The organism is Actinotignum timonense (assembly GCF_030216305.1).
In the GTDB taxonomy this organism is placed as follows: domain Bacteria; phylum Actinomycetota; class Actinomycetes; order Actinomycetales; family Actinomycetaceae; genus Actinotignum; species Actinotignum timonense_A.
This window is the reverse complement of record NZ_JASOKT010000006.1, coordinates 1-95,737: the sequence shown is the minus strand read 5'-3', so window position 1 is coordinate 95,737 and position 95,737 is coordinate 1. Positions and strand designations below refer to the sequence as shown.

Genomic DNA, 95,737 nt, shown 5'->3' with positions numbered 1-95,737 from the left:
GATGGTGTTGATACGTTTGCGGTGCGGCGTGGGAATGTCTTCTACGTGAAGAATTCCCCGGCCAGTGGCGTGGCGGACAGTGTGTTTTCCTATGGTCGGGTTGGTGATGAGGTCCTGGTCGGTGATTGGGATGGTGATGGTGTTAATACGTTTGCGGTGCGGCGTGGGAATGTCTTCTACGTGAAGAACTCGCTGGCCAGCGGCGCGGCAGATACCTCCTTCTCCTACGGCCGAGCCGGCGATGCCACCCTCGCGGGAGATTTCGACGGCGATGGCCGGGACACCCTCTCGATTCGCCGCGGCAATACCATCCACGTCAATAACTCCCTGGTGAGCGGAAACGCTGATCACACCCTCCCGTACGGGCGGGTAAGCGATGAGCTCTTCATCGGAGACTGGGACGGTAACGGTACCGACACCCCAACGGTGCGCCGCTAACCTCCATATTTCTACCAACACGGGTGGGTGCCGGGACCGTGAGTTCCAGCACCCACCCGTCTCTCATCGGGCCGGATCGCAAAGTGGTACTGGAGCTACAACCAACCCCCGATTTTCTGTCGTGTAGTACCACTCTGTCAGGCCCGATGTTCTCCAGTACCACTTTGTCGACACCGTCGCAGGACGGGATTCGTGTCAGCTCCTCCCCAATCAGGCGCCGATACTACCCGGCCCGGCTCTAGACAGGATCCAAGCCAGCCCCGGAAAACAAAGTGTGCGGGAGAGCACCGTTTTCACCCGGTTTCGTGTTCCTTACGCACATCCTGTGGGAGGCAGTGTCCAGAACTCACATCCTGTGGGCCCCGATGTCCTCAGGTTGCACTTTGCGTACTCCAAGCGTCGCGGAGGCGCATTTTAAGCTCGTGACGCCAAGCGAATAACCGGATAGGCTTGCGGTAGCTGTTGCGTGATCGTGCTGCGCCCGTGACCCGCAGCTGCTCCGCCGCATCGCCGTGCGAAGGTACCGTATCCACCCAGCCCAGGGAGGCATCATGACCGGCACAATTGCCTTGATTCATCCGGGAGAAATCCTCAACGAAGAGTTCCTGGTACCGATGGGTATCGCCCCTGAAGCACTCGCGAAATCCGCGAAAATTCCCGCATCCCGCATCCACGAGATTATTCGGGGCCAAGGCCGGATCACCGCAGATATTGCGCGGCAGCTCAGCGAATTCTTCGGCACCACCGAGCAATTCTGGCTCAATCTCCAAAGCCACTACGAGCAGGCGCTGCCCGAGTAAGCCAGAGCTAGCCCCACCCGCAACCTCGGCTTACCGGACGCAATCGGATAGCACCTCGTGCAGGGCGTGACGTTCGTCGTCGTCGACCCGAAGCCCGTACGCACGCTTGACCGCCACCTGCCGCGCGGCGTATTCGCACACAAAAGCCGGGTTATCCGGCAACCACTGCGCGGCGGTGGCGTGACCCTTCTCCTTATTCGCCGCCCCGGAGACCGCCAGCAAATTGAGCGGGTCGGTGGCGAATTGCGCGCGCGTATCCGCGTCCCAGTCCTGCGCCCCGGCCCGCCACGCATCGTAAAGCGCAACAACGTGATCAATCGTCACCGCCTCGGGGGCGCGGGCGCGGTCAAAAGAAATCACCGTTCCGCTATACGGGTCGCGGAGGGTTCCAGTGGCGACGACGCAGCCGGGCGGCGTGGACTTCCCCGACCAAAAGGTGACTCCCGCGAGATCGCGGCGCAGCACTTCATTACGCACCGTGCAGCCGTCTCCGTCGGTATCGGGCCAGCCATCTCCCAGGCCGAACTCGGCGCGCGAATAACCACGCCCGGAATCGGGGCGACCCCCGGGGAGCTCGCTCAGGGCGGAAAGTGCCTCGGACGCGGTGAGTTCGCCGCTGCTCGCGCTGCCCGCCGCGCCACTCGCGCGGCCAGCACCACCAGGCTCCGGCGCCGAATCCGAATCAGCGCGCCACAACTGGATCAGCGCCACCGCGAGGACCACCAGCAGCGCGGCGATCACGTTCCACATGCGCCGGTGCGGCGAAGGGGAAGCGGCACCGGATGCGCGCTCGGAGGCATCGGAAGCACCGGGAGCACCGGATGCGCGGACGCGGTTCCCAGATGCACCGGAACGATGAGGCGCACCGAAACGACCAATCGAAAAACGCATACATAACCTTTCGGGACACATGCCCGTGGCGGGCCTGCGCCTGCAAGGTAGCATAGTGAGGGACCTTGGCACAGTTACGACAATGAAGGAGTTATGAATGGCCCAGGCACTTGAGACCGATATGGTGAAGAAGTTTGCGGCGGATTTCGCGGCGGATCGCACCGCTCGCATCGTCCAGAACGCCGTCACCCAGACCTCGATCACGAAGGTCGCGCAGGATCGCGATGTTATTAACGCGATTGATCCGTCCATGTCGGTGAAGGTGGACACCTGGAAGGTGAATAACCAGAAGAAGTCCGGGCGCTGCTGGCTTTTCTCCGGGCTCAGCTCGCTGAAGATGCTCGTCAATCGCGCCACCGGCCTGAAGAACTTCGAGTTCTCCCAGTCTTTCCAGCATTTCTACGACAAGCTGGAGAAGGCCAATTATTTCCTCACCTCCATGATTGAGCTGGCGGACCGCCCGGTTGATGACCGCACCGTGCACTACCTGCTGTCCGATCCCATTGGGGACGGCGGGCAGTGGAATATGTTCGTGGCCCTGGTGGACAAGTACGGGGCCTGCCCGAAGTTCGCGATGCCGGAAACGGAATCCTCTTCCAATACCCAGCTCATGAACCGCACCCTGGAAATGCTGCTGCGCCGCGCCGCCCATGATATTCGCGAAGCCGAAGCCGGCCAGCGCGAAGCCGTGCGCGAAAAGTTCATGGGGCAGGTCTACCGGGTGCTGGCGATTCACCTGGGCACCCCGCCGGAAAGCTTTGTATGGCAGTACGAAGATGAGGAGGGGAACTTCCATCGCGAAGGGAAGATGACCCCGGTGGAATTCGCGCAGAAGTACCTGCCGGATCTGGACCAGTACGTGTGCATCGTCAACGATCCGCGTAATGAGTACGGCAAGCTCTACACCGTGGATCGCCTCGGCAATGTGGTGGGCGCCAAGCCGGTCACCTACCTCAATGTGCCTATCGAGGTCATCCGCGAAGCCACCATCGCCACCCTCAAGGACGGCCAGCCCGTGTGGATGGGTTGCGATACCGGCAAGCAGTCGGATCGCGAACGCGGTATTTGGGACGGCCAGCTCTACGATTACGAAGGCACCTACGGGATTGACCTGGCGCTTTCCAAGGCCGATGAGCTCTACTACGGCGAAGCGATGATGACGCACGCCATGGTGTTCACCGGCGTTGATCTGCGTGAAGATGGCAGCCCGCGCCGCTGGCGCATCGAAAACTCCTGGGGCGATGAGCACGCCGATAAGGGCTTCTGGACCATGAACGATTCCTGGTTCGACCAGCACGTTTTCGAAGTTGCGGTCACCAAGGATCGCCTTTCCGCCGAGCTGCTGGCCGCGCTGGAAACCGAACCGGAAGTGCTGCCCGCCTGGGATCCGATGGGTTCGCTGGCCTAAACCGTGGAGTACGGCCGATACGCACCCTCGCCGAGCGGAGACCTGCACCTCGGGAATCTCCGCACCGCGCTCCTCGCCTGGGCTCTGGCCCGGCGCAGCGGGCGCGGCTTCCTCATGCGCGTGGAGGATATGGACGAACGGTCTCGCCCGCAGTTCCAGGAGCGCCAGCTCGCGGACCTGCGCGCCCTTGGCATCACCTGGGACGGCCCGGTCCAGATCCAATCCCAACGCACCGCGGGGTACGACGCCGCCTTCGCGTCCCTGTGGGAACGTGGACTGCTCTACGAGTGCTATTGCACCCGGCGTGATTTAGCCGACGCCGCCCGGGCGCCCCACGGGGCGCCCGGGGTATACCCGGGCACCTGCCGGGACCTGAGCGCGGCCGGCCGTCGGGCCGGGCGCGCCAAGCTCGCGGCGGTGGGCCGCCAGCCGGCCCTGCGGCTGCGCACCGAGGTGAAAGAACTGAGCATTCACGATGAGGTGTGCGGGGAGGTAAGCGGCGTCGTCGACGATTTTGTGATTCGGCGTGGCGATGGTCGTTACGCCTACAATTTTGCCTCCGTGGTGGATGATGCGCTTGAGCATATTACCCAGGTCACGCGCGGGGCAGATTTGGCGCCGTCCACGCCCCGGCAGGTGTATTTGCAGCGTCTGCTCGGGGCGCCCACCCCGGAATATTGGCATGTGCCCATGGTTCTCAACCAGGCCGGCGCGCGCCTGGCCAAACGCGACGGGGCCGTGACCATGCGGGCGCTCGCCGAATACGGCTGGAGCGCAGCCGATGTGCTGGCGCTCATTGGGCGTTCGCTGGGGCTGGAGGTGCGCACGGCCGCGGACTTCGCCGAGCAGCTGGATATTCAGGCGCTGCGCCGCGGGCCCTGGTACGTGGACGTGGCGGCGCTCGAAGCCGGGCCGGCTGAGTAAGCGGGAGGTATGAGCGGGCGGGCGGTGCTGAGCCGCCACGCCGCTGAGCCGCCGCGCCCCGGCCCGCCGGGCCGGCTTAAGTGTGCCGGCTAAAATCAGCGACCGGCGCGAACGTCGCGCGCGCCGCGGCCGCTAAATCAGCCGGAGCCAGCCGCACCGAGAGTCCGCGTTTTCCACCCGACACCACCATCGCCTCCAGCTCGCGCGCCGAGGCGTCAATAAAAATCGGGCTGCGGTGTTTTTGACCCAGCGGCGAAATACCCCCGGTCACGTAGCCGGTGAGTTTCTCGGCATCATGCGGATCCATCATCGCGGCCTTTTTGCCGCCCGCCGCCTTCGCCAGGGACTTGAGATTGAGCATGGCGGCAGCCGGCACCACCGCGCACACCGCCTTCCCATCCACCCGCGCCAGCAGGGTTTTGAAAATAACACGGGGATCCATCCCCAGCTCAGCGGCGGAATCGAGGGCGAATCCGTGCTCGTGATGCAAACTTTGTTCGTACTCAAGAATCGTGAACTCTACGCCGGCTTTCTCCAGGGCGAGGAGGGCCGGAGTCCCGGCCGGCTTATTTTTCTTCGACGACATACGTCCAGGATAGTAGCCCTCATGTTCATATGGATGCACTACCATATTCCTACCGGGAGCCAGCCACCCGGAGACGGAGGAAACCGTGAGGAAACGCCAATTCGGCCGCCGGCATGATGACCAGCAGCGCGGCAGTGCCACCGGGGAAGATCCCGCTATCGAATCCGAAGAAGAACTGAGCGGCGGCTATGATTTCGGCGGCTACCAGCCCGGGCAGAGCTACTACCCGCGCCGCCGCCTCTTCTGGCAACGTGCCACCATTATCGGCATCGCTTTCGTTATTTCGATGGTCGCTTTGGTGGCTTATTTCCTGTAGCGCCGGATAGGGCGCCGCGGAAGCGGCGCGGCGTCGTCGCCCTAAAACAGGGTAATGAGGTACGACGGCGCCGCCGGGCACGGGTACGCTAGGCCGGTCAAAGCCGGTCTGCCTGTGGGTGACACGCCCGCGGGGCTCGTGCCTGTGGATAACATTTTCTCCCTCTCGACAAGCACCACTTTTATCAGCCACCATTGGAACACCGGTCCTCACCGGCCGGCGTCCGAAGCGCGGAACTCTCACCACCCGCGCGCCACCACCTACGTACCTCAGGGGGATGTATGGCTGTATCCACCGCACAATTGCGGGTCGCTAATGATTCGATTCTCACCGTTCGCGCGCTCGTTACCCAGGCTCAGGAGGAGTTGCGCGCCCACCTGCACTCAACTATGGACCGCATTGCCGCCTGGCATGCCGGCTGGCGGGGTACCGCTCCGGTAACTTTCGCCGCTGCGCTGGAGGAATACCGCGCGGCCAGCGAAAAACTGCTTGCTCTGCTGGCTGATTACGGGGCGCGCCTGGGCCGCGCTGATGCCACCGTCGCTGAAACAGACGCGGCCACCCGCGCGGATTTTTCCCGCATGGCCGCGCTAGTCGGGGATCTGCCGGCGGCGTAATAGCGCTGCGTCATAGCTCCGGCCGCCCGTGCTTCAACGGCGTGGTAGTGCCCGTTTCAGCGTGATCGCGTCGGTGCGTCTGTGTCAGCGTGCTCGCCGGGGTATCCGCACACTTAAAGAAAGGATTGTTATGACCGAGCTTCGTGCTCATTTTGGGGAACTCTCCGCGGGGGCGGCTGATATGGCTGCCCACGCTTCCCGCATCGAGGGGGTGCTCGCGCAGCTCGATGCGCGAATACGCACCGCGATGGCGGATTGGGACGGGCAGTCTCAGGCAGCCTACGAAGCCGCGCAAACGCGATGGCATGCCGCGGCCCGTTCCCTGAATGATATATACGCGCGCATTGGCCAGCAGGTGGAATGCGCTTCGCAGAACTATCGCGCGGCTGACCGGGCGGTGGCTCGCCTCTTCGGGTAGAGCAGCTTCATCATGGCTCTATTTCGTCATGCAAAAAATAATATTGTGAAAGGACTCGTATCCACCATGGCAATAACCACGGGCCCGAAACCCACCCCACATGTGATTCGGGTATTTCTTGCTTTTCTCATGGTGTTCGCTCTGGCGGGCGCCGGTCTGTTCGGCGGTGCCGGAGCGCGCGCCGATTGGGATCATTCTGTTGGCCGCGGCATCGAAATTAAAGGTGTGAATATTGTTGGCCACCTCCGCCTCGGCCCCCATTACGCGGAAACGCAATCAATTAACGGGGTGGCGGTGGAAGGCTATCCCATCTGGTGTATCCAGGCGAAATATGCCGATCCTGGCCCCGGGGAAATGGTCGATATTACGACCCTTACCGAATCCCGGGCGCTCGGGCCGGGGGAATTGCAGCTGAGCACCCCGCAAATGGCCTGGCTGCTCAACCGCTATGAAGGAAATACCGCTGATGATCTCAACCTGGCTGCGTTGAGCTACCTCATCCACGTTAATTTCGAAAAGGAATATCCGGGGCGTCCGGGGCGGGCCCAAGAGACCGTGAACGAACTGGTGCAGGCGGTGCGCACCCAGCGTCCTGATATTGAGGAGCGGGCCCAGAGCTACGTGCGGGAAGCGCGCGCCAGCGCCGCCGTCGGCTACGTGAGTGGAATCGTGGAAGGCGAAGGGGACCGCAGCGGTGTCATCCGCGGTATCGGTGTGCACCCGGATGATTCCGAGGCGTGGCTGCCCGGAATTCCCGTGGTTATTACCCTCAGCGGCCCGGCGGTTTTTGACGCGAGCGGAAGCGCAACCTGGAGCGGGGTGACCGATAGCAAGCCGCTGGAGCTGGCGTGGTCGGCCACCGGGAATGGCCAGGTGAGCTATACAGCCGTTTTCGATACCCCGGTTCGCACCACCCTGACTATTTTCGGGGCTGATGGCACTGTTCAAGACACCATCACCTACGGCCACCGCCCGGTCAGCGATCCCCTCACTCGCAATGTTCCGGGCCGCACCTGGGAAGTTATTTATGATTTCCAGCCGCTTGGCACCTCGAAGGTGAGTACCCGTCCTATTAATACCGACGGCGTTATTCGCGATACCCTCACCACCGCCGTCAAGGAGGATTACGGGGACGGAAAATGGACCCAGGTGAGGGGGAAAAATGTGCCCGTCACCTACCGGGCTACCGCCTATTGGGCGGGTCGCACCACCCCGCAGCGCAGCGATACCGTTCCTGAAGGAGCCGAGGTGCTGGGCTCGGTCACGGTCCAAGCGAACGGCCCGGGGCAGACTCTCACCGCGGAACTTTCCACTCCCAAACGCGGTTTCGTCACCTGGGTATGGGAGGTCCGCAAAAACGAGCAGGGGGAGAACTCCCGCTATATTCACGCCGATTGGGCTGATCATTACGGGCTTCCGGAGGAAACCTCCCGGGAAGAATTCCCCTTCCGGCCTCTCGGGGTATCCCACGTGGCTGATGCGAAAGTGGTAGATACCGGCACGGTCCTCAGCGATACTTTCGTGGCCCGCGCCGATGAGAATTTCCGGGATGGGGAATGGAGCCGCCGCCCGGGAACGAACGGTTCTTTTGAGGATGGCCCCTTTATTCCGGTTACGTACCGGGCCACCGCCTGGTATGTCTCACCCACGGCCGTTCCCGAGCCGGGCGTGGTCCCGGCCAGCTCGGAAAAAATCGGGTCGGTAACGGTGGTTGCCGAAGGTCCGGGCCCGATTCGGGCAGAATTGAGCGAGCCGGTGAGCAAACCCGGAATGTACACCTGGGTGTGGGAAGTCCTCGCGGAGGACCAACCGGCCGAGTTCACGCCGTGGATTGAGGCCGGCTGGTCGGATACGTTCGGGCTGGCCGATGAAACAACGTCGGTGCGCTACCCCGGGAAGATCGATTCGGCTCTCTCGATTCGCCAAACGAAGTCCGGCACCTACCTGGTCGATGATGTGTGGGTGAGCGGCCTACCCGCGAACCACCCCGATTTCACCGGCGGGGCTGGATTTGGGGCGGATACTCAGACGCTAACCCACACCCTGCTGTTCTTCCCGGAAGGCCAGGCGGTCACCGATGAGAACCGCGCGGCCGCCCGCCAAATCGGGCAGCCGGTGGTACTTCCCGCCCGTAACGGTTTCTATCCCAGTGTGGGCGACCCGTCCTGGATTATGGAGCAGGATGAGGCCGGGGAGAACCTGCCGGGCACCTACGTAGTGGTCTCCGATTTCGCGGGCGATGATCGGGCGGCGCCACTGGCCACCAGCGTGACCGATGTGACCGAGCAGTTCACGGTGACCCGCGAACCGTCCCTCCACACCACCATGCACCACGAGGACACCCATATCGCGCCCAATACCGGCACCGTCACCCTGGTGGATACTGTTTCTTATCAGCACCTGCTTCCCGGTAAAGAATACGAGGTCCACGGGGCGCTCCTGGATCCGGCTAGCGGCCAGCCGCTGCGCGATACCAGTGGCAGCGAGCTCACCAGCACCAGCCGCTTCGTGCCCGAGCACCCCAACGGTAGCGTCGAGGTGGTTTTTGAGGTCGACGCCGCAACTCTGGCCGGCACCAAGGTGGTAGCCACGGAAACTCTGCGTCAGGACGGGCGGGATATTGCCGTGCATGCTGACCTGAAGGATACCAACCAGACGGTGACGTTCACGCGCCTGGCCACCCGCGCCCGGGATGGCGCTCCGAGTGCTGCTGATCATGCCAGCGGCAAAGATGGTTCGGCGGGCACCGATGGTACCGAGGGAACAAATGGTGCCGGCGGCGATCAGATTCTGAGCGCCACCGCGGACGCGGTGATCACCGATGAGGTATGCGAACTCAGCGGAGCGCTTATTCCCGGGGAAACCTACCGGATCGAAACGGCCGCCATGTTCCCCGATGGGACGCCGGTGCTCGGGAAGGATGGCACCCCGGTACGCAAAGTCAGCGACTTCGTTCCCGGTTCGCCCAGCGAATGCGCCCGCATCAAGCTGGACTTTGATGCGAGTGCTTTAGCCGGCCGCGAGGTGGTTCTTTTCGAATGGGTGTACCTGGGCGACCGGCTCATTTCCGAGCACACCGATCCTCTCGATAGCGAACAGACCGTTCGCTTCGAAGAACCACCGGTACCTCCGACGACGCCGCCCGCTACGCCGCCGGCCACCCCGCCCACCACTCCGCCGGCTACGCCACCCGCTACTCCTCCGGAGCTGCAACGCACCGGTGTGGCACTCGCGGGCTGGCTCCTGGCCGGGCTCACCGCGCTTGCCGGTGGCTTGACCCTGCGCTACCGGGCCAATTCTCGCTCCAGCGCCACCCGCTAAATCCGGGATAACCAACCACTAACTATCTCCAACGTGTGTCACTCACAGCCCGGGCCGGGGAGGAAAAATCCTCTCCCCGGCCTGGGCTTGTGGGTCTGGTCATTCACGGCCGGTGCCGGGTGCAGGCAGCAATATCGGTCCGGGCGGTACCGCCAGGATCGGTGCAGAGCTCATCGACGGAAAGATGCACGGCCGGCTCGGGAAGGAGTGCGCGCCAGGCGGGCGGAATCTCAAGCGGAGTGATGTTTTCCCAATTCGCGGCCCGGCGCAGCTGGTCAAGATCGGCGATATCTACGAGGGTGCTTCCCTGCAAGAGGGTGGCACTTCCCGCATCCGTGCCGGCCACGAGCGCAGCTCCGCTGGGTAGCAGCGGGGAATCAGGTGCGTGCACCAGGAACGAGCTTCCCGCGTGGAAAGCCGTGCATACCCGCGCGGGGCCGGGCTGCGCGGCATCGGAAGTTGGGCTTGAAGCGGTAGCGGAACCACGCTCGGAATCCATACCGGCAGTCGCACCAGCAGTCGGGGCGGAAGCCGAGGCGGTGAGCGCGCCGAGATCAGCGGGCCAGCCGTCTCCGGGGCCGGTTTCGCGAAAACTAAGATGGGCGCGAGCTGCCGGATCAAGGGCGTATACCCGCGCCCGAGCGCTGTGCTCGGAGAGCCGGTACAGGTGGAACGCGGTGGGGGAGAGCGGTTCGAGCACCCCGCCCGAACTGATGTGGAACCAGGTGCGGGTGCCATCACTTCCAGCAAAAACAACCAGGTCACCAACCCGGGCCTCCCCGATGCCAGGAAGATACCCGGCCGACTCGCCAGCAGCGGGAACGCTGAGCGGGGTGAGGGCCCGGCCTTCTGACCAGAGTTCCACCCACGCCGGTGGCGCCTCAAGCACCGGTAAGCCCGGAAACTCACTACGGAAAGCGGCTTCCGGTATATCCACCCGGTAGCGTTGCTCAGCAGCAACCAGCCACAAACCACTTGTTGTTCGCACCAGCACCGCCCCACCGAATTCAGGGAGTGGGGCTGAGGCCGCCAGGGATAACGGCGCGGCCGTGCCCTGCATATTTTCTTTGTTGCCCTCCCGTGAATCTGTAACAGTCACGGGGCAGGCCACCAGCCACGGGTCACGCAGCTCGGCTGCGCTTGGTAGAGAATCGGGAGCACCCGGAATTCCCACGGGCGCCCCGCGCGGTACATCTGCGAGCCGGGCAGCCGGGAGCACATGGGTCGCCACGCCTTCCGGATACAAAAGATAAGCGCCAGCCAGGGTGGTGAGGGGATGGAGAATTCCACCGGAACTGAGATAGCGCGCCCCGCTCTCCGCAGCGATGAGAACAGCGCCATCTTCCCAGCCGTCGGGAAGTTGCGGTGAGAGCGCTCGCGCTGCCCCGGTACCGGCCGCAGTCACCAGGGCAAGCCCAAGGGCTCCGGCCAGCCCTGCTAATCCCGGGCGGGGAGCTTCCTCATGAGCCGGCAGCCCCCACCACAACGCGCCCGCAATACTGCGGCGCCGAAAACGGCGGGAGCTCATAATCGTGCGCGCGTTTACCATGGGCTGATCGCAATAACTATCCCGGCGCCAAGCAGCGCGGTAAGAATCTGCTCGGCGATCTCCATCCGCCGGATGAGAAGAAGCTGGGCCTCAGAGTGCTCGCCGCGGCCCCGATGCTCGGTAGCCCCCAGGCTCTCCAGTGTCTCCAATGTTTCCCGAGGGCTCCGATATCCGAGGAACAGAGCGGGAATACTCACCAGCGCCGGAGCGGCCAGGCAAGCAAGAAGGCCCGGTGCTGCGTGCGCTGCCGGATTCCGCATGGCCAGCACGCAGAGCTCCACATCAAGAAGAAGGAAGAAGACAAGCCGAAGTACAAACGCGGCGTCGGCGCGCATACTTATGGCACGCAGCCCGAGCACAGTTACTGCCGTGCCGCATATGGCCGCGCTGAGGATATCCGGGCGGTAGGCCAGCGGTAGCAGCGCGGCGATCACGAAGACCGTGCCGGCTTCGCCGCCCAGGGCGCGGAGGATGAGAATGCGGGCCCAGTTTTCCGGGCTGTGCTCCGCCGGTAAATCCGCTATTTCGGCGGCGGACACCTCCGGCGGGGGCGCGCTCAACCGCAAGATAATCGGCGCAATCAGGCGGGCCGTGCACACCAGGGCCACCACGATCACGAGGGCAGCCGGCTCGGCAAGTCGGGCGTGAAGCAAGGCGCTGCCGCCCCAGCCCGCCAAACAAAGTGCCCAGCTCAGCAGCATACTGCGGCCGCCCGGCACGGGAACTATCGCCCGGGCTAGCAGCGCGATGATAAGGAGAAGGCTCCCGGCTGCAATCCCACGCGGTCCCGCACCTGGTAAAACCAGCGGGGCCGCGCGCCATCCGCAGGCTGCCCCCGTCCAGCCACTGGCCGCGAGTAGAGCTAACACCACCAGCTGCGCCCGCGTGCTCCCACCTGGGCCTTCCCACCGGCGAGCATGCGCCCAATTCACGCGGGCAAGACCGAGGAAAACAAGCGCGAGCCCGGCCAGTACGGGAAGGGCGAGCATGTGGGGGAGCGCGGCCCGCGCGGTATATCCGGCCAGGCCCAGCCCGCATACCACCACCAGCACCGTGGCACAGTTGCGGAGTGTGGCTGAGGAAAGTTCGCCGCGCTCCTTCAGAGTGGAATGGCGGATGCGGCTGAGAACCGGGTCGCTGCGCGGGGGCGTGGGCGGTGCAGGTCTGTCAATAAAAAGGCAGATTCCGGGGGAGAGCTGGCCGCCTGCCGGCAAGCTTGGATCTAGCCGTTGCCCGGTGGCGGTACGAACCGTCCAGGTGGGAGCCGCAAAATCCGGGGCGAGGAGGCGCAGCACCTCGGGAATAAGCGCCGTTAGTGAGAGCGAACTGGCCAGCTCGAATTCGCCGCGCTGCCCCGCGCAATGCACGCAGACGGGAATCGCAATATCCGCCGGCTGCGCGCCGCGCGATTCTGCTAGTTCTTCGGCCATATGCCCTCCTTTCTGCGTTCTTAGGTGACCGCGCCCGCCTACCCGAGCACTCGCTTACCCGAGCACTCGTCCGCCCGGCGCGCGGCATACCGCTCGGCATACCCGCCCGCTCATGTCGCCGCAGCCGCGGGGTGAGGGCACGGTATCAAGAAGGCCGCAACCTGACCAGGGCTCATCCACAGGCCAGAGAGTTATCCACAAGCCCAGCTGGCTCTTTGCGAGAGAAATGCGTCGTCGTACCGAAGCTGTGGATAACGGTTCGCCAAGAAACCGGACCCCCGCTAGGGTGTGCCGCAAGGAGAGCGCGCTCGCGAAAGGAGGAAGCCATGGAGGCCCTGTGCATTCCCGCGCCGCCCGCGTGTTATCGCGGCAGTGGGCAGAAAATGAGCGCCGTCATGTTCCTTCCCGCGCTGCTATCCGTGGTGATGCTCGTGATTCTCACGTCCACCACCCGGCGCTCTCCCCATCTGCTTCTCCTCATGGGAACGCTCGGGGTTCTCATGCTCGCGCTCGCGCTCCTCAACGTGGGCGTGGGGCTGCGGCGTAACGCCGGGGAACGCGACGGCGCGCGGCGCGACTACCTCGCCGCCCTGACCAGGTGCGAAGCCGAAGCTGCCCGCATACTGGAGGCCTGTGCTCGCGAGGAAGCGCAACGTTATCCGGCCCCGCTCGTGCTCCCGCTGCGCCTGGGCCGCGGCACGCCACCGCCACCGGGCCCGATCCGGGTGGGGCAGGCGCTGCTCGCGCCGCCGTATACTGTCACGCTCGCGGAGGATCCTCCGGGGGAGCGCGACGACGCCGCCCGCCGGGCGCGGGACCGCTGTGCCACGGAGGTGCAGTGCCCGATCCCCGGACCTGCACTCCTCGACCTGCCTTCGTATTCCACTGTGACGGTGAGTGGGGAGGCGGCCTGGGCCTGGGTGCGGGCCCTCCTCTGCCAGCTCGCGGCGAGTTTTTCGCCTGGTGATCTCGCTATTATCCCGGGCGATCATGTGCCTGAGGCCGAGGCGGGCTGGCTCAGTTGGCTGCCCCCGTACGCCGTCTCGGAACCGGGGCTCGGAAAGGCCATACACCTTATTATTAAGGGGCCTTCCGGGGAGCCTGATTGCCCAGGCTCCTCTTCCCACCTCGCTTTGCATGTCCGGGAAAAATCAGAGCGCGAAAATCGGCCCTCGGAAGAAGCTGGCCCGGCTGATCAACCCCGCGCGCTCGCACGCGACTGGCCTGCCCAGCATGAAGCGGGCCCGCTTCCCGAACCCGGCAGTCTCGTCGCGCTTGTGGATTATTCGGATGGTGCCGAGCCCGCGCATCTCAGCCTCGCCGATAGTACCGGGGTACGCTCGGGGATTCCCGATTTGCTTGACCTGGACGGGGCGGCTTATTGTGCCCGGGCGCTCTACCGGGCTCACGGTTCGGCTTCGCAGGATTCCACCGGCGTGCAGGGTTTTGCGAAGTTGCTCGGATTGCCATCCCTCACGCCGTCGCCCGTTTCGTCACCCGTTCTACAGTCCTCCGCTCCGCAGCTCCCCGGCTCGCTTTCTCCAACTCACCGCCCGGCCGCCACCTTGCGCGTGCCGCTCGGGCTCGATCCGCAAGGCACCCTGGTGTGGCTCGATCTCAACGAGGCCGCGGCCGGTGGGATGGGCCCGCACGGGCTGCTCGTGGGCGCCACCGGCTCCGGGAAATCGGAGCTGCTGCGCACGCTCCTCCTCGGGCTCTGCCTCACCCATTCACCCGAACAGCTCAACCTGGTCCTGATCGATTACAAGGGCGGGGCGAGTTTCCATCCTTTCGCCGAGCTGCCCCACACCGCGGCCCTGGTCACCAACCTGGAACGCGATAGCTCCCTGAGCGAGCGCATGGAGGAAACCCTGCGCGGGGAAATGAACCGCCGCCAACACCTGCTCGCCGAGCACGGCCAGCACTCTCACCTGGGAGAATACGAGGCAGCGCGCGCTCGCGGCGCCCATGACGGCCCGCTTCTCGCGCCACTCCTTATTATTATTGACGAATTCGCCGAGCTCCTGACCGACCACCCCGATCTCATCGACACCATCGTCGCCATCGGCCGCCTGGGCCGCTCGCTCGGCATCCACCTGCTGCTCGCCACCCAGCGCCTGGACGAAGGCCGGTTGCGCGGCCTGGATTCCCACCTGTCCTACCGCATCGCGCTGCGCACTTTTTCCGAGCACGAATCTCGCGCGGTCATCGGCACCCCGCAGGCCGCCCACCTCCCACCCCAGCCCGGTTGCGGTTTCCTTGCCTGCGGCGGTGCGCCGCATCGCTTCACCGGGTTTTATGTTTCTGCGCCGCTCGCGGCCCGCCCGGCTCAGGTTCCCGCGGTACGACGACGCAGCTCCGGGCCACCAGCCACCCCGCTCACTCATGCAGCTTCCGGGGCGGGCACGGTTCAGACCGGGCCATCCACACTCACTGCGGCACTCGCACCGCTGCGGGGGACCGGGCCGCGGGCCCACCCGATCTGGTTGGAGCCGCTCACCCGCCCGCGCCACCTCACCGAGCTCATCGCGGTGCGTACTTCAGCCCGGTTTGGGATATATGCGCCGAGCCAGCGCGCCGCCCCGCTCCGGCTCACGCTCGGCGAGCGCGATCTTCCCCTGCTCCAACGCCGCGAAGCGCTCCATATTGATCTCGCGGATTCTCACCTCCTGGTGCTCGGTGCTCCGGGAGCCGGATGCGATGAAGCCCTGCGGACTATTGCCGGGGCGTTGGCGCTGGGATATACCCCGGCCGAAGCGCAGTACGCGCTGTGCGATGCTTCAGGGGCCGAGCTCGCAGCCCTTATTAATGTGCCGCATATTTGTTTCCGGGTCGATTATTCCGAGCCGGAGCGGATGCGCGCCGGATTGGTTGAGCTGAGGAATATGCTTCGCGCTCGCGAAGCCGCACGCAGCGGGGAATCGCCCAGCCCCGATCCTTTCGGAGAAATATTTATTTTCCTGCGCGGTTGGTCGGTGCTGCGGGCACGCCCCGAACTGGACGAGCCACTCACGGAACTTATTGAGCGTGGCCCTGCTAGCCGCATCCACATTATTACCACGGCCGGGCGCCCCACCGATATTCCCGCGCACCTGCGCGATTTTTTCACCACCCGACTGGAGCTGCGCCTGGCTGATCCCTATGATTCCCATGCCCCGCACCGGCGCGCGGCCACCGTGCCGGTGGACTGCCCGGGCCGGGGGATAACTCCGGCCGGGGAACATTTTTTACTCGCCACCACCGAGCCGTACTCCGCTCACTCAGAGGCAGCGAGCCTGCCCGCATATTCAACCGCGCCGCCCGTATATTCAACCGCGCCGCCCGCGCATCCACCCGGCTCGGGCCCGGACTCACCCGGTCTCGACCGGGGTGATCTCCTCGCCAATATCCGCGTGGCCTGGTCCGGGCCACCCGCACCCCAGCTGTGGGAACTTCCCACCCACCTCACCTACCAGGACCTACTCACGGGAGGCGGCCTCCACAAGCCCGCGCTACATTCGTTGCACCTGGGAATGAGCGCTCGCCATCGCGGGCCAGCCACTCTTGATCTTGCCGCTACCGGGCATGCTCTTGTTATTGGGGAAGCAGGTTCGGGGAAAACCGCGGCGCTGCGCCTCCTCGCCCGGCAATTAACGCATATATCCCCGCTCCCGCGGCTCTTCCTTATTGACCCGCATGGCCATCTGCGCACGTACCTCCCGCCGGAACTCATCGCGGGAAGTTACCGAAGCACCACGCAGGCCCGGGCGGATATGGAAGCCCTCGCCCAGGTACTCGCCGCCCGCCGCACCCAAACGCACAGCACGGCGGACCGTGCCCATACTCCAGATACAACCCGCCGCACCGAGCCCGCCCCGCCACAATCCCCGTCACCCGCACCGATTATTGTCATGGTGGATGATGCCGAACTTCTTGATCCGCAAAGTTCTCCGCTCGCACCCCTCGCCGAGGTACTCGTCGATGCCGCAGAACTCGGGTGGCACCTGATCCTCGCCACCGCAGAGCCCTCGCACCTCAGCCACCTCCCGCTGTGGCGGCGGCTCCTGGCTACCTCCCCGGCGGTCGTCCTGTTCTCCGGAGATTTTCGCTATCGCGGCGTGAGTGCCCGCCGTGATATTCCGGGCCGAGCCCAGCTTATTATCGGCCCGGTAGCAGATACCGTGCAGGTCGCATGGTCCCCGCCCGCCGCGGCGAACCTCGAAGAAAGCAATCGGGTGAACCCCGCCCGCCGCGGTACGGCCCCAGAAAACCCGCGGGTTAACGCTGGCAGCCCGGGCACCAGAAGAGGCGCCGCCCCGCCATGAGTTCCTCCCGGATAATTGCGCCGCAGCGCACGCACGGGCGGCCGGTGCGGTGATACACCGCGAAGCGTGAGAGCTCCGGATCCCCCTCGGGAATCGGATCGGGCTGGAATTCGGGCGGGATCGTCACAATAATCCCGGAATCCACATCGCGGCCCATGCACAGCACCAGATCATCCCACAGCTCGCGATACCGGGATTCGGAAACTTTATTAGCCGGCCGCAGCGGGGAAATCCCGGTGCGCCACAAACAATCAGCCCGATAAATATTGCCCGGGCCCGCCACAACAGCCTGATCCATCACCACCTGGCCGGCCGGGATCTTCCGGCGGCGCGCCCCGGCCACGAATCGCTGCCGGTCACCCTCCTCATTACGAATAGGATCGGGGCCGAGCCGCGCAATCACCCCCAGGACTTCCTCCCCGCTGAGAATCTCGCAGCGGGCAGGGCCGGTGAGCTGGGCAACCGCCTCCGGCCCGGCGAGGCGCAAGCGAGTTGTCGGCGTCGTCGCCAATTCTCCCAGGACTTGAATATTGTCTTCCGGTAGACCATCGCGACCACCCGTCGGCGCCTCGACCAGGCGCGTTGTGCCATCTTGCCCGCCGTCGATGGTTTTGCGCATCCCCGAATCTTCGGTGGGGCTCACCCGAATCCCGGCGCCGTGCAAACCGGCTACTCCCGGCCCCGCAAAAGCCCATTTTCCGTAAAGGCCTAGATGAATATGGAGCCAGGTGGCCTGCGGGTCGCCAAGCTCAACGGTAGGAATACCACCCGCCGCGGCTTGTTCGGAAGTGGAAAGGAAAGGCCAGAAAAGATGCTTGCCCCAGGCGTGGGCCCGCCCGGCGCGCAATCCGTCCAGCAGGGCCGCACCTTCAGCGAAACGCCCCTGCGGGGAACTGGCCGCCACGGCGTCCCCACCGAAAAGCGCCGTGAGAATACGTCCGTGACGATGAATAGCGTGACCTTCCGGCACCGCTCCTCCTCCATTCGGTATGCAATTCATCCAGTATAGGCGGGCGGGTTCGGGTGCGCCCCGCGGGGCGGCTCCGCGCGGCCCCGCAATATGCGACGCGGCACGCGGCCGCTAGGATAGCGGGTATGGAGCCGAACGCAGCAGTACGTCTTTTCTCTCGCGCAATCGAGGGGCGCCTGACCGCCACCGATGAGGGCGAGCTGGCTCGGCTGGAGGAAACCGGGCGCGTCCATGATCGCGCGTCGTTGCTGGCCGCGTGTGGGCCGGCCGCGCCGCTGCGGGAACGGGGCGGGCAACTGCTCTACAGCGATAAAACCGGCAAAGATTTATTGCGCAACCTCGCGCTCATCACAAAAACTTATTGGATTTCTGGGGCTCTTGCGCTGTCGGCGAGCCTGGATCACGCGGTGAGCGGCACACCTATTTTTTATATTCCGCAAGCCGATATTGATCGTCTGGATAAAACGGCTGCCACCTGGGGCGGCATGCAGCCCCTGTGGGTGCTCCCGATTGACGAGGATGTGAGCGCGGGAGCGCAGTGGATCGATTTCTTCAAACATTACGTGGGGGTCGGGCGCGCGGTTGTAGATACGTACGCGGTTGGTGACGTTCCTGCGGCGCTCACCTGGATTAAGGAAAAAGAAGATGATGTCGCGGTATAGCCTCGGGTCGCGGCAGTATCACGGGTACGACGACGCAGCTACCGGGCGGCCGGCCTCTGTAGGCGATGGCATTGGCGCTTTTCTGTTGCCCGCTCCTGCCGCACCCGCGATTGCACCCCGCACGCCAGAAAAAGCGGTTGAGCGCTTCGCCTTTCTTACCTCGGGGCACGTGTGGTCCATGGCCACGCTGGAAGGTAAAACTATGACCCTCCCTGAGGTTGTGACCCTGATCGAAGAACGCCCGCTACCCGGCCACAAGCGCAGCGATGAGGATGTGGCGGCGATGGTTTCCGCCCATGAGTTGGTCGCAAATCTAGTGCGGGCAGGTTTGTTCCGGATGGATGAGGACACCCAGAACCGCATCCATCGCACCCTCACCTACCACTCTCTCATTGATTCCGGCGTATTTCGGGGAGAAGGTGCGGTCCGCGGGCAGCACGGGAATGTGGACGTGGCGGGTACGCACTACCAAGCACCCCAGGATCCGGCTGCGCTGCACGCGATTTTCACGGCTTCGCTGGCGCGCCTGGATGAGAGCGATCCGCTGCGGAGCGCGGTGCAATTTTTCGCTACCTCCACGCTGGCACAGTATTACTTTGATGGTAATAAGCGCACCGCGCGGCTCATGGCTTCCGGGTATCTCATGACCCACGGATACGATGCCATAGCTATTCCGGCAGCGTATTTCGAGGAATTCCAGGATGCGCTGCGCGAGCTTTTCTTGAATCGGGATATTGCTCCGATTGCGGAGTTGATCTATCGCGGCGCCCAAGAATTAGGGTAGCGCGCGTTTCAGTGGCTTGGTACCCGCAACTGCTACATCTTCTAACTTGAGTGGAATAGACTCAAGAAAGCTTGCGTTGCTATGAGTGGATCGGCGAAGTGGTGAACAGGTAGCCGCCGCCGATGTAAGGAGTTGTCATGGATAAACTAACAACGAAGTCGCAGGAAGCTTTGGCGCAGGCCATTCGCACGGCGACGGATGCGGGCAATCCCCAGGTGGAGCCGGTGCATCTTCTCAGCGCGCTGCTCGCCCAGGAAGGCGGAATTGCTCTTGCCCTGCTCGAAGCGGTGGGGGCTAATCGGGTGGAGATCGCGGAGCGAGTATCCGGGGCGCTGGCTTCGTTGCCGCGTTCGGCGGGGGATTCGGTGCAAAATCCCGGGGCGTCGCGCCCGCTCTCGCGGGTGATTTCGGAGGCCGGCAAGGAAGCAACCAGTTTGGGTGATGCCTATATTTCTACCGAGCATCTCCTCATGGCGATTGCGGCTTCGCAGTCCCAGGCGGGGGAGATCCTCCGGAACGCCGGTGCCTCGCATGAGGCGCTGCGTGCTACCCTGCCGCGCGTGCGCACCTCGAAGGTGGATAGCGCGGATCCGGAAGGCACATTCCAGGCACTGGAGAAATACGGTCAGGATCTCACCGCGATGGCTCGGGAAGGGAAAATGGATCCGGTGATCGGCCGCGATAGCGAAATCCGCCGCGTGGTCCAGGTCCTTTCCCGGCGTACCAAGAATAATCCGGTGCTCATCGGGGAACCGGGTGTTGGGAAAACCGCCGTTGTGGAGGGGCTGGCGCAGCGCATGGTCAATGGCGATGTGCCGGAATCTTTGCGCGGTAAGCGGCTCATCCAATTGGATGTGGCTGCAATGGTGGCCGGTGCAAAATACCGCGGTGAATTCGAGGAACGCTTCAAGGCTGTCCTGAATGAAATCAGAGAGGCAGCGGGTGAAATCGTTACCTTTATTGATGAGATCCATACCATCGTGGGGGCCGGTGGCGGTTCCGAAGGCGCCATGGATGCCGGAAATATGCTCAAGCCGATGCTCGCGCGCGGGGAATTGCGGTTGATCGGTGCTACCACCTTGGATGAGTACCGCGAAAATATTGAGAAGGACCCGGCTTTGGAGCGCCGTTTCCAGCAGATTTTCGTGGGTGAACCCTCGGTGGAAGATACCATCACAATTTTGCGTGGCATCGCCCCGAAATACGAAGCGCACCATAAAGTAACAATTACGGACGGTGCTCTTGTTGCCGCGGCGCAGCTCTCGAATCGGTATATTACCGGCCGTCAGCTTCCCGATAAGGCCATTGATCTTATTGACGAAGCGGCCTCCCGCCTGCGCATGGAATTGGATTCTTCCCCGGAGGAAATCGATGTTTTGCAGCGCCAGGTGGATCGCCTCACCATGGAGGAGTCCTATCTTTCTGAAACTCAGGACGACGACGCAGCTACCGCCGACCGCCTAGAAACCATCCGTGCGGAATTGGCGGATCGCAAAGAAGAATTAGCTGCCCTGACCGCTCGGTGGGAAAATGAGAAGGCCGGGCGTAACCGGGTGGGTGATTTGCGGGTCAAGCTTGATGAGTTGCGCACCGAGTTTGAGTTAGCGGTTCGCGAGGGCCGGTATGAGGATGCCGGGCGGCTCCAAAACGGTGATATTCCTGATGTAGAACGCCAGATTGCCGCGGCGGAAGCGGCCGAAGCGGATGGCCAGGCTCGCGATCATGAACCGATGATTGCTGAGCGGGTGGATTCTGAGGAAGTTGCCGAAGTGGTGGCGGCCTGGACGGGCGTGCCGGTGGGTAAACTCATGCAGGGCGAAACGGAGAAACTCCTCCATATGGAGGAGGAAATCGGGCATCGCCTTATTGGCCAGCAGGATGCGGTGCGGGCGGTTTCTGATGCGGTGCGCCGTTCGCGCGCCGGCGTGCAGGATCCGAACCGGCCCGATGGTTCCTTCCTCTTCCTCGGGCCTACGGGTGTGGGGAAAACGGAGTTGGCGAAGTCGCTGGCGGACTTTATGTTCGACGACGAGCGCGCCATGGTGCGTATCGATATGTCGGAGTACGCCGAAAAGCACTCGGTTTCGCGGCTGGTCGGGGCACCTCCGGGATACGTGGGCTATGAGGAAGGCGGCCAGCTCACCGAAGCGGTGCGGCGGCGGCCTTACTCGGTGATTCTGCTTGACGAAGTGGAAAAGGCCCACCCGGATGTGTTCGATATTCTGCTCCAGGTTTTGGACGACGGGCGCCTCACGGACGGCCAGGGCCGCACCGTGGACTTCCGCAATACCCTCCTTATTCTGACCTCGAATTTGGGTTCTCAGGCTTTGGCTGATCCCACGATGGATGCGGCGGCCCAATATGACACGGTCATGGCGGCGGTGCGTGCGCACTTCAAGCCGGAGTTCCTCAACCGCTTGGATGACGTGATTGTTTTCCATCCGCTGAGCATGGAGGAAATCGGCAAGATTGTGGATCTGCAAATCACGCAGTTGGAGCAACGGCTGGGTGAGCGGCGGATGCATCTGGATGTGAGTCCGGCGGCGCGCGATTACCTGACGATGGATGGATACGATCCGGCTTACGGGGCTCGCCCGCTACGTCGGCTTATCCAGCGGGAGATCGGTGACCAGCTGGCCCGCATGATCCTCGCAGGTGACGCTCATGACGGGGATACCATCCGGGTGGATACCCGGGAAAATGCCACGGCCAGTGGTGGGACTTCGGGCCGTAGCTATGCCCTGCGGCTCAGCACTGAATCCTAATAACTAAATTGCCCTATCTACGTCCGGGGTGTGCCGACGCGGCACACCCCGGACGTTCGTTTCCGTGAAGCGTGTTAGTCGCAACGCTATTGAGCGCGATATTGCGACAGGTGTGCCGTTAAATGCGATGCCGGTGCACGCGATGTGGTTGCCGAAATTAAGTGGCACCAAGGTATTGACAGATGGTTAAGACGTCCTTTAGCGTAGCGTTAACGGCGCTTATCCGAGCGTCGTTAAGGGTCACAAGTCCCAACCGTTCAACGATGAACAGGAGGCAGATCATGAAGACTATCCGAAAAGTAGGTGCTGCATTCGCAGCAACACTGCTATCAATCGTGGCGTTTATGCCATCAGCCAGTGCTATCCAGGTGGGTGGCTACAAGAAATGTAACTTCAACCAGGCTCATGTTGGCGTATATGCGCAACAGCAGACGTATGAATTGATGACGATTGCGGTGCGTGGGGAGACGCTTTATTCTCGGAGCGATAGATTGAGGGCCAGCGTCGTTTCGCGTTATTTCGATGGGAACTGGAGGGCCTCGGCGGAAGAACTACTTCGTGCGCCTACCCATGCTACCTGTACCCCGATTGACTGGTAGATGGTTCTGAATCCTGTAGTGGGTGGCGGGGGAGGTCCCCTCGCCACCCACTCGATTTAGCGGGGGAGGGAAGCTCAATGAAGAGATTTTTTCTTTGTTTAGTGGTTGCTGTGGTGATCCCGATTAGCGGCTGCACAGGTGAAGGCTCCGGAGGAGCCGAAAATGCTCAAACATCGGCTTCCTCCGAATGGGATCCGAAGTCTTGGAAGTCTGATATAGAGATTTCTCCTAAGTTTACAAGTGAGGAAGATAAGCTAGCTTTCCGGAAACGCTGGCTGGAGCGTAATACTCGGACGATGGGTGTGGTGGATCCACCTGATATTGCTTTAGTTGAGTGGATGGATTCTCCGCATGCGGCCGATGAAAAGCAGGCGGAATGTTTGCGGAGTAAAGGGTTTTCCGCTGAGGTTGCTCCGCAAGGGGGAATCATGTATGACCCTCCGATCCCTGAATCGCAGCAGGAGGCTTTCGGTATGGCTCTCTATGAGTGCCATTCGATGTACTTCCTTAACCCAGAGTTTCTTGCGAATTTGACAGAGGATCAGTTGCGGATGCAGTGGGATTACTGGGATGAATACTATATCCCCTGCCTTGCGGCACATGGCTTCACAGTTGATACTTCCGAGCGTCCGGGGCGGGAAGCTTACGCGACGACGTTTTACTCTGATGCTGAGCATCGGTGGTGGCCGGATAATAAGGGTGAGCTTTCTTTCCGAATCACGCCGGAAGTTATGAAGGTGTGCCCGGAAACGCCGCCAATTACAGAGTTTTATGGGATTGACTGATCTGCTGGCGATAGGGGTGTTGCATGAAGCATAGAGTTCTACCGGTTTTTAGTTCGTTACTCATAGTGGTGGGCGGTTGCGCCGCGGGTGGTTCCGATCCTGGAAGTGCCGGTGCAACCAGTCACGGCACCGCTGCGGCTTCAGCATCCGAATGGGATCCGAATACCTGGAAAGCGAAGATTAAAATCTCGCCGCGCTATCACACGGAGGAAGAGAAACTCGCATTCCGCGCGCAGTGGCTGAAACGTGATGCGGAGTTTTTGGAAATTGAGGATCCGCCGGATGTTCCGCTCGTGGAGTGGCAAGAATCATTGGAACAGTCGAATATCAAAATGGCTGAGTGTTTGACCGGCAAGGGTTTTGGATCCCATGTCAATCCCAAAGGTGGGGTCGCTTCCAATGGGAGTATTCCAGAATCGCAAGAGGCGGCATATAACTTGGCTAGTTACGAATGCTATGCGATGTATTTCCTCAATCCAGAATTTCTTACCGACTGGTCGGAGGATCAATTGCGGGTGGTCTGGGACTACTGGGATGAATACTATATTCCATGCCTCGCCGCGCATGGTTATAAGGTTGATACCTCCAAACGTCCCGCTCGGGAAACTTATGTTGCTAAGTTCCATACCGATCCGGAGCACCGCTGGTGGCCTAATAATGGGGGATCTCTTGAATTCCAGATCCCCGTGGAAGTGTGGAAAGTTTGCCCCAGTGACCCTCCTGCCACAGAGCTCTATGGCATAAAATAACCCCATGATGTTTACCATTCACGTGTGATCGCGTGGCTACCACGAAAGGCGTGCTGCCATGAACAAGAAAATAATTCAGATCCTCGCAGGTGTGATAACACTCCTCCTCGTGGCGGCACTGGCATTCTGGGCGGGCCGCACCACCCTGAAACCCCCGGAGCGGATCACCCAAACGGGAGCGGAGACAATGACCGTCACCGTAACCGAGCAAAATATTGGCCGCACCCTCACACTCTCCACTACGGTAGAACGCGCGGCACAACCAGTTGCCGTGAACCAGCTCAACGGCACCATCACCTCCGTTGCCGCGGACGGAGAATTCCACGCTGGCGACACCCTCTACACCGTCGGAAATACCGAGGTAATCGCGGCAGAAGGTTCCACCCCCTTCTGGCGGCCCCTCGCCGAAGGAACCGAAGGTGAGGATGTCTCCCAATACCAGCGGCTCCTCGCCACCCTCGGTTATTCACAAACCGTGGCAGATGGGAAATTTGGCCCCGCCACCACCGCGGCAACGAAAGCGTGGCAAAAAGCGCGCGGGCAGGAACAGAGCGGCGTCGTCGGCCTGGGAGAACTTGTGGCAGTGCCGCAACTACCAGCTGCGCTCACCCTGGACCGCAGTATTGCATGGCCCGGTGCGGCCCTGAACGGAAGTGAAAATATTATTAACTCGGTGTCAGGAACGCCCAGTTTTTATATGGAAATCACGCGCGAACAGCAAGCCATGATTCAGCCGGGAATGGGTATTCGCGTCAAGCTGGGTGAACAGCCCCTCATCGGTATTACCGGTGAGCCGGAGGAAACAGAAGGGGGCCAGGTCAAGGTCCCTGTTACCGCGGAAGATGGCGGGCTGCTGTGCGGCACTCGGTGCGGGGAATTGCCGGCCAGCCAAAAAGCCTATCTACTTACCGATATTGAGATTGTGCCCGCGGTGACCGGGCCTACCGTGCCGGTCTCCGCGCTTTCTACGATGCCGGATGGGACCGTGAGCGTGAGGGTCGTGGGGGAGGCCGCGCCCCGCACCGTCACGGTTCAGACTGTGGCCGGCGGCCTGGCGGTAGTTGAGGGAGTGCGGGCTGGGGAAAGCGTGTATGCGTTGGCCGACGCGAAGAAGGCCGGCGCGCCCGGTGGGTCCGGCGCGCCTAGCGGCTCCGGAGCGCCCGGCGGTTCCGGCGCGGATACAGGTTCCCGCGAAGGCTCAGGAACCGGCCCCGGTGCAGATTCAGGCACGGGCACTAGCGAAGGCTCAGAAACCGGCCCCGGCGCAGATGCAGAAACCGAAGCCACCCCGAGTCCGGAAAGCACGAAGTAATGGACGCGCCCGGCATCGCCACCCGTGAGCTGCGCTTCCGCTACCGGAAAGGCGCCGAAGAACTCTTCGACGGCCTCACCCACGTTTTCGCCCCCGCCGCCATTACCGCGGTGACCGGGGCCTCGGGGCGCGGCAAATCCACCCTGCTCTACCTCCTCGGGCTCACCCTCACGCCCAGCTCCGGGCAGGTCCTTATCGACGGCGCCGCAGCCAGCGAGCTCACCGACCGGGAACGCTCGCGCCTGCGCGCCCGCCGCATCGGCTTCGTTTTTCAAGATTCCGAACTTGACCCCACCCGCCCCGTTCTCGATTCCGTGATGGAACCCGGGCTTTACGCGGGACATTCGCTGGCAGCCACCCGCACCCGCGCCCGCGAACTCCTGGCCGGCCTGGGCCTGGAACACCGCGCCGACCACCGGCCCGGGCAAATCTCCGGCGGGCAGGCCCAGCGGGTGGCGGTCTGCCGCGCCCTCGTCAATTCCCCCACCTTTATCCTGGCCGACGAACCAACCGGAAACCTCGACCCGGATAATGCCAACCTCGTGCTCGGCGCCCTGCGCGAAGCCGCGGAATCCGGATGCAGTGTCATTATTGCCACCCACGATCCCACGGTGGTCAATGCGGCAGATGAGGTGGTGCGGCTATGAAATTCGCTGTTCTGCTACGCGAAGGCGCGAAAAATGCGCGCGGGGCCCTGGTCACCACCATCCTGGTGGCCCTGGTGCTCGGAGTGATGTGCGCGGCGTCGCTCGTGACGGTGGGCCGCCAGGCCGCCACCGAAGCCGAGCTGCACCGCCAGCTCACCGGCCCGCAAGCCCGCCAGCTCACCCTCATCGATCAACAAAACGCTGGGCTGCTCCCCGAAGCATTCCTGGAAACCCTGCACGGCACCTCCGGGGTGGCCGGGGTAGTGGGATACCGGAGCACGGTGGACGTGGTCAATGGGCCGCTCGGCCCGGCCTCCCAGCTGTTCGCCCTGGTGGAAACCGGTGGCGACATCTCCAAAATAATTACATTAACAGCCGGGCGTTATCCCGGTCCGGGAGAAGCCATCGTGCCCGAAGCCATGCTGCCGCAGCTGCGCCTGGCCTTCCCCAGCGGGTACGTGGAATCGCGCGGCGGGCGGCAGTGGGCCGTGGTCGGCTCCTTCACCCCCAGCGGCGGATTCGAGGACCTCGATAATTACCTCCTGGCCGGGGGCGGCTCGGGCGCCTACGTGCGGGTGACCGCACTGGCCAACGACGCCGAAAATATTGCCGCGGTCACCGATGTTGCCCTCGCGGCCCTCGGGGATTTCGACCCCGCCAAACTCATTATCCGCAGCTCCGTCAGCCAGGCGAAACAGGGCGTGGCCGTGACCGGGCAGGTCGCGGGCATGGGCCGCGCGCTCCTCATCCTCATTCTCGGGGTGGGGGCGCTCTTTATCGCCGCGGTGGTGCTGGCCGACGTGCTTATCCGCCGCCGCGACCTGGGCCGGCGCCGCACCCTCGGTATCACCCGCGGCGGGCTGGTGGCCTTGGTAATCGCGCGCATTGCCTACCCGGCCGTGGGCGGCACCGCGCTGGGCATCGCCGCGGCCTGGGGTTATTGCCGGCTGAGCGGCAATCCGGTTGCCCTCGATTTCTCGGTGGCGGTGGGGGTGCTCGCGGTGCTCGTGGCGCTGCTCGCCTGCATTCCCCCGGCGATTTTCGCGGCCTACCGTGACCCGGTGGAGGTCATGCGCACGCCGTAGCCGCGCGCATTACACTGGCTGTCATGTACGTGGCGAGTCGTTTTGCGTTGGAACCGGAACGCGCGGTGGAACTAGCTGCCCAAATCGGGGTGGGAGAATTAATAACGGCCGGCCCGCGCGGCCTGGACGCCACCCTCCTTCCTTTTAATATTAAGTACGACGACGCCGGCACTCTCCACCTCCACAGCCATATGGCACGTATTAATCCCCAGGCGGGTGATAGCGGACCCTGCCTCATGGTGGTCACCGGCCCGAATACCTATATATCACCCTCCGATATGCCACCCGGCCCGGCAGATGCGCCGTTGGCCCGGGTTCCCACCTGGAATTACCTCACCGTGCACCTGCGCGGCGAGCTCACTATCCACGAGGACCCCGCCTGGCTCATCCCCACCCTGCGGGAATTAGTAGACGCCCACGAAATTGCCCACCACGGAGGTACCTGGCGCCCCGATACCCACGCGCGGCCTGACCAGCTGCGCCGCATGCTGCGCGCCATCGTGGGCGTGGATATTAAAGTCACGGAGATTATTGGCAAGGCCAAGCTATCCCAGAACTTATCCACGGAAGAGATTGCCGCCACCGCCGCCAGCTTGCGGCGTCGTCGTGAAAATAATGCCGCCACACAGATAGCCGAGCTGATGGAAAACCTGGCCATCCCCACCGCCGCGGCGCGCGAAGAAGCCGTGGAACGGGCGAAACACGGCCCCTGGGCCGCCCGCGCCGGCACGGAAACCGCAGAGAAGCGCACCGAAACCGAATAGCGGCGCGCGGAACGCGAAGAGAATTGCACCGAAACTTAATATGCCACCGGCGGCAAACGTGCCCTATCTCACGTACACTGTGAACATGGAATTTCTTGAGGAGAACGTCGACCCCCTGGATCTTTCTGCCATGCAGCTGGCGCGGCGCATGCGCACCGGCCGTGTGGACCCCGTCGTGCATACCGAGCGGGTGCTGGAACGGGCCCGCAGCCGCGGCGCCGCGGTGGGCGCATTCACGCATATCGCAGAAGAATTCTCGCTGCGGCAGGCCCACGCCGCCGCCGCGCAACTGAAAGAGGGCAGGGGAGGGCCGCTCACCGGGGTGCCTTTCCCCATCAAAGACCTCGACGACGTGGCCGGCCTGCCCACCGAATACGGCTCGCGGGCCATGCGCGGAAATGTCGCCACCACCACCGGCGGGGTCGCCCAGTCCATCCTGGACGCCGGCACCGTGACCATCGGAAAAACCACCACCCCGGAATTCGGTTTCGTCGGCTACACCGAACCGGCCGGCCTTACCCCGGCGCGCACCCCCTGGGACCTGGCCCGCAGCGCCGGCGGATCCTCCGGGGGAGCGGCCGCGGCGGTTGCGGCCGGCGTAGTCCCCATCGCGCACGGGAACGACGGCGGCGGCTCGGTCCGCATTCCCGCCGCGCACTGCGGGGTACTCGGCATCAAACCCAGCCGCGGGCTGGTCTCACCCGGACCCGGATCCTCCTTCTTCTCCGATAGCGGGCTGGCCACCGCCGGGGTGCTGGCTCGTACCGCCCGCGATTTGGCGGCCGGGCTCGATATTATTGCGCGGCGCCGGCCCGGGGATTGGAGCCCCTACCCGGGAGCGGGGGACTACCTGGCCACCCTGGATGCGGAATTCGGGTGCGGGCCGCAATCGCGCAGCCGGGCGCTGGCCTTGGCTGACCTGCGGGTGGGGGTGCTCACCGAACCGCTCAATGTTGATACCGAGATCCACCCCGCCTGCCTGGACGCGGTGGCGCGGGCCGCGGAAGATTTCCGTGCTATGGGTGCGCGGGTGGAGCAGATTGCGCGGCCCTTCGGGCCGGAAGCCTGGCAATCCTTTATGCCGATCTGGCAGGCGGGCGCGGCTGCCATTCCGCTCCCGCCCGAACGCGAGGAGCTCCTCACCCCGATGAGTCGGTGGCTGCGCGCTCGCGGGCGGGAGGCATCCGCGCCGCAGCTTATGGCCGGCTTGCAGGGAATGTACGCCATTGCCCGGCGCATGGGGGAGGCTTTCGCGGATTATGACGTGATTGTGAGTCCGGCGCTCGGTACTCCGCCGGCCGACCCGGCCTGGGTGTGCTGCCCGGATGATCCGGCTGAAGATTTCCGGCGCCAGTGCATTGTGAGCCCGTGGACCAGCTCCTGGAATATGTTTGGACCGGCCGCGGTCGCCATCCCGATCCACCGCGCGGAAGTCGATGGCACGGAGTTGCCCTTCGGGGTGCACGTGGGCGCCACCCGCTTCGGGGAAGAACAGCTGCTGCTTTCTATTGTTGCGGCCTTGGAAACTCTGGATCCCTGGCCGCTGATCCGGCAGCCGCGCCAGTAACGGGCGCGCCGAATTTTAAGCGCATAAATATCAATGGCCTAACGGAAGTGTTCACGTTGTGGACGCTCTGGACGGATGCGCACCATTCTTTGCGATGATAGCCCGCATCCGGTATTCCCACGCGTCACGCACTGCCGGTCTATCGCTCAAGGGTGAGAGGCTGAGCGGGAGGGGTGCATAACTTCTCCACTGGTTGGTAGATATGCGCGGCGGGGTGGGGAGGCTGCGCCGCGTGCGCCGTCGCCCTACCTCTCCCGATCCCTGGCCTCCGTGCAGGAATGACAACACCGGATTCCCCGACGGGATCCCTCCCGTCACGAAGTTAGGAGAAGGTGTGACAGGTTTTAACTGGCGCCGCCTGGGCGGATTATCCGTCACGGCTGCGCTCGCCTTAAGCGTACTCACTACTCCGGCGCTCGCTGCGGATCAGCCAGCGCCGTCGAATCCCGCCGGCGCTTTTGCCGGTCTCTTCTCTCCCGATAACCCCGAGCTGGCTGCCTTCCAGGATCTGCAGGGCTCCAATGAGCGGGTGCGGGTTATTGTGCTCCTCAAGGACCAGTCTCGCCTAGGCAGCGATACCGGTGAGGCGCAGAGCCTGGCCACGCAGGAAGACCTGGTGGCACAGTGGTCGGAGAAGTACGGTCTGCAGCTTGAGCGCCAGTTCGGCTACCTCGTCAATGGTTTCGCCGCGACGATGCCGGCGGATAAGATGGCGGCTCTGGAAGCGGAAGCTGCGGTGGCCTCGGTCAAGCGTGAGCGCGTCTACCAGACAACAGACGTGGCCGCGACCGAGCGCGCTGCGGATATTTCCCGCGCCGTCGCCCAAAGCGCGCTCGCCCAGAACGCGGGTGCCACGCAGGCGCTCGCCCAGGGCGCCCTCGCAACGCAGCCGCAGGAAAATGTGCCCCTCGAAGATGCCTCGCGCGATATGCAGGGCGCGCCCGCGGCCCTGGCTGATGCCGGCGCGGATGGCACCGGCATGGTTATTGCGATTGTGGACACGGGTATCGACCCGACTCACCGTGATATGCGCATCGATAATTGCGATACCGCGAAGATTAAGAATATTAATACCGCTGCGAATCCCGCTTTCACGTGCAAGGTTCCCAACGGCTACAACTACGCCGATGATAATTTCGAGATCGTCGATACCACCTCGTCCATGCACGGCATGCACGTGGCGGGTATTGCCGCGGCAAACGGCCTGGATGAAGGCCAAACCTTCGCGACCACCGGCCGGGTGGAAGGCATGGCCCCCAATGCCCAGCTGCTGGCAATGAAGGTCTTCTCCAATGACCCGGCACGTGCCGGCGGCGCGGCTGACGGCGATATTATTGCCGCCATTGAAGATTCCGTGAAGCTGGGCGCCGACGTTATTAACCTCTCGCTGGGCTCCGATAACGGCTTCGGATACTCCAACGGCGCGGGCCTGGCCATTGAAGAAGCGCGCGCTAAGGGCGTGCTCCCGGTGATTTCCGCCGGTAACTCCGGGCTCAATTTCTCGCCGAGCGGCGGGGAAGACGATATGTTCGGTAAATGGGACGACGGCGTTATTGGCTCGCCCTCGGCTCACGATGCCACGCTTTCGGTTGCCTCGATTGATAATAATTTCGAAACCCGCTCGGTCGCCCGCGTGACCGTGGGGGACAAGTCTGAAGATATTTTCTACGAACTTGCCACCGGTAAGCCGGATAATGTGGCCCGCGAAGCGGTAGCCGCCGGCACCGGTAAGCCGGAAGAATTCCCGGAAAACACCGCCGGTAAATATGCTCTTATTGAGCGTGGCGGCATCACCTTCGGGGAAAAGTTCGGTAATGCGCAAAAAGCCGGTGCGGCCGGTGTGATTATTTACAACCACGAAGCCGGCGGGGATTCCATGATCTCCATGGGCGGTATTGACGAATACACCTTCCCCGGTGGCGTGATGTTCCGCTCCGATGCGCTGCGCCTCGTGGAGGCGATCAAGGCCGGAACAACGGTCACCATCGCCCTCACGGATGAAGCTCGGACCACGCCCTCGGCCACGGCCGGCGCGCCCTCCAACTTCACCTCCTGGGGCCCGACCTCCAACCTGGACTTCAAGCCGAATATTTCGGGTGTGGGCGGCAACGTCTACTCCACGCTGAATTCCAATACCTACGGCTCAATGTCCGGTACTTCCATGGCCGCCCCGAACGTGGCCGGCTCCATGGCCAGCGTGCTCCAGGTGCTCGGTGAGCGCTTCCCGGAGATGTCTCGGGCGGATCGCCTCAGCCTGGCGGAAACGCTGCTCATGAACACCGCGGAGATTCCGCGGCACGACGGCGTTCCTTACGCTCCGCGCCAGATCGGCGCCGGTTTGGTGCGCGTGGATCACGCCCTGGCTTCCCAGGTGCACGCCCGCGTGGACGGCGCCAATTCGGTGGCCCTGGGTCAGGTGAACGGGCCGGTGTCCTTCACCGTGACCCTCACCAACCACGGCGATAAGGAAGCCGCCTACGCGATTCCGCGCCAGGAAGTCGTGAATGAAACGAATAACGCGAACGACACCACCTCCACCTTCATTTCCAAGGAAACGCTGACGGCGGACCGCAAGGTCCTCACCGTGGCGCCCGGGGAAACCACGCAGGTCACCTTCACGCTCACCCCGAGCAAGGGTAACCACTTCGTGGAAGGCTGGGCGGTCCTCGAAGGCGTGCAGGAAACCCCGGATATTAAGGTGCCCTACCTGGGCTTCGCCGGGGACTGGAACGCCGAACCCATTTTCGTGGCTCCGGGCCAGACCTGGGGTGAGGGAAATACCTCCACCTCCCAGCTGACCACCACGATCTTCGGGATGACCCTGCCCATGAAGAACAATATCTTCGGGGAATTCTGGCTCTCGCCCAATAAGGACAATAACGTTGATGCGGTTGTCCCGAACCTGACGCAGCTGCGTAACGCGGAAGAAGCCCAGTTCGAAATCTACGATGCGGCCGGCAAGCTCGTGACGCGCGTGGGTGAGGAACAGGAACTTTCCCGCCAGATCGCCGGTACTGCCCTGGGCACGAAGAATATTGCGCAGGCCTACCGCACCCATGCTTTCGATGGCACGGTGTGGGATGCGGCCAGCGCGAGCTTCAAGGCGATTCCGGACGGGCGCTACACCTACCGCGTCAAGGCGCGCCTGGGTGATCGTTTCGACTGGCAGACCCTCGATATGCCCTTCGGTGTGGATACCGTTGCCCCCGAAGTTTCCGTGGGTGAACCCTTCGAGCGTGACGGCCAGAAGATCCTGCCCTTCACCGTGACTGAAACCGGATCGGGGATTTTCTCCTCGCCGATGGTGGAAACGGATAAGGGCACCCAGATCAAGCCGGTTACCAAGAATTCCGATTCTTCCTTCGAAGTGGTGCTCCCCGAAGGCGTTTCCTACGTGATCGTTACCGTGGCTGACCAGGGCATGAATAACACCATGGTCACCAAGGTGCTGGGCGCGAACGCCATCGAGATCCCGAGCCTGAACACCTACAACACCCAGGTCTTCACCCCGAATCACCGCCTCGTCAAGGACGGCAAGCTGACCGTCTTCGGCCTGGCCTCCGATGCGGTGGCCCGCGTGAGCGTGGCCGGCACCGATGCGGAGCTCGGTGGTGGATTCTTCGCCGCTCAGGTCCCGCTCACCGCGGGTACCCAGGAGATCCCCGTGGTTGCCTACGGTGATAACGGCCGCGAAATCACCCGCACGGTGCTCACCGTCACCTACGATACGGTGGCCCCGAGCGTGGCGATTACCTCCCTTAATGCCGGCGGTAAGCAGCCGGTGGCTGAGGATGGTTCGGTTACGATCACCGGTAATGTGCGCGATGAGCGCGCCGGCGCCACCCTCACCGTCAAGGTGAATGGCAAGGATGTCACGGTGGATGCCAGCGGCGGATTCACCACGACCTTCACCCCGGAAGCTGACGCCGTCAGCGCCACCGTGGTGGCCTCCGATGGTGGGAATACCACCACCGAAACGGTCACCTACGAAGGCCGGGAGGTCGTGGCGGAAGATACGTCGTCGTACCAAGCACCCACCTTCACGAATGTGCAGTGCTTCGGCACCACCTGCCTGCCGGATATGTCCACCGCGGAAACCACGGCGGACGGCAAGCTGGTGCTGCGCGGTAAGGCGCAGGGCGTGTCCGCCTTTGTGCTCCAGCCGCGCGTGACCGTGAACGAGGCCGGCGCCTACGTGGTTCCGGACCCGATTAACGTGAGCGTGCAGGCCGATGGCACCTTCGAAACCGCGGTGCCGGTGACCACCGGTATTAACGCCTTCCACATGAAGGTGACCGATACCGAAGGTAAGGTCCGCATGGATAGCATCCTGCGCGTGTTCTGGGATACCGGGTACCCCAAGGTGTCCTTCACGGAACCGACCCTGTACAACGGCGTGCTCTACGCGAATTCGGATGAGGTCACCTTCGCGGGTACCGCTTCCGATGACGCCTGGGGCTACGAACTCAAGATCAACGGTTCGGTGGTGCGCAGCATTATCGACCACACCGTGGGCGGCACCAAGACCAATACCCGCAGCTTCAACCAGGCATTCCCGGTTGCGGACGGCGATACGGTCCTTGTGCAATTCGGTGACAGCATGGGCAATACCCTGCTCAACACCATCCCCGTGGTGGTGGATAAGGAAGGCCCGGCGGTGAGCATCGACGGCACGGACGGCGCGGTTATTCGCGACGGCGCTGCCATTGCCACCAGCGTGACCGACCCCAACCTCAAGGCCGCGCGCGTTCTCCTCAACGGGAACGTGCTCAGCGAGCAGAGCACCGATGCGGGCCTGCTCGGCCAGACCGTTGAGGACAGCCTCGTGGACGTCAAGACCTACTTCGGTGGAGGAAACGATGCCGGTGCGAACGGTGCGGATGCCGCGAAGGCCGTCAAGACCGATGCGAACGGCGTGGCGGATAAGGACGACGCCGCACGCGTGGTTGCGGGCGTGAAGGATGCGGCTGGACTTATGGCTGAGGCCGATGCTCCGGTTGCCGACGACGCCGCAGCTGGCGATACCACCGGTGATGCCGCGACCGCTCTCAACTACACCGTGGAAACCGCGGAGCTGGCGGCCGGTACCTACACCCTCACGGTGGAAGGTACCGACCTGGCCGGTAACTCCACCGCGCAGTCCATCTCCTTCACGAAGGACAGCCTGCCCGTGATCGAGGGCCCGGACACCGTGGAACTCACGGCGCCCGCCGGCGCTCTTGACCGGCAGGCCCTGGCCGCCGAGGTACTCGCCAAGTACACGGTGAAGGACGACGGCGCAGCTGGGGCCGCGGGCGATACCGCTCTCACCCTGGCATCGGGCACAGTGCTCAACCCGGGCGAGAATACGGTGACCCTCATTGCCACCGATGCTGCCGGGGCTGCCGTGACCAAGACCGTTAAGGTTACGGTGACTCAGGAGAGCGCTCCGGCGCCGTCTCCCACTCCGGGTGAGCCGGGCACACCGGGTACTCCGGATCCGACGCCGGGCCAGCCGGAGCCGAACCCGACTCCTGCGCCGAACCCGACGCCGGGTACGCCTGGTACGCCGGGTACTCCGGCGCCCGAACCGGGCACGCCGAGCAAGCCGGGTGATACCGGGAACGTGTTCTACCTGTCCAACGATTGGGTCTCCACGGTTGCTCAGCAGGTCTTCTCCTACGGGCGAGCCGCAGACCAAGTGTTGATCGGTGACTGGGATGGAGACGGCAAGGAAACCTTGGCGGTGCGCCGCGGTAACCAGATCTTCATTCAGAACAGCCTCACCGGAGGCGTGGCTGATGAAGTGATTTCCTTCGGGCGCGCCGATGACACCATCGTGGTTGGTGACTGGGACGGAGACGGTAAGGATACCTTCGCGGTACGCCGCGGCAACCAGGTATTCGTCCTCAACTCGATCCGCTCGGGGGATGCCGACCAGGTATTCAGCTTCGGGCGCGAGGCCGACGTGCTGCTCGCCGGTGATTTCGACGGGGATGGCAAGGATACCTTCGCGGTGCAGCGTGGGAATGTGTTCTTCGTGAATAACACCCTCACGGGCGGCAAGGCTGAAACATCCTTCTCCTACGGCCGGGCCGGTGACCAGATCTTTGTTGGTGACTGGGATGGCGATGGTAAGGATACCTTCGCTGTTCGGCGTGGTAACCAGGTGTTTGTGGCGAACTCGCTCAAGAGCGGGAACGCTGATATCACCTTGCATTATGGCCGGGCTGGTGACCAGATGCTGGTTGGTGACTGGGACGGGGATGGTGTTGATACCCCCATCGTCCGCCGCTAACAACTAGCAGCACCTAGTGCAAGAGAAAGGGGAGGCCCCGGATTTTCCGGGAGCCTCCCCTTTTCATATGCTGCCTTTAGCGCGCCCGCTGCTCCCGCCGCACCTGCCGCTGGCAAAACTCCCGAATCTCCGCGAATCCGGCTTCGCGCACCGGCGCGCGGGAGAGCAGTACGTCATGCACGGCATGATCCAATTTCAGGATATGCACATCGCTGGCAATTTCCGCGGCCCGCGCCCACATCTGCTCAACGTCCAAAACCGTATCGGCCCCGCGCAGTTCCTCGCTCCACGCGGTGGCCACGATGCTGCGCGCAGCGGTGAGCATGAGCACCGGCAGCCGCAGCCGCACATTCCGCGCCACGTACCGCTGTGCCCGAATGACCGCGTGCAGCCAGCCGCCGCGAATCGGCGCGGGATCCGGGCGCATATCCCAGGCCGGCGTCCACCCGGTGGTCCAAAACGGATCGCTGGTGCCTTCCGGCGCCCCGGGCACCCGCGTCATTCCTTCCGGGCGCCACGCGTCGAGCACCATTCCGTAAAAGCCCGGGTCGTGTACGGGCAGCGGTTTTTTCGGTGCGGTACGCGCCGCCAGTTCCGCCACAGGTACGACGACGGCGCTCCCGGCCGCGCCCACCTGCAAATCCAACCACGGGGAATTAAGCACCAGGCCAGCCAGGTCTTTCCCGCGGCGTGACCCGGCGTAGAGGGTGGCGGTGAGGCCGCCGGTGGAATGCCCGTACAGGATGGTGGGGAGCTGGGCTGCGGCGGGGCCGAAGCGCGCGGGGAGGTCGGTTCGCATAGCGGCCAGGGCGGCATCAATATCGGCAAAATACACCCGCATGCTATCCGTGTAGCCGTAGCTTTGCCGCTGCGAATCCCAGGAGCGGCCATATTTACGCAGGTCAATTGCGTAGAAAGCCCCGCCGGCAGCTGTGACCGCTTCGGCAAGAGCCCACTGGTAGAACATGTCATTCCAGCCGTGAATGGCGAGGAAAGCAAAGCTCGGGGCAGGCGCGCTTGCGGGTGGCAGCGCGCGGATAAGGGTGGCGACGACGGCGCCTTCGTCGTCGTTGGGAAGAGCAAGGGTGAGGCGTTCGTAACCGGCGCCGAGGAGGTCGGGTTCCCACGCGAGCGCGGGGTGGTGGGGTGTGGCGGCTCGAGTCACGTTCATCCTTTCGGCTTTTCCTCGATTTTACCGCCCGCGTGGTGTTCTTCGGGTCTTTCGCAAGGCCAGGATCGCGGTCACCAGCGTGACCAGGAGGAATGGGGCTAGGGCAATAGCGGTTTCCGAGATTGTATTGACGCTGCGGTAGAACACCGGGAAATCGGTATAGCCGCGCAGCGTATCCATCCATTCCGGCCCCCACCGGAAAATCACGAAGCCTACGATTGCGAGGGCCATGCATCCGATTGCGCCGAGTGCTTTCTTTGCCGTGGATGTTTGTGGCATCGTTGCCCACAGCGCCGAGGCGAGCAGCGGAAGCAGGAGGAATCCTCCGAAGAAAACCAGGGCGATCAGATCGGACCGTGTTGAGGGATATTCATCGGCAACCTTGGGCCAGTAAAGCTGGGAGGCGTAGAGAATCGTCCCGATAACAATCGCGATGCCGATGAGGATAATAATCGCAAGAACACGGTTGGGTTTCATGATTCTTCGCAATCTCGAGGAAAGTGATGAGAACCCCGGTGTTCTCAGGGACAACCTATCATGCCCGATTACCCCGCGGCAGCGGTAGCACGTGCCTCCTTTAGCTCGGCGTTCGGTGGGAGAATCGGCTGGAGGACGAGGGTGCGGTCGGTGCGGGCGGCGATGCTTGGGTCGTGGGTGACGAGCAGCAGGGCGCAATCGCGTTCGCGCACGGTATCGAGGATGAGGCTGAGGACTTCATCGCGCAGCTCGGTATCCAGCGCTCCGGTCGGTTCATCAGCCACCAGCAGGCGCGGGTGATTAATGAGCGCCCGGGCCAGCGCTACCCGCTGGCGTTCTCCGCCGGAGAGGTTTTCAGCCATCGTTTGGGGGAGGACACCTAGGGTGCCGAGGAGCTCGCTGGCTTCGGTGGCGACGTCGCCATCATGACGGTTCCACAGTAGGCGCGGAAGCATCACGTTATCGAGGGCGGTGTATCCGGCCATGAGTTCGCCGTGCTGGAAAACGGTGCCAATGGTTGTGGAACGCAGGCGCGCGAGGCGGTTGAAGGGGAGGCGGTGGATATTGGTGTCGGTCACCTCGATGGTGCCGGAGATGGGTTTATGCATCCCCAGAATCGTGGTGAGGAGGGTTGTTTTCCCCACGCCGGAGCGGCCCATGACGGTGAGGGTGTCCCCGCCGTTGAGGGTGAACGTGATGGGGCTGAACAGCGGGTGGGTGTAGCCGCAGACGAGGTTGTCACAGTGCAGAATACTCATGGTGATCCTTTCCCGGGCGCCACGCGCGGGCCCGTGCGGTTAGCCGGCGATACACAAGAATGGATTGCGCGGCGATGAAACAGCCGTAGATCGCGGCGATGGTGAGGATGAACTCCCAGGGGATAAATCCGGTTCCGGGCAGTAAGAATTGCCGTGCCAGGAAGGTGCCGACCGCGAGGGCAGCGATCCCGGTCACGATATTGGTAGCGAGGGTGCGCCGGGCGAGGATGCGGGCAACCGTGCGGGTTTGCCCGGTGAGTGCCGTGATAGCGGCGGCATCGCGCGCCTGGGCTTCGGCTTCGCGGGAGAAATTCAGCCACACCACCAGCAGCCCGCAGACGAAAGCAAAGGTAGTAAAGAGACTGAGCCAGGTGGAATGCTGGCGGTAGATTTGTGCCAGTCCGCGGCTATCTTCACCTAGCGGTGCGGATAGCGCGGGGATCGGGCTGCCCAGGTCCAAGCTGTGGATTTGGCTGAGGAGCTTTTCTCCAGAATCTGGGCCATCTGATTCGATGAGGGTGACGAGCCCGCCGCGGTTTAGGTTTTCGGGGAGATCTTTCTTCGGTGCGCCATATAACGGGGCAAGGTAATCGGAGAGCACCAGCTCTAGATTTTCTGGAGCAACCTGCCCGGCTTCTAGCGGGACCACTCCGATTCCGTTGCCGGCGGCGATAATGGCGGCATCCGGACGGGCCGCGTGAATCTGAGCAGCGGCATTTTCGAGGCAGCCCGGAGTATTGGGGCGGCACACAAAAGAGGAATCAACTGCGCTGAGGTGCTCAGGCAGAGGCGGCATCTCCTTATCGGTATCCGCGACCGCGTTGAAGCAAGCGATTAGCAGGGTTCCGATAATGAGGAAACAGCCCGCGAGGGTGCCGGAGCGGGAAGCTACCTCGGGATGGCGCATAACCCAGCGGGTGGTGAGATCAGTAAGGCGATCCCGGCGGGATCTGGTGGCGAGGCTTGCCGCGGCACGGGTAAGCAGCGTGAAGGTTGCCGGCAGGCCGAGCAGGACCAGCATAATACCTATAGGAATGGCGGCAGAAGCGATTTCCAAGGGAATCCACCAGAGATACCATTGGAATCCTGCTGCCAAGAGAATCCCGATAGTGAAGAGAGCTAGGCCAAGCCGAGGATGCTTCCTTTTTTGCCGAGCTGGGCGCATCGAAAGTGTGAGGCGGGGCCAGGCGAAAAACAGCGCGAGCGCAGCGAGTGTGACTAGCAAGGCGAGGATGATCCAGCCTAGCTGGGGGAGAAATGCCTGTGGGTGGAAGTGGAATCCGGTGAAAGGCAGGCGAATAACACCGCTCATGAGAATGGTGACCGCGGCGCTGCCCGCTAGTCCACCGAGTAATACTGGCGGAATGACTCGGGTACTGGCGTGCCGAATGAGGTGACTGCGCCGCGCCCCCACGCATTGAAGAATGAATTGCTCCTGCGCAATGCTGCTCTGAAAATTCTTACGGCATGCCAAGACGTAGAGGAAAGTGGGTAGGACGATAACAATTAGCGCGAGCGGGAGAAGGTTTTTGGCCCAGTCCTCGTACATCACAATGCTGAAACGGAAACCGGGCGTATTGTTTGGATCTGTGGTGAATCCCAAGGAGAGTGATGCTTGAGATCCTGCCCGGGCAAGCTCGGGCAAAGCATCGGTGTTTGCGGGGCGACTGATAACCAGTAGTTCGCCCTCAAGGGTTGCAGAGTCGTCAATGATTGCTGTTATGGGGCCGAATTGGCTCTCAATAAGATCGCGGTAGGGGAGAGCAGAACGATTAACTGCCGTGTTCCCCGCTGCGGGCCAGGTATCAAGCCCCAAGGGTGGTGGAATCTCTGGCCCTAAGGGTTCCACGTAGAGGACGCTCAGAAGGTGAGAATCGATGAACGCATGATCAGGCCGATAGGCGAGAGACGCTTGTGACTTATCTTCGGTGTATAAAAGTCCACTCTTCTGCACAACCTTGTTCCGGTACGGGAGCTCAACACCTATGGAAGCCAGTGAAAAAACCGCGATGACGCTCAAGAAGCCCGCAATGAACAGGGCCGAGAAGGATCTCCGAGATTCGAGGGGCTTCATGAGCGGTTGGGGGTTGTTGTTTCCCGTTTCATGATGGAACCTCCGTCTCGGTTGTTACCACCCAATGAAGCGAGTTTGCCCGGTTGGGTAGCGTGCGCTCCGTTGCGCGGTGGGGAGAGCTGGAATCTTTCCCCATTTAGGATTCTACGGGCAGATGGGCTTCAAGGGAAATCTGTCCCAATATGCAAATAGCGAAATAGATTCTCAATTTGGGTTTTCGTTATATAAAATTATCGGTTATTTTGGATGGGGAGTTCGGTAGAATCCCCATAATAGCCCATCACATAGGGAGGAGCGGCCCGTGCCCACAACCCAACGCCAACCCGGCTTTTGGGAAACAGCCACCCGGCTGCTACCCGCGCTCGGTTTCGGACTTATCCTCGGCGCCCTCCCCCTGCTCTGGATGAACGACTGGCACGGCACCCTCTACATCAGCCTCATCGTGATCGGCGCACTCACCGTGCTGGGCGGCATTATTTATTTGCGCTACCGCTATCTCCACACCGCTGCCGCGCACGACCACCCACTCCGCCCCCTCACCGCCACGCTCACGGGCATCGCATTATTTCTGGGCGGCACCCTCCTGCCCACCCTCCTCAACCCACCCCAAGCCATCCGCATCGTCACCACCCAAATCAAAGACTGGGGCGGCGGCCCACTGCGCTCCTATTTCACGGGCGGGGCTGAAGACCTGAGTGTCGCCGTCGTCGATATTGAAAAAGAAGCCGGGACCACGCAAGCGTTCCGGGCCCTCGTGCGCGAACGCCGCCTCGAAATTGACGTTCCCGTGGGCGAACACAATAACGCCGCGGTCACCTACTCCTGGGCGCTTCCGCGCGATACCACGCCCTACGGCTTCGCGGCCTCGCGGCCCTTCCGTTTCGAGCGCGTCCCCACCTTCGACTACACCCAGCTCGACGCCGCGCTCTTCACCCGCGCCACCACCCTCGTGCGCGAACGCGCCGCTCAGATCGGATTGACCGCCGAGCAGCTGGAAAGCGCGGAAGTATTCGTGCGAGTGAAAGCCGCGGCCGCCGAACTGCCCGAATGCGAAGGCACCTGCCCCGCGCCCGAGGACCTCATCTACACCGGATGGTTGCACGCCGGCGGTAAAGCCGGGCACGTGATGATCGACGCACGCGGCACCGTGCTCGGCGAAGACTGGTCGCAATTCGGCGAGTAACGGGCCGAGAAGCGGGCGGCGCGGTGGCTAAAGGGTAGCGCCCTCCCGGGCGGTTGCAACCGGCGCGATTTCCACCGGCGCCACCTCGGCGAGGAAATCCGCAATAATCGCAGAAACCTCATTATTTTCGATAAGGAAACCATCGTGACCGTGCGCGGAATGCACGGTCTGGAGCGGGCGCGCCCCGGACAAAGCCGCGGCCAAGTCCGCCATATGCTGCGGATAAAAAAGCCGATCAGAATCAACGGCGACGACGAGCGCCGGCTGCTTCAGCCCCGCTACCACCTGCGCGGTGCCGCCTCGCCCGCGCCCAATATCGTGAGTAATAAATGCCTGGCTGATTGTCAGGTAGGAATTCGCGTCAAAACGCGCCACTAATTTTGCGCCGTGATAATCCAAATAAGATTGCACCGCGTAACGGCCCCCGCGCAGCGGATCTTCGCCCTCCTGCGGGGTGCGCCCGAAACGCGCCGCCAGCTCCGGGGCGCAGCGATAAGTTAAATGCGCTATTTCACGGGCGAGGCCGAGCCCGGCATCCGGGCCGCTCACCCCGCTCTCATCGGGTTCGGCATCGTAATAATGCCCGCCGCGCCAGCGCGGATCCAGGCGAATCGCCAGATTTTGCAGATGGGCATAAGCAATATGTTCCGCGGTGCTTGCCGGGCCCGCCACGAGCACCGCAAAAGCACCCACCCGCTCCGGGAAAGAAGCCGCCCATTCCATGGTGCGGCAGCCGCCGAAGGAGGCACCTGCCACCAGGGCCCAGCGCTCCACCCCGAGCAGATCGGCGAGCCGGGCCTCCGCGGCAGCCATATCCCGCATGGTAATTTCCGGGAAGCGCGGGCCCCAGGGCTGGCCATCGGGAGCCGGGGAAGCCGGGCCGGTAGTTCCCTGACAACCACCCAACACATTCGGGCACACCACGTAATACCGGTCGGTATCAATGGCCAGACCCGGGCCCACAATATCCTTCCACCAGCCGCTCTGCCCATCGCGTGCCGCGGCATGGGAATCCCCGGTGAGCGCGTGGCACAGCAGCACCGCATTGGAGCGGTCCGCGTTGAGCTGCCCCCACGTTTCGTAGGCGAGCCGAACCTGCGGCAGGCGGCCGCCCAGCTCCAGTTCCAGGGGGCCAAGATCCGCGAAGCGGCGCTCACCCGGATCGTCCCCTTCCAGCCAGGCGCCGGTAGGGCGCTCGGTCAGGCGGGGTGCGGGGGTGTAGCCGGTATCGAAATCACCGATAGGTTCGGCATCGGTGACCGGGTCTAGGGGAGCGTGTCCCACGAGGAACTGGGGGCTGGGCGTCATGATAATCCTTGATCTTCTGGCTCTAGGCGATGGACTCGAGGCCCTGGCGAATATCGGCAATAAGATCGCGCGGATCTTCGATGCCGATGGACAGGCGCACGGTGGCCGGGCTAATGCCATTGGCCGCCAGCTCTTCCTCGGTCAGCTGCGAATGCGTGGTCGAAGCCGGGTGCACCACCAGCGACTTCGCATCCCCAATATTCGCGAGATTGGAGAAGAGATGGAGGGACTCCACGAAAGCCGCGGCCTTCTCAAATCCGCCCGCAACTTCCACCGTGAAGACCGAACCGGGGCCCTTCGGGGCATACTTGGCGGCCAGCTCATGATACGGATTATCCGGCAGGCCAGCCCAGTTCACCGAGTCAATCCCGGGGTGTTCGGCCAGGAATTCCGCCACCGCGCGGGTATTGGAAAGATGGCGGTCGATGCGCAGGGAAAGGGTCTCCAGGCCCAGCCCGATCAGGAAGGCGTTGAAGGGAGAAATCGCGGCGCCGGTATCACGCAGCAAGGTGGCGCGGATCCGGGTTGTGAAAGGAGCTCCGGGAAGATCACCCCAGACGATACCGTGGTAGGACTCATCCACCTCGTGGAAACCGGGGAACTTGCCGTTCTTCCAGTTGAAGCCCGCGCGTTCCACCACGGAACCGGCAATCGAAGTGCCGTGCCCGCCCAGGAACTTGGTGGCCGAATCCACCACCACGTCCGCCCCGAAATCAAAGGGATTCACATTGGCCGGAGTCCCGATCGTATTATCCACAATGAGCGGAATATCGTGGGAATGGGCGAGCTTGGCCAGCGCCTCAATATCGAGAATATCCTGCTTCGGGTTCGGGATCGTTTCCCCGTAGAGAGCCTTGGTGTTCTCATCAATGAGGGCTTCCCAATTGGCCGGATCCGCAGGATTCTCCACGAAACGAGCCTCGATACCGAAGTTCTTGAGCACGTGCTTGAACTGGTTGTAGGTCCCGCCGTAGAGCGAATCGGAGGACACAATATTATCCCCGGCCTGCGCCACATTCGTGACCGCGTAGAAAATAGCAGCCGAACCGGAAGCGAGGAGCAGCCCACCCGTGCCGCCGTACAGCGCGGAAATACGTTCTTCGACAGCGCCCTGGGTGGGGTTGGTGATGCGAGTGTAAATCATGCCCGGATCGGTGAGCGCGAAACGCCCGCGCGCCTGCTCATTATCTTTGAATACATAGGACGTGGTCTGGAAAATCGGCAGCGCCCGGGCGCCGTGATCGGAATCGAGGACCTGGCCGGCGTGCACCTGAAGAGTGTCGAAGTGCAAAGCCTCCGGGGTAGCTGCGGTGTGCTGGGAATTCTGATTTTCTGACATGGTGCTCTCCTTCAAAAATGTGATGGGGAGCGGGCGGCAGATAACGCCCCGGCATAAACCTAGGAAAATATTCTTTTTCTCAGGCGCAGCAATATCCATTCTGGATAAACCAGAGGTGTGACATATGAGGAATGGAATTGTGCGATGCGGCGAATGCGCTCTGACCAGCCCGCTTATTTTTCTACTTGGTGTTCTTTTCCAAAATCAGCAGGGCTGATAGCGCACGTTAGGGCGGCTGGGCCGCGGAACGTGCGCTAGTTGGGCATTCGCATGACGAACATGATGCAAGCATAGGCAGGCGGGGGTGGTGTTCGTCAAGTTCACGACGTGAATCACATTCTTGATTGAGTGCGCGGTGGCGGAGCTGCGCCGTCGTACTTGAGGCCCTTCGAGGGCTCGCAACCCTGCGCAAGCGCGCGGGCGCCCGGGCCGTTCTTCCATCGCGAGCCGTGGCGACCGCAGTTTCGGACGGGTGGTAGTTGCGGTTCCTACCCTGTGACGGTTGTGGTTTCTGATAAATGCAGGCAAGCGGTGTGACGAAAAAGAACAGAATTACACCTGTGAAATTTTGGGGCAGATGTTTCGTTTTGGACTGGTGTGAGGTATGTTCTTAGTGTTTATATCGAATTGTGGGCTCAGTCTGCGCGCACCCGTCCGGGGCGCGGGAAAGCCCGCCCTCTGGAGGTCGTGTGGAGAATCGTTCTCGGCGCCTAACGGCTGTGCTGGCCGCCTGCGCCCTCGCTCTCTCAGTGCTACCCGGCGCCCGCGCGGATAACGTTGATCGCGATATTGATCGCTCGCGGGCCGCGGAAAAGCAAACAGCTCAAAGTATCGGGCAGATTGAAGCTTCGCTGGCCGGGCTCGCCTCCCAGGCCGAAGCCGCGCGTACCGATGTGGTGATTAAGGCGGCCGAAGCCCAGCGTGCCCAGCGCAACCTGGAAGATTCGGTCAATACTGCGATGGATGCCCAGGTGGTGGCCAATAGTGCCCGGGCGGAAGCCGATGCGGCGCGCGGGGAACTCGGCTCGATTTCCTCGGCGATGTACCGGGATTCTTCCACCACGCTCACCGCCGCGAACGCGCTGCTCGGGGCGCAATCCCTGCGCGATGCCGATGATCGCCAGCGCGCCTTCCGCACCGCCGGCCACGCCACCGACCAGAAGCTGCAGCGCTACCAGGCCGCCCGCGATATCGCCGATACCCTCCAGGGCGAAGCGGATCGCAAGGCCAATGAGCAGGCCACGATTGCCGCGCGCGCCGAGGGCGCCGCGAAGGACGCTAGCTCGGCCGCCTCCCAATTGGATAGCCAACTGGCCTCCATCGAAGCGCAACGCGACCAACTTTTCGAAACCCTCGCCCGGCAAAAGGGTACGACGGCGGCACTGGAACGCGCCCAGCAAGAACAGAAAGAAGCCGCGGCGCGTGCCCAGGCCGAAGCCGAACGCCAGCGCATCGCGGCCGAAGCGGCAGCCCAGGAGCAGGCCGCCCGCGAGGCAGCGGCTCGGGAAGCCGCGGCTCGCCAGGCGGCCGCGGAAGAAGCGGCGCGGCGCCAGGCTGAAGCTCAGCCCGCTCCCGCGCCGGCACCCGCCCCCGCTCCGGCCCCCGAACCTGAACCGGAACCGGCACCCGCCCCCGCTCCGGCCCCCGAACCTGAACCGGAACCCGAACCGGAACCGGCGCCTTCGGGTGATGGCTGGGCGATTGTCAGCTTCGCGCGGCAATTCGTGGGCGTGCCCTATGTATGGGGTGGCAATACCCCCTCGGGTTGGGATTGCTCCGGTTTCACCCGCTATGTATACGGGCACTTCGGCTATTCCCTGCCGCGTACCTCCGGGGCGCAGCGTTCGGCCGGCTACGAGATTTCTCCCTCCCAAGCCCAACCCGGCGACCTGCTGTGGTGGCCCGGGCACGTGGGAATCTACACGGGTAACGGCATGCATATTGCGGCCACCAATCCGGAAGGCGGCACCCGCGAAGGGCCGATTTGGGGTAGCCCCACCTACGTGCGGATTATTGACTAGGTGCGGCTAGCGCGCGGCGGGTAAGGGTCGCGGAGCGTACTGATGCCGGCGCGCGGCACACAAGCATAAAAGAAAAGCGGGAGCTGTGCATGATCTGCATAGCTCCCGCTTTTTACGCTTCTATTTGGGATTATTGGCCCGGCTACCCGCCTACTGTTGGCCGGCTGGCTGCTTAGTGCTGGCTGGGCGGCTGCGCTTCGTGCGCGGTGTAGTAGCCTTCGTCGATGGCCCGCTGGAAGGAAGCCCGGATTTCCTCTTCCGCGGCTTCGCGGCCCACCCAGTGGGCGCCTTCCACGGACTTGCCTGGCTCCAGATCCTTGTAGACCTCGAAGAAGTGCTGGATTTCCAGGCGATGGAATTCCGAAACGTCTTCAATTTCGGTACGCCAGGAGGCCCGCTGATCCGAGGCCGGCACGCACAGCACCTTATCGTCGCCGCCCTTTTCATCACGCATGCGGAACATGCCCAGCGCGCGGCACCGAATCACACAACCCGGGAACGTGGGCTCTTCAAGCAGCACCAGGGCGTCCAGCGGATCGCCGTCCTCACCGAGGGTGTCATCAATAAATCCGTAATCATCGGGGTACCGGGTGGATGTGAAAAGCATGCGGTCCAGGCGAATCCGCCCGGTTTCGTGATCTACTTCGTACTTATTTCGATTTCCCTTGGGGATTTCGATGGTGACATCGAATTCCATCATGTGAAGCTCTCCTCGCTGACGGCTGGCACATAAGAACACCTAAGAATACGAGCTGCGTTCCGTGCAAGAATAGGCCCGTGAAAGGAAAAGCTCAGATCGCTTTGTCCCTGGTGCTCCTTCTTGCGGGCGGGTACGCATTCGCTGATGCCTTTGATCTTACCCCCGGATTGCTCACCCTGGGACCTAGGGCCGATGCCGCCGCGCCGTATCCGCATCCCACTCCCGTGCCGGCCGTGACCATTCCGGCTGCTCCCGCGCCCGCGGAACTCGAGGATGCCAGCGCCGCCAAAGTGGCCGCCCTCGGCCAGGAATTCGCCGCGCGCCTGGTCCCCACGGGCCAGGTATCCTATGAAATTCGCGAGGCTGCCACCGGGCGGGTCCTCGCCAGCAAAGACGCAAAAGTCCCGCGGGTGCCGGCCTCCAATATGAAACTGGTGACCGCCCGGGTGGCCCTGGAAACCCTCGGCCCGGATCGCCGCTTCGCTACCAGCGTGGCCGCTTCCGGCTCCACCATCCACCTCATCGGCGGGGGCGATGTGTTCCTGGCTCCCGATACCGCCGCCACCCAGGTCCCGGGCACCATTGCCCGCGGCGATCTCTCGGAATTGGCCGCGGCCGCCGCCACCTACGCGCGCGAGCACCCGGGCGGCCCGGTGAGCGTCGTCGTTGATACCTCTCTTTTCACGGGGCCGGAATACGCGCCCACCCTCGACCCGGTCAATCACGATTATGTGGCACCCATCACGCCGATTGCTGTGAATGGCGGGGCGGTGGGCTACCACTACAGCGCCACGCCCGCCCTCGACGCCGGGAATGCCCTGGCCGAACAGCTGCGCGGGGCCGGTGTGGAGGTGGCGGAGGTGCGTGCGGGGCAGGCCCCCAAGGAAGCGGCGGCCCACCCGCTGGCCACGGTGCATTCGGCGAGCGTGCGCGAGCTGGTGGACCGCATGCTCACCGAATCGGATAACACCCTGGCCGAAACCCTCGGGCACCTGGTGGCGCGTGAGCGCGGGGAAAGCGCGGATTTTGCGGGGGCGGCGCGGGCCACGCGCGCGGTCCTGGAGGAGCTCGGCTACCCGCTGGAGGGCGTGGTGATTTCCGATAATTCCGGGCTGAGCGAAACGAATCGGCTCACCTGCGTGCTCCAGCTCGCGATCCTGGAGGATCTGGCGAATCTGGCGGACGGCACGGTGGGGGCGCTGGGCGCGGGGCTGCCGGTGGCCGCGCTCAACGGCACGCTCGCGGATCGCCTCACCGAAGGCGCCGCGCCCGGGATGATCCGTGGGAAAACTGGCACGCTCGCCGATGTGGTTTCCCTCAGCGGGGTGCTGCGCACGCGTTCGGGGGCGCTGCTGACCTTCTCCATCCTCACCGATTCCCACCACGACGTTTCGTTGTTGGATGTGCGGGCCGCCGAGGATGCTTTCCTCACCGCGGTGGCGGAGCTGTAATGGCCGGACCCCATCCCGCGTACGCGGCCGGCCGGCGCCGCCTGCGCGCACTGCTGAAGAGCTGCGGTTACGGGCCGGGGACCCGCCTGACGGTGGCGGTATCCGGCGGTTCTGATTCCCTCGCGCTGGCCCGCATCGCGCTCTTCGTGGCGCGCCGGGACGGCTACCTGCTGCGCGCGGTCACCGTCAATCACGGGATTCGCCCGGAGGCGGGGCGCGAAGCCGCGCAGGTTGCGAGCCGCTTACGTTCGTGGGGGTACGACGACGCCGCAACGGTCAGTGTGGACCTTGGCGATGGATCGAGCCCGGAAGGGCAGGCGCGGGCGGCCCGGTACGCGGCATTGGCCGAGGCGGCTGGCGCTGGCGAGATGGCGGGCGTGGGTGGCGCGGCTGGCGCGGCAAGTGAGGCGCCGGGCGGGGCAGGCGAGCTTGGAGCTAGTTGCGGCCCGGTGCTGCTGGGCCACACCGCGGACGACCAGGCCGAAACCGTGCTTCTGGGCCTGGGCCGGGGTTCGGGAGCGCGTTCCCTGGCGGGTATGCCGGAAGCGGGTCCGCTGCCAGGCCACCCGGAGATCACTGCGTTACGCCCGCTGCTGGGGCTGCGGCGCGCGGCGCTTCGCGCCGCGCTGCAAGAGGAGGGCATTGCCTGGGTGGAGGACCCTTCCAATGAGCCCGATGGCCCGTGGCGGGCGGCGGGCGGTGGCCCGCTCACCCGCGCCGCGCTGCGCTCACGCGCCCTGCCGGCCCTAAAAGAGGCGCTCGGGCCGGGCACGGTGGAAGCCCTGGCACGCACCGCCTACCTGCTGCGCCGCGATAACGAAGCGCTCGATAGTTGGGCGGCCCGGGAGCTAGCCACCTGGGAAGAACACGGTGTGGTGAAAGAGGCGGGGGAGCCAGCTGGCGGCGTCGTCGTACCTATTGCGCCACTGCGCGAACTTCCCACGGCCGTACGCACCCGGATTCTGCGTGCCCTTGCCCTGCGCGCCGGAGCGCGTGGCGGGGAGGTGAACGCGGGGCATATCGAGGCCCTCGACGCGCTGGTGACCGGGCCGGGCGGCGTGCGCCACTGCGACCTGCCCGGGGCGCGAGCGCTTCGGCGCGATAATATTGTCGTCTTCGCGCGTTAGGCTTAGATGCACAGCGGAACTGCTCAAGGAGATGGTGATGGACCACACCGATATGGGTGATAAATTGGAAAAAATCCTCGTCACAAATGAGGAAATCCAAGCGAAGCTTGAGGACATGGCGCGCCAGATTGACGCCGATTACGATGGTGATCTGCTCGTGGTGGGCGTGCTCAAGGGCGCCGTCATGGTCATGGCGGATCTGGTGCGGAAAATCCACTCTCCGCTGAATATGGATTGGATGGCGGTCTCCTCCTACGGGATGGGTACCAAATCCTCCGGCGTGGTGCGGATTTTGAAAGACCTGGATGCTGATGTGACCGGCCGGCACGTCCTCATCGTGGAAGATATTATCGATTCCGGCCTTACCCTCGCGTGGCTGAAGAAGAATCTGCTGGATCGCGGGGCGCAATCGGTGCGGATCGCGGCTATTCTGCGAAAACCCGAGGCGGCTAAAGTTGACGTTCAGGTTGACTATCTAGGCTTTGATATTCCCGATGAGTTCGTGGTGGGGTACGGACTCGACTATGCCGAACAATTCCGGCATCTGCCTTTTGTGGGCACCCTGGCCCCGCACGTTTACGGAGGATAAGTGGACGAACAGCAAGAACCTCGCGGTACGGAACCGGGCGGCACCGCGCCGGGCGGAAGTGACGCTCGCGGCGGTGAGGCACGCGGTAGTGACGCTCGCGGTAGCGAAGCGAATCGCGCCGAACCCAGCGCGTATGAGCGCAAGCGCCGGGCACGCCGGGCCCACCCGCCCCAGCCGGACAACTCGGGCAGTGATACCGGTACGGAAGGTGGCGCCGGGAAGAACAAGAAATCCCGCGGCTCCGGCTCCGGCCACAAGCTCAGCGAAGAAGAACGCACCAGCCGGCGGCGCTGGCGCGTTATCTCCGGCATCGTCATCGCGGCGCTTCTTGCTTTTATCGGGACCAACCAATTCATGGCCATGCAGTGGTCCAATATCTCCACCTCGGAAGGTATCGCGCTGTTGGAAGGCACCACCGTACAGCGCGTGCAGATCACAGACGGCACCAACCGGGTACGCCTGTGGCTGACCGAGCCAACGCAAACCATGGATGGTGACGGCGATAAGCACGACGCCGGGAAGAAAGTCACCTTCCAATACGCTGACCCGCAGGGCCAGCACATCACCTCCCTGGTGGAACGGGCCAATCCGGAGCGCGGGCATAACTCAATCGTTCCCTCCCAGAACGTGTTTGTGTCCATGCTCTTTACCTTCCTGCCCATGATCCTCATCTTCGCGGTGTTCATCTGGTTCATGCGCAGCCAGATGGGGCGCGGCTTCGGGGCGAAAGATGCCAATGCGGACGGGGAAGTCTCCGAAGTGCGCTTCTCCGACGTGGCCGGGGAAGATGAAGCCGTGGAAGAAGTGAAGGAAGTGGTGGACTTCCTCAAGAACCCGGACCGCTACCAGGCCCTCGGGGCCCGCATCCCGCGCGGGGTGCTCCTCTACGGCCCGCCCGGAACGGGTAAAACCCTGCTGGCCAAGGCCATCGCCGGGGAAGCACAAGTGCCCTTCTTCTCCATCGCCGCCTCGGAATTCGTGGAACTCTACGTAGGCATGGGTGCTTCGCGCGTGCGCGAGCTGTTCAAAACTGCGAAGAAAAAAGCCCCGGCCATTATTTTTGTGGACGAAATTGACGCGGTGGGCCGCGGGCGCAGCAGCGGCGCCCTCAGCCACGGCGAACAGGAACAAACCCTCAACCAGCTCCTCGTGGAAATGGACGGCTTCTCCACTGACGAAGCGGTGGTTCTTATTGCCGCCACCAACCGCCCGGACGTGCTGGACCCGGCGCTGCTGCGCCCCGGGCGTTTCGACCGGCAGGTCGCGGTAGATGCCCCCGATATTCGCGGGCGCGAAGCAATTTTGCGGGTGCACGCGCGCGGTAAGCCGCTCGCGGACGACGTAGACCTGGCCGGGGTCGCCAAGCGCACCCCCGGTTTCACGGGCGCGGATCTGGCCAATATCCTCAACGAAGCCGCGCTCTTGGCGGCGCGCCGCCACGCCCACGTCATCACCAATGCGGATGTGGATGAAGCCTCGGATCGCGTGATGGCTGGCCCGCAGCGCTCCAGCCGGGTGATGAGCCCGGAGGATCGGCGCATGACGGCCTATCACGAGGGCGGGCACGCGCTCGCGGCCGCGGCGCTGCGCTATACCGACCCGGTCACCAAGGTGACCATTTTGCCGCGCGGGCGGGCCCTGGGTTACACGATGGTTATGCCCACCGAGGATCGCTATTCGGTTACCCGCAACCAGCTCCTCGACCAGCTCACCTACGCGCTGGGCGGGCGCGCCGCGGAAGAAATTATTTTCCGGGATCCCTCCACCGGCGCCTCCAATGACATCCAGAAAGCCACCGAAACCGCGCGCAAGATCGTGACCGAATACGGGATGACCACCGCGGTGGGGGCGGTGCGGGTGGCTCCCACGGCCCAGGAAGAAGCGAGCTTCGGGGCGGCTTCGCGCACCTCGGATTCTCTGGCTGCCACCGTGGATGAAAATGTGCGGGCCCTCCTCGACCAGGCTCTCACCGAAGCGTGGACGATCATCACCGAAAACCGGGATATCCTCGACCACCTGGCCGCGGTGCTCCTAGATAAGGAAACCGTGCTGGAAAACGAACTCGCGGAGATTTTCAAGGATGTTGTCAAAGCCCCGGAGCGGGAAGTGTGGCTTTCCGCCCCGGATCGCCCGGTCTCGCAGCGCCCGCCCATCCCGCTCCCGGAAGGGAAAACCGAGGCGGAAGCGGCAGCGGATTCGCGCCTTGCCGCCCCGGAACTCCCCGATGCTGCCACCGGGCCGCTCGGCCCGCGCGGCCGGCACGGCGCGGAAAATGAGGATGCCTAAACTTTCGTGGTTATGAGCGCGAAAAATACGGGGCGTGAGCGGGGAAAGGACGGATGCATGAGCGCAGTGGAATCAGCGGGAAGCGGCCAGGTGGATTGCCAGGGTGTGGACACGCAGCGCCGCGGCGCGCGGCAGGTCGATACCGCGCAGCAGGTCGATACCGCGCGGGTGGAGCGGGCCGTGCGGGAACTCCTCAGCGCTATCGGTGAGGACCCGGACCGCCCCGGCCTGGTGGATACCCCCGCGCGGGTAGCCCGCGCCTGCGCCGAAATTTTTTCCGGGGTGGGCAAGGATCCCGACGCGGTGCTCGACGCCCAATTCGCGGAGGACTTCCACGAAATGGTGGTGGTACGGGATATCACCTTCTATTCCATGTGCGAACACCACCTGCTGCCCTTCTTCGGGGCGGCCCATATCGTCTATATTCCCGGGGCGGAAGGGAAAGTCACCGGCCTATCCAAACTGGCCCGACTGGTGGAAGGCTACGCGCGCCGCCCCCAGGTGCAAGAGCGCCTGACCACCCAGATTGCCAATGCGCTGCGTGACCGTTTGGGCGCGGCCGGAGTGCTCGTAGTGGTGGAAGCCGAACATATGTGCATGACCATGCGCGGGGTGCGCAATTCCGGTTCGCGTACCGTCACCTCGGCGGTGCGCGGCATGCTACGCAAACCGAGCACCCGCGCCGAAGCCATGAGTCTCATCGAACGGGGAGCCTAAAATGCCAACACCACAACCGGAAGCAACCGCAAACACATACACGGCCGCGAATACCCCGGCGCCCGCGCCGCTGCGCGATCCGGAACTCCTGGGGGGACCCCGCACCCGCGTCATGGGAATCCTCAACGTCACCCCCGATTCTTTTTCCGACGGCGGACGCTGGGCCACGGTCGATACCGCCATCGCCCACGGCCATGAACTCATCGCCGCCGGGGCAGATATCATCGACATCGGCGGGGAATCCACCCGCCCGGGAGCCACCCTCCTCAGCCCCGCGGAAGAATGGGAGCGCATCGGGCCGGTGGTACGCGAACTAGCCGCGCATATCCCCATCTCGGTCGATACCTACCACGCCGAAACCGCGGCGCGAGCCTGCGCGGCCGGCGCCCGCATTATCAACGACGTGACCGGCGGGCGCGCAGACAGCTCCATGTGGGAAACCGTGGCCGAATCCGGGGCCTACTATGTGCTCCAGCACGGGCGCGGCGACGCACAAACCATGAATTCCCTGGCCGGCTATCGCGCTATCGGCCGCGAAGTCAGCACGGAAGTCCTTGAGCGCGTGGCGGGCGCCGTTGCCGCCGGAATTGCCCCCACCCGGATCATCATCGACCCGGGCTTCGGCTTCGCAAAAATGGGCGACGACGATTGGCGCTTGGCGGCCCATATTGACGAATTCCTGTGGGCCGGCATGCCGGTCCTCATCGGAGTTTCCCGCAAACGCTTCCTCGCCGAAGTAACCCCGGAAGGCCTACCTGCCAGCGGGCGAGACGGCGCCACCGCGGCACTGAGCACCTATTTCGCCGAAAAAGGCGTGTGGGCGGTGCGGGTCCACGACGTCGCATCATCGCGGATCGCGGTGGATACCGTGGCGAAACTGCGCGAATGCGGACTGGTATCCACCTCCCAACCCGGAGTGGCCCGCCCCGAAAACGCGGGAGCTGTGGAGGCCGCGCGGTCATGATGGGACTACCCCCGCGTATTCACGATGCCCTCGCCATGCTCGGATGCTGCCTGGATACCGTGAGCATCACCGGCGTGGAAGTATCCGCCCGGCACGGCGTCTACGCGGAAGAACGCGAAGCCGATCACCCTTTTATTTTCGACATCGCAGCCCTCGTGGACACCAGCGCGGCAGGCCACGCAGATGACCTCGCGGCCACCATCTCCTACGCGGATCTGGCAGAGGACGCCCGCACGGTCGGGGAAAGTGCTCCCGTGAGCTTGCTTGAAACACTGGGGGAGCGGGTAGCCAGCCGGGTCCTCGCGCGCGGGGCCCTGGCGGTGGAAGTTACCGTGCACAAACCCGAAGCCCCCGTGCCGGGCCGCTTCGCGGACGCTCGGGTGACCGTGCGGCGCCTGGCAGCTATTGCGCGCGGGGGAACCATGCGGGAGATGGTGATCGGGATGGGCGCGAATCTGGGGGAACGCGAAGAAACATTGCGTGCTGCCCTCACCCAGATTGCCGCGCTCCCCGTTCATATTGACGCGGTCTCCTCATTTCATAGCACCGCGCCCGTGCTTGCCCCCGGGCAGGAGCCGCAACCCGATTACCTCAACGCGGTACTGCGCCTGACCACCGAGCTGGCTCCCCTTGAGGTGCTGGCCGCCCTCCGCGCTATTGAGGCGAGGGCCGGGCGCCAGCGCCGCATCCACTGGGGGGCCCGCACCCTCGACCTCGATATCGAATGGGTGGAAGGAGTGCGCAGCACCAACCCGTTTCTCACCTTGCCCCACCCGCGTGCCCATAGCCGTGCATTCGTGATGGAACCCTGGCAAGAAATCGATCCGGATGCCACCGCAAAACTGGAACGCGCCCGGCTAAGCGAGCACGCGGGTGCCGGCGGCGGCGTCGGCCCCGATACGGGCGGCCGCTGTGCGTAATCTACGAGCCTTCCTGGGGTGGGGCGCGGCCGGTGCCTTAGCGGGTGAAGCGCTGCGGCGCCTCCTCGCCGCGCAACCGGTCGCGGTGCCCGCCTTCGCCGGGCTGCCACTACTCCTCATCGCCGCGGTGCTGCTCTGGTACGGCTGGCGGGTGCGGCGCCTACGCCGTGGGCGTGCTGAATCCCTTTCGCGGCTGGCCGCGCTGCGGGTGGCAGCAGGCGCGGCAGCGGGGCTGCGCAGCGGCGCACTCCTGGCCGGTGCCGGGGGAGTGCTCGCGATCATGAGTGCGCTGGGCTCCACCTCCTTTACCCGGGCGAGTGCGCGGGCCTGGGGGATCCTCACCGCCGCGGCGCTGGTGCTCGCGGTGGTCGGGTGGATCGTGGATACCTGGTGCCGTATTGAGCGGCGGTAGCGGGGCGTCGGATTCATTGCGCCGCGGCAAGCGCGGGTGTTTTTCCGGGCCAATTTTTATGTCGTAGCCCTTTGGTAGCGTTAAGCCATGGTGACTACCCCTCTTGATCCTGGGCGGAACTACCGCGCGGTGTCGCGCAAACTCTTCACGGTGCGGTGGATTATCGCCGCGTGCTTCTGGCTCGTGCTCCTCATCGCGCTCGCGGTGGCCGGATTTATTGCGCGCCCCGAACCGCTCGCTTATTATGCGCCCCTGCTGGGGCTGCCCATCCTCGGTTTCCTCATTCACCTGCGCATCGTGTCCCGGCAGGTGAATCACCTCGGTTACGCCATGGATGATATTGCGCTGCGCCTGTGCCGCGGGATTATGTTCCGCCGCATTGACGTGGTGCCCTACGGGCGTATCCAAACGGTGGATGTGCAATCCGGGCCGCTGCTGCGCCGCTTCGGGCTCGCGAAAGTCACCCTCCACACCGCCTCCATGGAAACGGATGCGGTCATCACCGGCCTGCCTACCGCGGAAGCGGATGAGGTGCGCGAACGTCTCCTTCACCTCGGCGTAGCCGAAATGGAAGGGGTCTAAATGGCGGGCACCGAAATATCCCAGGAAGCGGGAAGTGCGCTGCCCGCAGCTCCGGGCGCGTTACCGATTGCGCCCGGAGTGAGTAGCACCGCGATCTCGGGCACCTGGCAGCCGGTCTCGAAATGGACGCCGTGGAGTTCGCTGCTCTCGTTGTGGTTCTTCGTGCTGGTCGCGGGTGGCTGGATTATTATTCAACGCCTGGAGGATACCGATTCGCCCGGAATAGTCTGGCGTGATGTTGTTTATCTGCTGCGTTCCTTCTGGCTGATCGCGGTGGGTATCGCGGTGGTAGTCACCCTCGTGACCGGGATCATCGCGGCCATCCAATGGCGGCATATGGCCTGGATGTTCGATGCGTCCGGGGTGCATATGCGCAGCGGTGTGCTGTTCAAACAGCACCGCCACGTGCGCTGGGATCGTATCCAAAGCGTGGATGTCACCCAAAAACTCCTCGCGCGGTTGGTGCGCCAAGCCAGCCTCACTATTACCTCCGGTGGAGAAAAAGTAGAGATAGGGTGGTTGGCGCTGCCCCACGCTGAAAAACTGCGGCCCCTCGTGCTCTCGCTCGCGGATAAAATGCGCAGCGGGGATAGCTCGGAAGTTCCCGATCTTGCCACGGTGAGCGCTCCGGAAGTGCGCCCGCACCTGTATGCTATGTCCGCGCGGCGGTTCCTCGCCTCCCTCGTGCTGTCCCCGCGAATCTTCCTCGCTATTATCACGGTGGCCGGATCGGTCACCACCTATCTGCTTACCGATGAAGGCGGCTCCTTCGCCCTCCTCTTCCTCATCATCGCGCTGATATGGCAGCCCGTGAGCTCCCTGCAAGCCAATTGGGGAGCCCGCATCTCACCCACGGCCGAAGGCGTGGAAAAACAAGAAGGGCTCCTATCCCGGCGCACCCTCGGGTTACCTTCCTATCGCGTCCACGCGCTGGCCTTCAAAAAACCGAATTTGTGGCCCGGATGGTGGAAAGTAGAAAGCTGCGTTATTTCCGGCTCGATTTCCGAAGCGATGGAAGCAGCCAAGACCGCGAATGATGCCCTGGTCCCGGTAGGAACGGTCGAGGATGTCCTCGCCGTTGCGCGTGAACTCGGCTTCGCGAAAGACGCCGACGCTGACGTGCTTCCCGAGGCCGATGCCGCATCCGAGGCTACTACCGCTGCCGCTAGTGGCGCCGATGCTGCTGGAACTGCCGATGCTTTGGCGCGCCCACCTCACACCGGGGTGCCCAGCCTGGTCCAGCTACGCAGCTATCTTCTTGATGACAGTGCCCTCCCCGGATTCATTCCCAACCCGCGCTCCTCACGCTGGTTGGATCCCATCGGGTGGAAACGCTCGGGTATTTTCGTGGGGGAGGATGTCATTATTATGCGGCACGGCTGGTTCTGGTACCGCAAAGTAACAATTTTGCTGCGCGAACACTATCAATCCGCCATTATCAGCCAGGGCCCGCTTGAGCGCCGCTTCCAGCTCGGCACCCTGCGCTGGGCAACCGTGGGGCTTTCGGTAGATGCCCACGCCAAACACATGGATGCTGCTACCGCCAGCCGTGTCCTCACCGCCACCGTCTGCGAACGCGGGAACGGCCCACGCGGCTGGCACCCCGAATTACCTCCGACCGGGCCCACCGCGCCATCAGCCGTGCGGCCCTCCGCGCAGCCAGCGGCACCCACTCAGCCGGGCGCGCCTACGGCGCCGTCGTACCCCCAAGGGAATGACAATAGTCCCGGGTCGGGCCGCAGCCAGGTTCCTGAAAGTGATTTCGGCCCGATACAAGAGTGAAACACGTCGCGTAGCCGCACTTTTACATTTTTCTACATCTAGGATTATTCCCATGCTTAATATCTACGGCCCGGGTGGTATTGGTGGGCTCATCGCGGGAGTTCTCGCGCACAACGGTCAAAAAGTCGCGGTTGTTGCTACTGAGCGCACCGCAGATGTTATTAACCGCAACGGAATTATCATTAAATCCAAGCGGTTCGGTAATTTCACCGCGCAGGTGCCGGCAATAACCAGCCCGGCCCGCGGCAGTGAAATCCTCCTGTGCACCAAGGCATACACCCTCCCCAGCATCGAAAAGTCGATTCGCTCGGCCCGCCCCAAAGAAGTGGGGGCGCTCTTCAACGGCTTCGATCATGCTCGTGCCATCCACACCCTCACCGAAGGGGAATCCTGGTCCGGCTCCGTCTACACCATCAGCGAACGCACCGCGCCCGGAGTTATCGAACACACCTCCCAATTCCTCAAAGTGGAAATGCCCGATACCGCCATGGACGGCGAAATCGCGCGCGTACTCCTCAACGGTGGAATTGACGTGTTCTTCCGCGGCACCGAAAACCAGGTACTGTGGCGCAAACTCCGCAACCAATGCGCCATGGCCCTGCTGACCGGCGCCACCGGGCTACCCATCGGCCGCGCCATGGAACGCGCCCCGGAACTCACCGACGCGATGTGCACCGAACTGGCCCGCATCGCCACCATGGAGAAAGTTCCCACCCGCCCCGCGGAAATCCACGCGTGGCTGCGCCGCCTCGCGCCCGATGCACACTCCTCGCTCTCCCGCGACCTGCGTGACGGCAACCGCACCGAAATCCACTCCCTGGGCACCGCGGTCCTCGAAGAAGCCGCCCGCCTCGGAGTCCCCGCGCCGGCCATCACCGCCGCGCTCTCCGCCATCGACGATCGGTTGCGGGGCCGCAAGTGACACCGGGCCGGATGACCATAGGGATCATCTCGGCCGGAAAAGTCGGAAGCGTCCTCGGCGCAGCCCTGCGGGCCGCCGGCCACACCATCATCGGTGCGGTGGCCCGCAGCAGCGCCAGCCGCGAACGCCTCGACGCACTCCTCCCCGGAGTACCCGCGCGCGAAACCAAAGACCTCCTCGCCCGCGCAGACCTCATCCTCCTCGCTTTGCCCGACGCCGCCCTGCCCGGCGTCGTGGAACACGCCGCCGGGCAGGGATGGTGGCGCCCCGGCCAGCTCGTCATCCATACCAGCGCGCGCTTTGGCACGGGCGTACTCCGGGATGCGGCCGCCGCCGGTGCACTCACCCTCGCCCTCCACCCGGCCCTCACCTTCACCGGGACCTCCCTCGATATGCGCCAACTCATCGGCGCCACCTGGGCAGTCACCAGCTCCGCGCCGCTCCTCCCCATCGGCATGGCCCTCGTGAGCGAACTCGGGGGAGAACCCTCCGTCCTCGCCGAAGAAAACCGCGGACTCTACGCTGCCGCCCTCACCCACGCCTCCCGGCACACCGCACTCCTCGCCGGCCAGGTCCAGCGCATGCTCGCCGCCGCCGGCCTGGACAGCACCTACGCCCGCGGACTCCAAGAACAAGCACTCGCCATGGCCGATGCCGGTATCGAACTTATTGACCCGCCAGCTAGCGGCGTCGTCGCCGAAAAAAATGAAGACGCACCCGCCGCAAGCGCTAGCACCCCGGACGATATCGCCGCGGTGGAAGCCCTGGCAGCAACCGGGAATTATCCTGATATTCCGCCTGTCTATCGGGTGATACGGGCCGCGTCACGTGACCGGGCGGCGCGGCGTCGTCTACCATGACCATGTGAGTGAATTTCTTGATAGTGAAACCCCGGAACAGATGCGTATCCGGCTGGACAAGCGCGCCCGCCTGCTCGCGGAAGGAACCGAAGCCTACCCGGCCGAACTTCCTATCACCGCCACCATCCCGGAGATCCGGGAACAATACAGTGATATCGAAGCTGGTGAAGAACTAACCGAGACCTCGGTGGGCATCGCCGGGCGTGTCATGCTTTCCCGTACCGGCGGCAAAATTGCTTTCGCCACCCTCCAAGACGGGCGCGGCAACCGCCTCCAGGTGATTCTCTCCCTCGCGCACGTGGGCGAAGAACGCCTGGCCGCCTACAAACAGGATGTTGACCTGGGCGATTTCATTTTCGTGTCCGGGCACGTGGGGGCCTCCAAGCGCGGCGAACTTTCCGTTTTCGCCCACGAATGGCAGATGGCCTCCAAGGCCCTGCGCCCGCTGCCGAAGATTTACCAGAACGAAGCCGGCGAAGACGTTGCCCTCAACGAAGAATCGCGGGTGCGGATGCGCCACCTCGACCTCATCACCCGCCCGGCCGCCCGTGATATGGTGCGGCTGCGCGCCGGGGTCATGAAATCGCTGCGCGCCAATTTTGACCGCCGCAGCTACGTGGAAATCGAAACCCCGATCCTCCAGCCCATCCACGGCGGCGCCGCGGCCCGGCCCTTCCAAACGCATATTAATGCCTACGATGAGGACCTCTACCTGCGCATTGCCACCGAGCTCTACCTCAAGCGCGCGGTGGTGGGCGGCGTGGATCGCGTCTTCGAAATCGGGCGGAACTTCCGCAACGAAGGCGCCGATTCCACCCACTCCCCGGAATTCACTGCCCTGGAGGCCTACCAGGCCTACGCCACCTACGATACGATGGCCGAACTTACCCGGGACCTCGTCCAGCGGGCCTGCCTGGATACCCTGGGCACCACCACCGTCACCCTGAATGACGGCACCGAATATGATCTGGGCGGCGAATGGCAGAAACTTGATTTGTACGAATCGGTTTCCGCGGCCGTGGGTGAAGAAATCACCGTGGATACCCCGCGCGAACGCCTCGAAGCCCTCGCGGAAGCCCGCGATATCGCGATCGCGCCCTTCTGGGTGAACGGCAAAATCGTGGAAGAACTCTTCGAAGAACTGTGCGGGGACCAGCTCTACGCACCCACCTTCGTGTACGACTTCCCCGAGGACACCTCCCCGCTCACCCGCCCGCACCGCACCAAGAAGGGCCTGACCGAAAAGTGGGACCTGTACGTGCGGGGCATGGAACTGGGCACCGCCTACTCCGAGCTGGCCGACCCGGTTATCCAGCGCGAACGTCTCACCCAGCAATCCATCGAAGCCGCCAACGGCGATCCGGAAGCCATGCAGCTGGACGAAGACTTCCTCGCCGCCATGGAACAGGGCTTCCCGCCCACCGGTGGCATGGGCATGGGCATCGACCGCCTCCTCACCGCCATGACCGGCCTGGGGATCCGTGAAACGATCACCTTCCCCTTCATTAAACCCGGGAAGTAACCCGGCCCGAAAACAATTTTTCGGTACGACGACGCCCGCGCCGCGGAGGCTCAGCCCCCGCGGCGCGGTTGCGTATCTGGCGGAAGGTAAGTTGCCAACTAAAAGAAACGTGATGAATTTTCCTATTTATTTTTCGGCCTCTTCACGGTAATCTTCCAAGTAGTTCGGTGCCACGCCCGGCTTCCCGAATCCTATTTCCCGTGTGCAAAGGTGCCCGTCCATGAAGAAAACTGACACCATTTTCCAGGTCATCAAGCTCCTGCTCGGCCTCGTCATCGCCGCAGCCCTCGTCAAGTTCGCATTTTTCCCGAACCAACGCACCTCCACGGAACTCGTGGCCCAGGGGGATTTCACCATCCCCACCGTGGTGGCTATGCCGGGGGATATCGATAATTCCCTCACGCTCGATGCCACCGTCATGCGCAATCCGGCCACTCCCGTGCGGGCCACCGCCAACGGCACCGTGGACGTGGTCGATGTCAAAGCGGGCGCCGTCGTCAATGAAGGTGACCGGCTGCTGCGGATCCGCCACGAAGAAGAAAAAACCACCGCCGCCACCGTGGAAACTTTTGAGGACGGCACCGAAGTGGAAGTGCCCGGCGAACCCTATATCGAAGTGAGTTACGTAAATGTGCTTGCCCCGGTGAGCGGCACCGTGGCGGTGGATGTGCTCGTGGGCCAGCCGGTCTCCATCGGGGAAAGCATCGGCTCGATCACCCCGGCCACCTACCACGCCCGGGTGAGCGTGAAACCCGAACAGCTCTATTCGCTCGCCTCGCTGCCGCCGGCCGGGCAACTCGCGGTTACGAACGGCCCGGCGCCTTTCGACTGCACCAATCTGCGCACGGTCACGGAAAAAACCGGCGCGGGCGCGGGTCTGGGCGCTAAAGAAGCCGAGGCGCGCGGCCTGGATGGGGTGTCTGGAAGCGTGCAACCCGCCCTCATCTGCGATATTCCCGCCGAACAGCAGGTCTATGACGGTTCGGCCGCGAAACTCACCATTCCGGGGAGCAATACCACCGGGGTGCTCACGGTACCGGTGAGTGCGGTGGAAGGGCGCTTCCGCGAGGGCGTGGTCTACCTGCCCGCGGCGGACGGCGCGCAACCCACCAAACGCACCGTGCAACTCGGGGTCACGGACGGGCGCCAGATCCAAATCACCGGCGGACTGGAAGAAGGCGAAGAAATCCTCCAGTACGTGCCGAGCGCGCAGCCCACGCCCGACCCGATGATGGGGATGTGATGTTAGAGCTTGAGCAGGTGACCCGCACCGTCACCCTCCCGAACGGCCGCCCGCTGCCGATCCTGCGCGGGGTGGACCTGCGCATCGAGCGCGGGGAGTACGTGGCGATTATGGGCCAGTCCGGAACGGGGAAATCCACCCTCCTCAATATCATCGGGATGCTCGACCTGCCCGATACCGGCTCCTACCGTTTTGAGGGCCGCGACGTGGCGGACTTGAGCGAATCGGCGCGCGCCCACCTGCGCGGCTCCCTTTTCGGTTTCGTTTTCCAGCAGTTCAATCTTTTCCGCGGCCGCACCGCCGTGCAAAACGTCGAAGTTCCCCTGCTGTATTCGGATACCGCCACTATTTTTCGACGCCGCAGCTTAGCTGCCCAGATGTTGGATCGGGTGGGATTAGGGGACCGCCTGGATGCGATGCCCTCCCAGCTCTCGGGCGGGGAACAGCAGCGGGTGGCCCTCGCCCGGGCGCTCGTGCGCCGCCCCCAGGTGCTCCTCGCGGATGAACCAACCGGCGCCCTCGACGTGGATACCGCGGGGCGGGTCATGGATCTTATGGAAAGCATGGCGCGGGAAAATAACGCCACTTTCATTATGATCACCCACGATCCGAAAGTGGCCGCCCGCGCGGATCGCCGTTTCACCATCCACGATGGGCTCGTCTGGCCGGAGGAAAAATGACACGCATTTTCGGGGCTGTTCTCGAAGCCTGGGAAGAAATTCGAGTGGATCGCGGGCGAGTTATCCTCTCCCTCGTGGGGGTGGCGGCCGCGGTATGGGCAATGGCAACCGTGCTCGCCCTGGGCCAGCTCATTAGCGCCGCCGGGGAACACCAGCTCGCCCAATGGGAGGGCAAACCCGGCACCGTCAATATCGGGGTGTATAACACCGGCGGGGAGGGCGGCGCTGACCCGTACGCCAACCCTTATGCCGATCCTTACGCGAATCCCGTGGCTCCGCCCACCGGCGCGCAGCTCGGCACCCTAGCCGGCGCCCAAGCCAGCGAGGATGTTTTCGGCACCACCGTGGCCGAATACATGGAGAAGGCCGGTGCGAATTATTGGACGCGCTCGCGTACCTCCTATGTCTCCCTCGCCTTCCCGCCGGTGCTACCCGGAGCGGGTGGCGCCGGTGATATTCAGGACCTGGAGGGGTGGGAATCTGAAAGCATGGCCGGGGCGGAAGCCAGCGGCGAGATGGAAAGCGCCGGCGAGCTGGAAAGCGGCGGCGCGGTAGAAGGTGCCGAACCGGTGGGGGATGGTTCTGCCAGTACCGAGTTCGGTGAAGGCGGCGGCCCCGGATTCGGGATGATGGAACCGAATTACGAAATGCTCGCCGTGGACCCGGCCTACGGCCCGCTCTTCGATGTGCAGCTCACCCGCGGGCGGTGGCTCACCGAAGCGGATGGCGAGCGCCTCATGAACCCCGCCGTCGTCAATGAAATGCTCTACAAGGAAATGGGCGAGCCTTCGCTGGCCAGCTACCCGCAGATCGCGCTATCCGGACCCACCGGGGTGCGGATGACGGTAGTCGGGGTGGTCGCGGACCGCTCGCGCTGGGATAGCCCGCGCCTGCACGTGCCCTACCAGAGCATGGCCGCCGCCGCGATGGCTCAGCTTTCCCCTATGAATTCCTCCACCGTTTCGGTGCTGGTGCCGCGCGGGGAAGAAGCGGAAGCCCAGAAGGTCCTCGTTTCCGTACTCCAGGGCCGCCTGGGGAAGAACTACCAGGTGGAAGGCCAGTTCATCGAAAGTCAGATGCGCGGCCAGGAATCCACCGAACGCCAGGTCACCGCGATTATCGCGGCCATTGGCGGGATCGTGATCCTGGTGGGCGCCCTGGGCCTTCTCACCGTTTCCATCGTCACGATGAAGCAGCGGGTGCGGGAAATGGGGATCCGCCGCGCGATGGGCGCCTCCGCGCGCCGTATCTTCACCTCGGTATTCCTGGAATCCGTGGTGGCGACGACGGCGGCCGGTTTCATCGGGGTCATCGCCTCGATTATCACCATCCGCACCGCGCCCCTAGCCCGGTGGCTCGACCTGCCCTTCTCGGTGGATAGCGTGGGATACCCGGTCCTGGCCGCCTTTATTGGCCTGGCGATCTCCGCCGGAGTGGGCGCACTTTGCGGAATTATCCCGGCCACCATGGCGCTGCGCATCAAACCGATTGACGCCATCCGCTTCTAGGTGGGAGCGCGGAGAGTTAGGCTAAAGCCATGAAAGTACTGCTCCCCAATAGCTTTGACCTCTCCCTCCCGCCCGAAGCGGGCGTCACCTGGGTGACCTTCGATGTGAACGCACCCATCCCGGAAGAATACCGCGATGCCGAAGCCCTCGTGGTCTGGCTCGATCCGAATGCGACCGAACACGTGGCCCAGCTTCCCCAACTCAAACTCATCCAGGGCATGATGGCCGGCGCGGAAAGCTTGCACGCCACCAACCCGCCCGCCGGAGTCATCCTCGCCACCGCGAACGGCCTGCATGACGCTACCGTATCCGAACACGCCATCGCGCTCGCGCTCTACCTGGTGCGCGACCTGCGCGTCGCCACCGAAGAACAGCACAACCACCGCTGGTCCCGCGATCGCATCTTCTTCACCGAGCTGCGCCCGGGCGGGCGCCTGACCAGCCTGCTCGGCGCGAACGTCACTATCTGGGGCTACGGGCATATCGGGCGCCACCTGGCCGGGATGCTCAAAGTTTTCGGGGCGCAGGTGCGCGGCCTGGCCACCTCCCGGCGCACCGAAGGTGATATTGAGGTGTACGACGGCGCCAACCTCGCCCAGCGCGATGGCATCCTGGCCGATACCGATGTCCTCATTCTCATCCTCCCCGCCACCGAGGCCACCGCCAACGTGGTGGATGCGAGCGTCTTTGCGGCCCTGCCCAGTCGCGCCGTCGTCGTTAATGTGGGGCGCGGAAAAACGGTGAACGAAGAAGACCTGGCCACCGCGCTGCGCGAAGGAAAAATCGCGGGCGCCGGCCTGGACGTAACCGCCACCGAGCCGCTCCCCGCGGATTCACCGCTGTGGGATCTGGCCACGATTATTACCCCGCATACCGCCGGCGGGCGGCCCGTGGGTGCCGAAGAGCTTATCCTCGCCAATGTGCGGGCGCTGCGCGATGGAGGGGAGTTTATCAACCGCGAAGCCTAAGCGCGGAACGAAGCCTCTAGCGGCCGCGATTCCGCACCCAACCACCCGCCCGGGACTACCACCCTGCGGCAATAGTGCGCTACACTCCTTAAACTGACATACAGTTCAGCTCAAGGAGGAGTAGTGATGTCATCGAGTGACGATAAGCGGCCGGCCACGCCCGCCGCGGAATCCGAGGACACCAGCGCGCAATTCGCCGCCGCGCACCCGGACACTTTCGCGCAGTACCTCAGGCGGCGCGGCATGGTGTTCTTCGTGGCCTACCTCGGCTACGTATGCGCGTACCTGGTCCGCAATAATTTCAAACTCCGCTCCGAAGCCCTGCGCCTGGAGAACGACTGGAGCCTGCCGCAAATCGGCCTGGTGCTCACCATGTTCACCATCACCTACGGCTTCGGGAAATTCTTCATGGGGATGCTGTCCGACCGTGTTTCCCTGCGCCGCATTTTCGCCGGCTGCCTGGGGCTTTCCGCGGTGCTCTGCGTTGCCATCGGTTTTACCACGAACTTCTACCTGCTCGCGGTGCTCATGTTCCTGCTCGGCTGCGCGCAGGGGGCGCTCGCGCCTTCGTCCATGGCGATGATCGCGAATTGGTACCCGAATAAAACCCGCGGTTCCGGTATCGCGATCTGGAATACCTCGCAGAACCTGGGCGGGGCGCTGCTGCCCCTCATGATCACCTGGCTGCTGGCCCTGGGCGGACCCAGCGGCGGCGCGATTGCCTTCTGGGGCCCGGGCCTGGTGGTCTTCGGCCTCTCGATCTTCTTCTGGAAGTACGGCGGGGACCGCCCCGAAGCTGAAGGCATGCCCACCCTGCGCCAAATCTACGGGAAGGCCGGCGAACCGAATACCGACGAAACCCCCGACGAAAGCTACTGGCATATCCTGGTGCGTTTCGTTTTCACCTCCCCGCTGGTCCTCACCGTGGCCTTCATCAACGCCGCGCTCTACTTCCTGCGTTTCGGGGTGCTCAACTGGATGCCGGCCTTCCTCGGCACCGAAATGGGCTTCACGGAAGCGCAGTACTCCACGGCTTTCTCGGTGCTGGAATGGATCGCGATTCCCGGTTCCTTCCTCTTCGCCTGGATTTCCGTCAAGCTCCCCAACCGCCAGTCTGTGGTGGGCTTCCTCGGCTTGCTGTGCCTGGCCGGCCTCATCTGGGTCTACATGGGCAACGACAATTACGTGGTGCTCCTTATCGTTTCCGGGCTTATGGGCGCGCTGATTTACGGCCCGCAGCTCATCGTCAATATCCTCACCCTCAACTTCGTTCCGCTCAAAGCGGCCGGAGTGGCGGTCGGTTTCGTGGGGCTCTTCGGCTACATCGTCGGCGAAATGGGCGCGAACCTCATTATGCCGATCCTCGCCGAGCGCTTCTCCTGGGCGGCCTCCTTCACGCTGCTCGCCGGCATCGCGGTGGCGGCCGGGGTTATGTACCTTTCGCTCTCGCGGCGCGAACAGGCTGTGGTGCAGGCCTAATAGTTGCCGCAGCATAATGTACGACGACGCCGGCGCGGGGCCCGAGGATTCGGGCCCCGCGCGGGTGTGCTGGCGGCCAGCTAGCGGCGTCGTCGTTCTTAATACCGCAGGCTGCGCATTTCCGGGCCGCGCAGGCTCGCGTAACCGGCCGCGCAGATGAGGGCGGTGAGGGCGAGGCTGGTGTAGGCCACCGTCCAGCCGTAGCCGGTGACCAGGTGGGGGATGAGGAAATTCGCGAGGGTTTCGCCGGCGAGGTAGCCGGCCGCGCCCACCACCCCGGTGGCAGCCCCCGCCACATTATCGGGAACCAGGGAGAGGGTGAGCATATTAATACTCACCTGAGGTCCGTAAATGAGGGCACCGAGCAGCAGCGCGCCGGCCGCCGAAGAACTGCTAAAAGCCAGGTGGGGCCAGGCGGCGAGTGCCACGGCCAGGGCCAGCATCGCTTTCATGGCGGCCGACGAAGCCCGGTTGGGGTAGCGTGCCGCGTAGGCCCCGAAGGCGAAAGAGGCCGGAATCGCCGCCAATTCCGCGCCGGCCAGCGCGATTTCGCCGTCGCGCCCGGTGGTGTGGGCGGCGGCGAAAATAACCACCCAGTTGATGACCCCGAAACGAATGCAATACAGCAGCGTATTAATGCCGACTAGGGTGAGGATCCAGCGGTTGGTGAGCACCGCCCGCACTACCGTGGGCCAGTAGCCGTCCGCGCGGGTGCTCAGCTGCGGGGTGCCGGCCGGGCCGAATAGCATGGTGAGGGTGGGTAGGCCCTGGCGCCAGGGGCGGTCCGCGCCGGTGCGGTAAGCCCAGATGCCCACCGCGACAGTGGCCAGGCCCGGGATGAGGAAAATATGGAAATGGGCCAGGCTCCAGCCGGTGAACGCCCCGGCCAGCAGCGGGAGGAGCGCGGCGCCCAGGTTTTGGGAGGTATTCCAGATCGCCACCCGCGAACCGCGCGAAGAATTGGGGTACCAGGCCCCCAGGAGGACCAGGGCGGCCGGGGCGAGGGCCGATTGCACCAGCCCGTTCGCGAAGGTCAGGGCCGCGATAGCTTGAGGGGAGCTGGGGAAGCCGGTGAGGATGCACAGGATTCCGGAAATAATGAGTGCCCCGCCGAAGAGCCGGCGCAGGGAGACGCGGTCGGCCACCATGCCGAAAATGATTTTCCCGAACCCGTAGGCGAGGGTGAAGGCGCTGAGCACGAAACCGACCTGGTAGAGGGACCAGCCTTCTTCCTCCACGAAGCGGGCGGAGACTACTTTGAGGTTATTGCGGGTGGTGTAGGCGAATACATAGCCGATATAGACAACGAGGAAGACGTGGGCGCGCCAGCGGTAATAATCCGGGGCGGGGGTGCAGCCCGGTGGGAACCGCGTGGCGGCCATAACCCCTCCTTTCGTGCGTGCGGCGCGCGGGCGTAAAATCACAGTGGAAACTGACAGTCAGTTTACCTAGGATAAGGCGGGAGCGGGTACTCACCCAGCTCGTTATCCCGCGGAGGAAAGGAGTGCTCATGGCTCGCCGGCTTGCCGATGATCTGGCTGACCACCTGCGTGAACGCATCCTTTCCGGAAATATTGCGCCGGGGGAGCGCCTGGCCGAAGCCGCGATCGCGGAGGAATACTCGGTGGCGCGTTCCACCGCCCGCATCGCGGTGGAATCCTTGATTGCGGACGGTTTGGTCGAGCGCGAAGCACGTAAACACCCGCGGGTGGTCACCGTGGACGGCTCGGAAATCCCGGAGATCGTGGCGCTGCTGGAGATTAGTGAATCCCTGGCGCTGGCGCGGATTATGGCCGGCCATCCGGATCTGCGCCCGCTGCGCGCGGCCCGTGGGGAGCAACCCAGCCGGGTGCTCCACACCCTCGTGGAGGTCTCCGGCTCGAAGCGCCTGGAAGCACTCCACCGCCCGCTCACCTTCCACACCATGCTGTACGCGGCCAGCCGGGCGGAGGCCAGCAGCGCTGATGCCAGCCGCATCGGGGCAGCCCGCGCCGGTGCCGGCCGCACAAACTCTAGCCGCGCCGATGCCAGCCACATAGATAGCGCGCTGGAGCAAGCGCAGGAACAACTCATTGACGCTGTTTTGCTGGGGCAGGAGAGCGCCTGGGAGGCACTGCGTGCCTTACAGCGGGCACGCCAGGCCCGGCTCGGGGTGGACGCGGGCGCGGTGCTCTCGCATGCCGGCGGCGTCACCCCGCAAAAGGCAAGGTAGGCTGGCCGGCCACCGGCCCGTCCATCCACCACAGCGCCCCGGCGCCCCGCGAATCGTCATTTTCGCGCGAGACGGTCACGAAAACATCCTTACCGTCCGCCCCGCCCAGGGTCACCGCGGTGGTCCCGGTTACCGGGAGCTGGTATTCCTGCACGATCTGCCCGCTCGGATCGAGGACCCGGATGATGCCGGCCCGGTTGAGGGCCACCCACACATTCCCTTCGCTGTCGACGGTCAGCCCGTCCGGGCTCGCACCTTCCACGCGGTGGAAGTCGCTGCGGTGCTGAAGTGCGCCTGCGTCGTCGACCTCAAAAACAGAAATCGCGCGCGTGGAGGTGTCGATGTAGTAGGCACGGGTGCGGTCGGGCGAAAAACCGATGCCGTTCGAAGTGGTGACATCGTTCAAAATCACGCTGACCTCGAGGGTGGGGGAGATGCGGTAGAGGCGCGCGGTGCCGCGGGTGGTGGCGTCGCGGGTGTAGGGCATGGAACCTGCGTAGAGGTAGCCCCACGGGTCCGCGGTGCCTTCGTTCATGCGGTAGGCGGGGCTGTTCCACAGGGTTGCGGCCGGGCGCGGGGCGGCCGTGGCGGTATCGGCCAAGGCCAGCCCGCGTTCGGTGGCGACGACGTAACCTCCGCCAGTGCGCGGGCGCACAAATGCCGCGATTTTCGAGCCGGTGGCCAGGCGATCCACTCCGCCGTCGCTCCGCAGGGTGAGCAGGTCGCCGGCCAGCATATCCACGAAACGCAGCCCGCCCCAGCTTTCCGACCACACCGGGCCTTCGGCGTGGAAAGCAACAGCGTCGGTAATTTGTTCAAAAGCCATGCTCTCCAGGGTAGGCCAGTGCGCCCGGGCTGGCTAGCTGTACGGCGGGCGCGCCGGCGGGCTAGTTGCAGAGCAGGCGCCCCGGTTGGCGAGCCGCAGCGCCCGCGTCCGTTTACGCGGTGATGAAGCTCAGCACCCCGCTCGCGGCCAGCACGACGACGAGGGTCAGCAGGGCGAGCAACCCGAGCGAATAGGCAGCTCCGCGGCGCAGCAGTTCCGGTTCGCTGCCCGGGGCGCGTACCGCGGTGGCCGCAATCGCGAGGTTTTGCGGGCTGACGATTTTCCCGAGCCCGCCCCCGAGCTGGTTGGCAGCCAGGAGGAGATGCGGGTCGATGCCGGCCCCGGCGGCCGCGGTGGCTTGCAGGTTCCCGAAGAGCGCTGCCGAGGAAGTGGCCGATCCGGTGACCGCGGTGCCGATCCACCCGAGGAAGGCGGAAAGCGCCGCGAAAGCAGTGCCGGCCAAGGCCATGAAGGCCCCGATGGCCTGGGTTTGACCGGAGAAATTCATGACGTAGGCGAGGGCCATAATGGTGGCAATCGTTCCCACGGTCACGGCCAGGTTTGCCACGGTGGCCCCCAGGGTGGCCAGGCCGGTGCGGAAGGAATAGGGGTAGCGCCCGCCGGAGGAACACCGCGCGTACACCGCGGTGACCACCACTCCGGTGAGGAAGAGCATCGTCCCCGGGGAGGAGAGCCAGTTGAAAGTGAAGGTGGTGGTGGACAGGGCGTTACCGGCCTGGTCCACCAGGTGCCCGTGCAGGCCGGGCCAGCCGAAGCTGATATCGGTTTGGGCCAGGAATTCGATGCGGCGCGGGGCGGCGGCTCCGGCCGCTCCTCCCGCGCCGCCCGGGCCGGCGGTGCCCGGAACGGTAACCCGCCACAATTTGGTGACCGCGAGGACCACCACAACCAGCAGGTAGGGGAGCAGGCCCAGGAATACCCGGCTGGCGGAGATTTTCTCACCCGCGGGGGCGCTGGCGAATTCGGCCGGGGTGTGGGCCGGGCGCCAGCGGGTGAGCAGCACGGCGGTGAGCGCGAAGGAAAGAAGGGAGGCGATCACAGCGATGAGTTCGTGAGAAATGAAATTCGAGGCGATCACATGCCCGGCCACCATACCGATTCCGGCGGTGAGGGCCACCGGCCAGGTGTCTTTCACCCCGCGTTTGCCGTCCACGATAAAAACGAGGAGGAGGGGCACGCCCACGGCCACCACCGGGATAATCCGCCCGGCTACCGCGGCCACGTCCATGGGATCGGCCACCCCGCCCATGCGGGCCACGGTGGTGAGGGGGATACCCATGGCACCTAGGGCCACGTTGATGCCGTTGCCCACCATGGTGGCCAGCGCGGCCTTGACCGGGGGCAGGCCGATGGCCAGCAGCATGGCGCAGCTAATGGCCACCGGCGCGCCAAATCCGGCCAGCCCTTCGATGAGGCCGCAGAAAATAAAGCCGATGAGGATGGTCTGCACGCACATATCCCCGCGGCCCAGCGCCGCGAAAACCGCCTGGACGTCCTTACTACGCCCCGAACTTTCGGTGAGGTTGTAGAGCCACACCGCCATAATCACGATGTAGCAGATGGGGAAAAGCCCGAATGCCGCGCCTTGCAGGGCGGAGAGTCCGGCCAGGTCCGCCGGCATCCCGAAGCCGGTGACGGCGATGGCCAGGGCCAGGCCGAGGGAAATAAGGGAACACCAGTGCGTGGCAATGGAGAACACTCCGAGGAGCACGAAGAACACCAGGAGCGGAAGCGCCGCCAGGAGTGCGGAAAGCCACAGCTGGCCGCCGACCGCATCGGGCGCGGGCGTGAAGGTGGTGCCGGTGAGGAGAGAGGTATTCGCGAGGAGGGTTTTATTCGTGAGGACTGTGGAAAGCTGGCTCGGCACGGCGAGCAGCGCGGGGCTACAAGGCATTCCTTCATCGTACCGGGGCGGTTCGGGCCTTTATGATGACTTTATGTCTAGCTCGGACGTGAGATTATCGGCCTCGACGCGGGCGGCCCTGGCGCAGGACGCCCGGCCCGCCCTCCCGCATCACGGGCACGGGGAGCCCGCCGCCATGCAGGCGCGTTACGAAGCCGAGCACCGCTGGTGGAATGAGGGCGGGCCGCAGGTTGCGTGGCGTGCGGATACGCTTCCGACCCGGCACGGCCCGGTTCCGGTGCGTGTCTATTCGTCCGGGCAGGTTGCGCGGCTCGCGGGGTGCGGTTCGCTTTCGGCCACCGAATTAGGTACGACGGCGCAGTTCCCTGCAGGTGCCGCCCGGCCCATTATCGTGTATCTGCACGGCGGGAGTTACTGCGTGGGCAGCTCGGCTACTCATGACCGCCTCATACGCGAGCTTGCCGCCGCCACCGGCGCCGCGGTGGTGAGTGTGGATTACACTTTAGCGCCCGGGGCGCGCTACCCGCGCATATCCGAGGAATGCGAGGACACGGTCATCGAGCTGGCCCGCCGCTTTCCCAACTGTCCTATCGTGCTGGCGGGGGATTCTTGCGGGGCAACCCTGAGCTTAGGGACTTGGTGGCGGCTCGCACGGGGGCCGGTTGCCGAGCGGATAGCCGCGCTTGTTTTGTACTACGGCGAATACGGCCTGCCCGCTCCTCCCGCTGCCAACGCAGCCACTGCCGCTTGCGAATCGCTGGGCAAGCCCGCATGCAATACGGATGCTATGAGCGATATTGATACCGCCGATGGAATGAGCCCCGCGGATCGCGCCTACTACGACTCCCTCTATTTTTCTTCGCCCACCGAGCGGGCCACGGCCCCGGATACCGCGCTACTGCGCACCGAGCTGCGCGGCTGCCCGCCCGTTTTACTCGCGGTGGGGGAGTGCGATCCGCTGCTGGCCGATAGCCAGGCGCTGGCCACGTACCTCGAGGCGAGCGAGGTGCGCGTACGCCTCGAGGTTATCCCCGGGGTGATGCACGCTTTTCTCCAGCGAGTGCGGCTCCTGCCCGAAGCCGCCCGCGTCATCGCGGATACCGCGGTATTTCTAGCTGGCGTTCTGGGATACTCCGGTGTCCACGCTCTCAGCGATAGGTAGGTGGTAGCGGCCGTCGCTTTCCTGAGCAAGCCCGTCCTCTAGGAGTGAGGCGAGTGCGGGAGCGAATCGCTCTTCACTCAGGTGACTACCGTGCAGTAAGTCCGGACGGGCGCATCCGCCGCGGCGCTTGCGCAAGACCGCCATGATTTTTCCCCGAGCTTCGCGCTGGGTCCCGGTGAATTTCTGGGTGGTGCGCGGGGCGGCATTCTTTGGTTTCCCGGCAGATAACCAGCGGCACTCAGCGCGCAGCGGGCACCCCGAACAGGCAGGTTCACGCGCCGTACAGACCAGGGCGCCCAGCTCCATGAGGGCCGCGTTCCAGCGTGCCGCGCCCGGGCCATCCGCGGGAACAAGCGCAGCGGCCCGCTCGCGTTCCCGAACTGTTTGATGGGCGGGCGGCAAAGCGGCGCCGTCGTATACCCGAGCGAGGACCCGGCGAATATTCGTATCGAGGACGACCGAGCGTTCCTGGAAGGCGAAGGCGAGGAGCGCGTCGGCCGTATAGGGGCCGATGCCGGGTAGAGCGAGGAGTTCCTCGCGGGTGCGCGGGACGCGGCCGCCGTGCCGTTCCACCAGGGCAATAGCGCATTCACGCAGGCGCAGGGCTCGGCGCGGGTAACCGAGCCTGTCCCACATAATGAGCACGTCCGCGGGTGTGGCTGCGGCGAGGTCGGCCGGGGTGGGCCAGCGTTCCAGCCAGGCCCGCCAGGCGGGCGCGACCCGGGCGACGGGGGTTTGTTGGCTCATCACTTCGCATACCAGGATTGCCCACGGGGAGGTGCCGGGCGCGCGCCACGGTAGTGGCCGCGCTGCGCCGTCGTACCACCTTAAAAGATTCTTGAGCATTATCTGTAGTGTGCCGGAAACGCGGGCATTATGCACGTTTTGGTACCGTGGATCCGTGAAAGAAACGGGCGGAGAGCGCCGCGCGCATAAGCGGCCCACGGGTGGTGCGCCGCGGCGTGGCCGCGAGCGGCGCGAGGAGCAGGCTGGGCGAACCGCGCGAGTGAGGCGCGGGGAAAGCCAGCGTGAACGCCCGGTCCGCGGGAAAGAGCGCGGTTCGGAACGGGGCTCGGAGCGCGGGGCGCAGGCTGCGCGGCCGCGGCGCTCGGCACAATCGGCGCCTTCGGAACGCGGGCAGCGTAGCGGCCAGGCGCGTAGCGGTCAGCAACGTGCAGATAAGCAAGGTTCGGCCCAGCAGCGCGCAAATCGGCAACGCTCAGGCCGGGAACAAGTCAATCGGGAGCGCGGCGCGCGGGAACGGACTACTCGGGAGCGCACTACTCGTGAACGCTCCGGCCAGCGCTCTCCCCGCGAACGTGCAGGCCAACGTACCACTCGAGAGCGTTCACCTCGCGAACGTACTGGCCAGGAGCGTCGCCGTCAGCGCACCAGCCGGGAACGCCAGGCTTCTACTCGGCGGCGCCGCCCGGTACCGGCGGGCCCGCGCGGCCAGAGCCGGATCCCAGAAAAGACTTCGATTTTTGCGCGTTTGGAACCGAAGCATTGGCTGTGGATTTTTGCCGCGCTCGCGATTGTGATTGGCGCGGTGGTGACGTTTAAGTTTGCGGCCTCGCGTTCTCAGGAGCACGCGGAAGCCCAGGCTGCGGTTCCGACCGCTTTCTACGAGCCGGTGGCCTGCACTCCGGATATGCTGCGGATGCGGGTGACGAATAACGAACGTGGTGCGGGCGCGCCGGTATCTTTCTCCGTGGAATTGACGAATAAATCGACCACGAATCCGTGTTATGTGGATGCCGGGTGGGGCAATCTCAATGTGTCGATTACGTCCGGCGGGCACCAGGTGGCGAATACCGCGGCGTGCCAGGCCGGGGATGAACATCGCCGTCTGCTGCTGGATCGCGGGATGGACGCCGTGACCACGGTGACATGGCCGGGCGGGAACGAGGGCGTCGGGTGCGGCAGTTCGGGTTCGCTGTCCACACCGGGCACGTACAAGGCGGAAGCTATTTTTGCCGACGGCGCAGCTTCTCCCGCTACCGCCGTCTTTGAGCTGATTACCGGGGGCGGCAAGCAGCCCGCCCGCCCGGATGATGAGGCGAGTAGCGAACCGAGCACGGATGCTAGCCCGGCTCCCAGCGCGGATCCGAGCCCCGCGGCGAATAACGCGGAAGGTGAAAACCAAGAAGCAGCACCCGCCCCGGAAGCCGGCATTGGAGAAGGCGCCGAAGCACCCGCGCCGGAAGGGGATTCCGAGCCGGCGAACTAGCCGGGGCCCGCCGCGCAGGTACCACTTTCTTTCTGTGCCTACGCCATCTATGCCCGGCCTTAGCGGCTTACCCGGTGGGAAGCACCGCCTCCAGGGCCTGGCGGATATCCGCGCAGCGTTGCACCCGAATCCCCGCGGGGAGCTTCGAGCTATCGGTACGTTCGGGAACAATGGCAAGGGTGAAACCGAGCCGGGCAGCTTCGTTCAGGCGCTGGGGGAGGCCGGTAACCGGGCGGAGTTCCCCGGTAAGGGCCACTTCCCCGATGGCGATCACCCCGGGAGCAAGCGGCAGATCCATGTAGGCCGATGCCAGCGCCAAAGCAATCGCGGCGTCCGCGGCCGGTTCGCTGGCCTGCGCCCCACCCACCGTGGACACAAAAATATCTTTCTGATCCAAGCTCAAGCCCAGGCGCGATTGCAGCACCGCGACCATCATGGCCACCCGCGCGGAAAGCACCCCGGAATTGGTGCGCTGCGGCCGCCCGGAAGAAGGAACCACCAGGCCCTGGACTTCCACCGGCATGGGCCGCCGCCCTTCCAGAGTCATCGATACACAGGTGCCGGGCACCGTGTGATCCCGGGCGGAAAGGAACAACCCCGAGGGATCAGGTAGCCCCACAATCCCGCTTTCGGTGAGCTCAAAACACCCGACTTCATCGGTAGCCCCGTACCGATTCTTCACCGCGCGCACCAAACGCAGCCGCGAGTGTTTATCCCCTTCGAACTGGCAGACCACATCAACCAGGTGTTCCAGGACGCGCGGCCCGGCAATGGAACCATCTTTCGTAACGTGCCCGACCAACACCACCGGCAGGCCGTGCGTTTTGGCCACGCTCACGAGCGCCGCGGTCACGGCCCGCACCTGCGCCGGGCCGCCCGCAGTTCCCGCTACCTCAGCATCGGCCAAGGTCTGCACCGAGTCCACAATAAGAAGGGAAGGCCGGGCGTTTTCAATATGCCCGAGGGCCCGCCCGATATCGCTTTCCGAGGCAAGAAGCAGATGCTCATCCATCGCCCCGATGCGCTCCCCGCGCAAGCGCACCTGGGAGGCCGATTCCTCCCCGGAAATATAGAGGACCGGCGCCCGCCCCGAGCGCGCCGCAGCCCGCGCGGCCTTCGCCGCCACATCTAAGAGCAGGGTAGATTTGCCCACCCCCGGTTCCCCGGCAAGCAAAATTACCGCGCCGGGAACCAAACCGCCGCCCAGCACCCGGTCCAATTCAGATACCCCGGTGGGGATTTTCCGCGCGGCGGTAGCCGGCACCGAGGTGATGGGTTGCGCCGGTGAAGTTGGTGCTAAAGCGGCCGGAGCCGCGGAGGGTGCGGCCGGACTGTGTTGATCAAGCGTGCCCCACGAGCCGCACCGCGCGCAGCGGCCCATCCATTTGCCGGTGGACCACCCGCACTCGCTGCATTCGTACACGGTTGCCGGTTGTTTTGCCATGCCACCATCCTAGAGGGGGCCTACGACATAAAAATCGCGAGCTAAAAGTCGCTACCGAATCCCTACCGAATCTCTACCGAATCGCTACCGAGCCGAGCCCGTTACCGAGCCGAACCCACCGCCGGGATCCACCCCTGCCGGTTGGCGAACTCCTCCAATAGCTCGGTATCGCCGGACACAATAATCGTGTCATCTGCCCCGATGAGGGTGTCCTCGGTGGCGTATTCAAAGGGCTGATTCGGTGCCTTCACCCCGATAATCCGCACCCCGAAACGCTCACGGATACGCGATTTCGCGATGGTGAAACCGCGAATTTCCCGCGGCGGGCGCATCTTCACGATGGAGAAGCCGTCCTCCATCTCGATATAGTCGAGCATCCTTCCCGAGACCATATGCGCCACGCGCGTACCGGCGTCGTACTCCGGATAAATGACGTGGTGGGCGCCGATGCGTCGCAAAATACGGCCGTGCGCACGCGAAACCGCCTTCGCCCAAATCTGCGGAATCCCCAGATCAACCAGGTTCGCGGTCACCAGCACGGAAGCCTCCAGCGAAGTCCCTACGCCCACCACGGCCACGGTGAAATCCCCCGCGCCCACCTGGTCGAGCACCTCCATACTGGTGGCATCCCCTTCCACCACCCGCAAGCGATGGCTCCACCGCTGCGCGGTATCGGGATTCTTTTCGACGACGAGCACGTCACGCCCCAAATCATCGAGCGTGGTGGCGATGGCGGTCGAAAAACGCCCCAGCCCCACCACGAGGATGGCTTGTTCGTCGCGCGTATCCGGCATAGCCGCCCTTTCTCCGGTCACAATATCTCTGGCTCGTAGTCTAACGCTCCGTGCCAAAATTCATGTCGTAAGCCCGTGCGACCATGAAGGTACGCAGAAATCCTGCGTAAACGCACTCAACTGATATCGAAGAAAGGTAGGGCACCATGGATAGGCTTTCCGTGATACGTGAAAGATCTCGTCAGCAGGCCCGTCGAAGGCGGCAGATGCTGCGGGAGCTCACCGCTATACGCGTGAGTAAAGGTCTGACTCAAGAAACTGTGGCGCGGCGAATGTGCCTGGATGAGGAGGCGGTTGCGGAACTGGAGGCGGGCATAACTAATCCAACAATCCACGCGCTTCAGCTTTACGCTGTGGTGATCGGTGCTGGCCTTTTCTATACGGTGAAAGATCTCGATGTTGAGGAGGAGCGTTCGAAGCATGAGCACTCCTGATAGGAGGAGCACTCGTAACGGGCGGGGCGGACGGCTTAGGATAAAGGCATTCGCCGGTTAGCGGCCCGGGTAGGCAGGGGATGTTATGAAGGATTGGCGCGTGCTCGCGGTAGGCGTTCTTAAGGCGCTGGTGGTGGCTGCGATTGGCGGCGGGGTCGCTTTTCTTACGGTGACTCTCCTCAACCGTATTTTCCCGCCGGCAACCCCGAACGCTCTCGCCCCGGCCATAGTGGTTGCGGTGCTTTTGTTCCTCTCTTCTTTACGCAGCATTCTTCGGAACGACGGCGGCTCAGCCGGCACCAAGCGTCGAAGCTAGCGTAGGTAACCCCGGGATAAGCCATCTGCCCGCTTAGCCGATAATTGGCCGTTCTTCGGGCAGCCGGATGGTGCGGCGTCGTGAACGCAGCGCCAATGCAGCAGCGAGCGTCATCGTGCCCGTGCGCCCAAAGAACATGAGGAGTACCAGCACGAACTTCGCGCTGGCTGGTAGCGCCCCGGTGATCCCCGTGCTCAAACCGCAGGTAGCGAAAGCGGAAATCACCTCGACCAGAATCTCCGAGAAGGTGAAATTCGTGAGCTGAAGCAGCGCCACCGAACCGGTCACCACCATGATCCCGCCGGCGAACGTTGCCGCAATAGCCAAGCGCAACACCTCGGCCGGGATGCGCTTACCGAAAGCCTCGGTATCGCGATCACCGCGCGCCTCGGCGCGAATAGCCAGCAAGAGCACCGCGAAAGTCGTCACCTTAATGCCGCCCGCCGCGGAAGCTGAACCGCCACCAATGAACATGAGCGAATCAAGGAGGATCCACGATGTTTCACCCATCGCACCCACATCAATAGTGGTCAAACCCGTGGAACGCGCATCCACCGACAGCGTGAGCGCGGCGTTGATTTTATCGGCCACCGCCAAATTACCCAGGGTATTTGGGTTATTCCATTCCAACACCGCCAGGAAAACCGCGCCGAGCACCGCCAAGCTGATATAGGTGACCAGCGTGATCTTCGTGGTGACCGACCATTTACGCGGGCGTGAACGGTTACGCCACATATCCAAAACCACCGGGAAACCAATAGCCCCGGCAACAGTACCCAAAATAATCGGGATAGTCAGCGCCCACTGCCCCACATACGGGCTCACACCCTCCGGCATGATCACAAAGCCACCGTTATTAAAGATGGAAACCGCCATGAAATAGGAATGCGAGAGAGCATGAAGCAGGGCCTCGCCATTGCGCAAAAAGAAGGGCAGGAGGGCCAAGAACAAAATAGCCTGCGCCGTCGACGCCACAATAATCACCGCGCGGAGCAGCGTACCTACCTCGCCCAGGCTCGACTGATTCTCCTCCGCGGTAAGCATGCGCTGCGTGAGACCCACATGGCGGGAAACCGCCCGGCCCAGAATCGAGGCCAGCGTCATCACGCCTAGGCCACCCACAATGAGCCCGAAAGAAATAAAAAGCTGGCCCCATACCGACCAGTATGTCGCGGTATCAACCGTCACCAGGCCAGTCACGCACACGGATGACGTCGCGGTAAAAAGCGCATCAATGAACGGAGCACTCTTCCCCGTGGTGGTTGCCAACGGCAAAGAAAGCGCGGCAGTGAGGAACAAAATGATGAGCGCGAAAATAAGAAGCGCCAGGCGCGCGGGGCGATCCCGCGCCACCCGATCCACGCGTCCACCTACGGCCGCCAGCCGATCACGCCAGCTCAGGCGCGCGGATGCCACCTCAGGGTGTGCTGCCATGGGCGTCCTCCGGGTCCTCGAGCTAGCGGCTGCGGCCAGGAAAAACGCCGCGTACCTGTTCCGTAGTATATTCCCCTGCCACGTACCTCACGGAAAAGCGGCACATAACATGCAGAAAATGCTGTGAATGCTGAGAATATGGGATATCCTTGCTGTAGCTGTTGCCGATGTGGCAAAAAATTACTCCAGGATGATGGGATGAACCAGATGCAAATGCCTTCGTCTCCGCAGTTTTACACCGTCGCGGAAGTGGCTGAATTGACGCGTGTCTCGAAGATGACCGTCTACCGCATGGTTCACGCCGGCGATCTGCCGGCCGTGCGGGTGGGAAGCTCCTACCGGGTACCCGCCAGCGCTGTTGAAGCACTCCTGACTGGAAATAGCCTCCCGCAACAGCGCGCGGTTGGGGAATAGTGCGGCGCACGGCCGGTGCGTCGTCGCCCGAAAAGGGGCGCTAGAAACGGTGGCAGGCCCGGAGCGGTTGTGAATTTAACCGTGTTCTGATTCACGCGCTACGCATAGGCGGGCGCGGGCCGGTAAGATACTGTGATGTTCCATCGGGGCGATTCCCCGCGATCTAGTTTTGGAGGTGCCTGTGGGTTCCGTTATTAAGAAGCGCCGCAAGCGTATGTCGAAGAAAAAGCATCGTAAGCTGCTGCGTAAAACTCGCCACCAGCGTCGGAACAAGAAGTAGTTCCCCGCGTGCGGAAGGGCCCGGATGTCCGGGCCTTTTTGTTTTATCGTTTGTTTTAACGCCGTGGTATCGACACTTAGGAACAAGTGAAAGTGCTCACATATTCATGGGATGCTTATCGAGCAAACCTTGACAATTCGGGCAAAAATACTTATCATTATTACTACCTAGGTAAGGGTGTCCTTCCTAAAAAGAGAATGTAACTCTGAGTTACGTTCGTACAAAGGTATACTTCACGTGATGCTGTGGTCGACGGCGCTTCGCCAGGCACGGGCGTGCTGCGCGCGGTACCGCGCTACGAGCACCACTTAAGGCCTTTCGCTCCTGGGTTCCCGCGTGGGAAAATGGGGGAGAAGTGGCGTCATCGTTCATCCGGCGCAAGCTGGATGTGTTGCGTCCGGCGCGGGCGCAACGACGTAATGAAGACTCGCACACCCCGTGCGAGTTGCCGTTAATGTCACGACGTGACATCGTGCCTGACGAAGGGATGAATCTCATGGCCGCGGAAGTTCGCCGGCTTTCTGAAGGGGAACAATTTGCCTGGCGCGCGTATCTGCGCGCGACAGCCGTGACCTCAGAGGCGCTCAACCACGCACTCATGGTCAATCACAATCTGTCATTGAACGAATATGACGTTCTGGCCCGCCTTTCCGAGGCGGAAAATCGCTGCATGCGGATGTCGACTCTCGCCGATGTGATGGTACATTCTCGCTCGCGGCTCACCCACACCGTCCGCCGCCTGGAGGCGCGCGGTCTGGTGGCTCGCTCCGCCAACGCGCATGACCGGCGCGGGGTGGATTGCACGCTCACGGATGCAGGTTTCAAGCTGCTGCAAAAGGCGGCCATTACCCACGTGATCTCGGTTCGCGCTCACCTCGTGGACAAACTCGGTCATGATGACTTCCTCAAGATGGGCGAGCTGTGCACTCGCCTGGTGGGCAACGCCGCCGATATTTGGTAGGCGTTCGGGCACGTAGGTATTCGGGCACGCCGGTCGGATGGTGCTTTTCAAGCGAATTTCCCAAGCGAGGGGGCTTGGGGTCCGGCCGGCAGCTCCCGGTGCCGTAGACTGGCATCATGATTGACGTAACAGTTGTTCACCTGGTCCGCCACGGAGAGGTGGATAACCCCAGCGGCGAACTCTACGGCCGCCAACCCGGTTTTCACCTCACCGATCTGGGCCGGGAGATGGCCGGCAGTGTTCGGGATTTCTTCCGCGGTCGTGATGTGCGGGCGGTGATCTCTTCACCCCTGGAGCGGGCTATTGAAACTGCCACCCCCACCGCTGAGCTTTTCGATCTTGAGATTGGCACCGATGCCAACCTCATCGAAGCGGGTAATAATTTCGAGGGAATCAATGTTAACCGGAATCGCTGGATTCTGGCCTCCCCGAAATTCTGGCCGTGGTATATCAACCCCTTCCGGCCCTCCTGGGGGGAGCCCTATACGGATATTGCCGCGCGCATGACGAATGCGGTACGCCATGGGCTGGCAGCGGCCCGCGGTGGCGAGGCGGTGCTGGTTTCCCACCAGCTTCCCATTTGGACGCTGCGTTCCTTCGTGGAAGGCCGTTCCCTCGCTCACGATCCGCGCCGGCGCCAGTGCGCGCTGTGCTCGGTGACCTCGTTGACGTTCCAGGGCACCAGCCTGGTGGCGGTGGACTACGCCGAACCCGCGGCTGAGCTGCTGGCCCGGGCGCGTGATATTACCCCGGGAGTCTCCGCGGCGGACGAAAACCGCGGGGACTAAGCCAGACGCGCAGATAGAGACAGCCCCGCCGGACTGGCAGGGCTGAGCGACTCTCAGAAACTAGCGGGTTAATCCTGCGCGGGCGGCTGGGATGCCGGCCGGCCCCCAGGCTCCTCCGGATTATCCGGCTGCGCGCCGCCAGCTTCCGGGCTGCCCGCGTCTTTCGATTCACCGGCGCTGGGGGAGCCCGATGCGGCGTCGGGTGCGGCGTCGTTCTCCTTCTGTTGCCGTTCCCATTCGCGGAAACGGTTTTCCGCATCCAAGCGGGACAGGAAGTCCGGATCGTCGTCGGGCGCAACGGGGCGACGGCGCCGCTGCGACGAAGAGCGACCCCGCCCAAAAGAGCCGAGCGAAATATTTTGCTGCGGGAACTTGACCGGGAAAGAAAAAGCGATCCACAGCAGCGACCCGAGAACCGGCACCAGAACCGTGAGGGCGAGCCACGCCGGCTTACGCAGCCGGCCCGGCATGCGGGTGGTGTCCGTGCGGATGACGTCAATGATGCCGTAAATCCAGATGCTGACGGCAAGAAGTGCCATAATTACTCGGGCCATACCACCATCTTAGTCGTTAGCGCGCGGAGGCTGCAGGCGCCTAGACCAAGAGCGAACTGGCCCAGAACGAGACCAGCACCGCCAGCGCGAAAGCGAGCTCGGTAATACCGGTAGTTTTCAGGACCGGGATAAGAGCACGCCCCTGCGCGCGGGAAGGACCGCGGCTGAGCATCCGCCAACTATTGCGCGCAGCGATGGCGAAAGCGGGGAGGTAGAGGAGGAGGGACGCCTGGTGGGTGCTCGGCGTGAACGCCAGCACGACGCCGCAGCCCATCGCCACCGCGAGCATGAGCACATAGACGCGCCGCGCCCACGTATCACCCAGACGCACCGCGAGGGTACGTTTCCCGGTGACGGCGTCGGTGGGAATATCGCGGATATTGTTAGCCATGAGAATGGCGCAGGCAATAAGGCCGACGGCGCTGCCGGCCACCCAGGCTTGCCAGGGAACCGTGCCGCTCTGGATATAGACGGTGCCGGCGGTGGCGACCAAACCGAAGAAAATAAAAACAAAGACTTCGCCCAAGCCCATATAGCCGTAGGGGTGGCGCCCGCCGGTATAGAACCAGGCGGCCAGCAGTGCGCCCACGCCCACCGCGATGAGCCACCACTGCCCGCACCAGGCAATAATCACCAGCCCCACGAGCGCCGCGAGGCCAAAGCAGGTGAGTGCCACCGCGAGCACCACGCCCGGGCGCACGGTGCCGCCGCCGGTGAGGCGAGGCGGGCCGGTGCGGTGATCGTCGGTGCCGCGGATGCCGTCGGAATAGTCATTCGCGAAATTTACGCCGATCTGCAACAGCAGGGCGAGCACGAAAGCCAGGGCCAGAATCGGGCCGTACAGCGTCCCTTCCCACAGGGTGATCCCGGCCCCGGCGATAACGGGGGAGACACTCGCGGGAAGGGTGCGAACGCGCGCCCCTTCGAGCCAATCAGTAACAGTTGCCACGGCCGCCTATTCTATCGAGGGGAACGCTCCGAGCGCATCACCTAGACCGCGCTGGGGTTTAGGCCAGGTCTTCGGGGCGGGGCGCCGGTGCATGCGGCGGCTGGGCCTGCATCGGTGGCTGTACCGGCGGCCGGGCCTGCTGGGGAGCCGACGCAACCGGGGTTCCCGGATACTCCGGATGCAAGGGCATCCCGCCCGGGGCGCCGGGAACGGAAGGATGATGCGGGATATCCGAGGCGTGCGGGGTGAGGTAACCCGTGGCCATCGTTTCGGGCGGACGAGTGCGGAAGGGCCGCGAGAAAGCCTCCACCACCAGGCCCAGGCCAATCCCGATGAAAATGAGGTACCAATGCAGGTCGTAACTGGCGCTGGCCAGCTCCATGCCCTGCGCCGCCATCTTCGCGGAGCCGCGGGTAATACCCCAGATCACGGTGGTGGTGGCCCCGAAACCGAAGGGCATCACCGTCCAGGCAATAGCACCGAATTCCATACGCGGATCGCGCGAGCGGCCCCAGCGGTAGGCCGTCCACACCAGCACCAGCACCATGGAGATAAGCGCCACGATGGCCGGCGCGGTGGCCAGGTTATCCCAGAGCAGGAAGGTGGTATCACCCTGGGCGTTCACGCCCATGCCCAGGCCGGTGGCATCATATTCGGCGGCGAAGGACGCGCCCACCGCCCCGAACATGGTCATGACTCCGGTGGTGAGGAAGAAGGGGAAGGCCAAGAGGAGCCACGCGATCTTGGCATCCTGGCGCACCATGAGGTCAATACCGAAGGCGAGGGCGGAAACGCAGCTCACCAGGATAAAAGCGGTGAAGGCCAGGCGTACCGCGTGCGCGTAGGTGGGAATAGAGGAGGCCGCCGTGAGGGTGAAACGGTTACGCGGGGTGGATTTCACCGTGGTCATGCGCCCGAAGCCCGCGGCGAAAAGCCCGAGCGGGAGGCAGGTGAGCGCGGTGAAGAGGGGGCTAGCCTGCAAGGCCAGTGGCGGGATGGGCTGCCCCATGACGGCCCCGCCCGGGCTCAGATCCACCCGCATGAACGCGGCCAGCCCGGCACCGATCGCCGCGAGCACCCCGGCCGAAACCCAGGCCGGAATCCAGACCAGCAGGGTGGAATTGCGCTTACCGCGGCCCACCCACTGGTTGAGGAAGTAGATAATGAGGCCGATCAGGAGGGTGAGGGTGAGAGCGGGAACGAAGAAACTCATATCCACAAGATTCGGCTCGGCCACCACCCGCGCGGTGCCGCCCAGGGCCAGCAGCAGGGTGAGGGCCGCCCACTTCGGGGCGGTGAGCACATCACTAAGATTCACCCCGCCCATATCGAGCTCGCCCATGCCGCGCAGGCCGAGCCAGGCGAAGAAAAGCGTGACGAGGAAGGTGACCGCCACCGCGATCACGGGGCTCATAAGAGCCACAATCCAGGTGCGGGCGCCAAAATCGCGGCGCACATCGGCCAGCAGCGGCGGTGTCATAGCTGGCATGGGCGTGGGCAGGGACATAATGACTCCTCAATTCGTGACTTCTTTTTCAGTCTAGTCGCCGCCCGTTGGAAATTCGCCGGTTTGAGGTCCCGTGGGGCGCGTGCTGAACCCGGGCACTTTGTGCGGATGTGCACGCGGCTGCACGTGGCTGCGCCCCGGCTACGCAGCCAGATAGAATTCCACTCTTGCCAAATACGCCCAAGCTGGTTGAATAGAGGGCATGTCTGCACGTGCACAACTCAGCAAAGATCCGCGCGCCGTCGCCGGAATGTTCGACCAGGTCGCCCCGCGCTACGACCTGAGCAATGACCTGCTCAGTTTCGGGCAGGTGCGGCTGTGGCGCCGCTACGTTACCGAAGCCCTGCGCATTCGCGAGGGGATGGAGATCCTCGACCTGGCCTGCGGGACCGGCACCTCCACCGAGCATTTCGCCCGGGTGGGGGCGCGCGTGGTGGGCGCCGATTTTTCGGACGGGATGCTTGAGGTTGCGCGCCTGCGCCACCCGGACTTGCGTTTTGTGCAGGCCGATGCCTGCGATCTTCCTTTCGTGGATAATACGTTCGACGCCGTGACTATTTCCTACGGCCTGCGTAATATTCACGATCCCATGCGGGCCCTCCAAGAAATGGCCCGCGTGACGCGCCCGGGCGGGCACGTGGTGATCGCCGAATTTTCCACGCCCACCTGCGCGCCTTTCCGCACCCTCTACCACGGCTACCTGCGCCACGTGCTTCCTCGGGTCGCGGCCCTGGCCTCCTCGGATGGCCCGGCCTACGCCTACCTCATGGAATCGATTATCGACTGGCCCGATCAACGTACTCTGGCTGGCTGGCTGCACGCGGCAGGGTGGCGCGACGTTGAATACCGTAATATGTGCAACGGGATCGTTGCGCTGCACCGCGCTACCCTGCCGGCGGCGCATTGAGGCACCGGGCCGCGGGCCGGCGCACCATCGGAAAGCTAGGATTGGCTATCGTGAAAGACCTGACTGTCGAAGAGCTGCTCACCCGCGTGGGGGAGCGGCTCGGCGTCGTCGAAAAAAAGCTGGACGCGGCCACGCATTTTGGTGACCTGCGCGTGGACCCGATCACCACGTATCTTGCCGAGGCGGGCGGGAAACGGATGCGGCCGGCGCTGGCGCTGCTCTGCGGGTATCTGGGCCCGGAGCCGGAATCGGAGCGGGTCGAGCACGTGGCGGTGGCGATGGAGCTGACCCACCTGGCTTCCCTCTACCACGACGATGTTATGGACGAAGCCCCGCTGCGGCGCGGGGTTCCGGCCGCGCACCGCAGCTACGGGAATTCCGCGGCGATTATGGCCGGAGATATTCTTTTTTCGCGCGCCTCGTCAATGATGGCGGATCTGGGGCCGCGTGCCGTCAAGGATTACGCGGAAACGTTCCGGCGCCTGTGCACCGGGCAGCTCCTGGAAACCGTGGGCCGCACGAGCGGGGTGTCCCCGCGGGCGCACTACCTGGAAGTTCTGGCGGGGAAAACCGGCTCGCTTATTGCGGCTTCCGCGCGCGAAGGCGTGTATGCGGCGGCCGGGAGCCGGGAAGCCGAGTACGCGCACGTTGCCGCCCAGGTGCAAGAATTCGGTGAAAATGTGGGGATCGCCTTCCAGATCGCCGATGACTATATCGACGTTGTTTCCGAAGAAACCGGTAAAGAACAGGGCACGGACCTGCGCGAATCGGTGGATACCATGCCCACGATTCTGTTGCGGGAACGTGCCGCCGCGGGGATTTTGGACGACGCCGGGCTAGCGATCTTGGCGGAATTGGACCGCGGGGAGCTGGCCGGGCAGCGCCTTGATTCCGTGCTCGGCGCGCTGCGCAAGCATTCGGTTATGGATGAAACCCGGGCGCTTGCCGAGGAATGGGCAGGGCGCGCGGTGGCCGCTATTACTGACCTGGAGAACGGGGCGGTGCGCGAAGCCCTCGCGGAATATGCACGCTCGGTGGTGGCGCGCACGGTTTAGGTTGGCGCGCACGGTCTAGATTGACAGGCACGGCCTAGGGGGCGCGCCGGCGAGGTGGCGGCGTCGTCGTACCTATGCTCGTAACCACGCAGGGAAGCGCGCGAGCACCTGGTACTAGGCTGGTGAAAAACTGAGCGTAATGAAGAACGCAAAGCTAATGGTGAAAGAGGTGGGGCGGGGCGCGCTTCTACCCCGTACAATTGCATCCGTATGCCCACGGTAAGGAGCTCGACGAAGTGGCACGCTTGATTGATCGTATCCTTCGCGCCGGCGAAGGCCGCACGCTGAAGAAGCTGAAGAACATCACCGCGCAGGTCAATGCGCTTGAAAGTGATATCTCGGCGATGAGTGATGAGGAGTTGCGCGCGCAAACCGATAGCTTCAAGGAGCGCCTGAAAGAGGGCGAAACCCTCGATGCTATCCTTCCCGAAGCTTTTGCCACGGTGCGTGAAGCGGCGGTGCGGACCATCGGTCAGCGCCCCTATGATGTGCAGGTGATGGGCGGCGCGGCCCTCCACCTGGGCAATATTGCCGAAATGAAAACCGGTGAAGGTAAAACGCTCGTGGCAACCATGCCCGCCTACCTCAACTCGCTCACCGGTGAGGGCGTGCACGTGGTCACGGTTAATGATTACCTGGCTTCCTACCAGTCCGAACTTATGGGGCGCGTCTACCGCTTCCTCGGGGTGACCACCGGGTGTATTCTCACCGGGCAAACTCCCGAACAGCGCCGCGAACAATACAATGCGGATATTACTTACGGAACCAATAATGAATTTGGTTTCGATTACCTGCGTGACAATATGGCGTGGCGGACCAGTGAGTTGGTGCAGCGTGGGCATAATTTCGTTATCGTTGACGAAGTTGATTCCATTCTTATTGACGAAGCGCGTACTCCTCTGATTATTTCCGGCCCGGCCGAAGGTGATGCGAATAAGTGGTATCGCGAATTTGCGCGCCTGGTGCTGCGTATGCGCCGGGATACCGATTACGAAGTGGATGAGAAGAAGCGCACCGTGGGTGTGCTCGAAGCGGGAATTGACAAGGTGGAAGATGCCCTGGGTATCGATAACCTGTACGAATCCCTCAATACTCCGCTCATCGGCTACCTGAATAATGCAATTAAGGCCAAGGAGCTTTTCGAGCGAGACCGCGATTACGTGGTGCTCAACGGCGAAGTGCTGATCGTGGACGAACACACCGGGCGCGTGCTGCCCGGGCGGCGCTACAACGAAGGCATGCACCAGGCGATTGAAGCCAAGGAAGGCGTGGAGATCAAGGCGGAGAACCAGACTCTGGCCACGATCACCCTCCAGAACTACTTCCGCCTGTACAACAAGCTCTCTGGCATGACGGGTACGGCGGAAACCGAAGCTGAGGAATTCGCCTCGACGTATAAGCTCGGCGTCGTTCCCATCCCCACGAATAAGCCGATGATCCGCAAGGACGAACAGGATCTTATTTACCCCACCCGTGCCGCGAAGCTGCGCGCGGTTGTGGAAGATATTGTGGAACGCCACGAAAAGGGCCAGCCGGTGCTGGTGGGTACCGCCTCGGTGGAAGCTTCCGAAGAGCTCTCCGATTTGCTCGCGCGTGAAGGCATCGAGCATCAGGTTCTCAACGCGAAGCAGCACGAGCGGGAAGCGCGCGTGGTTGCGGAGGCCGGGCGTAAGGGCGCGGTCACGGTGGCCACCAATATGGCCGGCCGCGGTACCGACATTATGCTGGGCGGCAACCCCGAACATCGCGCGGTGGATGCGCTGGCGGCACGCGGCCTGGACCCGGAAGAAACCCCGGAAGAATACGAAGCGGCCTGGCCCGAAGAGCTGGCACGCCAGCAGGAAGCCGTCAAGGCCGAACACGAAGAAGTGGCCGAATTGGGCGGCCTGTACGTGCTCGGTTCGGAGCGCCACGAATCCCGGCGTATCGATAATCAGCTGCGTGGGCGTAGCGGCCGCCAGGGTGACCCGGGTGAATCCCGTTTCTACCTCTCGCTGGAAGATGACCTGCTACGCCTGTGGGGCCAGGGCATGGCCGGGCGCATGCTCAGCTACGCGATGGACGACGATGCTCCGATTGAAACGAAGCAGATGTCGAAGAACGTTTCGCGGGCGCAAACCGAAAATGAGGCGCGGAACGCGGAAATGCGGAAGAACGTTCTCAAGTACGACGACGTGATGAACGACCAGCGTACCGTGGTGTACACCGAGCGGCGTTCCATCCTCGAGGGCGAAAATATGGAGTCTATGGTGCAGGGCTTCCTCGACTTCGTGGTGGATGACGTGGTCAGCGCCCACACCGCCGATGATAATGAGGAAGCGTGGGATCTTTCCGCGCTGTGGACGGACCTCAAGGGCTACTACACTCCCGGATTCACCGCGGAGGAATACCTCGACGAAATTGGCGGGCCCTCCCAGCTGGATCGCACCGCGCTCAAGCGCGAACTCACCGATGATATTCACGCCCATTACGAGGAGCGCGAAGCGGAAGTCGGCGAGGAAAATATGCGCGAGCTGGAACGCCAGATCGTGCTGTCTGTGCTGGACCGCAAGTGGCGCGAGCACCTCTACGAAATGGATTACCTCAAGGAAGGTATTGGCTTGCGCGCCATGGCGCAGCGCGATCCGCTCGTCGAATACAAGGACGAGGGCTACCGCATGTTCCAGGCGATGAATGACAATATCATGTCGGAAACCGTCCGGTACCTCTTCAAGTTTGAGCTTCCTTCCGAGCGCGCGGCGCGCCTGGAAGCTGAAGCCCAGGCGACCGGCCCGGTGACCGTGGCGGGGAATACCGCGGCGGGTATGGCCGGCCCCGGGGTGGCGATTCGCACCAGCGGTGCGGGCAGTGCCGAGCAGGTTTCTGCCTCCCAGCAGGCACTGCGTGCCGCCCAGGAACAGCAGCGCCAGTTGCTGGAGGAAAAGCAGCGCCAGGTGCAAGCGGAACAGCAGCGGGCTTTGCAGGCCGCGGTGGGTGAAGGCGCCGAGGGTGCCTCGGGCCAGCGCGTGACCGCGGAATCCCTGGGGATTAAGCAGCCGAAGCGCCAGCAGAATGTTTCGTATTCCTCGGCCGCGAAGGACGGTTCCGGGGAAACGGAAACCACCGGTGCGCGCGGCGGTTCGCGCGGGGGCCGGGGCGGCGCGGGTGGTGCTGGCGGTTCTGGTGGTGGTAACCGGGCGCAGCGCCGGGCCGCGGCCAAGCAGAACAAGAAGCGGCGGCGGTAGACCTGAGATATATGGGTGCCGGCCGGTCACGTGCGTGATAGTTGCGTGAGCGGCCGGCGCTTGTTTTGTTTCGGGTGCGTTGCGGCCTCATAGCCCTGCGTGCGCGTTTCGGGATAGTTTTTGTTGCCCTTGCGGCCCGTTCACCCAATTTCCAGGGCGACGACGATCCAGCGCCCCGCGAGGAATTCCATGCGCATGGCAACCGCATGGGTCCGCTCGCCCGAATATACGCAGGCGATGACCTCGGCCACGCGCGGGCGCGGATGCGTTATTTTGAGCGTGGAAATCCGCAGGTTTCCCAGCCAGGGTGCTTTCCCTTTGATACGCATAGCCAGGCCGGCCCGGCGCACCAGCGCGGCAAATACTTCCGGGCTGAGATGCGGGCGTACATATCCGGGCGCGCGGTGGCCCAGCAGCACCTCAATGGAGTAGATAATAATTCCGGCGGCGAAACGATGCGGTGGCCGGATCTCGGGCGGGAGTGGATCATCAAGGGTAGCCATCTCCTCACGCCACATATCACGGTAGGGCGCGGCGGATAGCGCGAGCCGGTTCCATTGGTGGAGTTTGGATTCGGTCGGTATGGCTGTGTAGGTATCGGTGCTGTTCTCAGCATTGATGGCGTGGTAGTCACCGGCGGGGTCAACACCATCAGTGAGGTAAACATCATCGATTAGCTCAAAGGCATCGATGGGATCCACGCCTTGGGCGGGTTCCATGCCGTTTGTGAACTCCACGCTGTTTGTGGGATCCACGCTGTTTGCGGGGGCCGCGTCGGTGCCGGGGCGCTCGTTAACCATGGCGTCAGGTAGCTCCGCAGACTCGCCTGCGAGCTCACCCGCGGACTCGTCTACGAGCCCACGCGCGGGCGGCGCGTTTTCTGCCACGCAGGTATCTTCCTCGTGGGGTGCCGGCGGGAAGGGAGGGTGGCGGGTGACCGCGCGATATTGGGTGATTTCCGCGAGTTGAACCTGATCCAGAGTGGACACAATGTCATCCATATCCGGCTGTGCAAATACCGGAGGTGGTGCAGGTGGGAGCCGAGAAACCCGAATCATCTCCGGCTCCTCCGCCCCGAGATGGGAACACGCACCCGGCTGGCCCTCCGCGGTGGCTTCTTCGGGAGGAGGCAGATCCTGACCCGCAGCGTTGGTTATGGGCTGCGGTTCGGGATGGGCGGGCGTCGTCGTTTCAGTAGCACCGGGGGTATTTTCGGTATGCGGAGCAGTGGACATGGGATCTCCTTGAGATGCGTGGGGGTAGGGCAACGAACCTCGATAACCGAGGCAGGACTGAACATGGGTGGTGGGAGCAGATGCGTGGCTCTTACTCCCGCGCTGGCGGAAGAATAAAGTGTTCGCCGGGATAAATGAGGTCGCTATCCTCGATGGTATTGACCGCGGCGATGGCGTGGGTATAGCCGAGAATATCCGCATCGCTCGCTCCGGCCCCGAGGTGTGTATCGGCAATATCCCAAAGGGTGTCCCCGAGCTGGACAATATAAATCGGGGGAGGCGCTGCCCACGGCAGCTCCGCGGGCTGCGGATCCGAGTTGAGGAGCGGGGCAGCGAGCCGTGAAATCTCGGTCGGGGAAAGTGCGGGTGCGCCACGCGCGGTTGGGCGTGACGATTCGGTGGGAGCTCTACCCGGGTCGCTTGGCTGAGCTGCCAGAGAAGGCTGAGCAGGTTCGGTCGGTTCTTCCGGTGCATTCAGCGCACCCGGTTCTTTTGGTTCGTCCGCTTTACCCGGTGCATTCGCTTCGCCCGATGCATCTGCTATACCCGTCGCGTTTAGTTCGCCAGGCCCAGCCGAAGGCGAGGCCGCAGGTAGCGCCGGCGGGTGCAAATAGTAGCCACCCGCGCCGTCCCGATAGGAGACGTCACCGAGTAATTCATCAGGATTCGCGCGGAACAACCCGGTGGGATCGGGACTGGCCTGGGAAGGCGAGGTGAGAAGAGCGGAATAGTCACCGCCCCAGCCAATATCGACGCCGCTGCCGGAATCTGGCTCCGCGGCCCATGCCCCGGGCATGGCCACCAGCGTAGTGGCGAGAGTGCTGGTGAGAGCCGCGCGGAAATGGCGCCCGCCGATGCGACGGGCGAGGCGGGTGACGGCGTCGTCCTTCCCGCGCGCGAAGCGCGCAACCGCGCAATAGCAGAGGGTGAGCCGCGCGCATGCCAAGCACGCGACGATGCATACGCCCACGGTGAGAGTCCCGGTGAGCTGGGCGACGCTCCCGGGCGGGGCATGCAAGCGGGCGGTCGCGACCGCGAAAAATGCGGACGCGAGCCCTGCGAGCGCCGATAACAGCGCTTTGATCGTTGCCGACATCGTGAACCTCTTCAGTGGGGTTACCGGTCAGGATCGAAAACCTCGTGCTCCGCTCGTGATGAAGAGCGGGTGGCACGCGGTTCTCACCGTGGTGGTATGACTAAATGTCCCGTGTGGCTCAACTATTAATCAGCCGGGTACACCCGGCCTCATTTCCCTGTGGATAACTCATATAAGAAACGGCAAGGAATGACCGGGATATCCACAAGCTGTGGATGGGGACTTGGCGAGTTGCGCGCTAGCTGTCACACTGACTCCACGGCGCGAGCGGGCGTGACCGGAGGCCAAAGGGGTGGTTATTTCTGGTCGTTTCCGGTCACTTCGCATCGCTCCCGGTCGCGAGTTTTCGCGGCCGAATACGGTCAAGTGCGGTCAAATTCGCTCAAATGCGGTCAATCGGAAAGGATGGCGGATGCGTGAGAAAACGTGGGTGCGGTGGAAAGATCCGCGTCTGGCAGGTGGGGTGGCGTTGATTGCTGCCGGCGCGCTCGCGGGCGGGTATGCGCTGCGCGGCCCGGTGAGCGTTCCCGTCTATCGGGCAACCGAGGCGGTGGTGCCCGGTACCTCGCTGGACGAGGCGGCTTTGGCCGTGGTGGAAGTACCGGCCGGACTGGCCGATGCTTATATCCCGGCGGGCCAGGCCGGTACGGTTGGGCGCACGATTTACCCGGGTGAGCTGGTCGAAAAGTCGGCGTTGCGCATGTCGGGTGAGCGGGTGGTGGCGATGCTGCCGCTCAGCGGTGCACTTCCCACTGCTCTGGCGCGCGGGGCACCGGCGCAGCTGTGGGCGCTTCCCGCCGCGGGTGGCGGCGGCGAAAAAGCTCCCGCTCGGCTGATTTCCCGGGAGGTTATCTTCGCGGGAACGGCTAGTGATACGCATTTCGCGGTCGCGGCGGCGATGGAAGTCCATATCCCGCGCGCCGAGCTCGGGGCTGCGCTTGAGGAGCTCGCGGCGGGCGCGTCATTCACGCTGGTAGGTGAGGTGCAATGAGGTCGAATCCTGAGCGTCGAAAACGTGCCAGCGTCCCGAAGCACACGAATCCTGCTGAGCGTGCCCATCCTGATCCCGGTTTCCTGGTGGCTATCTGGGGGAGCGCGGGCGCCCCGGGCCGTTCCACCCTGGCACGCGATCTTGCTTGGGTGCTGAGTGAGCGGCATGCGGTGTTGCTGGTGGACGCGGATACCCGCAACCCGTCCTTGGCGCAGCTCGTGGACCTGGGCGAGGAGCCAGCCGGGCTCATCGGAGTGGCCCGCGCCCTGCATGCTGGCGACGCGCTAGAGACGCAGCTTCCGCGTTACGTGCGGGAACTGCGCACCGGCCCGCGTGGCACTTTACATTTCCTCCCTGGCCTCAATCGCGCTGGCCGCTGGCATGAGCTGATTGGACCCGGTATTGGCGATCTGTGGGATAAGCTCCGACCTTTCGCGCAGGTCACCATCGTTGATTGCGCCGCGGAACTTCCCGCTTTTCTCGACGAAGCCAGCGCTCAGGCAGGCGGATTTTCCGCTTCGAATCAGCGCGATTGGCGCGATCAGCTAGACCGGCGTGCCCGGAGTAGCGAGCGGTGTGCCGGGGTGAGCGGGGAGCGCGATAGCTTGACGCTTAGTGCCCTTCTCGCCGCGGATCTCGTGGTGGTGGCCTGCCGCGCCGGACCGGTGGGTTTGCGCCGCGGAGTGGAGGCGTGGTGGCGGGCCCGGGCGTTGGGCCGCGCGGCTTTGCCGGTGGTCACCCGCGCAGGTCTGGAGGATTGCGTTACTTTCGCCTCGCTTCTCGGGGAGCGTGAGATACCCGCCGTGATAAGGGTGGGCGACGACGCCGCTCGCTACGCACGGGCCGAACGAGCCGGCACCAGCGTGGTGGCTGTAGCCCCTCGCAGTAGGGTGAGTCGGGATGTACGGCGGCTGGCGCGTGCTGTTCTGGACTATCGGGGTGTGGGGCGGTGAGTAGACTGGGCGCATGAGAATTTATCTTCCGGCTACTCCTGCCGATGTTGCGATGTCCGTGCTTTCCGGGCGTGTGGTGCACGCGGCAACGGAGGCCCTGGCGCGTGAAGTGAATGATGAAGATCGTGACTATCTCGAGGCGATTGCTTTCAACGCGGCCGCGGATGATTCTTTGTGTGCCGTTTCGGCGATGTTCGCCGGGAAGGCCGATCCTCAGTTCGGGGTAGTGCTCCCGGAGCGGGGCGGGCTGCGCCCGCGCCGAGTTGTGATTGCCGCTGAGGTAGCACCCGAGAAATGCCGGGATCTTGCCAACCCGGAGGAGTATTTACCCACGGCCCTTGAGCTTTCTGATGAGCTCTCCTGGGCTGAGGTGGTGTCTATCCACGTGGACGGGCCGGAGATGGAACCCTACGTGCTGGCAGGGCCTGACGACGGGGCCGCTTTCAAGGTACTCGCCGAGGAGGACTTGCTCTGGTACGACGTTTCCGAACGCCTTGATCTAGCCCTCGAACTGGGTGCAGCGGCAAGCGTTTAAGGCGCCGACATGGTTATGTGGTCTGGATGTGCATGCTGATCGGATGATGCTGCATGTATAGCCGCTTGTTATGAAAACCGCGCGAATAGTTCTCTCATATCTATGAGACTTATTCTCTCAAAGAGGCTATGTGCAAATTGAATAATGATTCACGAGTCCATGTGCAGGCGGGTGGTTATGTTCCACACACTTTGTGGAAAATGAGTTACATAAAGACTGCAAGATGGGCGGAAAGTCCCCTATCGATTGGGGGTCGTCCAATAAAGCCCCAGGTCAAAGCGGTATATGCATATTTGATGAGGTATTGCTAAATATCAAAGGGGATATTCATGGTTGTGTTACGATTTTGAATGTTTAGGCGATACGGTGCGTTACTGATTATGTTTTGGTGATACTTGGGTGTATCACTTTCATAATTTTCACATATGTGACGGCGTCCGGCTCCTAAATATCCGTATATCTAACCAATGGAGAAAAGATGTCTCACTACACGGGGTCGCTTAATTCGGCACCCGGCATTTTCGCTCCGGCTGGCAATCG

79 protein-coding genes and 1 pseudogene are annotated in these 95,737 nt (G+C 63.6%); 56 read left to right on the top strand and 24 right to left on the bottom strand.

Annotated features, from left to right (window positions below):
* Together QP305_RS04990 and QP305_RS04985 are read left to right on the top strand one after the other, a co-directional pair.
* Positions 1-438 (top strand): annotated as a pseudogene (locus tag QP305_RS04990) (alkaline phosphatase); the annotation flags it as partial.
* 551 nt (positions 439-989) lie between these two features.
* On the top strand, positions 990-1,238 hold the full coding sequence (locus QP305_RS04985; protein WP_284904309.1) for a HigA family addiction module antitoxin: 249 nt from the start codon (positions 990-992) through the stop codon (positions 1,236-1,238).
* A 30-nt stretch (positions 1,239-1,268) separates the two neighbouring features.
* On the opposite strand, the gene QP305_RS04980 is transcribed toward QP305_RS04985, so the two are convergent.
* Positions 1,269-2,129 carry an HNH endonuclease family protein gene (locus tag QP305_RS04980; RefSeq protein WP_284904307.1) on the bottom strand — a complete coding sequence of 287 codons (861 nt, stop codon included), beginning with the start codon at positions 2,127-2,129 and terminating at the stop codon, positions 1,269-1,271.
* A gap of 97 nt (positions 2,130-2,226) precedes the next feature.
* Between QP305_RS04980 and QP305_RS04975 the strand changes: the two genes are divergently transcribed.
* A complete protein-coding gene (locus tag QP305_RS04975) occupies positions 2,227-3,537 on the top strand; it encodes an aminopeptidase C (RefSeq protein ID WP_284904305.1) in 1,311 nt (436 codons plus the stop codon).
* Between the two features lie 3 nt (positions 3,538-3,540).
* The gene (gene gluQRS / locus QP305_RS04970) at positions 3,541-4,461 is read left to right on the top strand and encodes a tRNA glutamyl-Q(34) synthetase GluQRS (RefSeq protein WP_284904304.1); all 921 of its coding nucleotides are present in this window, start codon (positions 3,541-3,543) and stop codon (positions 4,459-4,461) included.
* 76 nt (positions 4,462-4,537) lie between these two features.
* Here gluQRS and ybaK read toward each other — a convergent pair whose 3' ends face one another.
* Positions 4,538-5,047, bottom strand: coding sequence for a Cys-tRNA(Pro) deacylase (ybaK, locus tag QP305_RS04965; protein WP_284904303.1), 510 nt, complete (start codon positions 5,045-5,047; stop codon positions 4,538-4,540).
* An 85-nt stretch (positions 5,048-5,132) separates the two neighbouring features.
* On the opposite strand from ybaK, the gene QP305_RS04960 reads away from it, so the two are divergent.
* The 4 genes from QP305_RS04960 (at position 5,133) to QP305_RS04945 (ending at position 9,719) form a co-directional block, all read left to right on the top strand.
* Positions 5,133-5,363, top strand: coding sequence for a hypothetical protein (locus tag QP305_RS04960; protein ID WP_087069974.1), 231 nt, complete (start codon positions 5,133-5,135; stop codon positions 5,361-5,363).
* A gap of 281 nt (positions 5,364-5,644) precedes the next feature.
* Positions 5,645-5,980 carry a WXG100 family type VII secretion target gene (locus QP305_RS04955; RefSeq protein WP_284904302.1) on the top strand — a complete coding sequence of 112 codons (336 nt, stop codon included), beginning with the start codon at positions 5,645-5,647 and terminating at the stop codon, positions 5,978-5,980.
* 130 nt (positions 5,981-6,110) lie between these two features.
* On the top strand, positions 6,111-6,398 hold the full coding sequence (locus QP305_RS04950; RefSeq protein ID WP_284891526.1) for a WXG100 family type VII secretion target: 288 nt from the start codon (positions 6,111-6,113) through the stop codon (positions 6,396-6,398).
* 45 nt (positions 6,399-6,443) lie between these two features.
* Positions 6,444-9,719 carry a VaFE repeat-containing surface-anchored protein gene (locus QP305_RS04945; RefSeq protein ID WP_284904301.1) on the top strand — a complete coding sequence of 1,092 codons (3,276 nt, stop codon included), beginning with the start codon at positions 6,444-6,446 and terminating at the stop codon, positions 9,717-9,719.
* Between the two features lie 103 nt (positions 9,720-9,822).
* Here the strand turns inward: QP305_RS04945 and QP305_RS04940 are convergent, their stop codons facing one another.
* On the bottom strand, positions 9,823-11,268 hold the full coding sequence (locus QP305_RS04940) for a type VII secretion protein EccB (RefSeq protein ID WP_284904300.1): 1,446 nt from the start codon (positions 11,266-11,268) through the stop codon (positions 9,823-9,825).
* Positions 11,262-12,698 carry a hypothetical protein gene (locus QP305_RS04935; RefSeq protein WP_284904299.1) on the bottom strand — a complete coding sequence of 479 codons (1,437 nt, stop codon included), beginning with the start codon at positions 12,696-12,698 and terminating at the stop codon, positions 11,262-11,264. The genes QP305_RS04940 and QP305_RS04935 overlap by 7 nt, the downstream gene beginning before the upstream one ends.
* 326 nt (positions 12,699-13,024) lie before the next feature.
* On the opposite strand from QP305_RS04935, the gene QP305_RS04930 reads away from it, so the two are divergent.
* On the top strand, positions 13,025-17,002 hold the full coding sequence (locus tag QP305_RS04930) for an FtsK/SpoIIIE domain-containing protein (RefSeq protein WP_284904298.1): 3,978 nt from the start codon (positions 13,025-13,027) through the stop codon (positions 17,000-17,002).
* Here QP305_RS04930 and QP305_RS04925 read toward each other — a convergent pair.
* Positions 16,956-17,972: an Fpg/Nei family DNA glycosylase gene (locus tag QP305_RS04925; RefSeq protein ID WP_284904296.1), complete on the bottom strand. Its 1,017-nt coding sequence runs from the start codon at positions 17,970-17,972 to the stop codon at positions 16,956-16,958. The two genes, QP305_RS04930 and QP305_RS04925, sit on opposite strands and share 47 nt — an antisense overlap.
* Before the next feature lie 125 nt (positions 17,973-18,097).
* On the opposite strand from QP305_RS04925, the gene QP305_RS04920 reads away from it, so the two are divergent.
* The 12 genes from QP305_RS04920 to QP305_RS04865 all read left to right on the top strand — a co-directional run bounded on the left by QP305_RS04920 (position 18,098) and on the right by QP305_RS04865 (position 35,968).
* A complete protein-coding gene (locus tag QP305_RS04920) occupies positions 18,098-18,634 on the top strand; it encodes a hypothetical protein (RefSeq protein WP_284904295.1) in 537 nt (178 codons plus the stop codon).
* The gene (locus QP305_RS04915) at positions 18,618-19,418 is read left to right on the top strand and encodes a Fic family protein (RefSeq protein ID WP_284904293.1); all 801 of its coding nucleotides are present in this window, start codon (positions 18,618-18,620) and stop codon (positions 19,416-19,418) included. The genes QP305_RS04920 and QP305_RS04915 overlap by 17 nt, the downstream gene beginning before the upstream one ends.
* A 137-nt stretch (positions 19,419-19,555) precedes the next feature.
* Positions 19,556-22,183 (top strand): ATP-dependent chaperone ClpB, encoded by a 2,628-nt coding sequence (gene clpB, locus QP305_RS04910; protein WP_284904291.1) that lies wholly within the window; start codon positions 19,556-19,558, stop codon positions 22,181-22,183.
* Between the two features lie 281 nt (positions 22,184-22,464).
* Positions 22,465-22,782: a hypothetical protein gene (locus QP305_RS04905; protein ID WP_087069963.1), complete on the top strand. Its 318-nt coding sequence runs from the start codon at positions 22,465-22,467 to the stop codon at positions 22,780-22,782.
* Positions 22,783-22,859: 77 nt separating this feature from the next.
* A complete protein-coding gene (locus tag QP305_RS04900) occupies positions 22,860-23,567 on the top strand; it encodes a hypothetical protein (RefSeq protein WP_284904290.1) in 708 nt (235 codons plus the stop codon).
* A gap of 23 nt (positions 23,568-23,590) precedes the next feature.
* The gene (locus QP305_RS04895; protein ID WP_284904289.1) at positions 23,591-24,316 is read left to right on the top strand and encodes a hypothetical protein; all 726 of its coding nucleotides are present in this window, start codon (positions 23,591-23,593) and stop codon (positions 24,314-24,316) included.
* 58 nt (positions 24,317-24,374) lie between these two features.
* Positions 24,375-25,628 (top strand): peptidoglycan-binding domain-containing protein, encoded by a 1,254-nt coding sequence (locus tag QP305_RS04890; protein WP_284904287.1) that lies wholly within the window; start codon positions 24,375-24,377, stop codon positions 25,626-25,628.
* Positions 25,628-26,275, top strand: coding sequence for an ABC transporter ATP-binding protein (locus tag QP305_RS04885; RefSeq protein ID WP_016441826.1), 648 nt, complete (start codon positions 25,628-25,630; stop codon positions 26,273-26,275). Before QP305_RS04890 ends, QP305_RS04885 begins: the two co-directional genes overlap by 1 nt.
* Complete coding sequence (locus QP305_RS04880) at positions 26,272-27,360, top strand: FtsX-like permease family protein (protein ID WP_284904286.1); 1,089 nt, start codon at positions 26,272-26,274, stop codon at positions 27,358-27,360. The genes QP305_RS04885 and QP305_RS04880 overlap by 4 nt, the downstream gene beginning before the upstream one ends.
* 23 nt (positions 27,361-27,383) lie before the next feature.
* Positions 27,384-28,124: an FMN-binding negative transcriptional regulator gene (locus QP305_RS04875; protein ID WP_284904284.1), complete on the top strand. Its 741-nt coding sequence runs from the start codon at positions 27,384-27,386 to the stop codon at positions 28,122-28,124.
* Between the two features lie 85 nt (positions 28,125-28,209).
* Complete coding sequence (locus tag QP305_RS04870) at positions 28,210-29,691, top strand: amidase (protein ID WP_284904282.1); 1,482 nt, start codon at positions 28,210-28,212, stop codon at positions 29,689-29,691.
* Positions 29,692-30,025: 334 nt separating this feature from the next.
* A complete protein-coding gene (locus QP305_RS04865) occupies positions 30,026-35,968 on the top strand; it encodes a S8 family serine peptidase (RefSeq protein ID WP_284904281.1) in 5,943 nt (1,980 codons plus the stop codon).
* A gap of 76 nt (positions 35,969-36,044) precedes the next feature.
* Here the strand turns inward: QP305_RS04865 and QP305_RS04860 are convergent, their stop codons facing one another.
* The 4 genes from QP305_RS04860 to QP305_RS04845 form a co-directional block, all read right to left on the bottom strand.
* Positions 36,045-37,139: a serine aminopeptidase domain-containing protein gene (locus QP305_RS04860; protein ID WP_284904280.1), complete on the bottom strand. Its 1,095-nt coding sequence runs from the start codon at positions 37,137-37,139 to the stop codon at positions 36,045-36,047.
* Positions 37,140-37,160: 21 nt separating this feature from the next.
* The gene (locus QP305_RS04855; protein ID WP_284904279.1) at positions 37,161-37,616 is read right to left on the bottom strand and encodes a hypothetical protein; all 456 of its coding nucleotides are present in this window, start codon (positions 37,614-37,616) and stop codon (positions 37,161-37,163) included.
* Positions 37,617-37,684: 68 nt separating this feature from the next.
* Positions 37,685-38,374 carry an ABC transporter ATP-binding protein gene (locus tag QP305_RS04850; RefSeq protein ID WP_284904277.1) on the bottom strand — a complete coding sequence of 230 codons (690 nt, stop codon included), beginning with the start codon at positions 38,372-38,374 and terminating at the stop codon, positions 37,685-37,687.
* The gene (locus QP305_RS04845; RefSeq protein ID WP_284904276.1) at positions 38,355-39,470 is read right to left on the bottom strand and encodes a hypothetical protein; all 1,116 of its coding nucleotides are present in this window, start codon (positions 39,468-39,470) and stop codon (positions 38,355-38,357) included. The genes QP305_RS04850 and QP305_RS04845 overlap by 20 nt, the downstream gene beginning before the upstream one ends.
* A gap of 1,279 nt (positions 39,471-40,749) precedes the next feature.
* On the opposite strand from QP305_RS04845, the gene QP305_RS04840 reads away from it, so the two are divergent.
* Positions 40,750-41,631, top strand: coding sequence for a hypothetical protein (locus QP305_RS04840; RefSeq protein WP_284904274.1), 882 nt, complete (start codon positions 40,750-40,752; stop codon positions 41,629-41,631).
* 27 nt (positions 41,632-41,658) lie between these two features.
* Here QP305_RS04840 and metX read toward each other — a convergent pair whose 3' ends face one another.
* Both metX and QP305_RS04830 read right to left on the bottom strand, forming a co-directional pair.
* Positions 41,659-42,939: a homoserine O-acetyltransferase MetX gene (metX, locus tag QP305_RS04835; protein WP_284904272.1), complete on the bottom strand. Its 1,281-nt coding sequence runs from the start codon at positions 42,937-42,939 to the stop codon at positions 41,659-41,661.
* A 22-nt stretch (positions 42,940-42,961) separates the two neighbouring features.
* The gene (locus QP305_RS04830; RefSeq protein ID WP_284904270.1) at positions 42,962-44,278 is read right to left on the bottom strand and encodes an O-acetylhomoserine aminocarboxypropyltransferase/cysteine synthase family protein; all 1,317 of its coding nucleotides are present in this window, start codon (positions 44,276-44,278) and stop codon (positions 42,962-42,964) included.
* Positions 44,279-44,967: 689 nt separating this feature from the next.
* On the opposite strand from QP305_RS04830, the gene QP305_RS04825 reads away from it, so the two are divergent.
* Complete coding sequence (locus QP305_RS04825) at positions 44,968-46,299, top strand: NlpC/P60 family protein (protein ID WP_284904268.1); 1,332 nt, start codon at positions 44,968-44,970, stop codon at positions 46,297-46,299.
* 172 nt (positions 46,300-46,471) lie between these two features.
* Here QP305_RS04825 and QP305_RS04820 read toward each other — a convergent pair whose 3' ends face one another.
* On the bottom strand, positions 46,472-46,996 hold the full coding sequence (locus QP305_RS04820) for an inorganic diphosphatase (RefSeq protein ID WP_026428653.1): 525 nt from the start codon (positions 46,994-46,996) through the stop codon (positions 46,472-46,474).
* Between the two features lie 80 nt (positions 46,997-47,076).
* Here QP305_RS04820 and dacB point away from each other — a divergent pair, with 80 nt between their 5' ends.
* From dacB to QP305_RS04730, 18 genes are all read left to right on the top strand, one after another.
* Entirely contained in the window at positions 47,077-48,450 is a 1,374-nt protein-coding gene (gene dacB, locus QP305_RS04815; RefSeq protein WP_284904267.1) for a D-alanyl-D-alanine carboxypeptidase/D-alanyl-D-alanine endopeptidase, read from the top strand.
* On the top strand, positions 48,450-49,577 hold the full coding sequence (tilS, locus tag QP305_RS04810) for a tRNA lysidine(34) synthetase TilS (protein WP_284904265.1): 1,128 nt from the start codon (positions 48,450-48,452) through the stop codon (positions 49,575-49,577). The genes dacB and tilS overlap by 1 nt, the downstream gene beginning before the upstream one ends.
* Before the next feature lie 37 nt (positions 49,578-49,614).
* Positions 49,615-50,166 (top strand): hypoxanthine phosphoribosyltransferase, encoded by a 552-nt coding sequence (gene hpt / locus QP305_RS04805; protein WP_016441812.1) that lies wholly within the window; start codon positions 49,615-49,617, stop codon positions 50,164-50,166.
* Complete coding sequence (gene ftsH / locus QP305_RS04800) at positions 50,167-52,452, top strand: ATP-dependent zinc metalloprotease FtsH (protein ID WP_284904263.1); 2,286 nt, start codon at positions 50,167-50,169, stop codon at positions 52,450-52,452. It begins immediately after the preceding gene.
* Positions 52,453-52,509: 57 nt separating this feature from the next.
* Positions 52,510-53,169: a GTP cyclohydrolase I FolE gene (gene folE, locus QP305_RS04795; RefSeq protein ID WP_284904260.1), complete on the top strand. Its 660-nt coding sequence runs from the start codon at positions 52,510-52,512 to the stop codon at positions 53,167-53,169.
* A 1-nt stretch (position 53,170) separates the two neighbouring features.
* Complete coding sequence (gene folP / locus QP305_RS04790; RefSeq protein ID WP_284904259.1) at positions 53,171-54,133, top strand: dihydropteroate synthase; 963 nt, start codon at positions 53,171-53,173, stop codon at positions 54,131-54,133.
* Positions 54,130-55,053 carry a 2-amino-4-hydroxy-6-hydroxymethyldihydropteridine diphosphokinase gene (folK, locus tag QP305_RS04785; RefSeq protein ID WP_284904257.1) on the top strand — a complete coding sequence of 308 codons (924 nt, stop codon included), beginning with the start codon at positions 54,130-54,132 and terminating at the stop codon, positions 55,051-55,053. The genes folP and folK overlap by 4 nt, the downstream gene beginning before the upstream one ends.
* Positions 55,046-55,465, top strand: a complete 420-nt coding sequence (locus tag QP305_RS04780; RefSeq protein ID WP_087069941.1) for a DUF3180 family protein — start codon at positions 55,046-55,048, stop codon at positions 55,463-55,465. The genes folK and QP305_RS04780 overlap by 8 nt, the downstream gene beginning before the upstream one ends.
* Before the next feature lie 87 nt (positions 55,466-55,552).
* Positions 55,553-56,047: a PH domain-containing protein gene (locus QP305_RS04775; RefSeq protein WP_284904256.1), complete on the top strand. Its 495-nt coding sequence runs from the start codon at positions 55,553-55,555 to the stop codon at positions 56,045-56,047.
* A complete protein-coding gene (locus QP305_RS04770; RefSeq protein WP_284904254.1) occupies positions 56,048-57,829 on the top strand; it encodes a PH domain-containing protein in 1,782 nt (593 codons plus the stop codon).
* A 52-nt stretch (positions 57,830-57,881) separates the two neighbouring features.
* Positions 57,882-58,751, top strand: a complete 870-nt coding sequence (locus QP305_RS04765) for a ketopantoate reductase family protein (protein ID WP_026428660.1) — start codon at positions 57,882-57,884, stop codon at positions 58,749-58,751.
* Positions 58,752-58,762: 11 nt separating this feature from the next.
* The gene (locus QP305_RS04760) at positions 58,763-59,611 is read left to right on the top strand and encodes a Rossmann-like and DUF2520 domain-containing protein (RefSeq protein WP_284904252.1); all 849 of its coding nucleotides are present in this window, start codon (positions 58,763-58,765) and stop codon (positions 59,609-59,611) included.
* A gap of 40 nt (positions 59,612-59,651) precedes the next feature.
* Positions 59,652-61,133 carry a lysine--tRNA ligase gene (gene lysS / locus QP305_RS04755; protein WP_284904313.1) on the top strand — a complete coding sequence of 494 codons (1,482 nt, stop codon included), beginning with the start codon at positions 59,652-59,654 and terminating at the stop codon, positions 61,131-61,133.
* A 220-nt stretch (positions 61,134-61,353) separates the two neighbouring features.
* Entirely contained in the window at positions 61,354-62,376 is a 1,023-nt protein-coding gene (locus tag QP305_RS04750) for an efflux RND transporter periplasmic adaptor subunit (RefSeq protein ID WP_284904251.1), read from the top strand.
* Entirely contained in the window at positions 62,376-63,056 is a 681-nt protein-coding gene (locus tag QP305_RS04745; protein WP_035276747.1) for an ABC transporter ATP-binding protein, read from the top strand. Before QP305_RS04750 ends, QP305_RS04745 begins: the two co-directional genes overlap by 1 nt.
* Positions 63,053-64,564: an ABC transporter permease gene (locus QP305_RS04740; protein WP_284904250.1), complete on the top strand. Its 1,512-nt coding sequence runs from the start codon at positions 63,053-63,055 to the stop codon at positions 64,562-64,564. The genes QP305_RS04745 and QP305_RS04740 overlap by 4 nt, the downstream gene beginning before the upstream one ends.
* Before the next feature lie 29 nt (positions 64,565-64,593).
* Entirely contained in the window at positions 64,594-65,532 is a 939-nt protein-coding gene (locus QP305_RS04735) for an NAD(P)-dependent oxidoreductase (protein WP_284904249.1), read from the top strand.
* A gap of 126 nt (positions 65,533-65,658) precedes the next feature.
* Positions 65,659-67,011, top strand: coding sequence for an MFS transporter (locus tag QP305_RS04730; RefSeq protein ID WP_087069933.1), 1,353 nt, complete (start codon positions 65,659-65,661; stop codon positions 67,009-67,011).
* Positions 67,012-67,109: 98 nt separating this feature from the next.
* Here QP305_RS04730 and QP305_RS04725 read toward each other — a convergent pair whose 3' ends face one another.
* Positions 67,110-68,393 carry an MFS transporter gene (locus QP305_RS04725; RefSeq protein WP_284904247.1) on the bottom strand — a complete coding sequence of 428 codons (1,284 nt, stop codon included), beginning with the start codon at positions 68,391-68,393 and terminating at the stop codon, positions 67,110-67,112.
* 128 nt (positions 68,394-68,521) lie between these two features.
* Here QP305_RS04725 and QP305_RS04720 point away from each other — a divergent pair, with 128 nt between their 5' ends.
* Entirely contained in the window at positions 68,522-69,223 is a 702-nt protein-coding gene (locus QP305_RS04720; protein WP_284904245.1) for a GntR family transcriptional regulator, read from the top strand.
* On the opposite strand, the gene QP305_RS04715 is transcribed toward QP305_RS04720, so the two are convergent.
* Together QP305_RS04715 and QP305_RS04710 are read right to left on the bottom strand one after the other, a co-directional pair.
* Positions 69,201-70,049, bottom strand: a complete 849-nt coding sequence (locus QP305_RS04715; protein ID WP_284904243.1) for an SMP-30/gluconolactonase/LRE family protein — start codon at positions 70,047-70,049, stop codon at positions 69,201-69,203. The genes QP305_RS04720 and QP305_RS04715 overlap by 23 nt on opposite strands.
* A 112-nt stretch (positions 70,050-70,161) precedes the next feature.
* Positions 70,162-71,964 carry an L-lactate permease gene (locus tag QP305_RS04710; protein ID WP_284904242.1) on the bottom strand — a complete coding sequence of 601 codons (1,803 nt, stop codon included), beginning with the start codon at positions 71,962-71,964 and terminating at the stop codon, positions 70,162-70,164.
* A gap of 43 nt (positions 71,965-72,007) precedes the next feature.
* Between QP305_RS04710 and QP305_RS04705 the strand changes: the two genes are divergently transcribed.
* Positions 72,008-73,096, top strand: coding sequence for an alpha/beta hydrolase fold domain-containing protein (locus QP305_RS04705; protein ID WP_284904240.1), 1,089 nt, complete (start codon positions 72,008-72,010; stop codon positions 73,094-73,096).
* On the opposite strand, the gene QP305_RS04700 is transcribed toward QP305_RS04705, so the two are convergent.
* Positions 73,046-73,942 carry an A/G-specific adenine glycosylase gene (locus QP305_RS04700; RefSeq protein WP_284904239.1) on the bottom strand — a complete coding sequence of 299 codons (897 nt, stop codon included), beginning with the start codon at positions 73,940-73,942 and terminating at the stop codon, positions 73,046-73,048. The genes QP305_RS04705 and QP305_RS04700 overlap by 51 nt on opposite strands.
* Positions 73,943-74,588: 646 nt before the next feature.
* Between QP305_RS04700 and QP305_RS04695 the strand changes: the two genes are divergently transcribed.
* Positions 74,589-75,326 (top strand): hypothetical protein, encoded by a 738-nt coding sequence (locus QP305_RS04695; RefSeq protein WP_284904238.1) that lies wholly within the window; start codon positions 74,589-74,591, stop codon positions 75,324-75,326.
* Positions 75,327-75,393: 67 nt separating this feature from the next.
* On the opposite strand, the gene radA is transcribed toward QP305_RS04695, so the two are convergent.
* Positions 75,394-76,770 carry a DNA repair protein RadA gene (gene radA / locus QP305_RS04690; protein ID WP_284904236.1) on the bottom strand — a complete coding sequence of 459 codons (1,377 nt, stop codon included), beginning with the start codon at positions 76,768-76,770 and terminating at the stop codon, positions 75,394-75,396.
* Positions 76,771-76,871: 101 nt separating this feature from the next.
* Entirely contained in the window at positions 76,872-77,564 is a 693-nt protein-coding gene (locus tag QP305_RS04685) for a potassium channel family protein (protein ID WP_016441787.1), read from the bottom strand.
* Between the two features lie 146 nt (positions 77,565-77,710).
* Between QP305_RS04685 and QP305_RS04680 the strand changes: the two genes are divergently transcribed.
* Together QP305_RS04680 and QP305_RS04675 are read left to right on the top strand one after the other, a co-directional pair.
* Positions 77,711-77,998: a helix-turn-helix domain-containing protein gene (locus QP305_RS04680; RefSeq protein ID WP_284904234.1), complete on the top strand. Its 288-nt coding sequence runs from the start codon at positions 77,711-77,713 to the stop codon at positions 77,996-77,998.
* Positions 77,999-78,083: 85 nt separating this feature from the next.
* Positions 78,084-78,314 carry a hypothetical protein gene (locus QP305_RS04675; protein ID WP_284904233.1) on the top strand — a complete coding sequence of 77 codons (231 nt, stop codon included), beginning with the start codon at positions 78,084-78,086 and terminating at the stop codon, positions 78,312-78,314.
* A 33-nt stretch (positions 78,315-78,347) separates the two neighbouring features.
* Here QP305_RS04675 and QP305_RS04670 read toward each other — a convergent pair whose 3' ends face one another.
* A complete protein-coding gene (locus tag QP305_RS04670; RefSeq protein WP_026428671.1) occupies positions 78,348-79,748 on the bottom strand; it encodes a TrkH family potassium uptake protein in 1,401 nt (466 codons plus the stop codon).
* Between the two features lie 207 nt (positions 79,749-79,955).
* Between QP305_RS04670 and QP305_RS04665 the strand changes: the two genes are divergently transcribed.
* The 4 genes from QP305_RS04665 (at position 79,956) to QP305_RS04650 (ending at position 82,191) form a co-directional block, all read left to right on the top strand.
* Positions 79,956-80,162 carry a helix-turn-helix domain-containing protein gene (locus tag QP305_RS04665; protein ID WP_284904310.1) on the top strand — a complete coding sequence of 69 codons (207 nt, stop codon included), beginning with the start codon at positions 79,956-79,958 and terminating at the stop codon, positions 80,160-80,162.
* Between the two features lie 175 nt (positions 80,163-80,337).
* Positions 80,338-80,442 carry a 30S ribosomal protein bS22 gene (locus QP305_RS04660; RefSeq protein ID WP_425541650.1) on the top strand — a complete coding sequence of 35 codons (105 nt, stop codon included), beginning with the start codon at positions 80,338-80,340 and terminating at the stop codon, positions 80,440-80,442.
* A gap of 454 nt (positions 80,443-80,896) precedes the next feature.
* Positions 80,897-81,403 carry a MarR family winged helix-turn-helix transcriptional regulator gene (locus QP305_RS04655; RefSeq protein ID WP_284904231.1) on the top strand — a complete coding sequence of 169 codons (507 nt, stop codon included), beginning with the start codon at positions 80,897-80,899 and terminating at the stop codon, positions 81,401-81,403.
* 116 nt (positions 81,404-81,519) lie between these two features.
* Positions 81,520-82,191: a histidine phosphatase family protein gene (locus QP305_RS04650; protein ID WP_284904229.1), complete on the top strand. Its 672-nt coding sequence runs from the start codon at positions 81,520-81,522 to the stop codon at positions 82,189-82,191.
* A 68-nt stretch (positions 82,192-82,259) separates the two neighbouring features.
* On the opposite strand, the gene QP305_RS04645 is transcribed toward QP305_RS04650, so the two are convergent.
* Genes QP305_RS04645 through QP305_RS04635 form a run of 3 tightly spaced genes read right to left on the bottom strand, consistent with a single transcriptional unit; the run spans position 82,260 to position 85,201 of the window.
* Positions 82,260-82,745, bottom strand: coding sequence for a PLD nuclease N-terminal domain-containing protein (locus QP305_RS04645; RefSeq protein WP_284904227.1), 486 nt, complete (start codon positions 82,743-82,745; stop codon positions 82,260-82,262).
* A 40-nt stretch (positions 82,746-82,785) separates the two neighbouring features.
* On the bottom strand, positions 82,786-83,694 hold the full coding sequence (locus tag QP305_RS04640; RefSeq protein ID WP_284904226.1) for a 1,4-dihydroxy-2-naphthoate polyprenyltransferase: 909 nt from the start codon (positions 83,692-83,694) through the stop codon (positions 82,786-82,788).
* 58 nt (positions 83,695-83,752) lie between these two features.
* Positions 83,753-85,201: a hypothetical protein gene (locus tag QP305_RS04635; protein WP_284904224.1), complete on the bottom strand. Its 1,449-nt coding sequence runs from the start codon at positions 85,199-85,201 to the stop codon at positions 83,753-83,755.
* A gap of 202 nt (positions 85,202-85,403) precedes the next feature.
* Here QP305_RS04635 and QP305_RS04630 point away from each other — a divergent pair, with 202 nt between their 5' ends.
* From QP305_RS04630 to secA, 3 genes are all read left to right on the top strand, one after another.
* Positions 85,404-86,108, top strand: a complete 705-nt coding sequence (locus tag QP305_RS04630) for a class I SAM-dependent methyltransferase (RefSeq protein WP_284904223.1) — start codon at positions 85,404-85,406, stop codon at positions 86,106-86,108.
* A 50-nt stretch (positions 86,109-86,158) separates the two neighbouring features.
* On the top strand, positions 86,159-87,163 hold the full coding sequence (locus QP305_RS04625) for a polyprenyl synthetase family protein (protein ID WP_284904221.1): 1,005 nt from the start codon (positions 86,159-86,161) through the stop codon (positions 87,161-87,163).
* Positions 87,164-87,399: 236 nt separating this feature from the next.
* Positions 87,400-90,387, top strand: coding sequence for a preprotein translocase subunit SecA (gene secA / locus QP305_RS04620; RefSeq protein ID WP_284904219.1), 2,988 nt, complete (start codon positions 87,400-87,402; stop codon positions 90,385-90,387).
* A gap of 140 nt (positions 90,388-90,527) precedes the next feature.
* Here secA and QP305_RS04615 read toward each other — a convergent pair whose 3' ends face one another.
* Both QP305_RS04615 and QP305_RS04610 read right to left on the bottom strand, forming a co-directional pair.
* The gene (locus QP305_RS04615) at positions 90,528-91,622 is read right to left on the bottom strand and encodes an Rv3235 family protein (protein ID WP_284904217.1); all 1,095 of its coding nucleotides are present in this window, start codon (positions 91,620-91,622) and stop codon (positions 90,528-90,530) included.
* A 91-nt stretch (positions 91,623-91,713) separates the two neighbouring features.
* Positions 91,714-92,718 (bottom strand): LysM peptidoglycan-binding domain-containing protein, encoded by a 1,005-nt coding sequence (locus tag QP305_RS04610; protein WP_284904216.1) that lies wholly within the window; start codon positions 92,716-92,718, stop codon positions 91,714-91,716.
* 412 nt (positions 92,719-93,130) lie between these two features.
* On the opposite strand from QP305_RS04610, the gene QP305_RS04605 reads away from it, so the two are divergent.
* The 3 genes from QP305_RS04605 to QP305_RS04595 are packed head-to-tail and all read left to right on the top strand — an operon-like array spanning position 93,131 to position 95,197.
* On the top strand, positions 93,131-93,709 hold the full coding sequence (locus QP305_RS04605; RefSeq protein WP_284904215.1) for a hypothetical protein: 579 nt from the start codon (positions 93,131-93,133) through the stop codon (positions 93,707-93,709).
* Positions 93,706-94,662 carry a hypothetical protein gene (locus QP305_RS04600; RefSeq protein ID WP_284904214.1) on the top strand — a complete coding sequence of 319 codons (957 nt, stop codon included), beginning with the start codon at positions 93,706-93,708 and terminating at the stop codon, positions 94,660-94,662. Before QP305_RS04605 ends, QP305_RS04600 begins: the two co-directional genes overlap by 4 nt.
* 13 nt (positions 94,663-94,675) lie before the next feature.
* The gene (locus QP305_RS04595; RefSeq protein WP_284904212.1) at positions 94,676-95,197 is read left to right on the top strand and encodes a DUF6912 family protein; all 522 of its coding nucleotides are present in this window, start codon (positions 94,676-94,678) and stop codon (positions 95,195-95,197) included.
* The last annotated feature ends 540 nt before the right edge of the window (positions 95,198-95,737 follow it).

Bases quoted from the DNA above. Each gene is read 5' to 3' on its own strand.
- QP305_RS04980 (WP_284904307.1), bottom strand. From the start codon at position 2,129: ATGCGTTTTTCGATTGGTCGTTTCGGTGCGCCTCATCGTTCCGGTGCA.
- clpB (WP_284904291.1), top strand. From the start codon at position 19,556: ATGGATAAACTAACAACGAAGTCGCAGGAAGCTTTGGCGCAGGCCATT.
- QP305_RS04740 (WP_284904250.1), top strand. From the start codon at position 63,053: ATGACACGCATTTTCGGGGCTGTTCTCGAAGCCTGGGAAGAAATTCGA.
- QP305_RS04735 (WP_284904249.1), top strand. From the start codon at position 64,594: ATGAAAGTACTGCTCCCCAATAGCTTTGACCTCTCCCTCCCGCCCGAA.
- QP305_RS04765 (WP_026428660.1), top strand. From the start codon at position 57,882: ATGCTTAATATCTACGGCCCGGGTGGTATTGGTGGGCTCATCGCGGGA.
- QP305_RS04860 (WP_284904280.1), bottom strand. From the start codon at position 37,139: ATGAACGTGACTCGAGCCGCCACACCCCACCACCCCGCGCTCGCGTGG.
- QP305_RS04870 (WP_284904282.1), top strand. From the start codon at position 28,210: ATGGAATTTCTTGAGGAGAACGTCGACCCCCTGGATCTTTCTGCCATG.
- QP305_RS04760 (WP_284904252.1), top strand. From the start codon at position 58,763: ATGACCATAGGGATCATCTCGGCCGGAAAAGTCGGAAGCGTCCTCGGC.
- QP305_RS04955 (WP_284904302.1), top strand. From the start codon at position 5,645: ATGGCTGTATCCACCGCACAATTGCGGGTCGCTAATGATTCGATTCTC.
- QP305_RS04940 (WP_284904300.1), bottom strand. From the start codon at position 11,268: ATGGTAAACGCGCGCACGATTATGAGCTCCCGCCGTTTTCGGCGCCGC.
- QP305_RS04920 (WP_284904295.1), top strand. From the start codon at position 18,098: ATGGAGCCGAACGCAGCAGTACGTCTTTTCTCTCGCGCAATCGAGGGG.
- QP305_RS04615 (WP_284904217.1), bottom strand. From the start codon at position 91,622: ATGTCCACTGCTCCGCATACCGAAAATACCCCCGGTGCTACTGAAACG.
- QP305_RS04705 (WP_284904240.1), top strand. From the start codon at position 72,008: ATGTCTAGCTCGGACGTGAGATTATCGGCCTCGACGCGGGCGGCCCTG.
- QP305_RS04890 (WP_284904287.1), top strand. From the start codon at position 24,375: ATGAACAAGAAAATAATTCAGATCCTCGCAGGTGTGATAACACTCCTC.
- QP305_RS04645 (WP_284904227.1), bottom strand. From the start codon at position 82,745: ATGGCCCGAGTAATTATGGCACTTCTTGCCGTCAGCATCTGGATTTAC.
- QP305_RS04630 (WP_284904223.1), top strand. From the start codon at position 85,404: ATGTCTGCACGTGCACAACTCAGCAAAGATCCGCGCGCCGTCGCCGGA.
- QP305_RS04895 (WP_284904289.1), top strand. From the start codon at position 23,591: ATGAAGCATAGAGTTCTACCGGTTTTTAGTTCGTTACTCATAGTGGTG.
- QP305_RS04915 (WP_284904293.1), top strand. From the start codon at position 18,618: ATGATGTCGCGGTATAGCCTCGGGTCGCGGCAGTATCACGGGTACGAC.
- QP305_RS04820 (WP_026428653.1), bottom strand. From the start codon at position 46,996: ATGGAATTCGATGTCACCATCGAAATCCCCAAGGGAAATCGAAATAAG.
- lysS (WP_284904313.1), top strand. From the start codon at position 59,652: ATGCGTATCCGGCTGGACAAGCGCGCCCGCCTGCTCGCGGAAGGAACC.
- QP305_RS04935 (WP_284904299.1), bottom strand. From the start codon at position 12,698: ATGGCCGAAGAACTAGCAGAATCGCGCGGCGCGCAGCCGGCGGATATT.
- QP305_RS04950 (WP_284891526.1), top strand. From the start codon at position 6,111: ATGACCGAGCTTCGTGCTCATTTTGGGGAACTCTCCGCGGGGGCGGCT.
- QP305_RS04700 (WP_284904239.1), bottom strand. From the start codon at position 73,942: ATGCTCAAGAATCTTTTAAGGTGGTACGACGGCGCAGCGCGGCCACTA.
- folP (WP_284904259.1), top strand. From the start codon at position 53,171: ATGCCAACACCACAACCGGAAGCAACCGCAAACACATACACGGCCGCG.
- QP305_RS04635 (WP_284904224.1), bottom strand. From the start codon at position 85,201: ATGTCCCTGCCCACGCCCATGCCAGCTATGACACCGCCGCTGCTGGCC.
- QP305_RS04720 (WP_284904245.1), top strand. From the start codon at position 68,522: ATGGCTCGCCGGCTTGCCGATGATCTGGCTGACCACCTGCGTGAACGC.
- QP305_RS04905 (WP_087069963.1), top strand. From the start codon at position 22,465: ATGAAGACTATCCGAAAAGTAGGTGCTGCATTCGCAGCAACACTGCTA.
- hpt (WP_016441812.1), top strand. From the start codon at position 49,615: ATGGACCACACCGATATGGGTGATAAATTGGAAAAAATCCTCGTCACA.
- QP305_RS04750 (WP_284904251.1), top strand. From the start codon at position 61,354: ATGAAGAAAACTGACACCATTTTCCAGGTCATCAAGCTCCTGCTCGGC.
- QP305_RS04600 (WP_284904214.1), top strand. From the start codon at position 93,706: ATGAGGTCGAATCCTGAGCGTCGAAAACGTGCCAGCGTCCCGAAGCAC.
- QP305_RS04730 (WP_087069933.1), top strand. From the start codon at position 65,659: ATGTCATCGAGTGACGATAAGCGGCCGGCCACGCCCGCCGCGGAATCC.
- QP305_RS04885 (WP_016441826.1), top strand. From the start codon at position 25,628: ATGGACGCGCCCGGCATCGCCACCCGTGAGCTGCGCTTCCGCTACCGG.
- QP305_RS04650 (WP_284904229.1), top strand. From the start codon at position 81,520: ATGATTGACGTAACAGTTGTTCACCTGGTCCGCCACGGAGAGGTGGAT.
- folK (WP_284904257.1), top strand. From the start codon at position 54,130: ATGATGGGACTACCCCCGCGTATTCACGATGCCCTCGCCATGCTCGGA.
- ybaK (WP_284904303.1), bottom strand. From the start codon at position 5,047: ATGTCGTCGAAGAAAAATAAGCCGGCCGGGACTCCGGCCCTCCTCGCC.
- QP305_RS04675 (WP_284904233.1), top strand. From the start codon at position 78,084: ATGAAGGATTGGCGCGTGCTCGCGGTAGGCGTTCTTAAGGCGCTGGTG.
- QP305_RS04930 (WP_284904298.1), top strand. From the start codon at position 13,025: ATGGAGGCCCTGTGCATTCCCGCGCCGCCCGCGTGTTATCGCGGCAGT.
- QP305_RS04855 (WP_284904279.1), bottom strand. From the start codon at position 37,616: ATGAAACCCAACCGTGTTCTTGCGATTATTATCCTCATCGGCATCGCG.
- QP305_RS04605 (WP_284904215.1), top strand. From the start codon at position 93,131: ATGCGTGAGAAAACGTGGGTGCGGTGGAAAGATCCGCGTCTGGCAGGT.
- QP305_RS04610 (WP_284904216.1), bottom strand. From the start codon at position 92,718: ATGTCGGCAACGATCAAAGCGCTGTTATCGGCGCTCGCAGGGCTCGCG.
- QP305_RS04665 (WP_284904310.1), top strand. From the start codon at position 79,956: ATGCAAATGCCTTCGTCTCCGCAGTTTTACACCGTCGCGGAAGTGGCT.
- folE (WP_284904260.1), top strand. From the start codon at position 52,510: ATGAGCGCAGTGGAATCAGCGGGAAGCGGCCAGGTGGATTGCCAGGGT.
- QP305_RS04775 (WP_284904256.1), top strand. From the start codon at position 55,553: ATGGTGACTACCCCTCTTGATCCTGGGCGGAACTACCGCGCGGTGTCG.
- QP305_RS04680 (WP_284904234.1), top strand. From the start codon at position 77,711: ATGGATAGGCTTTCCGTGATACGTGAAAGATCTCGTCAGCAGGCCCGT.
- QP305_RS04770 (WP_284904254.1), top strand. From the start codon at position 56,048: ATGGCGGGCACCGAAATATCCCAGGAAGCGGGAAGTGCGCTGCCCGCA.
- tilS (WP_284904265.1), top strand. From the start codon at position 48,450: ATGGCCGGACCCCATCCCGCGTACGCGGCCGGCCGGCGCCGCCTGCGC.
- QP305_RS04830 (WP_284904270.1), bottom strand. From the start codon at position 44,278: ATGTCAGAAAATCAGAATTCCCAGCACACCGCAGCTACCCCGGAGGCT.
- QP305_RS04985 (WP_284904309.1), top strand. From the start codon at position 990: ATGACCGGCACAATTGCCTTGATTCATCCGGGAGAAATCCTCAACGAA.
- QP305_RS04685 (WP_016441787.1), bottom strand. From the start codon at position 77,564: ATGCCGGATACGCGCGACGAACAAGCCATCCTCGTGGTGGGGCTGGGG.
- QP305_RS04880 (WP_284904286.1), top strand. From the start codon at position 26,272: ATGAAATTCGCTGTTCTGCTACGCGAAGGCGCGAAAAATGCGCGCGGG.
- QP305_RS04875 (WP_284904284.1), top strand. From the start codon at position 27,384: ATGTACGTGGCGAGTCGTTTTGCGTTGGAACCGGAACGCGCGGTGGAA.
- QP305_RS04715 (WP_284904243.1), bottom strand. From the start codon at position 70,049: ATGGCTTTTGAACAAATTACCGACGCTGTTGCTTTCCACGCCGAAGGC.
- QP305_RS04710 (WP_284904242.1), bottom strand. From the start codon at position 71,964: ATGCCTTGTAGCCCCGCGCTGCTCGCCGTGCCGAGCCAGCTTTCCACA.
- radA (WP_284904236.1), bottom strand. From the start codon at position 76,770: ATGGCAAAACAACCGGCAACCGTGTACGAATGCAGCGAGTGCGGGTGG.
- QP305_RS04655 (WP_284904231.1), top strand. From the start codon at position 80,897: ATGTCACGACGTGACATCGTGCCTGACGAAGGGATGAATCTCATGGCC.
- metX (WP_284904272.1), bottom strand. From the start codon at position 42,939: ATGACGCCCAGCCCCCAGTTCCTCGTGGGACACGCTCCCCTAGACCCG.
- QP305_RS04900 (WP_284904290.1), top strand. From the start codon at position 22,860: ATGAAGAGATTTTTTCTTTGTTTAGTGGTTGCTGTGGTGATCCCGATT.
- QP305_RS04850 (WP_284904277.1), bottom strand. From the start codon at position 38,374: ATGAGTATTCTGCACTGTGACAACCTCGTCTGCGGCTACACCCACCCG.
- QP305_RS04725 (WP_284904247.1), bottom strand. From the start codon at position 68,393: ATGGCCGCCACGCGGTTCCCACCGGGCTGCACCCCCGCCCCGGATTAT.
- QP305_RS04670 (WP_026428671.1), bottom strand. From the start codon at position 79,748: ATGGCAGCACACCCTGAGGTGGCATCCGCGCGCCTGAGCTGGCGTGAT.
- QP305_RS04745 (WP_035276747.1), top strand. From the start codon at position 62,376: ATGTTAGAGCTTGAGCAGGTGACCCGCACCGTCACCCTCCCGAACGGC.
- QP305_RS04975 (WP_284904305.1), top strand. From the start codon at position 2,227: ATGGCCCAGGCACTTGAGACCGATATGGTGAAGAAGTTTGCGGCGGAT.
- QP305_RS04595 (WP_284904212.1), top strand. From the start codon at position 94,676: ATGAGAATTTATCTTCCGGCTACTCCTGCCGATGTTGCGATGTCCGTG.